The 115,343-nt window shown below is 71.9% G+C and carries 102 protein-coding genes and 1 pseudogene (2 of these 103 running past the window's edge); 59 read left to right on the top strand and 44 right to left on the bottom strand.

Translation table 11 applies throughout. The annotated features are described in order from the left end of the window. The 7 genes from DVR05_RS12665 to DVR05_RS12635 form a co-directional block, all read left to right on the top strand. Positions 1–422 carry the 3' portion of a kelch repeat-containing protein gene (locus DVR05_RS12665; protein ID WP_116246063.1) on the top strand. 709 nt of this gene lie to the left of the window's left edge, so only the last 422 of its 1,131 coding nucleotides appear in the window; the start codon falls outside the window, past its left edge; its stop codon occupies positions 420–422. 140 nt (positions 423–562) lie between these two features. Beyond that, on the top strand, positions 563–1,669 hold the full coding sequence (locus DVR05_RS12660; protein WP_116246258.1) for a GuaB3 family IMP dehydrogenase-related protein: 1,107 nt from the start codon (positions 563–565) through the stop codon (positions 1,667–1,669). Positions 1,670–1,867: 198 nt separating this feature from the next. Further along, positions 1,868–2,755: a lytic transglycosylase domain-containing protein gene (locus tag DVR05_RS12655; protein ID WP_116246062.1), complete on the top strand. Its 888-nt coding sequence runs from the start codon at positions 1,868–1,870 to the stop codon at positions 2,753–2,755. 74 nt (positions 2,756–2,829) lie between these two features. After that, complete coding sequence (locus DVR05_RS12650) at positions 2,830–3,381, top strand: hypothetical protein (protein WP_116246061.1); 552 nt, start codon at positions 2,830–2,832, stop codon at positions 3,379–3,381. Positions 3,382–3,663: 282 nt separating this feature from the next. Then, positions 3,664–5,394, top strand: a complete 1,731-nt coding sequence (locus DVR05_RS12645) for a glycerol-3-phosphate dehydrogenase/oxidase (RefSeq protein ID WP_116246060.1) — start codon at positions 3,664–3,666, stop codon at positions 5,392–5,394. A gap of 133 nt (positions 5,395–5,527) precedes the next feature. Further along, the gene (locus DVR05_RS12640; RefSeq protein WP_116246059.1) at positions 5,528–6,217 is read left to right on the top strand and encodes a response regulator transcription factor; all 690 of its coding nucleotides are present in this window, start codon (positions 5,528–5,530) and stop codon (positions 6,215–6,217) included. Next, positions 6,199–7,626 carry a HAMP domain-containing sensor histidine kinase gene (locus DVR05_RS12635; RefSeq protein WP_116246058.1) on the top strand — a complete coding sequence of 476 codons (1,428 nt, stop codon included), beginning with the start codon at positions 6,199–6,201 and terminating at the stop codon, positions 7,624–7,626. Before DVR05_RS12640 ends, DVR05_RS12635 begins: the two co-directional genes overlap by 19 nt. Here DVR05_RS12635 and DVR05_RS12630 read toward each other — a convergent pair. Beyond that, positions 7,623–8,705 carry a TAXI family TRAP transporter solute-binding subunit gene (locus DVR05_RS12630; protein WP_232832128.1) on the bottom strand — a complete coding sequence of 361 codons (1,083 nt, stop codon included), beginning with the start codon at positions 8,703–8,705 and terminating at the stop codon, positions 7,623–7,625. The two genes, DVR05_RS12635 and DVR05_RS12630, sit on opposite strands and share 4 nt — an antisense overlap. A 265-nt stretch (positions 8,706–8,970) precedes the next feature. Here DVR05_RS12630 and DVR05_RS12625 point away from each other — a divergent pair, with 265 nt between their 5' ends. From DVR05_RS12625 to guaA, 9 genes are all read left to right on the top strand, one after another. Continuing rightward, complete coding sequence (locus tag DVR05_RS12625; protein WP_116246057.1) at positions 8,971–10,011, top strand: TAXI family TRAP transporter solute-binding subunit; 1,041 nt, start codon at positions 8,971–8,973, stop codon at positions 10,009–10,011. Between the two features lie 9 nt (positions 10,012–10,020). Beyond that, a complete protein-coding gene (locus DVR05_RS12620) occupies positions 10,021–10,572 on the top strand; it encodes a DUF1850 domain-containing protein (protein WP_116246056.1) in 552 nt (183 codons plus the stop codon). 39 nt (positions 10,573–10,611) lie between these two features. Further along, positions 10,612–12,879 (top strand): TRAP transporter fused permease subunit, encoded by a 2,268-nt coding sequence (locus DVR05_RS12615; RefSeq protein WP_116246055.1) that lies wholly within the window; start codon positions 10,612–10,614, stop codon positions 12,877–12,879. Positions 12,880–12,919: 40 nt separating this feature from the next. Continuing rightward, positions 12,920–13,954: a hypothetical protein gene (locus DVR05_RS12610; protein ID WP_198659154.1), complete on the top strand. Its 1,035-nt coding sequence runs from the start codon at positions 12,920–12,922 to the stop codon at positions 13,952–13,954. Positions 13,955–14,005: 51 nt separating this feature from the next. After that, positions 14,006–15,508, top strand: coding sequence for a 3' terminal RNA ribose 2'-O-methyltransferase Hen1 (locus DVR05_RS12605; protein ID WP_116246053.1), 1,503 nt, complete (start codon positions 14,006–14,008; stop codon positions 15,506–15,508). After that, a complete protein-coding gene (locus DVR05_RS12600; RefSeq protein ID WP_116246052.1) occupies positions 15,505–18,111 on the top strand; it encodes a polynucleotide kinase-phosphatase in 2,607 nt (868 codons plus the stop codon). Before DVR05_RS12605 ends, DVR05_RS12600 begins: the two co-directional genes overlap by 4 nt. Before the next feature lie 387 nt (positions 18,112–18,498). Further along, a complete protein-coding gene (locus tag DVR05_RS12595; protein WP_116246051.1) occupies positions 18,499–20,931 on the top strand; it encodes an endonuclease/exonuclease/phosphatase family protein in 2,433 nt (810 codons plus the stop codon). Positions 20,932–21,093: 162 nt separating this feature from the next. Next, entirely contained in the window at positions 21,094–22,107 is a 1,014-nt protein-coding gene (galE, locus tag DVR05_RS12590; RefSeq protein WP_116246050.1) for a UDP-glucose 4-epimerase GalE, read from the top strand. Between the two features lie 252 nt (positions 22,108–22,359). Then, positions 22,360–23,940 (top strand): glutamine-hydrolyzing GMP synthase, encoded by a 1,581-nt coding sequence (guaA, locus tag DVR05_RS12585; RefSeq protein ID WP_116246049.1) that lies wholly within the window; start codon positions 22,360–22,362, stop codon positions 23,938–23,940. 211 nt (positions 23,941–24,151) lie between these two features. On the opposite strand, the gene DVR05_RS12580 is transcribed toward guaA, so the two are convergent. Beyond that, positions 24,152–24,616, bottom strand: coding sequence for a hypothetical protein (locus tag DVR05_RS12580; protein ID WP_157982432.1), 465 nt, complete (start codon positions 24,614–24,616; stop codon positions 24,152–24,154). A 195-nt stretch (positions 24,617–24,811) separates the two neighbouring features. Beyond that, positions 24,812–26,731, bottom strand: coding sequence for a serine/threonine-protein kinase (locus DVR05_RS12575; protein ID WP_116246047.1), 1,920 nt, complete (start codon positions 26,729–26,731; stop codon positions 24,812–24,814). 260 nt (positions 26,732–26,991) lie between these two features. Between DVR05_RS12575 and DVR05_RS12570 the strand changes: the two genes are divergently transcribed. From DVR05_RS12570 to DVR05_RS12560, 3 genes are all read left to right on the top strand, one after another. Next, entirely contained in the window at positions 26,992–27,936 is a 945-nt protein-coding gene (locus DVR05_RS12570; RefSeq protein WP_116246046.1) for a 4-(cytidine 5'-diphospho)-2-C-methyl-D-erythritol kinase, read from the top strand. A gap of 82 nt (positions 27,937–28,018) precedes the next feature. Continuing rightward, the gene (locus tag DVR05_RS12565) at positions 28,019–28,729 is read left to right on the top strand and encodes a thiamine pyrophosphate-dependent enzyme (RefSeq protein WP_116246045.1); all 711 of its coding nucleotides are present in this window, start codon (positions 28,019–28,021) and stop codon (positions 28,727–28,729) included. Positions 28,730–28,739: 10 nt separating this feature from the next. After that, positions 28,740–29,639: a transketolase family protein gene (locus DVR05_RS12560; RefSeq protein WP_116246044.1), complete on the top strand. Its 900-nt coding sequence runs from the start codon at positions 28,740–28,742 to the stop codon at positions 29,637–29,639. 82 nt (positions 29,640–29,721) lie between these two features. Here the strand turns inward: DVR05_RS12560 and DVR05_RS12555 are convergent, their stop codons facing one another. Further along, complete coding sequence (locus tag DVR05_RS12555; RefSeq protein ID WP_116246043.1) at positions 29,722–30,045, bottom strand: hypothetical protein; 324 nt, start codon at positions 30,043–30,045, stop codon at positions 29,722–29,724. After that, the gene (locus tag DVR05_RS26590) at positions 30,042–30,212 is read right to left on the bottom strand and encodes a hypothetical protein (protein ID WP_157982431.1); all 171 of its coding nucleotides are present in this window, start codon (positions 30,210–30,212) and stop codon (positions 30,042–30,044) included. Before DVR05_RS26590 ends, DVR05_RS12555 begins: the two co-directional genes overlap by 4 nt. A 284-nt stretch (positions 30,213–30,496) precedes the next feature. On the opposite strand from DVR05_RS26590, the gene DVR05_RS12550 reads away from it, so the two are divergent. Further along, the gene (locus DVR05_RS12550; protein WP_116246042.1) at positions 30,497–32,272 is read left to right on the top strand and encodes an ABC-F family ATP-binding cassette domain-containing protein; all 1,776 of its coding nucleotides are present in this window, start codon (positions 30,497–30,499) and stop codon (positions 32,270–32,272) included. A gap of 55 nt (positions 32,273–32,327) precedes the next feature. Here DVR05_RS12550 and DVR05_RS12545 read toward each other — a convergent pair whose 3' ends face one another. From DVR05_RS12545 to DVR05_RS12530, 4 genes are all read right to left on the bottom strand, one after another. Beyond that, complete coding sequence (locus DVR05_RS12545; RefSeq protein WP_116246041.1) at positions 32,328–33,227, bottom strand: GDSL-type esterase/lipase family protein; 900 nt, start codon at positions 33,225–33,227, stop codon at positions 32,328–32,330. Positions 33,228–33,310: 83 nt separating this feature from the next. Further along, positions 33,311–33,820, bottom strand: coding sequence for a MarR family winged helix-turn-helix transcriptional regulator (locus DVR05_RS12540; RefSeq protein WP_116246040.1), 510 nt, complete (start codon positions 33,818–33,820; stop codon positions 33,311–33,313). Positions 33,821–33,945: 125 nt separating this feature from the next. Then, positions 33,946–34,602 carry a TetR/AcrR family transcriptional regulator gene (locus tag DVR05_RS12535; RefSeq protein ID WP_198659153.1) on the bottom strand — a complete coding sequence of 219 codons (657 nt, stop codon included), beginning with the start codon at positions 34,600–34,602 and terminating at the stop codon, positions 33,946–33,948. A 14-nt stretch (positions 34,603–34,616) separates the two neighbouring features. Then, on the bottom strand, positions 34,617–35,576 hold the full coding sequence (locus tag DVR05_RS12530; RefSeq protein ID WP_116246038.1) for an acyl-CoA desaturase: 960 nt from the start codon (positions 35,574–35,576) through the stop codon (positions 34,617–34,619). A gap of 557 nt (positions 35,577–36,133) precedes the next feature. Here DVR05_RS12530 and glmU point away from each other — a divergent pair. From glmU to DVR05_RS12470, 12 genes are all read left to right on the top strand, one after another. Continuing rightward, positions 36,134–37,600 (top strand): bifunctional UDP-N-acetylglucosamine diphosphorylase/glucosamine-1-phosphate N-acetyltransferase GlmU, encoded by a 1,467-nt coding sequence (gene glmU, locus DVR05_RS12525; protein WP_116246037.1) that lies wholly within the window; start codon positions 36,134–36,136, stop codon positions 37,598–37,600. 17 nt (positions 37,601–37,617) lie between these two features. Beyond that, positions 37,618–38,586, top strand: a complete 969-nt coding sequence (locus DVR05_RS12520) for a ribose-phosphate diphosphokinase (RefSeq protein ID WP_116246257.1) — start codon at positions 37,618–37,620, stop codon at positions 38,584–38,586. A 463-nt stretch (positions 38,587–39,049) separates the two neighbouring features. Continuing rightward, positions 39,050–39,646, top strand: coding sequence for a 50S ribosomal protein L25/general stress protein Ctc (locus tag DVR05_RS12515; protein ID WP_116246036.1), 597 nt, complete (start codon positions 39,050–39,052; stop codon positions 39,644–39,646). 85 nt (positions 39,647–39,731) lie between these two features. Then, a complete protein-coding gene (gene pth / locus DVR05_RS12510; RefSeq protein ID WP_116246035.1) occupies positions 39,732–40,358 on the top strand; it encodes an aminoacyl-tRNA hydrolase in 627 nt (208 codons plus the stop codon). Positions 40,359–40,742: 384 nt separating this feature from the next. Then, positions 40,743–42,125, top strand: coding sequence for a sugar transferase (locus DVR05_RS12505; protein WP_232832126.1), 1,383 nt, complete (start codon positions 40,743–40,745; stop codon positions 42,123–42,125). Between the two features lie 3 nt (positions 42,126–42,128). Continuing rightward, positions 42,129–42,920, top strand: a complete 792-nt coding sequence (locus DVR05_RS12500; protein WP_116246033.1) for a 3'(2'),5'-bisphosphate nucleotidase CysQ — start codon at positions 42,129–42,131, stop codon at positions 42,918–42,920. A 50-nt stretch (positions 42,921–42,970) separates the two neighbouring features. After that, on the top strand, positions 42,971–43,903 hold the full coding sequence (gene cysD / locus DVR05_RS12495) for a sulfate adenylyltransferase subunit CysD (protein WP_116246032.1): 933 nt from the start codon (positions 42,971–42,973) through the stop codon (positions 43,901–43,903). Between the two features lie 49 nt (positions 43,904–43,952). Then, positions 43,953–45,221, top strand: coding sequence for a sulfate adenylyltransferase subunit CysN (cysN, locus tag DVR05_RS12490; RefSeq protein WP_116246031.1), 1,269 nt, complete (start codon positions 43,953–43,955; stop codon positions 45,219–45,221). A 285-nt stretch (positions 45,222–45,506) separates the two neighbouring features. Continuing rightward, positions 45,507–45,983 (top strand): ATP-binding protein, encoded by a 477-nt coding sequence (locus DVR05_RS12485; protein WP_116246030.1) that lies wholly within the window; start codon positions 45,507–45,509, stop codon positions 45,981–45,983. Between the two features lie 114 nt (positions 45,984–46,097). Then, positions 46,098–46,988: a sulfotransferase gene (locus DVR05_RS12480; protein WP_116246256.1), complete on the top strand. Its 891-nt coding sequence runs from the start codon at positions 46,098–46,100 to the stop codon at positions 46,986–46,988. Between the two features lie 109 nt (positions 46,989–47,097). Then, on the top strand, positions 47,098–48,228 hold the full coding sequence (locus DVR05_RS12475) for a glycoside hydrolase family 26 protein (RefSeq protein ID WP_116246029.1): 1,131 nt from the start codon (positions 47,098–47,100) through the stop codon (positions 48,226–48,228). A 58-nt stretch (positions 48,229–48,286) separates the two neighbouring features. Next, on the top strand, positions 48,287–48,868 hold the full coding sequence (locus tag DVR05_RS12470) for a 3'-5' exonuclease (protein WP_116246028.1): 582 nt from the start codon (positions 48,287–48,289) through the stop codon (positions 48,866–48,868). A 26-nt stretch (positions 48,869–48,894) separates the two neighbouring features. On the opposite strand, the gene DVR05_RS12465 is transcribed toward DVR05_RS12470, so the two are convergent. From DVR05_RS12465 to DVR05_RS12430, 8 genes are all read right to left on the bottom strand, one after another. Continuing rightward, entirely contained in the window at positions 48,895–50,397 is a 1,503-nt protein-coding gene (locus DVR05_RS12465) for a glycosyltransferase (RefSeq protein ID WP_116246027.1), read from the bottom strand. A 163-nt stretch (positions 50,398–50,560) separates the two neighbouring features. Then, positions 50,561–51,019 carry a UDP-N-acetylglucosamine--LPS N-acetylglucosamine transferase gene (locus DVR05_RS12460; protein WP_116246026.1) on the bottom strand — a complete coding sequence of 153 codons (459 nt, stop codon included), beginning with the start codon at positions 51,017–51,019 and terminating at the stop codon, positions 50,561–50,563. A gap of 58 nt (positions 51,020–51,077) precedes the next feature. Next, entirely contained in the window at positions 51,078–52,661 is a 1,584-nt protein-coding gene (locus DVR05_RS12455; RefSeq protein ID WP_116246025.1) for a lipopolysaccharide biosynthesis protein, read from the bottom strand. Beyond that, complete coding sequence (locus DVR05_RS12450) at positions 52,631–53,512, bottom strand: sulfotransferase domain-containing protein (RefSeq protein WP_116246024.1); 882 nt, start codon at positions 53,510–53,512, stop codon at positions 52,631–52,633. The genes DVR05_RS12455 and DVR05_RS12450 overlap by 31 nt, the downstream gene beginning before the upstream one ends. 73 nt (positions 53,513–53,585) lie before the next feature. Beyond that, the gene (locus DVR05_RS12445; protein WP_116246023.1) at positions 53,586–54,809 is read right to left on the bottom strand and encodes a phosphotransferase; all 1,224 of its coding nucleotides are present in this window, start codon (positions 54,807–54,809) and stop codon (positions 53,586–53,588) included. Beyond that, positions 54,806–56,194, bottom strand: coding sequence for a ligase (locus tag DVR05_RS12440; protein ID WP_116246022.1), 1,389 nt, complete (start codon positions 56,192–56,194; stop codon positions 54,806–54,808). Before DVR05_RS12440 ends, DVR05_RS12445 begins: the two co-directional genes overlap by 4 nt. Further along, positions 56,194–57,858, bottom strand: a complete 1,665-nt coding sequence (locus tag DVR05_RS12435) for a chain length determinant family protein (RefSeq protein ID WP_116246021.1) — start codon at positions 57,856–57,858, stop codon at positions 56,194–56,196. The genes DVR05_RS12440 and DVR05_RS12435 overlap by 1 nt, the downstream gene beginning before the upstream one ends. A 286-nt stretch (positions 57,859–58,144) precedes the next feature. Further along, on the bottom strand, positions 58,145–58,546 hold the full coding sequence (locus DVR05_RS12430; RefSeq protein ID WP_116246020.1) for a DUF4190 domain-containing protein: 402 nt from the start codon (positions 58,544–58,546) through the stop codon (positions 58,145–58,147). A 406-nt stretch (positions 58,547–58,952) separates the two neighbouring features. Here DVR05_RS12430 and purN point away from each other — a divergent pair, with 406 nt between their 5' ends. The 3 genes from purN to DVR05_RS12415 are packed head-to-tail and all read left to right on the top strand — an operon-like array spanning position 58,953 to position 62,019. Beyond that, positions 58,953–59,588: a phosphoribosylglycinamide formyltransferase gene (gene purN, locus DVR05_RS12425; protein WP_116246019.1), complete on the top strand. Its 636-nt coding sequence runs from the start codon at positions 58,953–58,955 to the stop codon at positions 59,586–59,588. Continuing rightward, entirely contained in the window at positions 59,585–61,153 is a 1,569-nt protein-coding gene (gene purH / locus DVR05_RS12420; protein ID WP_116246018.1) for a bifunctional phosphoribosylaminoimidazolecarboxamide formyltransferase/IMP cyclohydrolase, read from the top strand. The genes purN and purH overlap by 4 nt, the downstream gene beginning before the upstream one ends. Positions 61,154–61,167: 14 nt before the next feature. Continuing rightward, entirely contained in the window at positions 61,168–62,019 is an 852-nt protein-coding gene (locus tag DVR05_RS12415) for a bifunctional methylenetetrahydrofolate dehydrogenase/methenyltetrahydrofolate cyclohydrolase (RefSeq protein WP_116246017.1), read from the top strand. A 49-nt stretch (positions 62,020–62,068) separates the two neighbouring features. Here DVR05_RS12415 and DVR05_RS12410 read toward each other — a convergent pair whose 3' ends face one another. Next, positions 62,069–62,674, bottom strand: a complete 606-nt coding sequence (locus DVR05_RS12410; RefSeq protein WP_116246016.1) for an FHA domain-containing protein — start codon at positions 62,672–62,674, stop codon at positions 62,069–62,071. A 527-nt stretch (positions 62,675–63,201) separates the two neighbouring features. On the opposite strand from DVR05_RS12410, the gene DVR05_RS12405 reads away from it, so the two are divergent. Together DVR05_RS12405 and DVR05_RS12400 are read left to right on the top strand one after the other, a co-directional pair. Next, positions 63,202–63,582, top strand: coding sequence for a DUF3017 domain-containing protein (locus DVR05_RS12405; RefSeq protein WP_116246015.1), 381 nt, complete (start codon positions 63,202–63,204; stop codon positions 63,580–63,582). A gap of 183 nt (positions 63,583–63,765) precedes the next feature. Then, on the top strand, positions 63,766–64,983 hold the full coding sequence (locus tag DVR05_RS12400; RefSeq protein WP_116246014.1) for an NADP-dependent isocitrate dehydrogenase: 1,218 nt from the start codon (positions 63,766–63,768) through the stop codon (positions 64,981–64,983). A gap of 638 nt (positions 64,984–65,621) precedes the next feature. Here the strand turns inward: DVR05_RS12400 and DVR05_RS12395 are convergent. Together DVR05_RS12395 and DVR05_RS12390 are read right to left on the bottom strand one after the other, a co-directional pair. Next, positions 65,622–66,911 (bottom strand): LCP family protein, encoded by a 1,290-nt coding sequence (locus tag DVR05_RS12395; protein ID WP_116246013.1) that lies wholly within the window; start codon positions 66,909–66,911, stop codon positions 65,622–65,624. 145 nt (positions 66,912–67,056) lie between these two features. Beyond that, the gene (locus DVR05_RS12390) at positions 67,057–68,178 is read right to left on the bottom strand and encodes a galactokinase family protein (RefSeq protein ID WP_116246012.1); all 1,122 of its coding nucleotides are present in this window, start codon (positions 68,176–68,178) and stop codon (positions 67,057–67,059) included. A gap of 127 nt (positions 68,179–68,305) precedes the next feature. Between DVR05_RS12390 and DVR05_RS12385 the strand changes: the two genes are divergently transcribed. From DVR05_RS12385 to DVR05_RS12365, 5 genes are all read left to right on the top strand, one after another. Beyond that, positions 68,306–69,421 (top strand): YihY/virulence factor BrkB family protein, encoded by a 1,116-nt coding sequence (locus DVR05_RS12385; protein WP_116246011.1) that lies wholly within the window; start codon positions 68,306–68,308, stop codon positions 69,419–69,421. Positions 69,422–69,582: 161 nt separating this feature from the next. Continuing rightward, entirely contained in the window at positions 69,583–70,755 is a 1,173-nt protein-coding gene (locus tag DVR05_RS12380) for a glutamate--cysteine ligase (RefSeq protein WP_116246010.1), read from the top strand. Between the two features lie 25 nt (positions 70,756–70,780). Further along, complete coding sequence (locus DVR05_RS12375) at positions 70,781–72,019, top strand: amidohydrolase (protein WP_116246009.1); 1,239 nt, start codon at positions 70,781–70,783, stop codon at positions 72,017–72,019. Between the two features lie 101 nt (positions 72,020–72,120). Next, positions 72,121–73,218 (top strand): adenosine deaminase, encoded by a 1,098-nt coding sequence (locus tag DVR05_RS12370; RefSeq protein ID WP_116246008.1) that lies wholly within the window; start codon positions 72,121–72,123, stop codon positions 73,216–73,218. Further along, positions 73,218–73,850, top strand: coding sequence for a PH domain-containing protein (locus DVR05_RS12365; protein ID WP_198659152.1), 633 nt, complete (start codon positions 73,218–73,220; stop codon positions 73,848–73,850). The genes DVR05_RS12370 and DVR05_RS12365 overlap by 1 nt, the downstream gene beginning before the upstream one ends. A 676-nt stretch (positions 73,851–74,526) precedes the next feature. Here DVR05_RS12365 and DVR05_RS12360 read toward each other — a convergent pair. Further along, complete coding sequence (locus tag DVR05_RS12360) at positions 74,527–75,351, bottom strand: purine-nucleoside phosphorylase (RefSeq protein WP_116246006.1); 825 nt, start codon at positions 75,349–75,351, stop codon at positions 74,527–74,529. A gap of 391 nt (positions 75,352–75,742) precedes the next feature. Here DVR05_RS12360 and DVR05_RS12355 point away from each other — a divergent pair, with 391 nt between their 5' ends. After that, the gene (locus DVR05_RS12355; protein WP_116246005.1) at positions 75,743–77,125 is read left to right on the top strand and encodes an NAD(P)H-quinone dehydrogenase; all 1,383 of its coding nucleotides are present in this window, start codon (positions 75,743–75,745) and stop codon (positions 77,123–77,125) included. 426 nt (positions 77,126–77,551) lie between these two features. On the opposite strand, the gene DVR05_RS12345 is transcribed toward DVR05_RS12355, so the two are convergent. Next, on the bottom strand, positions 77,552–78,172 hold the full coding sequence (locus tag DVR05_RS12345) for a PadR family transcriptional regulator (RefSeq protein ID WP_116246004.1): 621 nt from the start codon (positions 78,170–78,172) through the stop codon (positions 77,552–77,554). A gap of 165 nt (positions 78,173–78,337) precedes the next feature. Here DVR05_RS12345 and DVR05_RS12340 point away from each other — a divergent pair, with 165 nt between their 5' ends. Further along, positions 78,338–78,712 carry a zf-TFIIB domain-containing protein gene (locus tag DVR05_RS12340; RefSeq protein ID WP_116246003.1) on the top strand — a complete coding sequence of 125 codons (375 nt, stop codon included), beginning with the start codon at positions 78,338–78,340 and terminating at the stop codon, positions 78,710–78,712. 7 nt (positions 78,713–78,719) lie between these two features. Next, positions 78,720–79,364: an AAA family ATPase gene (locus DVR05_RS12335; RefSeq protein ID WP_116246002.1), complete on the top strand. Its 645-nt coding sequence runs from the start codon at positions 78,720–78,722 to the stop codon at positions 79,362–79,364. 97 nt (positions 79,365–79,461) lie between these two features. On the opposite strand, the gene DVR05_RS12330 is transcribed toward DVR05_RS12335, so the two are convergent. Beyond that, positions 79,462–80,730, bottom strand: coding sequence for a chemotaxis protein CheA (locus DVR05_RS12330; RefSeq protein WP_116246001.1), 1,269 nt, complete (start codon positions 80,728–80,730; stop codon positions 79,462–79,464). Between the two features lie 156 nt (positions 80,731–80,886). Then, positions 80,887–82,329: a dicarboxylate/amino acid:cation symporter gene (locus DVR05_RS12325; RefSeq protein WP_116246000.1), complete on the bottom strand. Its 1,443-nt coding sequence runs from the start codon at positions 82,327–82,329 to the stop codon at positions 80,887–80,889. Between the two features lie 426 nt (positions 82,330–82,755). On the opposite strand from DVR05_RS12325, the gene DVR05_RS12320 reads away from it, so the two are divergent. Next, positions 82,756–83,439, top strand: a complete 684-nt coding sequence (locus DVR05_RS12320; RefSeq protein ID WP_116246255.1) for a Uma2 family endonuclease — start codon at positions 82,756–82,758, stop codon at positions 83,437–83,439. A gap of 63 nt (positions 83,440–83,502) precedes the next feature. On the opposite strand, the gene DVR05_RS12315 is transcribed toward DVR05_RS12320, so the two are convergent. The 3 genes from DVR05_RS12315 to DVR05_RS12305 form a co-directional block, all read right to left on the bottom strand. After that, positions 83,503–85,275, bottom strand: coding sequence for a biotin carboxylase N-terminal domain-containing protein (locus DVR05_RS12315; protein WP_116245999.1), 1,773 nt, complete (start codon positions 85,273–85,275; stop codon positions 83,503–83,505). Between the two features lie 81 nt (positions 85,276–85,356). Then, positions 85,357–85,587 carry an acyl-CoA carboxylase subunit epsilon gene (locus DVR05_RS12310; RefSeq protein WP_116245998.1) on the bottom strand — a complete coding sequence of 77 codons (231 nt, stop codon included), beginning with the start codon at positions 85,585–85,587 and terminating at the stop codon, positions 85,357–85,359. Continuing rightward, on the bottom strand, positions 85,584–87,194 hold the full coding sequence (locus tag DVR05_RS12305) for an acyl-CoA carboxylase subunit beta (RefSeq protein WP_116245997.1): 1,611 nt from the start codon (positions 87,192–87,194) through the stop codon (positions 85,584–85,586). Before DVR05_RS12305 ends, DVR05_RS12310 begins: the two co-directional genes overlap by 4 nt. Before the next feature lie 252 nt (positions 87,195–87,446). Here DVR05_RS12305 and DVR05_RS12300 point away from each other — a divergent pair, with 252 nt between their 5' ends. Next, positions 87,447–90,092 carry a phosphoenolpyruvate carboxylase gene (locus tag DVR05_RS12300; protein WP_255423083.1) on the top strand — a complete coding sequence of 882 codons (2,646 nt, stop codon included), beginning with the start codon at positions 87,447–87,449 and terminating at the stop codon, positions 90,090–90,092. 214 nt (positions 90,093–90,306) lie between these two features. Here DVR05_RS12300 and DVR05_RS12295 read toward each other — a convergent pair whose 3' ends face one another. After that, on the bottom strand, positions 90,307–90,456 hold the full coding sequence (locus DVR05_RS12295; protein ID WP_232832102.1) for a hypothetical protein: 150 nt from the start codon (positions 90,454–90,456) through the stop codon (positions 90,307–90,309). Positions 90,457–90,575: 119 nt separating this feature from the next. Between DVR05_RS12295 and DVR05_RS12290 the strand changes: the two genes are divergently transcribed. The 3 genes from DVR05_RS12290 to DVR05_RS12280 all read left to right on the top strand — a co-directional run bounded on the left by DVR05_RS12290 (position 90,576) and on the right by DVR05_RS12280 (position 93,380). Beyond that, on the top strand, positions 90,576–91,439 hold the full coding sequence (locus tag DVR05_RS12290) for a biotin--[acetyl-CoA-carboxylase] ligase (protein ID WP_116245995.1): 864 nt from the start codon (positions 90,576–90,578) through the stop codon (positions 91,437–91,439). 217 nt (positions 91,440–91,656) lie between these two features. After that, positions 91,657–92,649 carry an adenylate/guanylate cyclase domain-containing protein gene (locus DVR05_RS12285; RefSeq protein ID WP_116245994.1) on the top strand — a complete coding sequence of 331 codons (993 nt, stop codon included), beginning with the start codon at positions 91,657–91,659 and terminating at the stop codon, positions 92,647–92,649. 113 nt (positions 92,650–92,762) lie between these two features. After that, positions 92,763–93,380: an MBL fold metallo-hydrolase gene (locus DVR05_RS12280; protein WP_232832101.1), complete on the top strand. Its 618-nt coding sequence runs from the start codon at positions 92,763–92,765 to the stop codon at positions 93,378–93,380. 52 nt (positions 93,381–93,432) lie between these two features. Here DVR05_RS12280 and DVR05_RS12275 read toward each other — a convergent pair whose 3' ends face one another. Together DVR05_RS12275 and ctaD are read right to left on the bottom strand one after the other, a co-directional pair. After that, positions 93,433–93,798: a hypothetical protein gene (locus DVR05_RS12275; RefSeq protein ID WP_116245992.1), complete on the bottom strand. Its 366-nt coding sequence runs from the start codon at positions 93,796–93,798 to the stop codon at positions 93,433–93,435. Continuing rightward, positions 93,795–95,405: a cytochrome c oxidase subunit I gene (gene ctaD / locus DVR05_RS12270; protein ID WP_116245991.1), complete on the bottom strand. Its 1,611-nt coding sequence runs from the start codon at positions 95,403–95,405 to the stop codon at positions 93,795–93,797. The genes DVR05_RS12275 and ctaD overlap by 4 nt, the downstream gene beginning before the upstream one ends. A 466-nt stretch (positions 95,406–95,871) precedes the next feature. Here ctaD and DVR05_RS12265 point away from each other — a divergent pair, with 466 nt between their 5' ends. Further along, positions 95,872–96,531, top strand: coding sequence for a TetR/AcrR family transcriptional regulator (locus DVR05_RS12265; RefSeq protein ID WP_116245990.1), 660 nt, complete (start codon positions 95,872–95,874; stop codon positions 96,529–96,531). A 36-nt stretch (positions 96,532–96,567) separates the two neighbouring features. Continuing rightward, positions 96,568–99,024: an MMPL family transporter gene (locus DVR05_RS12260; RefSeq protein WP_116245989.1), complete on the top strand. Its 2,457-nt coding sequence runs from the start codon at positions 96,568–96,570 to the stop codon at positions 99,022–99,024. An 82-nt stretch (positions 99,025–99,106) separates the two neighbouring features. Here DVR05_RS12260 and DVR05_RS12255 read toward each other — a convergent pair whose 3' ends face one another. The 9 genes from DVR05_RS12255 to DVR05_RS12215 form a co-directional block, all read right to left on the bottom strand. Next, positions 99,107–99,289, bottom strand: a complete 183-nt coding sequence (locus DVR05_RS12255; RefSeq protein WP_116245988.1) for a hypothetical protein — start codon at positions 99,287–99,289, stop codon at positions 99,107–99,109. Between the two features lie 227 nt (positions 99,290–99,516). Further along, positions 99,517–100,095 (bottom strand): GNAT family N-acetyltransferase, encoded by a 579-nt coding sequence (locus DVR05_RS12250; protein ID WP_116245987.1) that lies wholly within the window; start codon positions 100,093–100,095, stop codon positions 99,517–99,519. Positions 100,096–100,105: 10 nt separating this feature from the next. Continuing rightward, positions 100,106–100,708, bottom strand: coding sequence for a lasso peptide biosynthesis B2 protein (locus DVR05_RS12245; protein WP_198659151.1), 603 nt, complete (start codon positions 100,706–100,708; stop codon positions 100,106–100,108). Next, positions 100,705–102,300, bottom strand: coding sequence for an albusnodin/ikarugamycin family macrolactam cyclase (locus DVR05_RS12240; protein ID WP_116245985.1), 1,596 nt, complete (start codon positions 102,298–102,300; stop codon positions 100,705–100,707). The genes DVR05_RS12245 and DVR05_RS12240 overlap by 4 nt, the downstream gene beginning before the upstream one ends. A gap of 60 nt (positions 102,301–102,360) precedes the next feature. Next, positions 102,361–102,468 (bottom strand): albusnodin family lasso peptide, encoded by a 108-nt coding sequence (locus tag DVR05_RS12235; protein ID WP_116245984.1) that lies wholly within the window; start codon positions 102,466–102,468, stop codon positions 102,361–102,363. A gap of 68 nt (positions 102,469–102,536) precedes the next feature. Further along, positions 102,537–102,872 carry a hypothetical protein gene (locus tag DVR05_RS12230; protein WP_116245983.1) on the bottom strand — a complete coding sequence of 112 codons (336 nt, stop codon included), beginning with the start codon at positions 102,870–102,872 and terminating at the stop codon, positions 102,537–102,539. A 28-nt stretch (positions 102,873–102,900) separates the two neighbouring features. Continuing rightward, positions 102,901–103,137 (bottom strand): helix-turn-helix domain-containing protein, encoded by a 237-nt coding sequence (locus DVR05_RS12225; RefSeq protein WP_232832100.1) that lies wholly within the window; start codon positions 103,135–103,137, stop codon positions 102,901–102,903. Beyond that, positions 103,134–103,406: a hypothetical protein gene (locus DVR05_RS12220; protein WP_116245981.1), complete on the bottom strand. Its 273-nt coding sequence runs from the start codon at positions 103,404–103,406 to the stop codon at positions 103,134–103,136. The genes DVR05_RS12225 and DVR05_RS12220 overlap by 4 nt, the downstream gene beginning before the upstream one ends. Beyond that, positions 103,403–103,633: a hypothetical protein gene (locus DVR05_RS12215; protein WP_116245980.1), complete on the bottom strand. Its 231-nt coding sequence runs from the start codon at positions 103,631–103,633 to the stop codon at positions 103,403–103,405. The genes DVR05_RS12220 and DVR05_RS12215 overlap by 4 nt, the downstream gene beginning before the upstream one ends. 168 nt (positions 103,634–103,801) lie before the next feature. Here DVR05_RS12215 and DVR05_RS12210 point away from each other — a divergent pair, with 168 nt between their 5' ends. Both DVR05_RS12210 and DVR05_RS12205 read left to right on the top strand, forming a co-directional pair. Then, complete coding sequence (locus DVR05_RS12210; protein WP_198659150.1) at positions 103,802–104,539, top strand: helix-turn-helix transcriptional regulator; 738 nt, start codon at positions 103,802–103,804, stop codon at positions 104,537–104,539. Between the two features lie 17 nt (positions 104,540–104,556). Further along, the gene (locus DVR05_RS12205; protein ID WP_232832099.1) at positions 104,557–105,030 is read left to right on the top strand and encodes an NUDIX hydrolase; all 474 of its coding nucleotides are present in this window, start codon (positions 104,557–104,559) and stop codon (positions 105,028–105,030) included. Between the two features lie 147 nt (positions 105,031–105,177). Here DVR05_RS12205 and DVR05_RS12200 read toward each other — a convergent pair. Beyond that, positions 105,178–105,683, bottom strand: a pseudogene (locus tag DVR05_RS12200) (flavoprotein). 65 nt (positions 105,684–105,748) lie between these two features. On the opposite strand from DVR05_RS12200, the gene DVR05_RS12195 reads away from it, so the two are divergent. Together DVR05_RS12195 and DVR05_RS12190 are read left to right on the top strand one after the other, a co-directional pair. Next, on the top strand, positions 105,749–106,333 hold the full coding sequence (locus DVR05_RS12195; protein WP_116245977.1) for an HD family hydrolase: 585 nt from the start codon (positions 105,749–105,751) through the stop codon (positions 106,331–106,333). A gap of 352 nt (positions 106,334–106,685) precedes the next feature. Beyond that, positions 106,686–107,279: a hypothetical protein gene (locus DVR05_RS12190; protein WP_116245976.1), complete on the top strand. Its 594-nt coding sequence runs from the start codon at positions 106,686–106,688 to the stop codon at positions 107,277–107,279. 51 nt (positions 107,280–107,330) lie between these two features. Here DVR05_RS12190 and DVR05_RS12185 read toward each other — a convergent pair whose 3' ends face one another. From DVR05_RS12185 to DVR05_RS12170, 4 genes are all read right to left on the bottom strand, one after another. Further along, positions 107,331–108,125, bottom strand: coding sequence for a succinate dehydrogenase/fumarate reductase iron-sulfur subunit (locus DVR05_RS12185; protein ID WP_116245975.1), 795 nt, complete (start codon positions 108,123–108,125; stop codon positions 107,331–107,333). Next, on the bottom strand, positions 108,122–110,050 hold the full coding sequence (locus DVR05_RS12180; protein WP_116245974.1) for a fumarate reductase/succinate dehydrogenase flavoprotein subunit: 1,929 nt from the start codon (positions 110,048–110,050) through the stop codon (positions 108,122–108,124). Before DVR05_RS12180 ends, DVR05_RS12185 begins: the two co-directional genes overlap by 4 nt. 26 nt (positions 110,051–110,076) lie before the next feature. Next, on the bottom strand, positions 110,077–110,889 hold the full coding sequence (locus DVR05_RS12175) for a hypothetical protein (protein ID WP_116246254.1): 813 nt from the start codon (positions 110,887–110,889) through the stop codon (positions 110,077–110,079). Positions 110,890–111,194: 305 nt separating this feature from the next. Beyond that, complete coding sequence (locus DVR05_RS12170; protein WP_116245973.1) at positions 111,195–112,214, bottom strand: LysR family transcriptional regulator; 1,020 nt, start codon at positions 112,212–112,214, stop codon at positions 111,195–111,197. A 131-nt stretch (positions 112,215–112,345) separates the two neighbouring features. On the opposite strand from DVR05_RS12170, the gene DVR05_RS12165 reads away from it, so the two are divergent. The 3 genes in view from DVR05_RS12165 to DVR05_RS12155 are tightly spaced (each overlapping or abutting the next) and all read left to right on the top strand, a layout consistent with a single transcriptional unit that may run on beyond the window. Next, complete coding sequence (locus DVR05_RS12165; protein WP_255423085.1) at positions 112,346–113,002, top strand: succinate dehydrogenase cytochrome b subunit; 657 nt, start codon at positions 112,346–112,348, stop codon at positions 113,000–113,002. Further along, on the top strand, positions 113,002–114,948 hold the full coding sequence (locus DVR05_RS12160; protein ID WP_116245971.1) for a fumarate reductase/succinate dehydrogenase flavoprotein subunit: 1,947 nt from the start codon (positions 113,002–113,004) through the stop codon (positions 114,946–114,948). The genes DVR05_RS12165 and DVR05_RS12160 overlap by 1 nt, the downstream gene beginning before the upstream one ends. Next, positions 114,945–115,343, top strand: partial view of a succinate dehydrogenase/fumarate reductase iron-sulfur subunit gene (locus DVR05_RS12155; RefSeq protein ID WP_116245970.1) — the 5' portion only. The gene runs 348 nt beyond the window's last position; only the first 399 of its 747 coding nucleotides appear in the window; its start codon is at positions 114,945–114,947; its stop codon lies off the right edge, out of view. Before DVR05_RS12160 ends, DVR05_RS12155 begins: the two co-directional genes overlap by 4 nt.

Here is a 115,343-nt window from a genome sequence, read left to right as displayed (position 1 = left end):
TCCGGGTGGTCCCGGAGGCCGGTGGGACGGCCGCCGAGACTGGGCTGGCGGCCGGCCCGGGCGGCACGGCCCTGCTCGTGCTGTGCGACGGCGAGACCGTGACGCGGTACGAGATCGGCGCCGACGGGCGGGCGGAGCCGGTGGACGAGGCCGACCACTCCGCCTTCCGCCCCGCCGTCTCGGTGCGGACCGCCCTCCTCCTGTCGGGCGACATGGCCGCCGTGGACGGGACGACGCTGCTGGCGACCGCGCCCGGCGAGTTCAGCCTGTGGGACACCGCCGGTGGGCGGACCCATCGGGAGTGGGTCCGGGAGACCTCCGACTACTGCGGTCCGCTCGTGCCCGTGGCCGAGGACACCCTGCTCGGCTGGGGAGGCCGGGGCTGCGAGACGGTCGGGGTCAGCGTCGGCGTCGACGTCTGACGGACCCACCGGACGACGGTCCGCCGGGGAGTGGAGAGCGGGAGTGCGCCCCGCGGGCGGATAGACTCTCCGCGGCAGCGAACGTGCCGGTCGAGTGTCCGGCGCAGCACACCTTCGAGGGGGATCAGGCGTTGGCTCAGGTGGAGATCGGGCTGGGGAAGAACGGGCGCCGAGCCTACGAGCTCGACGAGATCGGGATCGTGCCCGCCCGGCGTACGCGCGACCCCGAGGAGGTGTCCATCGCGTGGCAGATCGACGCCTACCGGTTCGAGACGCCGCTGATGGTCAGCCCCATGGACAGTGTCGCCTCCCCGAAGACCGTCGTGGCCATCGGCCAGCTCGGCGGTCTCGGCGTGCTCGACCTGGAGGGTCTGTGGACCCGGTACGAGGACCCCGAGCCGCTCCTGGAGGAGATCCGCGAACTCGACGACGTCGCCGCGACCCAGCGCCTCCAGGAGATCTACGCCGCACCGATCCAGGAGGAGCTGATCGGCCGCCGGATCGAGGAGATCCGCGACGCGGGCGTCGTCACCGCCGCGCGCCTGTCGCCCCAGCGCACCGCCCAGTACCACAAGGCGGTCGTCGACGCCGGGGTCGACCTCTTCGTCATCCGCGGCACCACGGTCTCCGCCGAGCACGTCTCCGGCCGGGCCGAGCCGCTCAACCTCAAGCAGTTCATCTACGACCTCGACGTGCCGGTCGTGGTCGGCGGCTGCGCCACCTACACCGCCGCCCTGCACCTGATGCGGACCGGCGCGGCCGGTGTCCTGGTCGGCTTCGGCGGCGGCTCCGGGCACACCACCCGCTCCGTGCTGGGCGTGGCGGTCCCGATGGCCAGCGCCGTCGGCGACGTGGCCGCCGCCCGTCGCGACTACCTCGACGAGTCCGGCGGCCGGTACGTGCACGTCATCGCGGACGGCGGGATGACCGGCAGCGGCGACATCGCCAAGGCCCTGGCCTGCGGCGCGGACGCCGTCATGGTCGGCTCCCCGTTGGCGCGCGCCACCGAGGCGCCCGGCGGCGGCTACCACTGGGGCAGCGAGGCGCACCACGGCGAGCTGCCGCGCGGCGAACGGCTCAGGGTCGGCACGATCGGCGACCTGAGGTCGATCCTGCACGGCCCGGCCTCCACCAGCGACGGCTCCATGAACCTCATGGGGGCGCTGCGCCGCACGATGGCCACCGCCGGGTACACGGACCTGAAGGAGTTCCAGCGGGTCGAGGTCGTGGTGAACCCGCACCGCTGACCGGCCGCGAGGGTCTCCCGCCGGGGGCGTTCCGCCGGTGGGCGGGACGCCCCCGGTCCGTTGGCGGCCGTCGCGCGGCGGAGCGGCGTCCGCGGCACACGCCCCGTGCCCCCCGTGACGGGATGGCGGCCTTGTGCGACCATAGTCCGGATTTTGACGTCGTATGACCCGACGTTGACCCGGACCCTGGAGGACCGAATGGCTCACCACGAACGCCGTGGTGCCCGGTGGAACGGGCCCCTGGCCGCCGTCTGCGTGACACTCGCCGTGTGCCTGCTGCTGACGGGCGGCATCGTCTACGCGGTCGGCCGGATCTCGACGGCCATGGACGAGTGGGGCGGTCCGGTGGGGGCGGGAGCCGCCGACGGCGGTATCGCGACGCCGCCCGTCACGGACCTGACCGGGCCGCCCGCGCGGGCGGAGGTGACCGCCGAGGACGAGCCCTCGGCCGGGTCGGCGGTCGGCGGGGACGGCGCGGCGGGCACCGGACCGGGTGCGGACGAACGGCAGAGCCCGGCCTCGGGGGCTCCGCGCCCCACGGCGGCGTGGCTCGACGAGGTGTCGGAGGCCACGGGGATCCCGCGTCGCGCGCTGGAGGGGTACGCCAGCGCCCAGCTCGTGATGGACGAGCGGCAGCCCTCGTGCCGGCTGTCGTGGCCGACGCTGGCGGGGATCGGGTACGTGGAGTCGCGCCACGGCACGTACGCGGGGGGCGAGATCGGCCCCGACGGCACCACGACCGTGGACGTCATCGGCATCCCGCTGGACGGCGCCAACAACACCCAGGCGATCGCGGACACCGACGGCGGCGAGCTGGACGGCGACGAGCGGTGGGACCGCGCGGTCGGCCCGATGCAGTTCATCCCCCGCACGTGGGAGCGGTGGGGGACGGCGCTGGAGGGCGGGGCGCCCGACCCGCACGACATCGACGACGCCGCCCTGTCCGCCGCGCGCTACCTGTGCGCGGAGGGCCGCGACCTGACGGTGGCGGCGGACTGGGAGAGCGCGATCCTGGCGTACAACCGCTCCACGGAGTACGTCAACGACGTGCTGGCCTACGCGCACGCCTACGCCGCCGTGTCCTGACCGGACCGAGCCCCGCGGCCCGTCGCCGTGGGGGCGCCGGGCCGGTCGGGGAGGGCGGGGCTAGAGTCCGGAGTGTGGACACACGTACGGCTCTGCTGCGCCGCATCCGGATCTGGATCGTTCTCTTCATCGTGGGCCTGGTGGTCAGCGGTGTGACCGCCTTCCCCCTGCCCGCCGAGGTACGCCTGCTCGAATCACTCCTCCAGGGGCCGTTCGCGCCGGTCGCGGAGGTCTTCCCGGGACTGGCCCACTGGGTGGGCCAGATCCGGACGGGGTTGGACGCCGTCGAGGGCGAGTACCCCTTCGTGCTCTACGGGACCGACTGGCTGGCCTTCGCCCACCTGGTGATCGCGGTGGCCTTCTACGGTCCGCTCCGCGATCCGGTGCGCAACGTGTGGGTGGTCCAGTTCGGCATGATCGCCTGCGTCATGGTGGTGCCGCTGGCCCTGATCTGCGGGCCGATCCGGGGAATCCCGTTCTTCTGGCAGCTGATCGACATGTCCTTCGGGGTGTTCGGGATCGTGCCGCTGCTCATCGTGTACCGGATGATCCGCCGTCTGGAGGCGCTCGGGCCGAAGGCGGTCGCGGTCGGTCCCCCTCCAGGCGCGCGAGCGGTGTCCGGCTGATGTCCAGGAGCCGGGCGCGCCGCTGCGGGGTGAGCACGTCGAACAGGTTCTCGCGCGTGCTCCGCACATGGCGCGGGCCCGCCTCGTCGAGCACCTTGTGACCCTCCTCGGCCATGCCCGCCGCCCCGCTCGTGCGGCGTACGTGACACGCCCGCCGACACGGTGACGACCAGCGCCGACGGTGTCCCCCGGTTAGCCTGGGAGCCTCTGACCGGTCCGATGGACAGGGGCTCCGGACGGGTATCCGTCTGGAAGGAGCACCATCGAGACGGAGGACGACGGATGGCGACCACGTGGTTGGGACCGGACGCGCGCACCGAGGCGCTCGCGTCGATGGCCGACGAGGAACTCGACGTCCTCGTCGTCGGCGGGGGCATCGTCGGGGCGGGCATCGCGCTGGACGCGGTGTCGCGCGGACTGTCCACCGGACTGATCGAGGCACGCGACTTCGCCTCGGGCACCTCCAGCAGATCCAGCAAGCTCATCCACGGCGGTCTGCGCTACCTGGAACAACTCGACTTCGAACTCGTCCGCGAGGCGCTGACCGAACGCGGGCTGCTGCTCACCACCATCGCCCCGCACCTGGTCCGGCCGGTCCCGTTCCTCTTCCCGTTCTCCCACCACTGGGAACGCTTCTACATCGGCGCGGGCGTCACCCTCTACGACACCCTCGCCCTCACCTCGCGCAACAACCGCGGCCTGCCCGCGCACCGGCACCTGACCAGGTCCGGGGCCCTGCGCGTCTTCCCCGCGCTCAGACGGGACGCCCTGGCCGGGGCCGTCCAGTACTGGGACGCCCAGGTGGACGACGCCCGCTTCGTCACCACCGTGCTGCGCACCGCCGCCGGACTCGGCGCCCGGATCGCCTCGCGCGTCCAGGCGGTCGGCTTCCTGCGCGAGGGGGAGCACGTGGTCGGGGCGCGCGCCGCCGACCTGGAGACCGGTGACGAGATCCGCGTCCGCGCCCGCCAGGTGGTCAACGCCGCCGGGGTGTGGACCGACGACATCCAGGAGATGGTCGGCGGACGCGGCCAGATCCACGTGCGCGCCTCCAAGGGCGTGCACCTGGTCGTCCCGCGCGACCGCATCCAGGCGTCCTCGGGGATGATCCTGCGCACCGAGAAGAGCGTCCTGTTCGTCATCCCGTGGGGACGGCACTGGATCATCGGCACGACCGACACCGCCTGGGACCTCGACAAGGAGAACCCGGCGGCGAGCCGCGCCGACATCGACTACGTCCTCGACCACGTCAACCAGGTGCTGCGCACCCCGCTGGGCAGGGACGACGTCGAGGGGGTCTACGCCGGACTGCGTCCGCTGCTGTCCGGTGAGGACGAGCAGACCTCCAAGCTGTCCCGCGAGCACACGGTCGCCCACCCGGTGCCCGGTCTGGTCCTCATCGCGGGCGGCAAGTACACCACCTACCGGGTCATGGCCAAGGACGCGGTGGACGCGGTCGCGCACGGTCTGGGCGGCGGGATCCCGTCCTCGGTGACCGACCGCCTGCCGCTGGTCGGAGCCGACGGGTACGCCGCCCTGTACAACCAGCGCCACGGGCTCGCCCGCGACTCGGGGCTGCACGTCTCCCGCGTCACCCACCTGCTGCGCCGCTACGGATCCGCCGTCCACGACCTGCTCACCCTGATCCGGGAACGCCCCGATCTGGGCCGCCCGCTCGCCGGGGCCGAGGACTACCTGCGCGCCGAGATCGTCTACGCGGCCCTCGCCGAGGGCGCCCGCCACCTGGAGGACGTCCTGTCCCGCCGCACCCGGATCTCCTTCGAGACCTGGGACCGGGGGATCGCCGCCGCCGAGGAGGCCGCCGAACTGCTCGCGGTGCCGCTCGAATGGAACGAGGAGCAGGTCAAGCGCGAGGTCGAGTACTACCGCAAGGGCATCGAGGCCGAGCGCGCGGCCCAGGAGCAGGACACCGACCAGGAGGCCGACGCCATCCAGCACGGGGCGCCGGAGATCGTGCCGGAGGCCGACGCCGGGCGGTCCGCCCAAACCTGACCCCGCGTTCCGGGCGTGTCCGGTGGCGGTGCGGCCTGTGGGGCCGCCGCCACCTCCCGTGTGGTCTGGGGCACACGCGCCCCGCTAAGGTGCGGTAGCGAAGCCCCGACACCACCGCGAAGGACCCCCAGCCATGATCACGGTGCTCCTCGTCGAGGACGACGTCCGGCTCGCCGACGCCCTCGCGGGCGCTCTGGAGGGCCACGGGTACCTGGTCGAGCAGGCCCGCACCGCCGAGGCCGCGCTCGCGGCCCCGCCGGTCGACATCGTCCTGCTCGACCTCGGCCTGCCCGACATGGACGGCATCGAACTCTGCCGCCGCCTGCGCGAACGCCGGGAGGGCGGCGACACCGCCGTCATCATGGTCACCGCCCGGGGCGACCGCCGCGAACGCGTGCGCGGCCTGCGCTCGGGCGCCGACGACTACGTGGTCAAACCCCTGGCCTTGGAGGAGCTGTGCGCCCGGATGGAGGCGGTCCTGCGGCGGACCGGCCGCCGGGGCGGCTCCGCCCTCACCGTCGGCGCGGTGACCGTCGACCCCGCCACCCGCACCGCCACCTGCGCGGGCGAGCGGGTCGACCTCACCCGCAAGGAGTTCGACCTGCTCACCGCCCTCGTCCGGGAGGCGGGCGCGGTGGTCTCGCGCGAGCGGCTGCTGCTGCGGGTGTGGCGGACCGACTGGCCGGGTGCACGGCGCACCCTGGAGGTGCACGTGGGGACGCTGCGCGCCAAACTGGGCGTCCCGGGGGTCATCGAGACCGTGCGCGGTGTCGGCTACCGCCTCGTCCCCGAAGAGAGTGAGCGTTGCGCCGCCGCGTCGTGACCGTCTACGTGACCCTGCTGGTGGCCGGGTGCCTGGGACTGGCGCTGCCGCTGTGCGGGAGCATCGCCGCCCGAGGGACCGCGGGCATGCTCCTCGACCGGATCAACGACACCGCGCGCTTCGCCGGGCTCGCCGAACCCAGCGTCGTCACCGGTTCGGCGGGGAGCCTGACCAGGGAACTGGTCTCCTACGACCGCCTGTACGGCATCACCGCGATCGTCGTCGACCGGGACGGCACGGTGGTCGCGGCCTCCCGCGAGGGCGTCACGCTGGCCGACCTCGACCCCGACGCCGGGGAGCGCGGGGAGATGCCGCCCGAGGTGCGCACGGCCCTGGCGGGCAACCGGATGGGCGCCGACACCGTGGTCTGGCCGTGGCAGGAGGGGCCGCTGATCGTCGCCGAACCGGTCGGCGGGGCCGGGGAGGTGGTCGGCGCGGCGGTCACCGCCTCCCCGACCGGGGCGCTGCGCCGGGCGACGCTCGTCCAGTGGGGTGTGGCGCTGGCCGCGGTCACCGCGCTCATGGTCGCGGGCATCGCCGCCGCCGGTCCGCTCACCCGCTGGGTCCTGCGCCCGATCGACGACCTGGACGAGGCGACGCGCGCGGTGAGCGGCGGAAGTCTGGACACGCGGGTGCGGACGGCGGCCGGGCCGGTCGAGCTGCGGCGGCTGGGGGAGTCCTTCAACCAGATGGCCGACACGATCACGACGATGCTGGAGCGCCAGCGCATGTTCGTGGCCTTCGCCGGGCACCAGGTCCGCAACCCGCTGGCGGCGTTGCGGCTGCGGGTGGACTCGCTGGCACGGCACCTGCCGGAGGAGGGGCGCCAGAGCCACCGGCTGGCCCTGGACGAGGTGGACCGCCTGACGCGGGTCTGCGACGGCCTGCTCACGCTGGCCCGGACGGAGGACGCCGACCACTCCACGGTGTGGGAGGACGTGCGCGCGGTCGCCGAGGAGCGGGTCGCGGCGTGGTCGCCCATCGCCGAGCGGGCGGGGGCGGAACTGGCTGTGGAGGGCGTGTCCGGGGCGCGGGTCAGGTGTGTGGACGGGACGTTGGACCAGACCCTGGACGCGCTGATCGACAACGCGCTGAAGTTCGGCGGCGCGGGGGTGCGGGTCGTCGTGCGCGTGCGGGGGCCGTTCCCCGGGGCGGACGGCGGCGCCGAGGGGGGCGACGGGGGGGCCGGCCACGTCGATCTGCACGTGGAGGACGACGGGCCCGGGCTGTCCGAGGAGCGGTTGGCCGACGCGACCCGGCCGTTCTGGCGGGACGGGCACGACGGCGTCGGCGGCAGCGGGCTGGGGCTGTCGGTGGTCGTCACCCTGCTGGAGCTCCAGGGCGCCCGGCTCACCCTCCGCTCGCGCGTCCCCCACGGGATCGACGCCCGCGTGCGTCTGCCGTGTTAGCTCCGGGCCTCCGCTTCGCCTCGGCCCGGGCTCGGGCGCCCACGAGGCAGGGATTCCCCCTCCCCGGCGACGACTGTCGCCCGTTCCTCGCTCCGCGGTGTGCCTCGTCCCGCGGAACCCGGCTCCTCGTAGGCGTACTTGATCGACTGGTAGTACGCGGCCGCCCCCGGGTGCAGGGGGACCGGCAGCGTGGCGATCGCCGAACGCGGGTTCAGGCTCAACACGACCGGGTGGACCCCGACCAGGTCGGGACGCGACTCGAAGAGCAGCCGGGTCAGCTCCCCGGCCACCTCGTCCGGCATGCGTTCGTTGACCACGAGCAGGCTGGGCACGCCGATCGTGCGCACGGCCGGGACGCCGGGGTAGGTTCCGGCCGGGACGGGCATCTCCGAGAAGTGCTCGCCATACTCCTCCACCAGCGGGGACACGTACTCCGTCAGGTCGATCAGCCGGATCGGCGTCCTGGCGGCGAGGTCGGCCACCGCGCGCGTGGGCAGGCCGCCCGACCAGAAGAACGCGTCCACCCGCCCCTCCTCCAGGGCCCGTGCGGACTCGCCGATGGGCAGACGCACCGACACCACGCCGTCGGCCCCCTCGGCGCGCTCCTCCTCGGTGATCTCCGCCAGGCCCGCCAGCGACAGGAGTCGCTCGGCCATGATCTCGGTGCCGGAGCCGCTGGCGCCCAGGGACACGGTGCCGCCCGCGAGGTCGCCGATCTCGGTGTGCTCGGACCCCGCGCGGACCACCAGGTGGGTGTGGTTGTCGTACAGCCGCGCGATCGCGGAGACGGGCAGCGGTTCGTCGAACGGGGGCTTCCCGGCCACGGCCAGGGCCGCCACGTCGGCGAGGGTGAAGGCGGCGTCCACGGCCCCGGCGGCGACCAGCCGGTTGTTCTCCACACTGGCGGCGGTGGGGACCGCGACGATCTCGGCGCCGTCGGCTCCGGCGCCGACCGCGCCCGCCAGCCCGGAGCCGTACTCGAAGTAGACCCCGCCCTCGCCGCCCGTGCCGACGGACAGCCGGAGGAGGGTTTCGTGCGGCGGAAGTGAACCCGTGAGTAGGGCCGCCGTGAGGATCATCGTCACGGAGGTCCGCACAATCGACCACGAATCGTGACTCCGCGCCCACGTCATGGTCAGACGTTAGCAACACGGCCGGAACCTCAGCGGAGCCTCAAAACCCGGAGCGAACACTGTCCGCGACCGACCGGTTCCCGCTAGGTTTCTCCCTGGAGCGGCTCCCGCCGGAACCGGTCCCCGACCCCCGGGCGATCCCCGGGAGGACCCCTGACTCCGGCGCCGTCCGCTCCACACCACCCCCCAAGGATTCCGAGAGGACTCGACCATGCGACGCGCCGTGCCGTCCCTGGCCGCCCTGCCCGTCAGCGTTCTCCTGCTGGCGAGCTGCGCCCAGCCCGCCGACCAGGCCGCCGAGGAGGAGGCCGGGATCGGCCAGGGAGCCGTCCGGGAACAACTCAGCATCGCCACCGGCGGTTCCACCGGTGTGTACTTCCCCCTCGGCGGCGCCCTCGCCACCGTCATCGAGGAGAACATCGAGGGACAGACCGGGTCCGCGGAGACCACCGGCGCCTCGGTGGAGAACCTCCGCCTCATCGGTAACGGCGACGCCGACATCGCCATCGTCCAGGGCGACGCCGCGGGCCAGGCGTTCGAGGGCACCGCGGAGTTCGAGGGCAGCCCGGTCGAGTCCTACGCGCTCGCCGTGCTCTACCCCAACGTCTTCCACACGGTGACCCTGGAGTCCACCGCCGAGGAGGAGGGGCTGGAGTGCTTCCGCGACGTGCTCGGCACCCGCTACTCGGTGGGCGCCCCCGGCAGCGGCAACCGCACCACCACCACCGCGGTCTTCGCGGCCCTGGAGATGTCCCTGGGCGACATCGACATCCAGAACCTCGGGTACGCCGAGACCGACACCGCGCTGCGCAACGACCAGCTCGACGCCGGGTCGTGGGTGGTCGGTCAGGGGCACGGCGGGCTGACCGAGCTCGCCACCACCGAGGACGTGCACCTCATCAACATGTGCGACGACGAGCGCGAGGCCATCACCGCCGGAACCAACAGCTACACCGAGCACACCATCCCGGGCGGCACCTACCCGGGCGTCGACGAGGACGTCCAGACCATCGCGGTGTGGAACTCGCTGGTGGTCGGCGGTGAGTTCAACGAGGACCAGGCCTACGAGATCACGGCCGCCATGTTCGACAACATCGACACCCTCCTCGCCGCCCACGCCCCGGCCGAGGAGTACCTGGTTCCCGAGACCATCCTGAACAGCCCCGTGCCGGTGCACCCCGGCGCCGCCCGGTTCTACGAGGAACAGGGCATCGAGCTGCCCGAGGAGCTCGTGGCCCAGACGGAGGGGTAGGCCGTCCCCGTGGCCGCTCGATCCGAACCGACCGACCGGCCGTCCGCGGGCGCCGACCGCCGTCGGCGCCCGCGGACCGCGGCCCTCCTCCTGGCCGCGGCGGCCGCCGTCCTGCTGGCGCCCGTGTGGCCGGCACTCCGCCTGACCGACGACGGAACCCCCCTCGGCACCGTCCCGCTCACGGAGGGCGGGACCTTCACCATCGCCTACGTCCACTCCATCGACGGGCTGCCGATCGAGGAGGACTTGGTCGTGCGCGACGGCCGCATCGTCGCCGAGGCCACCCGCTTCGTCCAGTACGGCGCGGGCATGGGCCGGGTCACCGGGGCGGGTGAGGCCCACGCCGACGGCGAGTGGTGGGTGGTCGAGGACATGGGCCGCGACGTCGGCGCCGAACTGGTGCTGCGCCCCGGTTCCGCCGCGGTCGACCACCGCCTGCGCGCCTCCGACACCGAGATACGGCTCTCCCCGTGCCTGACCTCGCACCGGGTGGTCATCGCCCCCGCGCGGGTCTCCACGCTCCGACTGCTGCTCGGCCGCGTTCCACGGCCCGAGTGCTGACCATCCCCCGCCCTGCGCACGAGAACCCGAGGAAAGATCATGGCTGACACCCCACCACAGGCGCCGCCGGAGGGCGCCGCCCCCGACACCGCCGGGGACGGGAGCGGATCCGGGACCCGGACGGGCAGGACCGGGACCTCGGCGGACGTGCTTCCGGACGTGGACGGCCGGGACGCGGGCGAGGGCCCGCTGTGGCGGCGGGTGGCCGCGGAGCGGTGGGGCCGGGGCCGCGCGGCCACCGCGGTCGGCGTGGTGGTGGTCGTGCTCGCCGTCGCCCTGACCCTCTTCCAGCTCTACGTCGCGCTCTTCGCCGGACTGGACGCGCGCCAGCAGCGGATCACCCACCTGCTGTTCGTGATGGTCCTGGTCTTCCTCCTGAGGCGCCCCTTCGACCTGGACCGGACGTCCGGGTTCTCGGCCCTGACCCTCGTCCGCGCGCTGATCCCCCGGCGGCGGAACGGCGCGGCGGCCGAGGACGGCGGGGACCCGCGCGAGGCCGCCGCCCGGCGCGTCCTGACCGGTGCCGGTTGGGCCCTGGACCTGGTGCTGGTCGCGGCGGCCGTCGTCGTGAGCGTCTACCCGCTCCGGTACCAGGACGAACTGGCCGCGCGCGCCGGGGCCTACACCGGACTGGACTGGGTGCTGGGCCTGATCCTCATGGTCGTGCTGTTGGAGGCCACCCGCCGGGCGGTCGGGACGATCATGGTCGTGGTCGTGGTCGCCTTCGTGTACTACGCGTGGATCGGCCCGCTCATCCCCGGACAGTTCGGCCACACCGGCGCGACCATCCAGCGCATCTCCACGCACGCCTACCTGGGCGACGGCGTCTACGGCCTGACCCTGGGCGTGGTCGTGACCTTCGTGTTCGTCTTCATCCTCTTCGGCGCCCTGCTGAACAGGACGGGCGGCGGCAACTTCTTCGTCGGGCTGGCGTACGTGGTGACCGGGCGGATGGTCGGCGGCCCCGCCAAGGGCGCGGTGCTCGGCAGCGCCATGATGGGCTCGGTGTCCGGGAGCGCCATCGCCAACGTCGTCACCTCCGGCCCCTTCACCATCCCCCTGATGCGCAAGGTCGGCTACCGCAGGGAGGACGCGGCCGGGGTCGAGGCGGCCGCGTCGACCGGGGGCCAGATCCTGCCGCCCATCATGGGCGCGGGAGCGTTCATCATGGCCGAGCGGACCGGGATCCCCTACGCCGACATCGTCAAGGTCGCCGTCATCCCGGCGCTCATGTACTTCGGCGTGATGTTCCTGTTCGTGGACATCCTGGCGCGCAAGCACGGGATCGGCGTCGCCAGGAGCGAGGACCTGCCGAGACTGCGCCTGGTGCTGGCGGCGGGCTGGCACTTCCTGCTGCCCCTGCTGCTGCTCGTCGTGCTGCTGCTCCAGTACGTGCCGCCCACGCAGGCGGGCCTGTACGCGTGCGGCGCGCTGCTGGCCGTGGCGATGCTGAGGGCGGGGAGCCGCCTGTCGCCGAGCGACCTGGTGGACGTGTTCGTCATGGCCGCCCGCAACACCCTCCCGGTGTCGGTGGCGTGCGCGGTGGCGGGGATCATCGTCGGGATGGTCGGACTCACCGGCCTCGGGCTGACGCTGTCGAACGTCCTGGTCACGGTGTTCGCCGGAAACCTGCTGCTCACCCTGGTGATGGTGGCGGTGGCGTCGCTGATCATGGGTTTCGGGCTGCCGGTGACCGCCTCCTACGTGGTCATCTCGGTCCTCGCCGTGCCCGCCCTGGGCGAGCTCGGGCTGACCGTGCTCGTGGCGCACATGATCGTGTACTGGTACAGCCAGGACTCCAACGTGACGCCTCCGGTGGCGCTGGCGGCGTTCGCGGCGGCGGGGATCGCGGGCGCCAAGCCGATGCGGGCCGGGGCGGCGGCGTGGAAGTTCGCCAAGGGCCTCTACCTGATCCCGGTCATGATGGCCTACTCCGCGCTGCTGGCGGTGGACGGCCCCGTGCTGGAACTGGTGGCCGCGGTGCTCGGCGGGTGCGTGGCGCTCGCGGCGGCGGCGATCGCGATCGAGGGGCACTTCCTGCGGCGCACGACGCCGGGGGAGCGGCTCGGACTGATCCTGGCCGCGGCCCTGGTCATGGTCGGACCCGAGTGGGCCGCGCTCGCCGAGCGGGCGCTGTCGACCGCGGTGGCCCCGCACTGGTTCGTGCTGGCCGGCGCGGTCCTGGGGGCGGCGCTCATCGCCCTCCAGGCGGTCGGCCGCCGCGGGCCGCGGGGCGGTGGGGACGCGCCGACGGCTGCGGCGCCGGCGCGGGAGCCCGGTGAGGACACGGCCCGGACGGAGGCGTAGCGGATCCTCCGCCGGGTCCCACCACCTAGGATCAACACACATGTGGCGATTCCGACGGACTCCTGGACGGGTGCCGACCGGCACCGGCATCGAGACGGCGCTGGTGTCGGCCGCGTACGGGACCGAACCCGTCCTGCGGTCCGCGTGCGAGGCGGTGCGCGACGGCGGCGTCACGGCGGGGCTGACCCTGCTCGGCGAGGACCGCGACGACGCCGAGGCCCGCGCCCACCGGGCCGAGGCGCTCGGCCGCGCCGCCGTCGACCGGGTGGTCGAGGTCGCCTCCCTGGCCGAGGGGGACGCCGACGAGGCCGACGTCCTGCTCTGGCTCGGGCACGTCCTGCTCGCGCGCGCCGCCGCCCGGCCCGTCGGGGGCCAGGCCACGGGCCGGGCCGACCGCAAGGCGCTGGAGGCGGCGCTCATCGAGGCCCGCGCCCCGCTGGAGGCCGCCGCGCGCCTGCGCCCCGACGACGCCGCGCCCTGGGCCGCCCTCCAGACGGTCGCCATGGGCCTGCGCGCGGACCGGGAGGACAGGGACCGGATCTGGGACGAGGTGAGCCGACGGGCGCCGCACCTGTTCCCCGCGCACATGACCCGGGTCCGCTCCCTGTCCCCGGCCCGGGGCGGGTCGACCGAGGAGATGTTCGCGGTCGCGGGCGCGGCGGCGGACGGCGCGCCCGAGGGCGACCCCCTGCCCGCCGTCCTCGCCCTCGCCCACGCCGAGCACCTGCGGGCCGAGCGGCGACGGCTCACCGCGGAGGGCTCCTTCGACCACATCGCGAGCATGAGCCTGGGCCGTCTGCACGGCGAGGCCGTCCGCGAGCTGTTCGAGGCGGCCCGGGACTGGGTGTCGGCCGCGGTGCCGCACGAACGCGACGTCCAGGCCCACCACCTGTTCGGGTGGGCCTTCCACCGGGCCGAGGTCGCCGAGGCCGCGCGCTGGCACCTCGGCGCGGTCGGCCGCTACTACTGCGACCTGCCGTGGTCCTTCTTCGGCGACCCCCGGGCCGGGGTCGCGCACGCGATGGCGGCGGTCGGGGTGGACCCGCGCCCCCGGGCGGAGGACGGCCGGGCCTGACACCGGGAAAACCGGTGGTCCGCCCGGTGGCGCCTCGTCCACAATGCATGGGTGCTACTGACGATCACGACCACGGCCACGCCCGCGACCGACCTCGGGTACCTGCTCCACAAGCATCCGGACAGGGCGCAGAGCTTCGAGCAGTCCTTCGGCACGGCGCACGTCTTCTACCCCGAGGCGACCGACGAACGGTGTACCGCGGCGCTCATGCTGGAGGTGGACCCGCAGTCGCTGCTGCGCTCGCGCACGTCGGTCAACACCCCCGACTTCGCGCTCGCGCAGTACGTCAACGACCGCCCCTTCGCGACGTCGTCGCTGTTCACCGTCGCCCTCGGCCGGGTCTTCGGCAGCGCGCTCAAGGGGCGGTGCCAGGCCCGGCCGGAACTGGCGCGCACACCCATCCCCCTCACGCTCAGCCTGCCCGCCGTGCCCTGCCGGGGCGGGGCCGACCGCGCCCGCGCCCTCTTCGAACCGCTGGGCTGGCGGGTGGCGGCCGAACCCGTACCGCTCGACCCCGGCCTGCCCGGGTGGGGTGACTCGCACTACCTGTCGCTCACCCTGACCGGGACGATGCCGCTGTCCGAGGCCCTCAGCCACCTGTACGTGCTGCTGCCCGCGATGGACGGCGCCAAGCACTACTGGGTGGACGAGTCCGAGATCGACAAGCTGCTGCGGGCGGGCGGCGCCACCGGCGAGGACGACGACGGCCCGGGATGGCTGGCCGCGCACCCCGAGCGCGGCTGGATCACCCGTCGGTACCTCAACCGGCGCGACCGGTACGTGCGCACCGCCCTGGCGCGGCTGGCCGAGGCCGACGACCGCACCGGGGACGAGGAGGCCGACGACCCGGCGGTCGAGGACGCCGCGGCGGCCCCGGACCGCGAGGAGCGCGGCCCGTCCCTGGCCGAGCAGCGCGCGGGCGCGGTCCTGGCGGTCCTGGCGGCCGAGCGCGCCACCAGCGTCATCGACCTGGGGTGCGGTTCGGGCAGGCTGCTCGAACGGCTGGTCAGGGACCACACCCTGGAGCGGATCACCGGTGTGGACGTGAGCACCGTCAGCCTGGAGCACGCCCACCGCAGGGTGTGCCGGGGCTGCCACCCGGACGGGCGCGGACGCCACCGCGACCTGTTCGCCGACGTGACCGGGGTCCGGGAGGAGGGGAGCGGTCGGCTCCCCCGGCCCGAGCTGCTGGTGGGCTCGGTCGTGTACCGGGACGCCCGGTTCGCGGGCCACGACGCCGCCGTGCTGATGGAGGTCGTCGAGCACCTCGACCCCTCGCGCCTGACCGCGATGGAGGAGAGCGTGTTCGGTACGGCCCAGCCCAGGGTCGTGGTGGTCACCACGCCCAACGCCGAGTACAACAGGCACTACGAGGGTCTGCCCGAGGGCGCCTTCCGCCACGGCGACCACCGCTTCGAGTGGACCCGCGCCGAGTTCACCGCCTGGTCCGAGGGTGTGGCGGAACGGAACGGCTACGGGGTGCGCTTCCTGCCGGTGGGCCCGGAGCACCCCGAGACCGGCGCCCCGACCCAGATGGGAGTCTTCACCCGATGAGCGAGATCGAGACCGCCGAGCCGGTGGAGCCGCGGGTGCTCAGTGTGCCCAGGATGGGGCTGGTCGTGCTCGTGGGGGTGTCCGGTTCGGGCAAGTCGACCTTCGCGGCGCGCCACTTCCTGCCGACGCAGGTGGTCAGCTCCGACCACTGCCGCGGCGTGGTCAGCGACGACCCGAACGACCAGGCCGCCAGCGCCGACGCCTTCACGCTGCTGCACACCATCGTGGACATCCGGCTGCGCCGGGGCCTGCTGACCGTCGTGGACGCGACCAACGTGCAGCCCCGCGCGCGGGCGCAGCTCGTGCGCATCGCCAAGGACAACGACGTGCTGTCCACGGCGATCGTGCTCGACGTCACCGAGTCGGTGGCGGCTGCCCGCAACCGGGAGCGCCCGGACCGCGACTTCGGCGACCACGTCATCCGGCGGCAGCGCCGCGACCTGAAGTCGAGCCTCAAGCGGCTGTCCCGCGAGGGCTTCCGCAAGGTGCACGTGCTGCGCGGGCCGGAGGAGATCGAGGCGGCCACCATCGAACTGGAACGCGCCTGGCCGGACCGCACGGATCTGACCGGCCCGTTCGACATCATCGGTGACGTGCACGGCTGCCGGGCCGAGCTGGAGGAGCTGCTCGGCGACCTCGGCTACGCGCTCACCCGCGACGACGAGGGCCGACCGGTCGGCGCCCGCCACCCCGAGGGGCGCACCGCCGTGTTCGTGGGCGACCTGGTCGACCGGGGCCCCGACAGCCCGGGGGTGCTGCGGCTGGTCATGGGCATGGTCGCCGACGGCGACGCCCTGTGCGTGCCGGGCAACCACGAGAACAAGCTCGTGCGCGTGCTCAGGGGGCGCGGGGCGCGGCTCACCCACGGTCTGGCCGAGACGATGGAGCAGCTCGGCCGGGAGAGCGAGGAGTTCCGCGCGCGCGTGCTGGAGTTCTGCGACGGGCTGGTCAGCCACCTCGTCCTGGACGGGGGGAAGCTGGTCGTCGCGCACGCCGGGCTGAAGGAGGAGTACCACGGGCGCGCCTCCGGCCGGGTGCGCTCCTTCGCCCTGTACGGCGACACGACCGGCGAGACCGACGAGTACGGCCTCCCGGTCCGCCTGCCGTGGGCGCGCGACTACCGGGGCCGGGCCGCCGTGGTGTACGGGCACGTGCCCACGCACAAGGCGGAGTGGCTCAACAACACGATCTGCCTGGACACCGGCTGCGTGTTCGGCGGACGGCTCACCGCGCTGCGCTACCCCGAGCGCGAACTGGTCGACGTGGCGGCGCACCGCACCTGGTACGAACCGGCCAGGCCGCTCGCACCGCGGCCGCCGGGGGAGGGGAACGCCGCCGACGCCCGGCCGAGGCACACCCTGGACATCACCGACGTGGGCGTCGGCGGCGCCCGTACCGGAATGCACGTGGACACCGAGCACGGCGCGGTGCGCGCCGACGGCGGCAGCACCCTGGCGGCGCTGGAGGTGATGAGCCGGTTCGCGGTCGACCCGCGCTGGCTGCTGTACCTGCCGCCGACCATGGCCCCGGCGCCCACGGCGACCGAGCCCGGACTGCTGGAGCACCCGGCGGAGGCGTTCACCGCCTACCGGGGCTCGGGGATCGGCCAGGTCGTGTGCGAGGAGAAGCACATGGGCTCGCGCGCGGTCGCGGTGCTGTGCCGGGACGAGGCGGCGGCCGAACGGCGGTTCGTGCCGGGGGAGCTGGGGACCGTGTACACCCGGACCGGGCGCCCCTTCTTCCCCGACCCCGCGCTCCAGGCGGAGGTGGTCGACCAGCTGCGCGAGGCGGTCGGCGCGGCCGGGCTGTGGGACCGGCTCGGCACGGACTGGGTGGCCCTGGACGGGGAGATGCTGCCGTGGTCGGCCAAGGCCCGGTCGCTGATCCGCGAGCAGTACGCGTCGGTGGGCGCCGCCGCGCGCGCCGCACTGCCCGCCGCCGGAGCCGCGCTGGCCGCGGCGGCCGGGCGCGGTGTGGACGTGGGCGACCTGGCCGCGACCGTGGAGCGGCGGGCCGGGCAGATGGAGGAGTTCAGCCGGGTGTACCGACGCTACTCCTGGGACACCGACGGAGCGGCGGGGCTCCGGTACGCGCCGTTCATGGTGCTGGCCTCCGAGGGGCGGGAGTACTCCGACGCCGACCACCTGTGGCACATGGGGGTCGCCGAACGGCTCGCGGAGGTCAGCGGTCTGGTGCGCTCCACCCGCTACCTGGTCGTGGACACCACCGACCCGGACGCGTGCGCCTCGGCCGCCGGGTGGTGGCGCGAGCTCGTGTCGGCGGGCGGCGAGGGAATGGTGGTCAAGCCGCTGCTCGGCGCCGGGGCCAGGGCGCGCAAGGGCCTGGCTCAGCCGGGGCTGAAGGTGCGCGGACCGGACTACCTGCGGATCATCTACGGCCCCGACTACACCGAGCCGGAGCGGCTGGCGGTGCTCAGGGAGCGCCGTTCGCTGGGCCGCAAGACGGGGCTGGCGATGCGCGAGCACAAGCTGGGGCTGGAGGCGCTGGCCCGGCACGCCCGCGGCGAACCGCTGTGGCGGGTGCACGAGGCGGTGTTCGCGGTGCTGGCCCTGGAGTCGGAGCCGGTCGACCCGCGGCTGTGACCCCGGGCCGCCGCTGAGGGTGCCCGCTCCGCCGCGGAGCGACCCCCCAGAGCGGCCCGAAGCAGTCTTCCTGGGGCGGTCACCCCAGGGGGTTTCCCTTCGGGCCGAAGCGAAGCGGAGGCCCGGAATGAACACGACCCCGCCCGATCCGTCGGGCGGAGTCCTCGTGCGTCCGGGGCGTCGGGGATCATGCCGGATTCGGAGGATCACACGACGAATGGCATGCTGACTTGTCGTCGTATCCCACCAAAACGGGCCGTACGTCGCCTCCTTTTCACGTCCGCTCTTCCGGGCGGTCACACGCGGGGGTGATGATGTGCACGCCCACAAGGCCGACAAACCGCGAACATCCCCTGAAACCCCCACACACCGGAATACGGAGAAGGCGTGTCCCCAACCCCTTCCAGAACGCCGTCCGGACGCGCGCTCGCGTCGACCTCCGCCACGGTGGCCCTGATCCTGACCGCCACCCTGGCCACGGCCGCCCCCGCCGCCGCCGAGCCCACCACCCCCGTCATCAGCGAGGTCTACGGCGGTGGCGGCAACAGCGGAGCCGAGCTGCGCCACGACTTCGTCGAACTGGGCAACCCCACCGACGCCGCCGTCACGCTCGACGGCTGGAGCGTGCAGTACCTCCCCGCCACGCCGAGCTCCGGCACCCGCGTCCAGGTCACCGACCTGGGCGGCGCCGTCGGGGCCGGGGAGCACTACCTCGTCCGCCTGGGACAGGGGGCGGGCGGCAGCGTCGACCTGCCCACCCCCGACGCCGCCGGCGGCACCGCCATGTCCGCGCGCTCGGGCGCGGTCCTCCTCGTCCAAGGCACCGACCCGGTCACCTGCCGCACCGCCGCCGAGTGCGCGGCGGAGGAGGGGGTCGTCGACATCGTCGGTTACGGCGACGCCGTCGTCTTCGAGGGCTCCCCCGCCGCCCGGCTGAGCAACACCACCTCCGCAGCCCGCGACGACGCCTTCACCGACACCGGGAACAACGCCGCCGACCTCACCGCCGGCGCGCCCACCCCCACCAACGCGGCCGGGGAGACCCCGGGCGACGGCGGCGGGGACACCGACCCGGTCGAACCCGGCGACCTGCGCGTCCACGACGTCCAGGGCACCACCCGCACCTCTCCGTACGAGGGGCGGACGGTCAGCGGCGTCCCGGGCGTGGTCACCGCCGTCAACCGCTTCGGCTCCGCGCGGGGCTTCTGGTTCCAGGACCCCGAGGGCGACGGCGACCCGCGCACCAGCGAGGCGCTCTTCGTCTTCACCGGCTCCACCACCCCCGACGTGGCCGTCGGCGACGAGGTCCTGGTCGCAGGACGTGTCACCGAGTACCGGCCCGGGAGCGACCTGCACACCATCACCCAGCTCAGCGGAGCTGACTGGACCACCGTCTCGTCCGGCGCCGACCTGCCCGGGTCGGTCCGGCTCGACGCCGACGCGGTCCCCGACGCCTACGCCCCCGACCACGGCGGCGACATCTCCGACCTCGACCTGCGCCCGGACACCTACGCGCTCGACTTCTGGGCCGCCCACGAGCACATGCTCGTCCGGGTGGAGGACGCCCCCGTCATCGACGCGACCGACCCCTACTCGGCGCTGTGGGTGACCACCGACCCCGACGGCCGGGAGGCCACCGTCAACGGCGGGACGCTCTACGACTCCTACGACGATCCCAACGCGGGCCGGATCAAGATCGAGTCGCTGCTGGACCGCGACACCCACCCCTTCCCCCGGGCCAACGTGGGCGACACGCTCACGGGCGTCACCGAGGGACCGCTCTACTACAGCCGGTTCGGCGGCTTCCTCATCCGCGCCACCACGCTGGGCGAGATCGTCCGGGGCGACCTGGAGCGCGTGCCCGCCCGTGAGGCCGCGCCCTACGAGAACACCATCGCCACCTACAACGTCGAGAACCTCGACGGCGCCGACGACCAGGCCAAGTTCGACGAACTCGCCCGGGGCATCGTCGACTACCTGGGCTCCCCGGACATCATCGGGCTGGAGGAGATCCAGGACGACAACGGCCCCGTCGACGACGGCACGGTCGACGCCGACCTCACGCTCCGGCGCCTGACGCGCGCCATCCACGAACAGGGCGGACCGCGCTACGCCTGGCGTCAGATCAGCCCCGAGGACGGCCGGGACGGCGGCCAGCCGGGCGGCAACATCCGCAACGTCTTCCTCTTCGACCCCCGGCACGTCCGCTTCGTCGACGCCGGGGAACCCGACGCCACCGCCGACACCGAGGTCCTGGAGGGGCCGCGCGGACCCGAGCTCAGCGTCTCCCCGGGCCGCATCGCCCCCGAGGACGAGGCGTGGGAGTCCAGCCGCAAGCCGCTCGTGGGCCACTTCCGCGTGCGCGGGCGGGACCTGTTCGTGGTGACCAACCACTTCAACTCCAAGGGCGGGGACCATTCCCTGCACGGGGTCGTCCAGCCGCCCGAGCGGTCCAGCGAGGTCCAGCGCAACGCGCAGGCCAGGCTGGTCAGGGAGTTCACCGACGAGCTGTTCGCCGTGGACCCGGACGCCAACGTCGTGGTCATGGGCGACCTGAACGACTTCCCGTTCTCGCCGACCCTGGACATCCTCACCGGGGACGGGCCGCTCACCAACCCGATGTCGGACCTGCCGGAGAACGAGCGGTACAACTACGTCTTCGACGGCAACTCGCAGGCGCTCGACCACATCCTGTTCAACGACGCGCTGGCGGGCCGGATGGACTACGAGATCGTGCGGATCAACTCCGAGTTCCACGACCAGGTCAGCGACCACGACCCGCAGGTGCTGTACTTCGACATCCGCGGGGGACGCCGGTAACGGCGGCGGGGCGCTCCCGCGCCGCCCGGCCACCGGGGGAGGAACCGCCGCGGTTCCTCCCCCGGTTCCGTGTCCCGGGGCGCCCGGAGCGCGTCCGACCGGCGCCTATCCTGGGGGCGTCCGCGAAGCGGCGGGCAGACCTCGACCTGAGGGAAGCGAGAGATGAACGTACTCCTCACCGGCGGCGCCGGATACATCGGCACCCACACCGCCGTCGAACTGCTCGACGCCGGACACGACGTGGTGGTCCTCGACTCCCTGGTGAACAGCCACGAGGAGGCCCTGCGGCGGGTCGAGCGGATCACCGGCCGCGCCGCCGCCTTCCACCGGGGCGACTGCACCGACCCGGCCGCCCTCCGCCGCGTCCTGGGCGAACACGACATCGACGCCGTCATCCACCTCGCCGGGCTCAAGGCCGTCGGCGAGTCCGTCGAGCAGCCGCTGCGCTACTACCGCAACAACCTGGACGCCCTGCTCACCCTGGCCGAGGCGATGGACGAACACGGCGTCCGCGACCTGGTCTTCAGCTCCTCCGCCACGGTCTACGGCGCCCCCGAGCGGACCCCGATCCCCGAGGACGGCGCGCTCAGCGTCACCAACCCCTACGGCGCCACCAAGCTCTTCGCCGAACAGGTCCTGCGCGACCTGGCCGCCGCCGACACCCGCTGGCGGATCGTCGCGCTGCGGTACTTCAACCCCGTCGGCGCGCACCCCAGCGGCCTGATCGGGGAGGACCCCCAGGGCGTGCCCAACAACCTGTTCCCCTACATCGCGCAGGTCGCCGCCGGGCGGCGCGAACGCCTCCGGGTCTTCGGCGACGACTACGACACCCCCGACGGCACCGGGGTCCGCGACTACCTGCACGTCGTGGACCTGGCACGCGGCCACCTCGCCGCCCTCGCCCACCTCGCCGACGCTCCGGGGTGGCGGACGTACAACCTGGGCACCGGGCACGGGACGTCGGTCCTGGAGAGCGTCCGCGCCTTCGAGCGGGCGACCGGGGTCACGATCCCGTACGAGGTGGTCGGCCGCCGCCCGGGCGACATCGCCGTGTGCTACGCCGACCCGTCGGCCGCCGCGCGCGACCTGGACTGGAAGGCCGTGCGCACGGTCGAGGACGCGTGCGCCGACGCCTGGCGCTGGCAGTCCGCCAACCCGGGGGGCTTCGCGGGCTGAGGTGTGCTCTTCGCGCGCTCGTCGCCCCGCATCGGGGCTCGGGGCGTGGGGAACGGGGATCCTTCATCCTCGGCGGCGCCTGTCGCTCGTTCCCCGCTGGCGGTTTGCCTCGTCTTGCAGGACCCCGTACGCCCCTCGCTGCGCCGCCGTGTGGGGGAGCACACCCGGTCGGAGCTTCCCACCAAGCCGAACGCGCGGAACACGCCCTAGACTGGGCGTATATCCCTGTACTTCTGCGGAAGGTCCTCCGTCGTGTCCGTTGGTGCTGAGAGCACGTTCGACACCGTCCTCGTCGTGGACTTCGGCGCGCAGTACGCGCAGCTGATCGCACGGCGTGTGCGGGAATGCCACGTGCACAGCGAGATCGTGCCCTCGACCATGCCGGTCGAGGAGATGCTCGCGAAGAACCCCAAGGCCATCATCCTGTCCGGTGGCCCCTCCTCGGTCTACGCGGAGGGCGCCCCCCACGTGGGCGCCGAACTCTTCGAGACCGGGGTGCCCACCTTCGGCATCTGCTACGGCTTCCAGGCCATGACCCGCGCCCTGGGCGGCACGGTCGACCGCACCGACCTGAGCGAGTTCGGTCGCACCGAGCTGTCCGCCACGACGGACTCCCTCCTCTTCGAGGGCCTGCCCGAGGACCTCCTGGTGTGGATGTCGCACGGTGACTCCGTCGTCCGCGCCCCCGAGGGGTTCCGGACCACCGCGAGCACCGCCGGAGCCCCGGTCGCCGCCTTCGAGGACACCGAGCGCCGCCTGTTCGGCGTGCAGTTCCACCCCGAGGTCATGCACACCGAGCACGGCCAGGACGTCCTGCGCCGGTTCCTGTACGAGGGCGCGGGCTGCCGCCCCACCTGGACGATGGTCAACATCGTCGAGGAGCAGCTGGAGCGCATCCGCGAGGAGATCGGCGACAAGCGCGTCATCTGCGCGCTGAGCGGCGGCGTGGACTCCGCCGTGGCCGGGGCGCTGGTGCAGCGTGCCGTCGGCGACCAGCTCACCTGTGTGTTCGTCGACCACGGCCTGCTGCGCAAGGGCGAGGCCGAGCAGGTCGAGAAGGACTTCGTCGCGGTCACCGGCGCGAGTCTGAAGGTCGTCGACGCCGAGGAGCGGTTCCTGTCGGCGCTGTCCGGGGTCACCGACCCGGAGGAGAAGCGCAAGATCATCGGCCGCGAGTTCATCCGGGTCTTCGAGCAGGCCGCGCGCGAGGTCGTCGCCGAGTCGGGTGAGCACGGCGCCGAGGTCGAGTTCCTCGTCCAGGGCACGCTCTACCCGGACGTCGTCGAGTCCGGCGGCGGTACCGGCACCGCGAACATCAAGTCGCACCACAACGTCGGCGGACTGCCCGAGGACCTCCAGTTCACCCTGGTCGAACCGCTGCGCGAGCTGTTCAAGGACGAGGTGCGCAAGGTCGGCGAGGAGTTGGGCCTGCCCTCCGAGATGGTGTGGCGCCAGCCGTTCCCGGGCCCCGGCCTCGGCATCCGGATCATCGGCGAGGTGACCCGCGAGCGCCTGGAGGTCCTGCGCGAGGCCGACGCGATCGCCCGCGAGGAGTTCACCCGCGCCGGGCTGGACCGCGACATCTGGCAGTGCCCGGTCGTGCTCCTGGCCGACGTCCGCTCGGTCGGCGTCCAGGGCGACGGCCGCACCTACGGCCACCCCGTGGTGCTGCGCCCGGTCAGCAGCGAGGACGCGATGACCGCCGACTGGTCGCGAGTGCCCTACGACGTCCTCGCCCGCATCTCCAACCGGATCACCAACGAGGTGCGCGAGATCAACCGCGTGACGCTGGACGTGACCAGCAAGCCCCCGGGCACCATCGAGTGGGAGTAGGGGCGCCCCGTTCCCGGGCCTCCGAACCCGCTCCGGGGCCGGGCGGGGGGCCGTGACGAGCACGGCGGGCCCGGTGGGCGCTGCGTCAGCGCCCGCCGGGCCCGCCCGCGTCAGACCGCGGTGCGGCTCCGCCGTGCAGGGGCGGTGGCGGAATTCTCCCGAACGCCTGTTTCGGTTCGGATTGCGGGAATTCCTCGACCGGAATTCTCCGTCAGCAGGTCACGCGGTAGCTGGGACTGGTCTTGGTGATCTTGTTGCTGTACCGGAAGACGGAACGGTAGTTGTGGTTTCCGGAACCGGAGCAGCTGGCCGAGATCGTCTGGCTGGAGGGGCTCATGGAAGAGCTCGTCATGTCGGTCCACCCCCACCACCGGTGGCGCTGGAGGACGAACCTCCACTGGCCTCCGTAATTGCACCCGGAGTAGGATGCCTTGATGTTGCTGCCGGACTTGTAGGGTTGGCGCGGGCCCGAACAGGCGGCGGCCGCGGCCAGCGTCTCCCACTCCTCCTCCGTCAGCTGGACCTCCACGACCTCCTGGGTCTGCGCGGGCTGCTGCACGGGCGGGGCGCTCTCCGCGCTGGCGGAGCTCGCCGCGGAGATCTGGATGACGGTCGCCGCCATGCAGGCGGCCGCCACCGCGGCGACACCACGGCCCAGTTTATTAAGAATACTCACGATGATTAACCCTTTCGTTATTCATCGGTGAGTATTTCGTTCCTCCGGGTTTCCGTCAAGGGTTAAATTGGCCGCACCTGGCCATAGGTGAATTGATCAAAGGTTTATTCATGTTTGTAATAGATGGGCGAAAAACCCTTTGATCAGCGGATCTTCATTCTGGTATGGAAAGGCTGGTGTCCCGGTCCGGGGGCGTCAGTCCACCAGGTGTTCGAGGGAGATCGGCGTGCGGTCCAGGCCGGCCCGGTGCGTCAGCTGCACGGTGGTCGGCCGCTCGTCCTCCCCGATGAGGAACGCCAGCTCGCCGCCGACGGTGGCGCCGGGCGGGATCCCCGCCTCGTCCCACAGGCTGACCGTGTCCCTCTCCAGAAGCGTCGGGCGCTCCGCCTGGTAGGGGCCGCCGCCCCCGTCCTCGACCAGCAGGAACTGCTGGTCGAAGAGGAAGTGCAGCCTCGTGTCGCTGAGGTTGGTCATCCGCAACCGCACGAAGCAGTACCGTCCCCCGACCACCTCCGACCTGGGGCGGTACTCCTCGGGCGTCCGGTTGCAGTCGACGCCCTCGACCTCGTACTCGGCCACGTTGTCGGCGGACCGGACCGGACCGTCGCCGGGAAGGACGTCCCCGGGGGTCCCCTCCCTGTCCTCGGCGTCCTCCGACTTGTCCTCGTCCTCGGGTGCGGGCTGCTGGACGCCGGACTGCTCCTGGTCGGAGCCGCCGCCCTCGTCGGCGTCCGCCCACGGCGGGCTGCCGTCCACCACGGACAGCACGGTCAGCAGGACGGCGACCGCGATGAGGACGGCGGCCAGGGCCGCCGCCACGCCCAGGACGAGCCCCCTGCGCCGGTTGGGCGCGGCGGGCTGGTGCGGGGGCGGCGGGACCGGCGGGACGTAGGGCTGCGGTCCGGGGCGCGACCCCTGCTGCTCGGCGGACGGCGCCATCGGGATCGGGCCGGTCGAGGCCGGGTGCTGTTGTGCGGGCGCGGGGTGGCGCCGTGCGTTCTGGTTCGCCTGGGGCGGACCGGACGGGCGTGCCCCGGCGGGGTGGGCGGCCGGGGGCGGCGCCTGCGGCCGGGGGAAGTTGCCGGTCTGGTGGGCCGGGGGCGGCTGCACCTGACCGGCCTGGTAGGGAGCGGGCGGAGGGTGCGGGGGCCGTACGCCCGTCATGGTCTGCTGGGCGGGGCGCATCCCCGGCTGCGGGCCGCCGGGCGGCATGGGGGGCAGGTTCGGCCGCCACGACTGGTGCAGGGCGTGGGAGACCATGTCGTTCGGGTTGGTGTTGTCCTCGCCGCCGGCGAGCTCCAGGAGCAGGTCCTGGGCGGTCGGGCGGCGGCCCGGCTCCTTGGCCAGGGCGCGCAGGACGAGCCGGTCCAGCGGGCTGTCCAGGTTCCCGATCTGCGGTTCGGCGAAGAGCACGCGCTTGCCCAGCGTCATGGCGTCGCCGTTGCCGAACGGGTGGGTGCCGTTGCCCGCGAAGGCCACCAGACAGCCCCAGGCGAAGATGTCCGCCGCGGTGGTGACCTGTTCCTCCAGCAGCTGTTCGGGCGCCATCCAGCCGGGGCTGCCCATGACGATGCCGGTCTGGGTGTGGTTGGTCGCGGTGTTCATCGCCCGGGCGATGCCGAAGTCGATCACCCGGGGACCGGAGAGCGACAGCAGCACGTTCGCGGGCTTGAGGTCGCGGTGGACGAGCCCGGTGCGGTGGATGGCCGCCAGCGCCGCGGCCACGCCCAGGGCGAACCCGTGCAGGGTCGAGGAGTCCAGCGGCCCGTGCTCGGCGATGTGCTCGGCCAGCGCGGTCCCGGCGATGTACTCGGTGACCATGTAGGGGCGGTTCTCGAACGTCCCGTGGTCGAGGACCTTGGCCGTGCAGAAGGAGGCGACCTTGCGGGCGTTCTCCATCTCGTCGCGGAACCGCGCCCGCGTCGCCTCGTCGAAGGCGAGCTCCGGGCGGATGACCTTGATCGCTACCTGGTTGTTCCGCTCCGGGGCACTGCCCAGGTAGACGGTGCCCATGCCGCCGCTACCCAGCTTCCCGGACAGCACGTAGGGACCGATGGTGGCCGGATCTCCGGCTGCCAGCGGTTCCAGGTTCTTCGGGAGCCCATCCGACGGCAAGCGACCCTCCCCGACGGTGTCCAAACTCCGCCTCGCCCCAAGGTAGCGGTGTTTGTGCCCTGATTCCCACCCGCGCGACGTCTCGGGTCGTTCGGGGGAAGGGCGGTATCTGACATGACAGTGATGACTGATCCCCGACCGGCGCCCCCGGTTCGCGCCGACGGGTGTGATCCCGCCGGAGCCGGGCGTGAGACACACCGGTTCCCCGCCCGGGGCATGTGTTCACGCAAGGTAGGGGGTTCCTTTACGATTGGGGACTCGTGACCGTTAGTACCACCGTAACCGTGCGGGTCCCCGCGAAGGTGAACCTCCAGTTGGCGGTGGGACCCAGACGTGAGGACGGGTTCCACGCCCTCGTCAACGTGTTCCACGCCGTCTCGTTGTTCGACGAGGTTACCGTCAAGGAGGCCCCTCCGCGTCAGGAGTCCGGACTCGCGACGCTCACGGCATCCGGTGGGACGCGCGTGGACCTGGCCGGGGTTCCGCTCGACGGCACGAATCTCGCCGCGCGTGCCGCCGCCCTCCTGGCCGAGGAGACCGGCAAGGGGTCCCCCGTCGAGATCCACCTCGACAAGCGGATCCCGGTGGCCGGGGGCATGGCGGGCGGCAGCGCCGACGCGGCGGCGGCCCTGGTGGCCTGCGACCGGCTCTGGGGCTGCGGCCTGCCCCAGTCGGACCTGGTGGACCTGGCCGCCCGCCTCGGCAGCGACGTCCCCTTTCCGCTGATGGGCGGCACCGCCGTGGGGACGGGTCGGGGCGAGGTCCTGGAGCCCATGACGGCGCCCGGACGGTACCGGTGGGTGTTCGCGCTCTCGTCGCGGGGGCTGTCCACGGCCCGGGTGTTCGCCGAGTACGACCGGTTGCGGCCCGACGCGCCGGCGCCGCTCCCCTCGCCCGCGATGGCGGAGGCGCTCGTGGCGGGGGACGCCGCGTCGCTGGGCGCCGCGCTCACCAACGACCTGGAGCGGGCCGCGCTGTCGCTGCGGCCGGACCTGGCCCGCGTTCTGGCGGCGGGCCGGGAGGCGGGCGCGCTGGGCGCCCTGGTGTCCGGCTCCGGTCCGACGTGCGCGTTCCTGGTGGGGGACGAGGGTTCCCCGGGGGTGCGCGGGGTCGAGTCCGAGGTGGTGCGCGCCCTGGAGGCCGCCGGCGCGGACGCGTGCGTTCCCGCCGGGTCGGGGGACGTCCCCGGAGCGGCCGTAGTGTGAGGCAAGTCACATAACAATCCGCTGTCCGGAGCCGTGTCCCGCCATTGACCTCAACCTTTGTTGAGGTCAAAGACTGGGGCGCATGACGACCACAGCCGCTCTCTCGCGCTACGCCGACCTGCCCGCGCTCATCGGTCTCATGGAGGGCGACGAGAAGCACGAGGGCGCCGCCCACTCCACCCTCGACGTCCTGTGGGTGCTCTACGACCGCGTCCTGACCGTCACCCCCAAGACCGCCGGGCACCCCGCCCGGGACCGCTTCCTGCTGTCCAAGGGGCACGGGCCGGCCTCCTTCTACGCCGTCCTCGCGGCCAAGGGCTTCCTCGACGTGCCCACGCTGCGCGGCTGGCGGGCGTTCGACTCACCACTGGGACACCATCCCGACCGCGTCCTGGTTCCCGGAGCCGAGATCGGCAGCGGTTCGCTCGGCCACGGGCTGCCGATCGCCCTGGGCACCGCCCTCGGACTGCGCGGCCGGGACGTGCGCCGGGCCGACGGCACGGCGCCCCGGACGGTCGTGCTCGTCGGCGACGGAGAACTCGACGAGGGCAGCAACCACGAGGCGATCGCCGTGGCCGGGCGGCTGCGGGTCGAGGGGCTCACCGCCGTGGTGGTGGACAACCGGTCCAGCGCCCACGGTTGGCCGGAGGGGATCGGCACCAGGTTCGAGACCGAGGGCTGGATCTCCCGCGAGGTCGACGGACACGACCACGACGCCCTGTACACCGCCCTCACCGCGCCCCACCCGGGCCGCCCGCTGTCCGTCGTCGCCCGCGTCCGCCCCAAGTCCTAGGAGGACCCCCATGCGTGAAACCTTCGTCGCGACCGTCAACGCCGCCCTCGACGAGGACCCCCGCACCGCCGTCGTCCTCGCCGAGATCTCCGTCGCCGGGTTCCGTCGGGCCGCCGCCCGGCATCCGGGCCGCGTGATCAACGTCGGCATCCGCGAACAGGCCATGATCGGCGTGGCGGGCGGCCTCGCCCTGGCCGGTATGCGCCCGATCGCGCACAGCTACGCGCCCTTCCTCGTGGAACGCCCGTTCGAGCAGATCAAACTGGACTTCGGCCACCAGGGGACCGGGGCGGTGCTGGTGAGCATCGGCGGCTCCTACGACGCCGCGGCCGAGGGGCGCACCCACCAGGCCCCCGGCGACGTGGCCCTCCTGGACACCCTCCCGGGGTGGACCGTGTACGTACCCGGCCACCCTGACGAGGTCCGCGACGCGCTCAGGGCGGCGATCCCCGGGGACGACCGGGTGTACGTGCGGCTGTCCGGAACCGCCAACCGGTCGCCGCGGCCCCTGTCGGGCGGGTTGACCGTCCTGCGCACCGGGTCGCCCCGCTCGGCGGGGGTGGTCCTGGCGGTCGGCCCCATGCTCGACCGGGTCCTGGCGGCCACCGCCGGGCTGGACGTCACCGTCGCCTACACCGCCACCGTGCGGCCCTTCGACCGTGCGGGGTTGAGCGCGCTGGTCGGCGCGGCGGGCAACGCGGACGTGCTGGTGGTCGAGCCCTACCTGAGCGGCACCTCGGCCCACGAGGTCTCCGCCGCCCTCGCCGACCGCCGCCACCGCCAGCTGGGCCTGGGGGTGGCGCGCGACGCGGAGTTGCGCGCCTACGGGACCCCGGCACAGCACGCGCGCGCCCACGGCCTCGACACCGAGGGCATCGCGAAGGCCGCCAGGGAGTTCTTCCTCGTGTGAGGCCCCGCGGCCCGGCCCGGCGTCCGGCGTGGTGGGACGCCGGGCCGTACCCTCGCCGACGCGTCCGGACGGACGCCGGAGGTCAGCGGGACGGCGGAACGCCGGTGAGGAGCGTGCCGGGAGGGAACGCGGAGGTGCGGCACAGGGGCTCCCCCACGCAGTGGGCGCACTCCGCCAGGCAGGGGTGGTTGATCCGGTAGCGGCCCCTGCCGACGTCGTCCCCCTCGTCCGGGACGTGCACCGCTCGGACCTTCCCGTCCGGTTCGGCGAGGAGGAGGCGTGAGGGCAGCCCCGTGTCGTCGGCCGTCCAGCACCGCACCGCCAGCTCCCGCGCGACGAGCGCGCAGAACCGCCACTCGGGCATCCCGGGGTCGGCGTGCGTGACCGAGCGGTCGATCCCGCTCACCCCCAGCTCCGGGGCCGCCCAGTGCTCCAGGAAGCCGTACCCCCCGGGGCCGACGGCATGGCGGCCAGTTCCTCCGGCGTGTGCACCGACGTGCGCAGATGTCGGGCGCAGATCCGGCGGGCCGCCTCCGGCCGCTCGACGACGACGCCGTACGTTCCCGCGGTCACGGGGCCGACGGTACCGGAGCCCGGGAACAGGCCGGGGGCGGCGGGGGTTGTTGGTTGCGGGCCGGAGGCCGGCCCCGTCCCGCGGGTCCGTCACAGGGCCTAGTGTGGGCCGTCGGGGTGTCCCGGTGAGCCGCGCGCACCGTGCCGGGGTCGGCACGACGTCGTCGCGCGCCCCCGGCCGACCGCGGGCGGCGAGGCCGCGCCACGGGCCCCGAAGCAGTGTTCCCGCGCTACGAGAGGAAGTCAGACCAGGTGAGCATCAATGCGCTAGGGGTGGACGGCCGTTGACGAATCTGGTCAATCTCCAGGACGTGTCCCTGGCCTACGGGCCGCTCGTACTCCTCGACAAGGTGTCCCTCGGCGTGGACGAGGGTGAACGCATCGGCGTCGTCGGCCGCAACGGCGGCGGCAAGTCCACGCTGATCTCGGTGCTGTCCGGGCGCACCGAACCCGACTCCGGCCGGGTCGTGCACAACCGTGGTCTGCGGATCGGGTACCTGCACCAGCAGGACGACTTCCCCGACACCACGGTCGGCGCCTTCGTCCTGGGCGACCGGGCCGAGCACGAGTGGGCCGGTGACGCCCGCATCCGCGACATCCTGCGCGGCCTGCTCGGCGGCTGGGACCTGGACACCGACATGTCCGGGCTGTCCGGCGGCGAGCGCCGCCGGTCCGCGCTGGCGCGTCTGCTCGTGGACGACCACGACCTCATCGTCCTCGACGAGCCCACCAACCACCTGGACATCGAGGGGATCGCCTGGCTCGCCCAGCACCTCAGCGGCCGTCCGGAGTCGCTCGTGGTCGTCACCCACGACCGCTGGTTCCTGGACGCGGTCACCACCCGGACCTGGGAGGTCGGGAGCGGCGCGGTCGAGCGCTACGAGGGGGGCTACGCCGCCTACGTGCTCGCCAAGGCCGAACGCGAACGCCTGGCCGCGGCCGCCGAGGAGCGCCGCCAGAACCTCATGCGCAAGGAGCTGGCCTGGCTGCGCAGGGGCGCTCCGGCGCGCACCTCCAAGCCCAAGTTCCGCGTCGAGGCGGCCAACCAGCTCATCGCCGACGTCCCGCCGGTCCGCGACACCGTCGAACTCGTCCGGTTCGCCAGCTCCCGGCTCGGCAAGACCGTCGTCGACCTCAAGAACGTGTCGGTCTCCGTGCCCGACCGCGTCCTGCTGGACGACCTGACCTGGCAGCTCGGCCCCGGCGACCGGGTCGGCCTGGTCGGCGTCAACGGCGCGGGCAAGTCGACCCTGCTCCGGATCCTCGGCGGCGAACGCGCCCCCGACTCCGGGTCGGTGCGCACCGGCAAGACCGTCCGGCTCGCCCACCTGTCCCAGAACATCGCCGAGCTCGACCCCCAGGCGCGCCCGCTCCAGGCCGTCATGGACGTGCGCGAACACGTCACCATCGGCAAGCGCGACTACACCGCCAGCCAGATGCTGGAGCGCTTCGGCTTCCGGGGCGAGCGCCAGTGGACCCCGATCGGCGACCTGTCCGGCGGTGAGCGGCGCCGCCTGCAGCTGCTGCGCCTGCTCATGGACGAGCCCAACGTCCTCCTGCTGGACGAGCCCACCAACGACCTGGACATCGAGACCCTCACCGAGCTGGAGGACCTCCTCGACGGCTGGCCCGGCTCCCTGGTGCTGGTCAGCCATGACCGGTACTTCCTGGAGCGGATCACCGACCGCGTGCTGGCCCTCATGGGCGACGGCACCCTCGCCTTCCTGCCCGGCGGCGTCGACGAGTACCTGGAGCGCCGCGCCGCCACCGCGGAGCGGCCCTCCGTTCCGGGCGCCGCCCCGCGGGGGGCCGACGCCCCGAAGGAGGAGCCCGCGGTCTCCCCGGCCGAGCGGCGCGCCGCCCAGAAGGAGATGCAGCGCGTCGAGCGGCGGATGGACCGCATCGCCAGGCGCGAGGCCGAACTGCACGAGCTGATGGCCGCCGCGGCCGAGGACTACACCCGCCTGGCCGAACTGGACGCCGAGGCCAAGGCCCTGGCGGCCGAGCGCGACGAGCTGGAGGAGTCCTGGCTGGAACAGGCCGAGCTGGTCGGCGACTGACGGCGGGACGCGCGTCGGGTGCACGGGGCGGGGCGCGCGGCCCCGCCCCGGGGCGTCAGTCGACCACCTCGCCGAAGGCGGCGGCGATCTCCTGGGCGCCCGCCCGGTTGGTGTGGATGTCCGGCCCGCGCTCGACGTCGCACATCCAGGTCAGGTCGCAGATCCGCTGCACGTTGGTCGGCATGCCGGTCGCGCTGTCGGCCGGGACGCCGAAGTCCGCGGACTCGAAGACCGCCTCCACGTCGGCGACGTCGATCCCGGCGGCGTCGTAGGCGGCGCGCAGGGACCCGTTCATCCGCTCCAGGACGTCGCTGGCGTACCCGACCAGGTCGTCCTCCGGGGCGGCCGCGCCGTCGTCGTCCTCCAGCAGCAGGGCGGCCAGGAAGGGGTTGTAGTAGGTCATCGCGATGATCTGGGTGTCCGGCCCCGCCGCGGCGCGCAGGCGGTCGGCTATCTCGGGGACCTCGGTCTCGATCCGCTCCAGCCCGTCGTCCACGCAGGCCGTGTCGATCGCGGGACCCTCCGGGGCCTCCAGGTCGCTCACGCACCCGGTGAAGTTGTTGCCCCCGATGGTGAGGGTGACCAGTTCGACGTCCCCCCGGTTCTCGGTGAGGAACTCCTCGGCGGCCTCCAACTGGGACCGGCCCCCGTACCTGTCGTCGCAGCGGGGGACGCCGCCCGAGACGAAGGTGGTGGTGTCCTCGCCGCCGCAGCCCATCCGCTCGTGGCTCAGCGTCGAGTCCGCGTCGTACAGGTCCCGGTACAGCACGTCGGTGTAGCCGTCGGGGGTCTCCTCGGGTGTGCCGTCCTCGCCGGGCTGCACCCCCACCGTCAGGGAGTCCCCCAGGGACAGGTAGTAACGCTGCCCGACTGCCGTGTCCTCGTCCCCGCCACCGCCGCAGCCGGTGGCGACCAGGGCCGCCGCGGCCGTCGCGGCGATCCAGCCGAATCTCACTGTCGCTCTCTCCAACCCATGCCTGGAATGTGGTTCGCGCCCAGACAGCGGTCTCCCGGTGAGAGACGGATACCGCCCGGTGGCTAGCCTTGCGGACCGGAGGGTTCCCTGTCGAGGGGCGCGAGCAGGCTTCTCAGTAACGATGCGAGCCGCGCCCGGTCCTCGTCGGGCATGGGTTCCAGGAGCGACTCCTCGTACCGCACGAGCGAGGCCAGGGCGGCGTCGATGCGCTCGGCGCCCCTCTCCGTGAGGCGGACCAGCACGCCGCGTTTGTCCGCGGGGTCGGGTCTGCGGCGGACCAGGCCCGCGGCGGCCAGCCGGTCGACCCGGTTGGTCATGGTCCCGGAGGTCACCAGGGTGGCGCGGAGCAGGCGCCCGGGGCTGAGTTCGTAGGGCGGTCCGGAACGGCGCAGTTCGGCGAGGACGTCGAACTCCCACGGCTCCAGGGAGTGCTCGGTGAAGACGGTGCGCCGGGCACGGTCCAGGTGGCGTGCGAGCCGGGAGACCCGGCTGAACACCTCCAGCGGCGTCACGTCCACGTCCGGGCGCTCGGCACGCCACGCCTCGATCAGCCCATCCACCTCATCGCGCATGGGACCAGCATATCTCTTGACATCAAGATAGTGGGCGGGTAAAGGCCCGCCACCGCGCGGCGGTCGCGGCGCGGTGGCGGGTGCTCCTCGGCGTGGCGCCCTCGCCGTGCGGCGGGTCGGCCCGGTCAGCCCGAGCGGCTTCCGCGCGTGTGCAGCCCCGGCCTGGGCTCCAGCCGCGCGAGCCCGTTCCAGGCCAGGTTGACCAGGTGCGCCGCGACCACCTCGCGCTTGGGCCTGCGCACCTCCAGCCACCACTGGCCGGTCAGGGCCCACATGCCCACCAGCGCCTGCGCGTACATGGGTGCGAGCGCCGGGTCGTAACCGCGTTCGGCGAACTCGTCGACCATGATGTGCTCGACCTGGCTGGCGATGTCGTTGATCAGGCTGGCGAAGCTGCCCGTGCCGGAGGCCACGTGCGAGTCCCGGGTCAGCACCCGGAAGCCCACGGTGTTCTCCTCGACGTAGCGCAGCAGCGCCAGCGCCGCCCGCTCGATCTTGTCGCGGGCGTGGTCGGCGGTGAGGGCGTCGCCCATCATGTCCAGGAGGGTGCGCATCTCCCGGTCGACGACGACCGCGTAGATGCCCTCCTTGCCGCCGAAGTGCTCGTAGACCACGGGCTTGGACACACCAGCCCGTGCGGCGATCTCCTCGACGGAGGTCGCGTCGAACCCGCGCTCGGCGAACAGCTCCCGGCCGATCTCCACAAGCTGTTGCCGACGTTCCTTGCCCGTCATGCGCTTGCGTCGCGCGCGGGTCCCCTGCTGGCTGTCGGCTGCTCCCATGATGGCTACTGATCCTAGAGGCTGACCCGCTTGGCGGCGAGCCGTTCCGGGTTCGGCCAGCGGACCTTGGTCGCCCAGCCGAACCGCTCGAAGGCCCAGATGATCCGGGCGGAGATGTCGATCTGCCCCTTGAGCACACCGTGGCGGGCGCACGTGGGGTCGGCGTGGTGCAGGTTGTGCCACGACTCGCCGAAGGACGGGATGGCCAGCCACCACACGTTGCGGGAGCGGTCGCGGACCTCGAAGTTCTCCTCGCCGATGGTGTGGCAGATGGAGTTGATCGACCAGGTGACGTGGTGCAGCAGGGCGACGCGCACCAGGCTCCCCCAGAAGAACGCGGTGGCCGCGCCCCACCAGGACATGGTGACCAGGCCGCCGATGAGGGCCGGGGCGCCCAGCGAGAGGACGACGATCGGGATGAAGAGCCTGTCGACGAGGACGACGTCCCTGTCCTTGAGCAGGTCGGGGGCGAAGCGGCGGGGCGAGGTCTTCTTCTCGTCCAGGTACATCCACGCCATGTGGGCGTAGTACAGGCCCTTGGCCACGGACTTCCAGTCGTCGCCGAAGCGCCACGGGGAGTGCGGGTCGCCCTCGGCGTCGGCGTACTTGTGGTGGCGGCGGTGGTCGGCCACCCACTTGATGACACTGCCCTCGATCGCCATGCTGCCCGCGACCGCCAGCGCGACGCGCAGGGGGCGGTTGGCCCGGAACGAGCCGTGCGTGAAGTGGCGGTGGAAGCCGACCGTGATGCCCAGGCCGCTGACCACGTAGAAGACCCCGGCGATGGCGATGTCGACGAGGGAGAGCCCCCAGCCCCAGAAGAACGGAACGGTGGCCAGCAGGGCGATCAGCGGGATGAACACGAAGGCGAAGACGGTGTAGCGCTCGGCTTTGCCGCGCGGCTCCGGTTCGTACTCGGGGATCGCCTCGCGTTTGGGCGGTACGGCGATCGGCGCCTCGGGTGCTGCGGTCATGTCTCCACACCTCGTCAGAGAAGTCGTGTCGAGGTCAGGACGGCGTTCGCAGGGCACGGAGCACCCGGGCCGACGGCCCAACCTATTCCTACGTAACCGTAACCTACGAACCCGTAGGTTTGGCAAGCCCCCCGACGGAGGCGCTATGTTGGTGCCGAGCGTCTGGGTGTGCAGGGATCGCGCCCGGTGCGTTCCCGGATGATGTAATCGGCAGCATGTGGGGTTTTGGTCCCCATCGTCCAGGTTCGAGCCCTGGTCCGGGAGCAATCGCCTCCGCCGCCGCCCCGCCGTCGTGAATGGGGACGCGGCTCCTCGGCCGCGGCCGTGCTCCGTGAGCCTCGTCTCACACGTCCGCCACGCGACCCGCCCCGGCGGCGCGTGCGCACGGATCCCGCAGCTCGCCGCGGCACACCCCCGCGAGACGGCTGTGACGCGCATGTATCCTTCCCATGTCGGCCGCTGGATCATCCGACGGCCGCCCGTGCGGCACGCGGGTCGGGTCGCCGAGGGGTGAGCCGACAGTTCAACCGCCAGCTATTCACGAGGGGTCTCCTCCAGTGAGCGTGAGCCGCCCGGCTGCCGTCATCGTCCTCGCGGCGGGCGAGGGCACCCGAATGAAGTCCAAACTTCCCAAGGTCCTCCACGAGATCAGCGGCCGCAGCATGCTCGGACACGTGCTCGCCGCCGCCCGCGACCTCACTCCCGAGCACACCGTGGTCGTCGTCGGCCACGCGCGCGAGCGGGTCGCCGAGCACCTGGAGCAGGTCGCCCCGGACGCCACCACCGCCGTCCAGGAGGAGCAGAACGGCACCGGGCACGCCGTGCGCATGGCGGTCGAGGACCTCGCGGCCCGAGGCGTCACGCTCATCGGCACCGTGGTCCTCACCTGCGGGGACACGCCCCTGCTGCGCGGATCGACCCTCGCCGAGCTGGTCGCCGCGCACGAGAAGGAGGGCAACGCCGTCACCGCGCTCTCCGCGCGCGTCCCCGACCCCCACGGATACGGGCGCATCGTCCGCGACGCCGACGGCGCGTTCACGGGGATCGTCGAACACGCCGACGCCACCCCCGAGCAGCGCGGGATCGACGAGATCAACTCCGGCATGTACGCCTTCGACGGAGCCCTGCTGGCCACCGTCGTCCAGCGCCTGTCCACGGACAACGCCAAGGGCGAGGAGTACATCACCGACGCCGTCGCCCTGCTGCGCGGGGACGGCCACCGGGTCGGCGCCTGGACCGCCGGGGACTGGCACGAGGTCCAGGGCGTCAACGACCGGGTGCAGCTGTCCGAGGCGCGCCGCATCCTCAACCGACGCCTGCTGGAGGAGCACATGCGCTCCGGGGTGACGGTCGTCGACCCCGCCACCACCTGGCTCGACGTCCAGGTCCGGGTCGGCCGCGACGCCGTGCTGGAGCCGAACACCCGGCTGCGCGGCGCGACCGTCGTCGGCGAGGACGCCGTGGTCGGTCCCGGCGCGACGCTGACGGACACGGTCGTCGGCGAGGGCGCGTCGGTGCGCGAGACCACCGCGGACCGGGCCGAGATCGGCTCCGGGGCCGACGTCGGCCCCTACACCTACCTCCGGCCGGGCACCCGCCTGGCCGAGCGGACCAAGGCCGGTGCCTTCGTCGAGGTCAAGAACTCGACCGTCGGCGCCGGTTCCAAGGTCCCGCACCTGACCTACGTCGGGGACGCCGACATCGGCGAGGGCAGCAACATCGGCTGCTCCACCGTGTTCGTCAACTACGACGGGGTCAACAAGTCCCGGAGCACCATCGGCGACCACGTGCGCATCGGCAGCGACAACACCATCGTCGCGCCCGTGAACGTGGGCGACGGCGCCTACTCCGGGGCCGGGGCCGTGGTCCGGGACGACGTTCCGCCGGGTGCGCTGGCGGTCTCCGAGGGGCACCGCCAGCGCAACGTCGAGGGGTGGACCCAGCGCAAGCGCCCCGGCACCGCCTCCGCGGAGGCCGCGGAGCGTGCCGGGCGTCGCAGAACAGACAATTCCGATCAGCAGTGACCGTGGGGGAGAAGTACGTGAGCGGGATGAAGGCCACCGGGCAGAAACAGCTGATGCTCTTCTCGGGGCGGACCCACCCCGAACTGGCCCAGGAGGTGGCGAAGGAGTTGGGGATCGACGTGGTCCCCACCCGGTTCGACACCTTCGCCAACAGTGAGATCTTCGTCCGCTACCTCGAGTCCGTCCGTGGCTGTGACGCGTTCGTCCTCCAGTGCCACTCGGCTCCGGTCAACGAGTCGATCATGGAACAGCTGATCATGGTGGACGCGCTCAAGCGCGCGTCCGCCAAGCGGATCACCGTGGTCACGCCGTTCCTCGGGTACGCCCGTCAGGACAAGAAGCACCGGGGCCGCGAGCCCATCTCGGCCCGGCTGATGACGGACCTGTTCCGCACGGCGGGCGCCAACCGCATGATGGCCGTCGACCTGCACACCGACCAGATCCAGGGCTTCTTCGACGGTCCGGTGGACCACCTGTTCGCCCTGCCGATCCTGGCCGACTACGTGGGCGACAAGGTCGAGACCAACGACATCACCGTGGTCTCGCCGGACGCGGGCCGCGTCCGCACCGCCGACCGCTGGGCCGACCGCCTCGGCGCCCCGCTGGCGATCATCCACAAGCGCCGTGACCCGGACGTCGCCAACCAGGTGAGGGTCCACGAGGTCGTCGGTCAGGTCGAGGGCCGCACGTGCGTGCTGGTCGACGACATGATCGACACCGGCGGCACCATCGTGAAGGCATCCGAGGCGCTGTTCGAGAACGGCGCGGAGAAGGTCATCGTGGCCGCCACGCACGGTGTGCTGTCCGGCCCGGCGGCCGAGCGCCTCCAGAACTCGCGGATCTCCGAGGTGATCATCACCAACTCCCTGCCGGTCCCGGAGGAGCGCTCGTTCGACAAGCTCACCCAGCTGTCGATCGCGCCGCTGATCGCCCGCGCCATCAGCGAGGTGTTCACCGACGGTTCGGTGACGAGCCTGTTCGAGTAGGACCGCCGCCCGGGGCCGCGTCGTGCGAGGGGCGGGACACCCGTGACGGAGGGGCCTTCGGCTCCGCCCGTCGTCCGTCCCGCCGCCCAGCGGCGTGCTCCGGTCCCGGCCGTCGTCCGGGACCACTGGCCTTCCCCGGCTCCCATGCTGGCGGGCACCCGTGAATGCCGGGTGTCCGGCAGCGGGCCGTGTACGGAGTCGTCGGTGAAGCCAGTAGACTTGGCCGAGTGTCCCCGTGCCCAGGCGGAGCCCCTTCGGCTGCGCAGGATCGCGCGGGCAGGGGTGCGCGACGAGTGTTCCCGGGCCGGGCGGGTCCGGTGGCAGCTCGCCGGGCACGCCTGGAACCACGGCGGCCGTGTCCCCACGTGGGTGACCCCGCCGCTTTCCCCGCCCAGTGCGGGAATCGTCGTACTACTGGAGTCGTGTTCCCCGTACTGCGGGGTTGAACCCGAGGAGTTTTGTCGTGTCCGAGGTACGAATCGCTGCCGAGCCCCGCACGGAATTCGGCAAGGGCGCCGCTCGGCGCGCCCGCCGCGCGGGTAAGGTGCCGGCCGTCCTCTACGGCCACGGCACCGAGCCCCGCCACCTCAACCTGCCTGGCCACGAGCTCATGCTCGCCCTGAAGACCCCCAACGTCCTGATCCGTCTCGACGGTCTCGACAAGGACAACCTCGCCCTCCCCAAGAGCGTCCAGCGCGATGCCATCAAGGGCTTCCTGGAGCACGTCGACCTGCTGGTCGTGTCCAAGGGCGAGAAGGTCCAGGTCGACATCCACGTCGAGCTGACCGGTGAGGTCAAGGCCCCGGGCGTGCTCAACCAGGAGCTCGTCGAGGTGACGGTCGAGGCCGAGGCCACCCACATCCCCGAGGGCGTCACCTTCGACGTCGACGGTCTGGAGATCGGCGCCATGCCGACCGCCGGCGACCTCAAGCTGCCCGCGGGCACCACCCTGGTCACGGACCCCGAGACCATCCTGCTCACCGTCTCCGCCCCGCGGGTGGAGGAGGAGCCGGAGGCCGCCGAGGCCGAGGAGGGCGCCGAGGAGCCCGCCGCCGAGTAGGGCGGTCCCCCGCACAGTCATCGCAGCGAACGCGCGGTTCCCGGACGGGGGCCGCGCGTTCGGCGTGCGGATAGGGTCGTGCACCATGGTGGACCTGTGGCGCATGCTGGGAATCAGGAAGAACGAGGACATGGCTGAGGCTGAGCGCTGGCTGGTCGTCGGGCTGGGCAACCCCGGCCCCAAGTACGCCGCGAACCGGCACAACGCCGGGTTCATGGTGGTGGACGCGCTGGCGTCCGCCAACAACGAGCGCTGGAAGGCGCACAGGGCGCACGCCGAGGTCGTGGAGACCCGGATCGAGGGCGCCTCGGTGGTGCTGGCCAAGCCGCGGTCCTTCATGAACGTCTCCGGCGGGCCCGTCGCGGGGCTGGCGAAGTTCTACAAGGTGCCGGTCGAGCGCGTCATCGTCGTGCACGACGAGCTGGACATCGACTTCTCCGCGCTCAAGCTCAAGCGGGGCGGCGGCTCGGGCGGGCACAACGGCCTGAAGTCGGTCACGGCCTCCCTGTCCAGCCCCGACTACGTCCGTGTCCGTTTCGGGGTGGGCCGCCCGCCCGGCCGGATGGACGCCGCGGCCTACGTCCTGCGCGACTTCTCCTCCGCCGAGCGCGGGGAGCTCGACCTCAACGTCGAACGCGCCGCCGACGCCGTCCGCACGATCATCAAGGACGGCCTGGAGCGGGCGCAGAACATCTTCCACACGGCGGTCTGAGCCCGTTCGCCGCCCGGGTGCCGCCGCCAGGCGTGGTTTCGGTCTCGACGAAGACACGTTATTGGGACAACCCGGCTGAGCTTCACCAACAAGCCGACACGTCACGCGACTTCTCCACTACTTTTGGTTACTGTTCGGGGCGTCAGTCCATGTTCGCTACCCGACCCCACGCCCCACTCCCACCCTTCCGCAGGGGTTCTGGGGTGCCAGGTGTGGTTACTCATCGTGAGTGTCTCGGAACGAGTAGTGCTCTTGGGGGGAAGTGTGGCCACAACCAGCGGGGTGGAGACCGCTCAGTACCGGAGCGCCCGGCCGGTCGGCGCCGAGGGGCTCGACACCGAGGCGCGCGGACGGTCGTGGACGCGTCCGTACGTCGCGGGACTGGTGGTGCTCGACCTGCTCGCCGCCGCCGCGGCGGCCTTCGGCGGGACCGTCGTCCGGTTCCGGGACTCGGTGTGGGCGCCGGAGGCCGTCCCCTACCTCCACCTCTCCCTGCTGCTCCCGGTGGTGTGGGTGGCCTTCGTCTGGCTGGGCGGCGGGTACGAGCGCCGCTTCCTCGGGATCGGGACCGAGGAGTACCGCCGGATCTCCGTCGCCGGGGTGTTCCTGGCGGCCTCGCTCGCGATCAGCGCCTACGCCGTCGCCTTCGACCTGTCGCGCTGGTACGCCCTCGCGGTCCCGCCGCTCATCGTCGCCGCGAGCCTGGCCCTGCACTACGCCCGCCGCAAGGCCCTGCACCGGAGCCGCCGGTCCGGCCGGTGCATGAGCGGGGTGCTGGTCGTCGGCTACCGGTGCGCCGCCCGCGACCTCATCCGCCGCTTCCGGGGGGAGATCTACCACGGCATGCGGGTCGTGGGGGTGTGCCTGCCGCCCGAGGAGGCCGCCGGCAGCGGGTCCGGCCCCGACACCGTGGAGGGCTGCCCGGTCCTGGGCTCCTTCGAGGAGGCCGCGGAGGCCGCCAGCCTCGTCGGAGCCGACACCGTGGCCGTGCTGGCCTGCCCCGAGATGGACGGCGTCGAGCTGCGCCGGCTGGCGTGGGCGCTGGAGAAGAACGGGACCGACCTCATCGTCGCCTCCGCGCTCATGGAGGTCGCCGGGCCGCGCACCTCCATCCGCCCGGTGGCCGGGCTCCCCCTCCTGCACGTGGAGCACCCCGAGCTGGAGGGAGGGCGCCGACTGCTCAAGGGCGCCTTCGACCGCTGCGCCGCGGCCCTGGCACTGGTCCTGCTCTCCCCCCTGTTCCTGGTGCTGACCGTGCTCATCCGCTCCGAGGGCGGCGGGCCCGCCCTGTTCACCCAGACGCGGGTCGGCAGGGGTGGCGCCGAGTTCACCGTGTACAAGTTCCGTACCATGGTGGTCGGGGCCGACGCGTTGAAGGAGACGCTCAGGCCCCGCAACGAGCACGACGGGGTGCTGTTCAAGATGCGTCGCGACCCCAGGGTGACGCCCGTGGGAGCATGGCTGCGCCGGTACTCGCTCGATGAGCTTCCCCAGCTCGTCAACGTGGTCCGAGGGGAGATGTCGCTTGTCGGCCCCAGGCCGCCGCTGCCGGAGGAGGTCGCCCAGTACGGGCACGACGTCCGACGCCGGCTCGTGGTCAAGCCGGGAATGACGGGCCTGTGGCAGGTCAGCGGCCGTTCCGACCTCTCCTGGGAGGAATCGGTCCGCCTGGACCTGAGGTACGTGGAAAACTGGTCGCTGACGTTGGACATCCAGATCCTGTGGAAGACGTGGTCAGCGGTGATCCGTGGGGCGGGAGCTTACTAGCCGGTGAAGAGCATCAGAAACGATCATGAGGTTGCCCGGGACCTGGCGACCGAGGCGGGTCAGCTCCTGCTGCGGCTGCGGGCCCGGCACGGGTTCGCCGAGCCCGACGTGCTGCGGACCCTGGGGGACAGGACCTCCCACGAGTTCCTCTTCTCCGCCCTCGGACGGCTGCGTCCCAGCGACGCGGTGCTCTCCGAAGAGGGCGCGGACGACCTGTCGCGGCTGCGGGCGCGGCGCGTGTGGATCATCGACCCGCTCGACGGCACCCGGGAGTTCGCCGAGGCGGGCCGCACCGACTGGGCCGTGCACGTGGCGCTGTGGGAGAACGGCGACCTCGTCGCGGGCGCCGTCGCCCTCCCGGCCCAGGGCAGCACCGTCTCCACGGTCGACCCGCCGTGGCTGCCGGACGAGCGCCCCGGGGACCAGCGCCTGCGCATCACCGCGAGCCGGTCGCGGCCGCCCGCGTTCGTGCAGCGCATGGCCAACCAGCTCGGCGCCGAGGTGATCCCGATGGGGTCGGCGGGGGCGAAGATCTGCGCGGTCATGCTCGGCATCGCCGACATCTACGTGCACGCGGGCGGCCAGTACGAATGGGACAGCGCCGCTCCCGTCGCGGTCGCGCGCGCCGCCGGCCTGCACGCCTCGCGGATCGACGGCTCGCCGTTGCGCTACAACGTGTCCGATCCGCTACTCCCCGATATCCTTGTATGTCGATCGGAATTGTCGGGTATGTTGTTGGCAAGCATCCGCGACGGTGCGGACCTGGACAGCGCGGGACCGCACGCGGGGGGCTGACCGAAGAGGCCCTCCGCCGTCGGCCATGTCGGTATCACAGAGGCGGATTCATGGGTCAGTCCAGTCAGCAGGCGCCCGGGCGCTACCAGCTCTCCCAGCTCGACGTGCTGGAGGCCGAGGCGATCTTCATCATGCGCGAGGTGGCCGCCGAGTTCGAGCGGCCGGTGCTGCTCTTCTCCGGCGGCAAGGACTCCATCGTCATGCTCCGCCTGGCGGAGAAGGCCTTCTGGCCCGGCGCCATCCCCTTCCCCGTGATGCACGTGGACACCGGCCACAACTTCGACGAGGTGATCGAGTTCCGCGACCGCCGCGTCGCCGAGGCGGGCGTCCGGCTGGTCGTGGCCTCCGTCCAGGAACAGATCGACGCGGGCAAGGTCGCCGAGCCCACCGGGCGCTGGGCCAGCCGCAACCGACTCCAGACCGCCGCGCTGCTGGAGGCCATCGAGGACAACGGCTTCGACGCGGCCTTCGGCGGCGCCCGCCGCGACGAGGAGAAGGCCCGCGCCAAGGAGCGGGTCTTCTCCTTCCGCGACGAGTTCGGGCAGTGGGACCCCAAGAACCAGCGCCCCGAGCTGTGGAGCGTGTACAACACCCGCATCGAGCGCGGTGAGCACATCCGCGTGTTCCCGATCTCCAACTGGACCGAGTTGGACGTGTGGAGCTACATCAAGCGCGAGAGGCTGGAGCTGCCCTCCATCTACTTCGCGCACGAGCGCCGGGTCTTCGAGCGCGACGGCATCCTGTTGGCCGACTCGCCCATCATCCAGCGCGACGAGACCGAGACGGTCTTCACCGAGACCGTGCGTTACCGCACCGTCGGCGATCTGACCTGCACGGGTGCGGTCAAGTCCACGGCGGTGGAGCTGGACGACATCATCGCCGAGATCGCCGCGACCCGGATCACCGAGCGCGGACAGACCCGGGCCGACGACCGCGCCAGCGAGGCCGCGATGGAGGACCGCAAGCGCGAGGGCTACTTCTAGCCGCGCCGGGCCCCAAGCTCCCACCCCTTCGACCCTGGACCAGGCAAGCATGAGCAACGACATCCTGCGGTTCGCCACGGCGGGCTCCGTCGACGACGGTAAGAGCACCCTGATCGGCCGACTGCTGTACGACTCCAAGTCGATCTTCGAGGACCAGCTCGACGCGGTCGAGCGCACCAGCACCGCCCGCGGCGAGGAGCAGACCAACCTGGCCCTGCTCACCGACGGCCTGCGCGCGGAGCGGGAACAGGGCATCACCATCGACGTGGCCTACCGCTACTTCGCCACACCCAAGCGCACCTTCATCATCGCGGACACCCCGGGCCACATCCAGTACACCCGGAACATGGTCACCGGCGCCTCCACCTCGGACCTGGCGATCATCCTCGTGGACGCCCGCAAGGGCCTCCAGGAGCAGAGCCGCCGCCACGCCTTCCTGACCTCCCTGCTCCAGGTCCCGCACCTGGTGCTGGCGGTGAACAAGATGGACCTGGTGGACTACTCCCAGGATCGGTTCGAGCAGATCAAGGCGGAGTTCACCGACTTCGCCAGCAAGCTCGACGTGTGCGATCTCACGTTCATCCCGCTCTCGGCCCTGCACGGCGACAACGTGGTGAGCCGCTCGGAGAACACGCCCTGGTACAGCGGGCCCTCCCTGCTGCACCACCTGGAGAACGTGCACATCGCCTCGGACCGCAACCTGATCGACGCGCGCTTCCCGGTGCAGTACGTCATCCGGCCGCACAAATCCGACGACCCCGAGCTGCACGACTACCGGGGCTACGCGGGTCAGCTCGCGGGCGGTGTGCTCAAGCCGGGCGACGAGGTCACCCACCTGCCCTCCGGGCTGAGCACGCGGGTGGCGAGGATCATGACCGCCGACGGCGAGGTGGCCGAGGCCTACTCGCCGATGTCGGTCACCCTCCTGTTGGAGGACGAGATCGACATCTCCCGGGGCGACATGATCTGCCGTCCCAACAACGCGCCGAAGGTGTCGCAGGACATCGAGGCGATGGTGTGCTGGATGACCGACGCGCGCAAGCTCACGCCGCGTTCCAAGCTCATCGTCAAGCACACGACGCGCACCGCGAAGGTGCTGGTCAAGGACCTGCGCTACCGGTTGGACGTGAACACGCTGCACCGGGACGAGCAGGCCGACCACCTGGCGCTCAACGAGATCGGCCGGGTGCGGCTGCGCTCCACCCAGCCCCTGTTCGTGGACGAGTACGCCAAGAACCGCCAGACGGGCGGGTTCATCCTCATCGACGAGGCCACCAACGCCACGGTCGGCGCGGGGATGGTCGTCAAGGCCGACTAGGCGGTGTTCTCCCCGACCCTCCGCCGTGTCGGGCGACCGTGCCAGGGAGCAGTTCGTGACCGGGGCCGCCTCCGGGCGGCCCCTGCGCGTGTCCTGGATCCCGCTATCCGGACACCGTGCACTCCGCGTAGTCACGGCTGTCACAATGAACACAAGGTTTACATTTGCCAACGTATGGGTCATCCTTGGGGCATCAGTGCAGGTGAGACCGGTGTCACCGGATCGGGTGGGGTGCGACGCCCACGCCCGGGGGTGGCGCCGAGTCCTGTTCGAAGGAACGGCGTGATGCCCTCCACCGCGAAGGTCGATCTGTCTCCCCTCCCCGCCGTCGGGGAACCCGACGGGAGTGCTCCGGGTGTGCCCGCCGAGGCCGGTGAGACCCACCGGCTGCCCGGTGTCCTGGCCAGCGCGGCCAGCGCCCGCCGCCTGGTGGAGCGTTTCCTGTTCCGCCTGGGCCGCATCGAACTCGTCGAGTCGGCGACCCTCGTCGCCAGCGAACTCGTGACCAACGCGGTCACACACGGCCGTCCGCCCGTGCACCTGGACCTGTCCTGGTCGGCCGACGGCGGCCGCGCCACCCTGCGCCTCGACGTCCACGACCACGGACGCATCGCCCTCCACGCCGTGGACCGCCACAGCGACGACGAGGCCGAGTGCGGGCGCGGGCTCCTCGTCGTCGACCACCTGGCCACCCGCTGGGGCCTGACCCCGCACCCCGTCCACGGCACCCGCGCCTGGGCGGAGATCACCGCCGCGGGGTAGTCCGCGCCCCCACGCGCGCTTCCGACCCCCGAATGTCACGTTTCGGCCATGCGTCGTGACTCCACGTCATATCCTGGGCGTGTGGATGGCTATCGTCTGGTGTTCGTCGGTGGGATGGGGCGCTCCGGGTCGACCCTGATCGAGCGGCTCCTCGGAGAGCTACCCGGGTTCTGTTCGGTCGGTGAGGCCGTGCACCTGTGGCGGCGCGGGCTCCTGGAGAACGAGCGTTGCGGGTGCGGTCAGCCGTTCGCCGACTGCGGCTTCTGGTCGGACGTCGGCAAGGAGGCCTTCGGCGGCTGGGACCGCCTGGACGCGCGCGGCGTGCTGCGGCTCAAGGGCGGCGTCGACCGCACGCGCTTCCTGCCCGTGCTGCTCAACGGGTCCGGTGGCGGCGTCCTCGCCGCGCGCAACGAGCGCTACACCGACCTCTACCACCGCCTGTACTCGGCGGTGTCGCTGGTCAGCGGAGCCCACGTGGTCGTGGACGCCAGCAAGCACGCCTCACTCGCCGCGTGCCTGCGCTGGCGGTTCGGCGCCCGGATGCGGCTGCTCCACGTGGTGCGCGACCCCCGGGCGGTCGCGCATTCCTGGGGCAAGCGCGTCCGGCGCCCCGACGCCTCCCCGGACAGCAGCGAGCCGGAGATGGCGCGCTACTCGGCCGGGCGCGCGGCCGTCCAGTGGGTGACCCAGAACGCGACCCTCGACGCCCTCGCCCGCCGCGGCACGCCGACCCTGCGGGTGCGCTACGAGGACTTCGTCGCGGACCCGGTGGCCGAGTTCGCCCGCGTCGCCGAGTTCTCCGGGTACACCGGCCAGCCGCCGGCGGTGGGCGGGAGGGCCGTCCCGCTGGCGCGGACGCACGCGCTCTCGGGCAACCCGATGCGCTTCACGGAGGGGCCGGTCGGGGTGCGTCCCGACCACGGTTGGCGGGACTCCCTGGCGCCGTGGCGCCGCGGGCTGGTCTCGGCGGTGACCGCGCCCACGCGTGGACGCTATGGCTACTGACGCGGGGTCGCCGAAGCGGACAGTGGTCGGATGGTTGCTTTGTGCCCGAATTCTAACGTAAAGTCATTACACATGAACTCTGGGTAGTTCTGGCTCTGGGGGCGTTGACATGAGCAGGGGACCGACACGAGGACTGGCGGCGGCGGGCGCGATGCTCACCGCACTGACACTGGCGGGGCCGCCGGCCTCCGCCGCCGAGGGGCGCGTGGAACCGCTCGACGACCACCCCCTGCCCGTCGACCGGGTCGGCGGAAACACCGCCGCCCTGCTGGGCCTGCCGCTGCCGACCGAGTCCGCGTGCGCGGTCTCCGAGATCCTCGAACCCTCCTGCGGGGTGTGGTGGGGCGCCAGCCCCTACGACGACCGGGTCGAGCACCTGGAGTCGGCCGTCGACCGCGACATGGACATCGTCTACACCTGGCGCGGCATCGACCAGGCGGACGCGCCGGGGGAGCGCGAGCGGCGGATGATCGCCGAGGGCCGGTTCGTGCACACCAACATCGAGGCGCGCCGCTTCGAGCGCCACGGACACCCCGACATCGCCTACGAGGCCATCCTCGACGGCGAGTTCGACTCCTCGCTGCGCTCCCAGGCACGCACGATCGCGGACTTCGACGTGCCCTACTTCGTCACCTTCGACCACGAGGCCGACGCCGACAAGCGCTACCGGAGGCGCGGCACCCCCGACGAGTTCGTGCGCGCCTGGCGGCACGTGGTCGACCTCTACCGGGAGGAGGGCGCCGACAACGTCATCTGGGTGTGGAACGTGACCGGCTGGCGCGACAACCTCGACCGCCTCCCCGGCCTGTGGCCCGGCGACGACTACGTCGACTGGATCAGTTTCGAGGCGTACAACATGACCGGCTGCGACCTCATGCCGCACTGGGACGGCGTGTACTCCTTCGAGGACGTCCTGCGGCCCGCCTACGAGTGGTTCGAGGAGGAGGGGCCCGAGCACGGCATCGACCCCGGCAAACCGATCATGATCGGTGAGATGGGCACCACCGACATCGGCCCCCGCGAGACCCTGCGCTGGTACGCCGACATCCCCGACGTCCTGCGCCGGTACGAGCGGGTGCGCGCGGTCAAGGTCTGGGACAACCGGGTCTCCGGGTGCGACTTCCGGATCAACTCCAACGAGTACGCGCGGCGCGGCTTCGAACTGGCCGGGCGCGACCCCTACGTGAACCTCCCCGACCGGGTCCGCCGGATGGCCGCCTACGCCCAGAGCAGGGACTGAGCGCCGCCGGGGGCGAAAACCCGGTGACACGGGCGGCGCGCCCGCCTAGGGTCCCGGCATGGACCAGAACCTGCTGAACGTGGTCGACGTCGAGGCGACCTGCTGGAGGGGCTCGCCGCCGCCGGGCCAGGCCAACGAGATCATCGAGATCGGACTGACCGTCGTCGACCTGGCCGCGCGTCGGCGGGTGTCCCGGCACGGCCTGCTCGTGCGGCCCGCCCGCTCCCGGGTCGGCGACTTCTGCACCGAACTGACGTCGCTCACCCAGGCCGAGGTGGACACCGGGGTGAGCTTCGCCGAGGCGTGCCGGTGGCTGGCGCGGGAGCACGCGGCCGGGGAACGCCCCTGGGCCAGCTGGGGCGAGTACGACCGCCGGCAGTTCACCCGCCAGTGCCGGGACACCGGGACGGAGTACCCGTTCGGGGAGCACCACACCAACGCCAAACGGGTGTTCGGCGAGTTCCACGGCACGCGGAAGAAGGCCCCGGGGATGGACCGCGCGCTGCGCATGGCCGGGCTGCCCCTCCAGGGGCGCCACCACCGGGGCGAGGACGACGCCTGGAACATCGCCGCGCTGGTCCTCTTCCTGGTGGAGCGGGGCGCGTGGCCCGCCCCGGACCTGGGGGACCGAACCGCCTGAACCGCCGGGTTCGGCCCAGCGCGCCCTCAGACCCCCTTGCCCCGCAGGTGGAGCGCGCGCAGCACCCACCCGGCGGGCACCCCGCACACGACCAGCAGGGCGACCAGGGCGCGACCCTCGGTGAGCCGGTGCCGCAGGGTGGTCCGGATCCAGCGCAGCGCCTCGCCGCGCCGTCCGGCCGCCGCCTCCGCGAAGGCGATCTGGCCCGCCACCCGCGCGTATCCGCGCGGCACGAGGGCGAACTCGGGGTAGCGCTCCAACAGCCAGCGCAGGGCCGTGGAGATGGTCCGCCACCGCCCCGCGAAGTGCGACCTGCGGTGCCACAGGACGCGCACGCCCGGTTCGGGCAGGTTGCGGATGGGCCTCCGGCGGGCCAGCCGCAGCAGGAGTTCGTAGTCCTCGGCGTAGCTGCCCGGGATCTCCTCGCTCACCGTCCCGCAGCCGTCGAGCATCGCCCGGCGGCGGATGAGGAAGGTCGACGGGTGCAGTTCGGTCAGCCGTGAACCGAGCAGATCACCGAAGGTGACCGTGGTGCGGTCCAGGGTCCGCTCGGCCTCGACCCGGTCGTAGACCACCCGGATGCCGCAGCACACCGTCTCGGTGTCCGGCTCGGCCAGCATGACCAGCACCTGGGCGCGGAGCTTGTCGGGCAGCCACGTGTCGTCGTCGTCGCAGAAGGCCACCAGGTCGGTGTCGGCGGCCAGCACGCCGGTGTTGCGCGCGCCGGCCAGACCGGGGGTCAGGGTGTTGGTGACCACGCGCACCGGGCGGTCGTCGCCGTCGTGGGCCAGTGAGGTGTCGGGCTGGTCGTTGTCGTACACCACGATCGTGGTGATCCGCCCGGGGTACTCCTGTTCGCGGATCGCGCGCAGGGTGCGGCGCAGCAGTTCGGGGCGGTCCCGGGTGGGGACCACCACGGTCACGTCGGGCCAGTCGTCGCCGACGGACACCGCCCGGGGCTCGGGCAGGGGTGGGTGGGGGGACTCGGTCAGCAGGTCGATGAGTTCACCGGCGCGCCGGGCGGCGCGTTCGGGGCCGTCCTCCTCGTCCGGGCGGACGTGGAATTCGTCGGGGGAGGCCAGCGCCCGGTCGATCAGCGCGGCGAGCTGCTGGGGGGTCGAGCACGAACGGACCCGCCCCGCCTCCTCCAACCGGTTGACGAACAGGAGCTGGTGGTCGTCGACGTGCTCGTCGAGTTCGGGGTCGCGGGCCACGACGATCGGCAGGTGGCCGGTCGCGCGCGCCTGGACGATGGTTCCCGGGCCGCCGTGCGTGACCACGACCCGGGCCGCGCGCATGTGGGCGCCGAGCTCCTCGCCGGTGAGGAAGGCGGTGCCCGCCGCGCGTTCGGGCGGGGCGCTGTGCCCGTACTGGACGAGGACGCGCAGGTCCCGGTTGCGGCGGGCGTAGTCGTCGGCCCACCGGACCAGCCGGTCGAACGCGTGGTGGTCCGTGCCGAGGCTGACCACCACGTCCGGATGGTCGCGGTCGTCCAGGCGCGGTGTCGTGCGGGTGGTCTGTTCGGTCACGGGATTCTCGGGGCGGACACCCAGGGCCTTCGGACCGGGGAGGAAGCCCCTGCCTCCTTCTCCATGCTGTAGGTGTGGCCGTCGGCCCGTCTCGGGAGCCGAGGGTTCTTGTGCGAGGTCTTGACCGGTCCCTCCGGGGCGGACACGGTGCGGCCCCCACCGGTCACAGGAGCGGCCCCACCGTGATGGCGCCGGGCATGAACGATCGCTGCTCCTCCCACTGGGCGAGGGAGAGCCGGGTGAAGGGGCGGCAGAGGCGGGCGGTGAGGGTGGGGGTGTCGAGACGGTCGTAGACCTCGATGTAGACCGTCGGTATCCGCAGGAACCACGCCAGGACGAAGAACGGCAGCGCCACCCCTGCCCCGGTCGTCACGACCGCGCTGGGACGCCCCTCCCGCAGCACCCGCACCGCCAGCCACGTGTTGCGCAGGAGATTGCCCACATGGCGGGTGGTGGGGTGGAACGCCCAGCGCACGTCCTCCCCGCCGAGGGAGGACACCGCGTCGGGCGTGCGGAAGGTCACCCAGAGGCGTCGCCTCTCCTCCCACCAGGGCCGCAGGGACAGGAGTTGGGCGAGGTGGCCGCCGCTGGAGGCGACCAGGAGAACCGGTCGAGCAGACATGGAGTCATCATGGCATAACTCACCGTAGTGATTCGGGTGGTGCGGTCAGCCCGACGTCTCAACTTCGCAGCCGCAGACCGAGGCGCCCGCGCAGCCGCCACACGGTGGACAGGTGCCCGGCGGCCCCGACGGCGACGGAGACCGCGAGCGCCGCCGGGACCTGGCCCAGGAGGCCCACCGCCAGCAGGGGGAGGGCGGCGAACCAGATGACGGAGCTGCCCGCGGCGATCATCACCGCGTCCCCCAGGGGGTGCAGGACCACCCGCCCGCGCAACTGCCACAGCGGCAGCACCTTGCGCACCGCCACGGAGGCCACCAGGGCCACCGCGGCGCCGGTCGCCCCCAGGACCGGCACCAACGCCACGCACACCAGGACGTTCGCCGCCAGCGCCAGGACGTTGTTGACCAGGTTGAGCGTGCTCCGCCCGGTCATCGCCAGGATGAGGTCGCCCATCCCCAGCACCGACCCGAACAGCTGCCCGGCGCACACGACCACCAGGACGGTCACCCCCGCCGCGTACCCGGTGCCGAACAGGCCCATGACCTGCGGTGCGAACACCAGGGCGGAGAGGTACAGCGGCCAGGTCAGGCACACCAGCCACGCCGTTCCCGCCTGGTACAGCGACCGGACCCCCGCGTGGTCGCCGGTCGCCAACTGCTCCGCGAACTGCGGCTGCGCGGCGGACAGCACCGCCTGGTTGCCGAACTGGCCCAGGACCATGATCCGCGTCGCGGCCGTGTACACCGCCGCGCCCGTCAGCCCGCCCAGCAGCGCCACCAGCACCACTCCGCCGCGCTGCACGCCCATCTGGGCGACCCCCGCCACCGCGCGGGGCAGGGCGAAGGACCAGAACGCGCGCGGCGGGACGCTCCCGTCAGTCCGGAGGCCGTCCCGGAGGTCCGGGACGGCCTCCCCCGCCTCGGTTCCCGTCCCCCGGGCCTCCGGCGCGCCGCCGCCCGACGATGGAGCGGCGCGGGTCAGCAGGCGGCCCAGCCAGAACCACGCCAGCACCCCCGCCGGAAGGTAGGGACCCGCCCACGCCAGCGCCAGCAGTCCGGCCGACCCGGACAGCGCGACCGCGCCCACCAGGGCCAGCTGGGCCAGTGGTCGGCCGACCTTGTCCACCAGGACCGTCACGGCCATGCGGTGGTGCGCGCGCGTGGCGGCCAGGGCCGAGTCGACCATGACCGCGAACGGCACGAACGCGGCCAGCAACCGCAGGTAGGTCGCGGCGTCCCCGGTGCCCATGATCCGCGCCACCGGATCGGCGAACAGCACCATCAGCGCGCCCAGCAACCCGGAGAGGACCAGGGGCGGTCCCGCGGCCACCCGTAACAGCCGTCGCACGGCCTCCGTCCGCCCGAGCACGCGCAGCCGGGTGATGAAGTAGACCAGCCCGTCCGGTGCCCCCGCGCCCGCCACCGTCGCCGCGATGAGGAACACCGACGTCGCCGAGAACAGCAGCCCGGCCGTCTCCTGGGCGAACGCCCGGGTGATCGCCACGATCAGCGCCAGGTTGAGCCCCGCGCCGACCGCGGCCCCCGCCATGTTGAGCGCACCGCCGCGCAGGACCCGGCTCAGCCCGGCCCCGGCGCGGTCCTCGGTGGCGGTCACGCGCGCCACGACGGGGTGCGGCCCCACCAGTCGGCCAGCCGCGCGTCACTCTCGGCGAACCGCGCGGTCAGCTCGGCGCGCAGCGGTCCGGGCATCGACGAACGGCGGCGGGCGTTGTGCCGCCCGGGGGGTGTGCCCGGCCCCGGGGGGAGGCCGAGGAACCGCTCGATCCCGGCCAGCGCCCGCGCGGTCCCGTCGAACAGCTCCGCGTAGTCCACGACGTGGATCCGTTCCCGCCCCAGGTGCCGCTCCAACCGCGCCAGTTGCTCGGCGTACCGGCCGCGGGCCAGGTAGGCGTGGTGCTGGTGGGCGAAGGAGTAGTACCCGGGGTCCGCGACCAGCCGTTCCTCCTCGCCGGACAGCCTGTCCTCCTCCAGCTCGATCGCCCGCGCGAACGGTTCGGACTCGAACCCGCGCGCACTCTCGTGGGCGTGCGCCGAGTAGGCGCGCTCCACCGGGTCGCGCAGGACCACCACGACCAGGACCTCCGGGAGCGTCCGCGCGATCCGCTCCGCCGCCAACGGGTGGAACAGGTAGTACGGGCTGGACTCCATCACGCGCACGCGCGGCCTCCCCCGACGCGCCCGCAGCGAGGCGCGCAGCGGGAAGCACGACCGGTACCACTCCACCCCCCGGGAGTACCCGACGTCGAAGAAGTGGACCCCCTTGCGCAGTGTCGGCCCGGTGACCGCGGGGTGCCGGGCCAGGGACTTGAACAGCGACGTCGTCCCCGACCGCTGGGCACCGCAGATGAGCACGTCGGGCAGGGCGCGCGCGGCGCTGGTCGCTCCGCCCAGCCCGTCCGCCAGGGGCAGGAGCGCCCGCCGGACGGGGCCGGACAGGCGGCGGAGGGCGGCGGGCGGCGTGTCCACGTGCATCACGGTGTCCTTCACTGGTCGTGGCGGGTGGGCCCGTCCCGGACGGGCCGGTGGCGCGTGCCGCGGGGCGGGGTCAGCCGGTGTGGGCGGCCTCGTGCGCCGCCCTCTCCTGGAGACCCTCCAGCGCCGGGAGCAGCCAGTCGTCCACCGACGCCAGATGGCCGCCGCTCTCGTCCTGGCGGTCGTGCAGGTAGCGGGTGGCCAGGTCGATGAGGTACAGGGCCATGACCGTCGACACCGCGTGCGGACGCAGTCCCGTCTCGGCGACCAACGGGTCGCGCAGCAGACGCGAGCCGCTGTCCAGCCACCGGTGCACACCGGGGTGGACCCCCGCCTGGACGCACTCGTTGAGGTCGTAGTGCAGCGCGTCGAACCCCGCGGGCGCGTCCATTGTCAGCCGTTCCCAGTCCCAGACGAAGGCCCGGCGCGCCGTACTGGCGATGTTCCAACGGGTCAGGTCGCCGTGCCAGGCCCCGAAGGGCAGGGTCACGTCCGGCAGGCGGCGCAGCGCGGCGCGCAGCGGAGCCGCCTCGGGACGCGTCCCGAGCGCCGCGATCCGCCGCTCCAGGGTGATCCGGTAGGGGCTGTCGGACAGGCGCAGTTCGCGGACCCCGGCCAGTCCGACGATCTGGGTCACGCACCGCAGCAGCTGGCGGCGGGTGGGCCGGTCGGTCTGGTCGCCGACCGGCAGGGCCTCCTGGACCAGCAGGGGGTGGCCGTTCCACTCGCCCTCGTAGAGCAGCCGCGGGACCGTCACGTCCGGCAGGCGGGAGTCGGCGAGGCGGCGCAGGGCGCGGGTCTCGGCGCGCACCAGGCGCGACGTCAGGTCGTTCACGGCGACCTTGGCGTAGCCGATCGTCCGCCCGCCCGGGGTGAGCAGCAGCAGGACGGGTTTGCGGTTGGCCCTGGGCGGACCCAGGTGGATGGCGATCGCCAGCTTCCGGTCGAGCGCGGAGGTGAGCGCGTGCTCGATGCCGGGACCCGCGCCCACGTACAGGCGGTCGCGGAGCAGCAGCGGCGCCAGGCCCGTGGCGAACGCCCCGGTGAGCAGGGCGGCGCGGACCCGTTCGGAGAACGAGTGTCCCTGGAGGAAGGACGCGATCCCCCGGGTGGCGGCCGAGCGGTCGTGCGCGGGCAGGATCACGCGCGGGTTGTGCGCGTTGGGGACCGGCAGGTACTGGTTGCCCCGCTCCTGACGGACGAGCCGCCGTACACCGCCGTCCCCGGGACCGAGCAGTCCGCCGCACGGCCACAGGACCGCGGCCAGGTCGGTCAGGTAGGTCGTCTCGCCGTTCACCGAAGACCCCCTCTGGTGCGCGCGGTGACCCGGCCGGGCGTCGGGCCCGCCTCGCCGCGCCAGAGCAGGGCGACGGCGACGAGGGTGACGGCCAGCGGGGACATCAGCGCGACGTAGAAGAACATGTACCAGAACAGCAGCAGCACGGTCAGCAGCGCGCCCTGCCCGACCGGGGTGGTGGCGGCCCGGTGGCGCCACACCGTCCAGGCGGGGAAGGCGAGGAGGAACGCGGTGCCCACCCATCCGTTGGCGATGAGGGTCATCCACAGCTGACCGGCGTTGCCGATGACGTGCTGGCCGCACCCGGGGCACTCGGCGGTGGGGCCGATGGCGATCGACTCCGAACTGCCCACCATCTCCCGCGTCGTGCCCCAGCCCAGGACCGGCGACAGGTCGGCGGCGGCCACGGACGCGGCGTTGCTCGCGGCCCGGCCGTCGTCGCTGTGCGGGTTGTCGGCGCGGGCGCGGACCACGTCGGCCAGCGGTGACGCCGCCAGCACGAGCAGCGCGACGACGGCCGCGACCGCGCACGCGCCCACCAGCGCCACCCGGCCGCGGCGGAGCGCCTGTCCGGCGCCGTAGGCCAGCGACAGCACCAGGCCGACCCACAGCGCGCGGTTGAGGGAGTGGACCACCGGGACCACCGACGCCGCGGCGGCGGCCAGAGCGGCCCACCGCACCGCGCCGCTCCCCTGGAGGACCCAGCCGACCACGAGCCACACCAGGAGCAGGGAGAGCATGTACCCCCAGATGTTGGTGTACTCCCAGGGCGCCTTGGGCCGGGCCGACTCGTAGCCGAAGATGTCCATGACCTGGGCTGACGCCGGGTGCACCAGGGTCTGGACGTAGGGGTCGGAGGCCAGGGGGCCGGGCAGCAGGTACTCCAGCGGCGCGGTGAACTCGAACCGGGGCGCGAACATGCCGAGGTAACCGCCCGCGATCGTGACCAGGCACAGCACGGACAGGGCCCACACCACCGTCCGCGTCGGCAGTTCGCGCTCGGACAGGTTGCCGACGTAGAGCATCAGGACGGTCAGCACCAGGTAGTTGACCACGCGGAGCGCGGCCCCCGCGTACCCCCCGCTGCCCGGGACGGTACCGGGCACCTCCAGCGGCACCATGGCCAACCCGAACACGGTCCACAGCAGGAACAGCGCCCACAGCCAGAAGCCCGAGGGCAGCCGGAGCCCGACCGTCCGGTGGCGGCGGAGCAGTTCCGCCGCCATCGGGACGGCGAACAGCCAGTACGCGAACTGGCCCAGGCCCAGCGCCCACCACAGCGGGTACCCGGCCAGCAGCCAGACCACCGGACGGCCGGTCGCCGGGGCGGGGCCGACCGGGACCCCGGCCCCGGGGAGGGGGCGCGGGGCGGCGGGTGCCGCCATCAGTTCCGTGCCCCGACGGTGTCGGCGGCCGAGTCCTCCGCGCCTGTTCCGGTCTGGTCGGCGGTGTCCTCCGCACCCGTTTCGGTCCCGTCGGCGGCGCCGTCCTCCGCCGTGGCGGCCTTGTGCGCCGTGGCGCTCTCCCCGGCGTCGGCCCGGGCCCCGTTCCCGGTCCCCCTCGCGTCGCGGGAGGCGTCGTCGGAGCCCCGGGCCGGTCGGGGCAGCGCCGCCACCCCGGGGACGGGGAGGCCGAAGCGGGCGGCGGCGGCGACCAGCGACACGAGGTCGGCGCGCCGGGTGCGACCGAGTTCGACGACCGGAAGCAGCAGGTCGGCCGAGGCGGCCAGGGCGTGGGCGTCGGCCCGCTCGGTGGCGGGCGGGACGGCGACCACCACGTACTCGGTCCCCTCGCGCAGGAGTCCGAGCAGCTCCGGCATGGCGGTTCCCTGGACGGGGGCGACGGCCTCCGGCCTGCCGTACCGGAGTACGCGCAGGCGGGGCGCGGTGTCGGGGCGCACCTCCAGTTCGGCGGGGTCCTCACCGTCCAGGAGCGCCTCGGCCAGACCGGGCCCCGGGGGCAGGTCCAGCGGGTCGGCCGCGGGGTCGGCGTACACCAGCAGGGTGTCCGAGCCGGTCCGGGCGAGGGAGGCGGCCAGGTTGACGGCGGCGGCGGGTCCGGAGCGTCCGGGGGCGGTGGCCACGACGAGCAGGACACCGGGGGAGGGGACGCGGGCGCGCAGCGCGTGGGCGCACTCGTTGACGCGCTGGCCCGCGCGGTCGTCGTCGCCGAACGGCCCGGACGCCTCCCGGTCCGCCCCGGTCAGGTCCAGCAGCACCGGGGCGCCGCCGATCCGCGCGGTCTCCTCCGTGTCGCGCAGGACCGGGTCGAGGCGGTCGCGCGCGAACGCGAGGAGCAGTCCGGCGAGCAGGCCCGCGGCGGTACCGCCCGCGAGCCACACGGGGACCACGGGGGAGGCGGCGCTCTCGGGGAGGTTCGCGGGGGTGATGATCCGGCCGGGCTCGACGGTCTCCCGGAGCGCCGTGAGCGGTCCCACGCCGCGTCCGAGGTCGGCGATCTCGGCGCGCAGGGTCTCGGCCCGGGCGGAGGAGTCGTCGGCCAGTTCGGCCAGCTCCTCGTAGCGGGCCTCCTGCTCGCCGCGCAGGGCGGCCAGGTGGGCGGCGATCAGGTCGCCGACCTCGGCCTCGCGCTGTTCGAGGTAGGCCCGCGCGTAGGCGTCCGCGCCCTCCCGCGCCGCCTCGGGGCTCCCCGCCGCGTACGTGATCTCCAGCACGTTGCTGTTGGGCGGCACGGACAGCGACACGCTCTCGCGCAGCTCCGCGGGGTCCGCCGGGGCGGAGTCGGGTTCGGCCAGGGCCGCGGCCGCGGCGGCCGAGACCCGGTCGGAGAGCACGACCTGCGCCTCGGTGTCGAGGTTGACCTCCCCGGCCAGGCGGCCGGAGCGCTCACCGGTGAATTCGGCCATGCCGGTGGGGCGGACCTGGACAGCGGCCGTGGACTCGTAGGTGGAGGGGAGCGCGACCACCCCGGCCGTGGCGAGGACCAGTCCCCCGAGCACCCCGGCCCCGACCAGCCGCCAGCGGCGGCGCAGCAGGGCGGTGTACTCCTTCAGTTCCGGTCCGGGCGGGCCGGGGGCGTCGGTGTCCATCGGGTCCTCTCCACACACGCGCATGCGACACTTTTGGTAAACGATTGCATACTAAGTGTAGTCCCTTTGGGGGTGCGCACCGCTTGCGGAAACTGCCGTTTCCGACGAGGAAGTGTCCGTAAAAGGCCGACCGCGCCGCCCCGGCGGTGACTACGGCCAGAGGAGGCGGCGGGCCGTTCCCGCCGTCCTCGGCGGACCGCCGTTCCGGCGCGCACCCGAGGGGTCCGCCGTCGGGGCGCCCGAACGCGCCCCGGAGCGGAGCGCGGGACCGGGGCGGGCGCAGCCGTCAGCCGGCGAACACCGCCACCGCGGACGGGGGCAGACCGGTGTCGGACTCCCACGCCTCGTCGCACGCCTCCTGCGTGGAGACGGTGTGCGCGCGGGCCGAGCAGTCGCGGTAGGCCCGCACCTGCTCGTCGTAGACCACGAACACCGAGACCGCGGCGAGCGACATGACGATGCCCAGCGTTCCCACCATCACGCTCAACAGGGCGCCGGGCGCCTCGGTGCGGTTCGCCCGCGCGGACCGGCGCGCGCGGAACCCCTGCACGACGCCGAACACGGACAGCACGACGCCGTAGGGCTGGAGCAGCAGGCCGGCCATCCCGAGGAAGAGGCCCCACAGACCCCCTCGCTCGACCTTGGGCGTCGACCCGTCGGTTCGGGGCTCCGGGCTGTTGTCGGTCACGGGCTCACTCCTTCGACGCGCCCGGCTCGGGCGCGGTGGTCCGCGTCCGTGCGCGGACCGTCCTCGGTGTCGGTGGTTCCGGGGCGGGTCCGGAAGGCCGGGGGCGATCCGGTCCCGGGCGGGCTCGGCCCGGTCCCCGTGGGTCCGACGCTACCCGGACCGATAGGGTGGGACCACGGACGGGCCGCCTCGGTCCGGCCGCCACCCGTCATGACCCCACGGGCACCGCTCGCGGGGGACGCGCGGGTCACCCCCCAGCGACGCCCCTGGCGCGGCCCGGAAGCGGGCCCCAGGCCCCGTGGGCGCGCGAACCCCGGATGCTGCGCCGTCCCCCGGCGCCCCCGGACACGGGAGCCCGCTCCCGTACCGCCTTCTACACACTGGGAGAAGCACATTGTCCGCGCGAGTGGTCGTCCTCATATCGGGCACGGGCAGCAACATGGCCGCCCTGGTCGACGCGGCCCAGGACCCGGGGTACGGCGTCGAGATCGTCGCGGTCGGCTCGGACCGGCGGAGCGCCCGGGGCCTCGAACTGGCCGAGAGGGCCGGTGTGCCCACGTTCGTCGTTCCCTTCCGAGACTACTCCGACCGCGCCGAGTGGGACGCGGCCATGGCCGACCGGATCAGCGAGTACGACCCGGACCTGGTGGTCTCCGCCGGGTTCATGCGCATCCTGGGCCCCGCCGTCCTCGGCCGCCACACCGCGGTCAACATCCACCCCGCGCTGCTCCCCTCCTTCCCCGGCGCGCACGCCGTGCGTGACGCGCTCGCCCACGGTGTCCGGATCACCGGCACCACCATCCACTTCCTCGACGAGGGCGTCGACTCCGGGCCGATCATCGACCAGGTGGCGGTCCCCGTCGAGGACGGCGACGACGAGTCCAGCCTCCACGAGCGCATCAAGGGCGTGGAGCGGCGGATGCTGGTCGACACGGTCGGCCGGCTCGCCCGCGAGGGCTGGACGGTCGACGGCAGGCACGTGCGGTTCGGCCGCACCGAGCACAGCGTCACGGACGCGACCGACACGAAGGAGCAGCGGTGACCCAGCAGGCCATCAGGCGTGCGTTGATCAGCGTGTACGACAAGACCGGTCTGGAGGAGCTGGGGACCGGCCTGGCCGAGGCCGGGGTGGAGATCGTCTCCACCGGCTCGACCGCCGCGCGGCTGCGCGACGCGGGCGTCCCCGTCATCCCCGTCGATGACGTCACCGGCTTCCCCGAGATCATGGAGGGCCGGGTCAAGACGCTGCACCCGAACGTGCACGCCGGTCTCCTCGCCGACCAGACCAACCCCGACCACGTCGCCACCATCGAGGGCCTGGGCATCGCCCCCTTCGACCTGGTCGTGGTCAACCTCTACCCCTTCCAGGAGACCGTCGCCTCGGGCGCCTCCCCGGCGGACTGCGTCGAGAAGATCGACATCGGCGGCCCCGCCATGGTCCGCGCCTCGGCCAAGAACCACGCCAGCGTCGCCGTCGTCGTCGACCCGGCGAGCTACGGCGCCACCCTCCGGGCCGTGCGCGAGGGCGGGTTCACCCCGGAGCAGCGCAAGCACCTGGCCGGACTCGCCTTCCGCCACACCGCCACCTACGACGCGGCGGTCGCCTCCTGGTTCGCGGGCGCCTACGCCCCCGACGAGGCGGGCGCCGAGTCGGGCTGGCCGTCCTACCTGGGCATCGGCTACTCCCGCAAGGACGTGCTGCGCTACGGCGAGAACCCGCACCAGAAGGCGGCCCTGTACACGGTCGAGGGCGTGCCGCCGGTCGGGCTGGCCGGCGCCGAGCAGCTGCACGGCAAGGCCATGTCCTACAACAACTACGTGGACGCCGACGCCGCCCTGCGCGCCGCCCACGACTTCGACGCGCCGTGCGTGGCGATCATCAAGCACGCCAACCCGTGCGGCATCGCGGTCGGCCCGGACAACGCCGAGGCGCACCGCCTGGCGCACGCCTGCGACCCGCTGTCGGCGTTCGGCGGCGTCATCGCCACCAACCGCCCGGTCGGGGCGGAGCTGGCCGGGCAGATCGCCGAGGTCTTCACCGAGGTCGTCGTCGCGCCGGGCTTCGAGCCCGAGGCGGTCGAGATCCTCACCAAGAAGAAGAACATCCGCCTCCTGGCCGTGACGGACCCCGGTTTCGCCACGGGCGTGGAGAACCGCCAGATCAGCGGCGGCCTGCTGGTGCAGTCCCGTGACGCGATCGACGCCGAGGGCGACGACCCCGCGAACTGGACGCTCGCCACCGGCGCGCCCGCCGACGAGGGCACCCTCGCCGACCTCGCCTTCGCCTGGCGGGCCGTGCGCGCGGTCAAGTCCAACGCCATCCTGCTCGCCTCCGGCGGCGCGACCGTGGGCGTGGGCATGGGCCAGGTCAACCGGGTCGACTCCGCCCGGCTCGCGGTCAGCCGCGCGGGCGACCGCGTGGTCGGTTCCGTCGCCGCCAGCGACGCGTTCTTCCCCTTCCCCGACGGGCTGGAGATCCTCACCGAGGCGGGCGTGCGCGCCGTCGTCCAGCCGGGCGGGTCCGTCCGCGACGAGGCGGTCATCGCCGCGGCCAAGGAGGCCGGGGTCACCATGTACCTCACCCGCACCCGCCACTTCTTCCACTGACACGAGGAGCCGACATGAGCGCGACGATTCTCGACGGCAAGGCCGTCGCGAAGGCCATCCGCGGTGACCTGGCCGAGCGGGTGGCCAAGCTGAGGGCCAAGGGGGTCACCCCCGGTCTGGGCACGGTTCTGGTCGGCGACGACCCGGGCAGCCACTCCTACGTCCGGGGCAAGCACCGCGACTGCGAGAGGGTGGGCATCGCGAGCATCCGCCGCGACCTGCCCGCCGACGCCACCCAGGAGGAGGTGGAGCGAGCGGTCCGCGAGCTCAACGAGGACCCCGCCTGCACCGGCTACATCGTGCAGCTGCCCCTGCCGAGCGGCCTGGACGAGAACCGGGTGCTGGGCCTCATCGACCCGGCCAAGGACGCCGACGGCCTCCAGCCCTCCAACCTGGGCAAGCTCGTCCTGATGCAGGAGGCGCCGCTGCCGTGCACCCCGCGCGGCATCGTGGAGCTGCTCCGCCGCTACGACGTGCCGCTGCGCGGCGCCGAGGTGGTCGTGGTGGGCCGCGGCGTCACCGTGGGCCGCCCGCTCGGCCTGCTGCTGACCCGCCGCTCGGAGAACGCCACCGTCACCCTGTGCCACACCGGCACGCGCGATCTGGCCGAGCACACCCGCCGCGCCGACGTGATCGTCGCCGGCGCCGGTGTCCCCGGGCTCATCGGCAAGGACATGGTCCGGCCGGGAGCGGCGGTGCTGGACGTCGGGGTCTCGCGCACCGACGACGGTCTGGTCGGCGACGTCCAGCCGGACGTGGCCGAGGTCGCCGGGTACCTGTCGCCGAACCCCGGCGGCGTGGGCCCGATGACCCGGGCGATGCTGCTGGTGAACGTCGTGGAGGCGGCCGAGCGCCAGGCGGTCTGACGACCGCTCCGGACCGGGGGCGGCGGCGCGCGCGTCATCGCCCCCGAGGTCAGCTGGCCCGGCGGGAGGAGCCGCTGGTGGGCATCGGACGGACCAGCCCCAGCGCCACGACCTCGTTGGCCAGCCGGGTCCGGCGGTTCTGTCCCTCGGGGATGCGGAACTTCTGGTAGAGCCGCAGCAGGTGCTGTTTGACCGCGGCCTCGGTCACGACCAGGGCCTCGGCGATGTCGCGGGCGGTGGCGGGGGCGACGAAGGCCTCCTCCGACAGCGCGGGCTGGCACAGGGCGGTGAGCACGTCCAGCTCCCGGCGGGTCAGTTCGGGGGCCGAGCCGCGCCGGAGTTCGATGTCGGGGCTGATCTGCTCACGCGGCAGCCCGCCCACACGGCAGCGTGCCGTGCCGAAACTCACGACGTCGTCCTCCTCCAGCACCCTGCGCGCGATGGGGCGGCCGTTGACGCGGGTGCCGTTGCGGGACAGGCCCAGGTCGACGACGTAGACGTAGGGTCCCCGGCGGACGAGTTCGGCGTGGAGCAGTGAGACGCTCGGATCGTTCAGTCGGATGTCGGCGCCCTCGCCGCGACCGACGGTGGTGACCTCACCGGTGAGCTGGCGGATGTCCCCGGTCTCTTCGACCCGGAGGTAGGGACCGTCCACGGTGACTCCTCCCGGGCTGGTGGTGTGGCGCGGCCGGCGGGGATACGGGTGACGATGGGGGAGCGGTGGTCGTCGAGTGGTGGCTGCTCGGTCTGCGCGTTGAGTGGGCTTCATGGGGGTCCTCGCTCACCGTTGCACTCGTCTCAGGTTGGATTACCCGGGTGGTACGCGTTCTACGCGCTTACTCCGGAGTTAGGCGGATACGGCGCGGAAACACACCTGTATGACCCAGCCGGACGCGGGTAACGGTCGTAGGGTCCATCGGCGGGCGACAGGGCCGATTCCGTGAGTGCTGGGGCGTCGGCGACATGAATCAATACAATGGGCCGCGTCTCGTCCGCCCGGGCGGCGCTGGGCCCGGCGGCGGACCCCCGCAGTCACCCGGTCGGTGCGGCCCGTCGGAGCCGCACGCCCTTTCGGACACGTCGCCGTGTGCCGTGTGGCCGATCTGTGCCAACTGCGGGACGAGTACGCGGACGGGTCGGGCGGCGGCCGGTCACCTTCGGAACGGACGGGTCGGACACACGGTGGACAAGGCGGGGCAGGCGGAGTTGGCGGACAGGGAAGAGGGCACCCCGGAGGAGGCCCCCGGAGAGGGGGGACAGGCCCCGGAGGCCGAGCGGGAAACCCGGCCGAAGGTGCCGTTCTGGCTGGCCCAGGTGCCCTACGCCCTCGTGCTGGCGACCCTGTCCGCCGGGATCGTCGTCGTGGCCGCCGCCCACTTCAAGCGTGGCCCCGCGATCATCGCCGGGGCGCTGCTGCTGGCCGCCGCCTTCCGCCTGGTCCTGCCCAAGGACTGGATCGGCCTGCTGGCCGTCCGCCGGCGCTGGACCGATCTCGTCACGTGTGTCAGCCTCGCGGGTCTGCTCATCGTCCTGGCGTGGGTGGCGCCGCAACTCTCGGCCTAGCGGTGGAATAAGCTTGACGTCGAGATACCGCGACACCGACAAGCCACCGCCTCCCCGGTATGCACGGACACCGGGCGGGATCAGGGGATTTGCCGAGCGGACGGGGCGGTCACGGCCACGAACCGTGACCGTGCGCGGCCGTGTGAGGCGGTAGCCACAGACTGAAGGGACAGCCACACAGCCATGGCCAAGATCAAGGTCGAGAACCCCGTAGTCGAGCTCGACGGTGACGAGATGACCCGGATCATCTGGTCCTTCATCAAGGACCGTCTGATCCTTCCGTACCTCGACATCGACCTGAAGTACTACGACCTGGGCATCGAGGAGCGCGACCGTACCGACGACCAGGTCACGATCGACTCCGCCAACGCCATCAAGCAGTACGGCGTCGGTGTCAAGTGCGCCACCATCACCCCGGACGAGGCCCGGGTCGAGGAGTTCGGCCTGAAGAAGATGTGGCGGTCGCCCAACGGCACCATCCGCAACATCCTCGGCGGTGTCGTCTTCCGCGAACCGATCATCTGCGAGAACGTCCCCCGGCTCGTCCCGGGTTGGACCAAGCCGATCATCATCGGCCGTCACGCCCACGGTGACCAGTACAAGGCCACCGACTTCAAGGTTCCCGGCCCCGGTTCGGTCACCATGACCTACACCCCGGCCGACGGCGGCGAGCCGGTCGAGTTCGAGGTCGCCAACTTCCCCGAGGGCGGCGGCGTCGCCATGGGGATGTACAACTTCCGCAAGTCCATCGAGGACTTCGCGCGCGCCAGTCTGAACTACGGCCTGGACCGCAACTACCCGGTCTACATGTCCACCAAGAACACGATCCTCAAGGCCTACGACGGCATGTTCAAGGACGTGTTCCAGGAGATCTACGAGACCGAGTTCAAGGAGAAGTTCGACGCCGCGGGCCTCACCTACGAGCACCGCCTGATCGACGACATGGTCGCCGCCGCGCTCAAGTGGGAGGGCGGCTACGTCTGGGCGTGCAAGAACTACGACGGCGACGTGCAGTCCGACACCGTCGCGCAGGGCTTCGGCTCCCTGGGCCTGATGACCTCGGTCCTGCGCACCGCCGACGGCCGCACCGTCGAGGCCGAGGCCGCGCACGGCACGGTCACCCGCCACTACCGCCAGCACCAGCAGGGCAAGCCCACCTCGACCAACCCGATCGCCTCCATCTTCGCGTGGACCCGCGGTCTGGAGCACCGGGCCAAGCTGGACAACACCCCGAAGCTGGCGGAGTTCGCCAACACCCTGGAGGACGTCGTCATCAAGACCGTCGAGGGCGGGCAGATGACCAAGGACCTCGCGCTGCTGGTCGGCGGCGAGCAGGAGTGGCTCACCACCGAGCAGTTCCTCGCCGCGCTGGACGAGAACCTGTCCAAGCGCCTGGCCTAGGCGGCGCCCCCTCGTCCCGCGGCACCCCGGCGGCTCCCGAACGTCACCGACCGGGGCGGCCGTTCCGAGGGGTCGAGCCCAGACGCCGGTGAGACCTCGGTCACGCCCGGGCGTCCCCGCGAGGGGGCGCCCGGGCGTCGTCGCGTCCGGGCCGCGCGCGTGCCCCGAACATCCCGATCGCGCCGTACACGGGTGGTTTGGCCGCCTCGGGGAGCGAACTTTCCCGGACTCTTTTCCGTGTTCGGCGCACACGCGGGGGGCGCGGGTGTGAAGATGGAGGGGTCGCGCCACGAGGGTGACCGCCCGGTGCGACATAGGCCACGCGACCAGGATTTACACCTTTCGCGAACTTTGACCTATTGTGGAGTCACGCCGGTGAGAACCGGCAGGCCAGGGCGGGTGTCAGCCCCTCTGAGCCACCACGAACCGACGTGCCGGCCGTGCGCCCGCTGGGGGGTAGGCGCGCACAGTACGGAACGTCACGAAGAAGGGCCCGTCGCCTCGTGCGACGGGCCCTTCGCCTTTCCGTCACCCGCCGCCCTCAGGGGGCGCTTCGCGGGGAGCGGGGGCCACCCCTCAATCGACGCCTTCGGCGGCCCTTCGCCCTGCTTGTGCGGCCTCGCGGGCTCGGCCGGGGATCAGTCCCGCATGGTGCTCTCCGGGATCGGCTCGCCCTCGCTCATCGCCGCGAACATCTCCCCGGACAGGGCCTCGTCCCAGATCACGACCGATCCGACGCCGTCCAGCGTCGGCGTGGAGCCCACGGGGATCGACGTGGTCTGCGTGCCGCCGCGCATCGCCAGCAGCATCGTGGCCATGTGCCGCATGTGCACGTCCTCGTCGACCACGAACGTGTCCGTGCCCGCCGAGATCAGCGGCAGCGCGCGGAACGGGTTGAACATCGTCGACGGCGCGGACGCCTTCTCGACCAGCACGGAGAAGAACTCCCGCTGCCGCTGGATCCGGTCCAGGTCGGCCCGCGGGGTGGCACGGGTGCGCACGTAGCCCAGCGCGGTGGCACCGTCCATCTCCTGGCAGCCCGCCTCGATGTCCAGACCCGCCTTCGGGTCCTCCATCGGCTCCTCCGGGCACATCTCGACGCCGTCGAGGGCGTCCACCAGGCCCACGAAGCCGCCCATGCCGATCTCGACGTAGTGGTCGATGTGCACGCCCGAGGCGCGCTCGAAGGTCTCCACCAGGGCGCTGGGGCCGCCGCAGACCTGCTCGCCCGCGTCGTCGGTGCCGCACAGCGCGTCGGCGAAGGACGCGTTGATCTTGTTCTCGGCGTAGCCCGGGATGGCCAGCTGGACGTAGGAGTCACGCGGGACGCTGACGATGGTCGGCTCCCCGTCCTCGGGGATGTACAGCACCATGATCGAGTCGGTCCGGCGCCCCTCGGCGTAGCCGGTGGCCATCTCGTCCATCTGCTCCTCGCTGAGACCGTCCCGGCTGTCCGAGCCGACGATCATGAACGTCGTCCCCGGCTGCTCGTCCGGCCTGTCCTCGTAGTCGGGCAGGGCGTCGATGCGGTTCAGCTGCCCGTCCGCCCAGAGGTAGACGGCGGCCGGGGGCACGATCAGGACGACGAGCAGGGCCGCCACGACCGTCAGCGCGATGTTCCTGACCCGGTTCTGACGTCGCTCCCGGGCGCGACGGGCCTTGCCGGTGCCGTCGTACTCGCGCGCCGCGCCGTGCGTGCGGCTCCGGTTCCGGGAGGGACGCGGCTTCGGTACGGGGCGCCGCGGCGGCGCCTCCTCCGCGGTCGGGACCCGCCGAGCCCCGCCCAGGGGCCGCTGCTCCGACTCGCGTTCGCGGTACAGCCGCTCGAACTCGTCCGGTTTGTCGGGGTCGCCCGCGCGCCGGAACACACCCGGACTGTCGTGTTCACCGGTCGGGCCGGAGCCGCCCCGGTTCCGTGAGTCTGCCATCGAATCGCCTTATCCGCTCCGCACCGCACGTCGACTGCGTCTGTCCGCCGTGTGTGATCGCGGAAACTGTAGCGGGGTTCACTCCGGAACCGCGGGGCCGCCCTCGGCTCCGGCGCCGGAGGAGATCCCCGGCGCGGGGCGCGGTTCAGCGCAGCCGGTGGGCGCCCGCCGAGGGAAGCGCGGCGCGCACGCGCGGAGGGACCCGACCGCGGTCGGTGAACGCCCGGGTGAGGGCCCGTCCGACCCGGTCGGCCCGCGCCTCGTCCACCAGCGCCACGGCGGTTCCCGTCCAGCCGGTCATCCGCGCACCGCGCGCTCCGGAGCGGGCGGCGGTCTCCACGGCGAGTTCGACCTCATCCGGGGGCAGGCCGAACCCGCGCAGGGACAGGTGGGAGGACTCCAGGACGGGACCGACCTCCCCGGCCCGGCCCGCGCGCAGCAGCCCGACCGCCGCGTTGAGCCGGTGCCTCTCCGTGCCCTCGAACTCGACCCGTCGGCGCAGCCGTCGGTCGGGCAGCTTTCGCAGGGCGGCGCGCAGGTCGTCCACGGAGCGGAGCGGCCCCAGCACCTCCTGGGCGGAGCGGATCGCGGCGGCGTGCACGGGCCCGGGGTCACGGCGCGGCAGGGCGCCGGTGTCGACGACGAGCAGCCGCAGCCCCTCCTCCGCCAGGTCGAACGGCAGCTCCCTGGCGCGCAGGGTCCTCAGGTTCACCCTGACCGCGTGCCCCGGCCGGGCCGCGAGCGCCACGCGCTGGTCCGCGTCGGCCCCCTCCGGAGGAGGGCCGCCCGCCAGGTCGGCGAGGGCGAGCGCGACCGCCGCCCCGGCGGCCGCGGCGCGGCCCAGGGACGTCCGTTCGGGAAGGTCCGAGTCCAGGAGGACCCGCACCCCCTGATCGGCCCGCAGAAGGCCGCCCCGGCGGGCCTCGTCGATCACCCCGGCCACCGCCCGCGCGGCACTCTCCCGGGCTCTCAGCGGGCCGCCGGGCGTGCCCACGCGCACGCCGCCGCCCGGCGCGAGGCCGACGGCCGCGGTCACCCCCCAGGGCAGGGCGGCGTACAGGGCGGCGCCGCCGCTGGCCGCCGTGTGCTCGCCCAGGAGCGCCACCCGTCCCGGCGCGCGCCAGACGCCGCCGGCCGCCGTGCCGTACGCGGCGGCGAAGGCTCCCGCCACCGCGTCGGCGTCCGGAGCGGTCGTCGGCCATTCCCCCCGGGGGCCCGCCGAACGCAGGCCCAACGCGGCACGCCACCGTGCCACCGTGCCCCCCACCTGACAACCTCTCTCACTCGGTGAACACCCGCCCCACAAGTCTGCCGCCGGGACGGCGCGTGGCGTGTTCCCCCGTCCCTCCGGTCTGGTTACGGTTGCGGTCCAGAACGGGAGCGGAAGGGGAGCCATGCCCGCAGCGCTGAACCGGGCCAAGGACACGTCCCGCCACTACCGGAACCTGGCCATGGACGCCTACTGGGGTCTCCGGCGCAGGAGGCCGGGCGTGGACCACCTCGTCCGTGCCTACGAGCGCTACGCCGACCGCAACGGGAGTCTGCTCGCGGGTGCGGTGACGTATTTCACCTTCCTGTCCTTCTTCCCGCTGATCGCGCTGGCGTTCGCGGCGTTCGGCTTCGTCGTCGCGGCGGGCGGGCCGGAGCTGGGCACCTACTTCGAGCGGGCCCTGGACGAGATGCTGCCCGGCCTGTCCGAGCAGTTGCCGATGGAACAGGTCGCCCGCGCGCGCGTGGGCGCGGGGCTGATCGGTGTGCTCGGCCTGCTCTACGCCGGGCTGAACGCGGTCTCGGAGATGCGCCAGGCGCTGCACGCGGTCTGGCTCAGGAGCGTCAAGGACGGACCGAACTACCTCGTGCGCAAGGCGGGCGACCTGCTCGTCATGGTCGGGCTGGGGGCGGCCCTGCTGCTCACGGTCGCCTTCACCAGCGTCGCGCAGGCCGCCACGACCTGGCTGCTGTCGTGGGTGGGCCTGGACGGCTCCGTGCTGGCCAACCTCACCCTGCGCGCGCTCGCCGTGGCCATCGCGGTGGGCGCCAACTCGCTCATCTTCGTGCTGGCCTTCGCCCTGCTGTCCGGGAGCGGGCGGCCCACCCGGGCGATGTGGCGGGGCGCGCTGATCGGCGCGGTCGGCTTCGAGGTCCTCAAGGCCGCCGCCGCGCTCCTGCTCGCCGGGACCCTGAGCAACCCCGTGTACGCGTCCTTCGCGGTCTTGGTGGGGCTGCTGGTGTGGATCAACCTGGTGATGCGCCTGGTGATGTTCAGCGCGGCGTGGACGGCGACGTGGCTGCCGATGCCGCCCCCCTACACCGGAACCCTCCCGCTGCCCGAGCAGAACGGACTCCACTGGCCCCGGACGGCTCCCGCCCCCCGGCGGCCGCGGGCGGTCGGCCGGGAGCGGCGCGCCGCCCAGCGCGCGGTGGCCGCCGCGTTGTCGCTGGTCGGTGCCGCGGGCGCGGCCGGGGCGGTGGCCTGGGCGCTGCGCGACCGTGATTCCGACGGGGAATGAACGTTCTTCACGCATGAGGAAATTACCTCACTGTGTGTTCTCGTCCCGTATGCGCGAGGTGTCGGCAGGGTAGTCCTCCTCTGTCTCGGTTGACCGTTTCATCGGGGCGCACCGACCGCCGACCGTGAGACCGTCGGCGACCACCCCCCCTCGGAGGGCAGATGGGAATCGCATTCAAGTCGTCCGAACGCGCGACGCTCGGCGTGGAGTGGGAACTCCAACTCGTCGACCGCAGCAGCCGACACCTGAGGCAGGAAGCGCAGGAACTCCTTTCCGAGCTCCCGGACCTCAGTGCGGGCGCGGACGTCCCCCCGCTTCGGCACGAACTGATGCAGTCGCAGGTGGAGGTCGTGACCGGCATCTGCGAGACGGTCGAGGACGCCAAGCGCGACCTGGCCCGCAACATCGACCGGATGCGGGACGTCCTCGACCCGCGAGGAACCACCCTGACCTGCTCGGGGACCCATCCGATCGACGACTGGCGGGACCAGTCGTTCAGTCCCGGGGAGCGCTACGGGGAGCTGGTCGAGCAGATGCAGTGGCTCGCCCGGCGGATCCTCACCTGCGGGGTCCACGTCCACGTGGGGGTGCGCAGCCCGGAGAAGGCCATTCCCATGGTGAACGCCCTTGCGAAGTTCCTCCCACATTTTCTTGCTTTGAGTGCTTCCAGCCCATTTTGGAGTGGGCACGACACGGGCCTGGCCTCCGCCCGATCCGTCGTCTTCGGCGCCCTTCCCACCTCCGGGCCGCCGCCGAACCTGTCCGGCTGGTCGGCTTTCGAGGAATACCTCGAAACGCTTCTGCGGGCGGGTACCATCGCCTCTATCAAGGAAGTGTGGTGGGACATCCGGCCGCACCCGGATTTCGGCACCGTCGAGATCCGGATGTTCGACGGGATTCCCACCCTGCGTGAGGTGGGAATGGCCGCCGCGCTCTGCCAGAGCCTGGTGGAGCTGTTCGACCACCAGCTCGACAGGGGGTACGGGCTACCCAACCCGCCGTCCTGGCTGGTGAGCGACAACAAGTGGCGGGCCACCCGCTACGGACTCGACGCTCGTGTGATCACGGACGGGCACGGAACCACGGTGCCGATCCGGGACGACCTGTACGAGCTGGTCCGCGAGCTGCGACCGGTCGCGGCCCGCCTGGGCTGCGCCGAGGACCTGGACCTGGTCTCCGAGATCCTGGACAAGGGTGCCTCCTACGAACGGCAGCGCGCGGTCGTCGCCGAGGGCGGATCACTCGACGACGTCGTGGACATGCTCGCCGCCGAGCTCCGGGGCGGCCTCACCCGCGCAGAGGTCAGTGTCGGCGACGGAGCCGGTGCACGCTGATACGCGAAGAAGAGGGGACCCTCGCATGCAGGGACGTGACCTGCCGGAACAGTTGACCGCTTTTCTGGCGCGCCATGAGCGGGAGTTCACCGGCTTCCGCCGGGACCTGCACATGCACCCCGAACTCGCCTTCGCCGAGCACCGCACGACCGGGCGGATCGCCGAGCGGCTGCGCGAGGTGGGGCTGCGTCCGCGTGTCCTGGCGCCGGGCACCGGCCTGGTGTGCGACATCGGTTCGGGGCCGGGCCCCCTGGTCGCGCTGCGGGCCGACATCGACGCCCTGCCGATCACCGACGAGAAGGCGGGGGTTCCCTACCGCTCCACCGTTCCGGGTGCCGCCCACGCCTGCGGACACGACGTGCACACCACGATCCTGCTGGCGTCGGCGGTCTTCCTCGCCCAGCAGGACCGGGCGGGCGCCCTCCCCGGGCGGGTCCGGCTGGTCTTCCAACCCGCCGAGGAACTGCCCGGCGGTGCGGTCGAGGTGGTCGACGACGGGGCGATGAAGGGCGTGGACCGGATCTTCGCCCTGCACTGCGACCCCCGCCTGATGGTGGGCAGGGTCGGACTGCGCGTGGGCGGCATCACCGCCGCCTGCGACCAGCTCATGGTGCGGCTGTCGGGACCGGGAGGCCACACGGCGCGCCCGCACCTGACCTCCGACCTCGTCTACGCCCTGGGCAAGGTGGTCACCGAGCTGCCCGCCGCGCTGTCCCGACTCGTCGACCCGCGCGCCGGGTTCAGCCTGGTCTGGGGGCGCATCAGCGCGGGGGCGGCACCCAACGTCATCCCCGACGACGCCGTCGCCGAGGGCACGGTGCGCTGCCTGGACGACGAGGCATGGCACGCGGCGCCGGACATCGTCAAGGGCCTGGTCGAGTCCGTGGCCTCCGTCTACGGTGCCGAGGCCGAGGTCACCTACCGCCGCGGGGTCCCGCCCACCATCAACGAGGCCGAGAGCGTGGAGATCATGCGCGAGGCGGTCGGCCTGGCCCTCGGCCCGGACGCGGTGGCCAGCACCCCCCAGAGCCTGGGCGGGGAGGACTTCGCCTGGTACCTGGAGCACGTGCCCGGCGCCCTGGCCCGCCTGGGCACCCACTCGCCGGACTGGGACGGCCCCATGCTGGACCTGCACCGGGGAACCTTCGACGTCGACGAGCGCGCCATCGGCGTGGGCACCCGCTTCATGGTGACCACGGCGATGACCGCGCTGTGGAACGCCGCCCGGGCCGGGGAACGGGTGGACGACGAGGCCCTCGCCTGAGCCGTGTCCGTTCCTGCCCGCGGCGGCGGATCTGCCGGATTCTCGGAAACTTGGCGCCGACGTGGGCGGTCGCGTGCGACCCGGGTGGCATTCTGAGGAGTATGAACCACCCACTCACAGTTGAGCAGATCCGGCGGGCACCGAAGGTCCTGCTGCACGACCACCTCGACGGCGGACTGCGCCCGTCCACCGTCGTCGAACTGGCGCGGGAGGCCGGCTACACCGGCCTGCCCACGTACGACCCCGCCGAACTGGGCGTGTGGTTCCGCGAGGCCTCCGACTCCGGATCGCTGGAGCGCTACCTGGAGACCTTCGCGCACACGACCGCCGTCATGCAGACGCGCGACGCGCTCGTGCGGGTCGCGGCCGAGGCGGCCGAGGACCTGGCCGCCGACGGCGTGGTCTACGCCGAGCAGCGCTACGCCCCCGAGCAGCACCTGTCGGCCGGGCTGACCCTGGAGGAGGTCGTCGAGGCCGTCCAGGAGGGGCTGGAACTGGGTGAGAAGCGCGCCGCCGACCAGGGGCGCAGCATCCGCACCGGGCAGCTGGTCACCGCGATGCGGCACGCGGCCCGTTCGTCGGAGATCGCCGAGCTGGCCGTGCGCTACCGGGACGCCGGGGTGTCCGGTTTCGACATCGCGGGCGCCGAGGCGGGCAACCCGCCCACCCGCCACCTGGACGCCTTCGAGTACCTGCGGCGCGAGAACTTCCACTTCACCATCCACGCGGGCGAGGCCTTCGGCCTGCCGTCCATCTGGGAGGCCCTCCAGTGGTGCGGGTGCGACCGCCTGGGCCACGGCGTGCGCATCGTCGACGACATCACCGTGAACGAGAACGGCGTGCCGCGTCTGGGCCGTCTCGCCCAGTACGTGCGGGACAAGCGCGTTCCGCTGGAGATGTGCCCCAGCTCCAACGTCCAGACGGGCGCCGCCGGGTCCATCGCCGACCACCCCATCCGGCTCCTGCACGACCTGCGGTTCCGCGTCACGGTCAACACCGACAACCGGCTCCAGAGCGGTGTCAGCCTGTCGGAGGAGTTCGCCAAGCTCTCCGAGGCGTTCTCCTACGGCTGGGACGACCTGGAGTGGTTCACGGTCAACGCGATGAAGTCGGCCTTCCTCCCCTTCGACGAGCGCCTGGCCCTGATCAACGGGGTCATCAAGCCCGGTTTCGCGCAGCTGAAGTGGGCGACGGTCTGATGGACCGGTCCGAGTCCACCACCCACGCCTCGACCTCCTCGCGGGTCCTGGCGCTGGTGTGGGTCGTCATCGCCGTCCTGCTGCTGGTCGACGTGCTCCTGCGCGGTGAGGGCCGCTCGGCCTGGATCGCGACCGCCGTGCTGGTGGCGAGCGTCGCCGGGGTGTACCTGGTGTGGCTGCGTCCGCGGGTGGTCTCCACGCCGCGCGGGCTGCGGGTGATCAACCCGATCCGGGAGACCTTCGTGCCCTGGGCGGCGGTCGTGTGGGTGGACGTCACCGACGTGCTGCGGGTGCACACCCCGACCGGGATCGTGCGTTCGTGGCCGTTGCGGGAGACCAGGCGCGCCAGGGTCCGCGAGAACCTCCGACGCGACTCGGGGCTGGCCGACGCGCCCGACGACGACGCCGACCCGGCCCGGCAGCGGCCGGTGGACGTGGTCGCGAGCCAGCTGCGCCGGGACGCCGAGCGGCACAAGGCCCGGCCCCTGAGCGGTCCGATCCGGGACGTGGCGGAGGCGGGTCCCGCCGCGCTGGGCGCGGAGGACCAGCCGCAGACGATGGTGCCGGTCGAGGTGATCGTCGTCCTCGCGCTGACGGCGCTGTTCGTCGTGGGGACGCTGGTTCTCGCCTGAACAGCTCCCCGGCGGGGTGACCGGCCCGCCCGTCGCCCTCCACGGACGCCTGCGGCGCTGTACCCCCGCTTCGTCGCCCTCCGCCGCCCTCAACGGACGCCTGCGGCGCGGTCCTTCCCGCCTCCGAGCTGTGCGGTGATCGGGACCCTCCCTCCGCGCCGAGGGGTTGACGCGGCCCCCGGCTTCTGGTTAGGTAAGGCATGCCTAAGGGAGAGCGTCGGGCGGTCGGGCTTCGCGCGGATGGTCCAGCCGCCCGGTTCTTCCCCCGAGGGCGTCGCGCGCGGTCCAACTGAATAACGGGAAGTAAGAGGTGCCCGGTTCGCGAGTCCAACGGGATCTGCGGGGATCCCGCGCGGACGGGCACCGGGAAGCACCGCCTCCGGCCGCACCACGGTCGGTGCCGTCCACCCCCCCGGCCTCGGGGTGTACGCTCGCCACGCCGGTACCGGCCTCGCCCGGTGCGGCCGGAGGTGTCCCAGCCGGACGACTCGCGGGTTCGCCCGCGGTCCGCGGCCTTCCCGTGGCGCGAGTCAGGGCGCTCCGGCGCGTCGCGAGTCCAACGGGATCTGCGGGGATCCCGCGCGGCACCGGAGCACGTCCCTCCCTGGCGCGGAACGAGCCCGACGGATCGCCTCCGTCGGGCTCGTCGTGTGTCCGCGGCCCCGGGTCCTCGGGCTCAGGCCCGGTCGATCACCCGGTGCAGCAGCTCGCCGAGCCGCCGGGCCCGCTGCTTGACGACCTCCAGCGCCTGGTCGGACTCGAAGGGCGTCAGCACCGCGCCCATCGCGTCGTTGGTGACGATCGCCAGACCCAGCACCTCCGCCCCCATCTCCACCGCCGCGATGGTCTCCAGGGCGATCGACCGCCCGACCACGTCCGCCCCCGCCTGACGGAGCAGGGCCAGTTCGGCGGGGGTCTGGAGCTGGGGACCCACCGTGGAGACGTACACCCCCTCCGCCAGCGACGGGTCCACGTCGTGGATGATCTCCCGCAGTCGCGGGCTGTAGGCCTCCGACAGGTCGACGAAGCGCGCCCCGGCCAACGGGGAGCGCGCGGTCAGGTTGATGTGGTCGCGCACCACGACCGGCAGACCCGGCGCGAAGTCGGCCCGCAGCGACCCGGCCGAACCGGTCAGGACCGCGATCCCCGCCCCGGCGGACAGCCCGGTGCGCACCGCGTGCGCGGCCCGCATCGGGTCGTGGGTCTCGTACTCGTGGACGCGCCCCATGAACACGACCACGCGCTTGTCGCCCACCCACATGCTCCGGACCTTGCTGGAGTGCCCCTTGGCGGTGGGGGTGACGAATCCGGGCAGCTCGGAGATGTCGAACTCGATGTCGGAGGAGCCCAGGGTGTCGACCGCACCCGCCCAGCCCGACCCGAGCACCACCAGGGCGTCGAAGCTGTCGGCACCCGCGCGGGACAACAGCTCCCGTGCCGCCTCGGCCGCGAGGTCCTTGGCTTCGTCGGTCGTCTGGGGCGACTGCTCTGTTTCACTCACAAGCCGGATGCTACCTCTGTGTAGTCGGATTGTTCCGGAACGCAACGCAGTGTGTCCGTCGGGCGGAATGGGTGGGGGTCGGCCCGCATGGGGGGAGACGGGGGACGCACGGTGACACCGGGAACGCCCCGGGCCACCCCTCACTGCGCCCGATTCGAGGGCGTGAAGTGGTGTTCGTCCCATTCTCCGGCGCTGTGGGGCCGCGCACACGTCGTGAGGTGGCCCACGGCGCACGCCGGGCCCCGTCGACCGGGGGCACCTGCGGTTTGCTCCGGTCGGGATGGACGACAATGGGACCAAGCGAAAAACCTGGTGGTGCCCTGCCATGCCCGATTTTCGCCCCGGACCGGGAACGGGCGCGGTGGCCCAACCGAAGAGGGAGTGAGGCAGCGTGACGAAGGTCGTGATCATCGGTGGCGGACCCGGGGGCTATGAGGCGGCGCTGGTCGCGGCACAGCTCGGCGCGGACGTGACCGTGGTGGAACGCGACGGCATCGGCGGCGCCTGCGTCCTCACCGACTGCGTGCCCTCCAAGAGCCTCATCGCCACCTCCACGCGGACCACCTACGTACGCGAGGCGGACGCCCTCGGCATCAACGTCCACGACATCCACGACGGCAAGGCCGAGGTGGATGTCGACCCCGGCCGCTTCAACCCGCGGATCAAGGCGCTGGCCCGGGCCCAGTCCGACGACACCCGCGCACGCCTGGTCAAGGAGGGCGTGGAGGTGGTCATCGGCGAGGCCCGCCTGGTCGACCCGCACATCGTGGCCGTCGGCGACCAGCGGATCCGCGCCGACGTCGTCCTCATCGCCACCGGCGCCCACCCCCGCGAGCTGCCCAGTGCCAAGCCTGACGGAGAGCGCATCCTCACCTGGCGCCACCTGTACGACCTGGAGGAGCTCCCCGAGAAGCTCATCGTGGTCGGGTCCGGTGTCACCGGCGCCGAGTTCGCCAGTGCCTACCAGTCCCTCGGCTCGAACGTCACCCTCGTCTCCTCGCGCGAGCACGTCATGCCCACCCAGGACGCCGACGCGGCCGAGGTCCTGGAGGAGGTGTTCATGCGTCGCGGCATGACCGTCCTCAGCCAGACCCGCGCCGAGTCGGTGGTGCGCAGGGGTGACGGCGTCCAGGTCACCCTGACCGACGGCCGGACGGTCGAGGGCAGTCACTGCCTGATGACGGTCGGCATGATCCCCAACACCGAGGGGCTGGGCCTGGAGGAGGCCGGGGTCCGCCTGGGCCGGGGCGGGTTCGTCGAGGTCGACCGGGTCTCCCGGACCACCGTGCCGGGCGTGTACGCGGCAGGCGACTGCACCGGCGTGAACATGCTGGCCTCCGTCGCCGCCATGCAGGGCCGGATCGCCATGTGGCACGCGCTGGGCGAGGCCGTCTCCCCGCTGAAACTCTCCACGGTCGCCTCCACCGTGTTCACCCACCCGGAGCTGGCCGCGGTCGGCGCCAGCGAGGACGACGTGCGCAGCGGCCGGATCGACGGCCGGTCGGTCACGCTGCCGCTCAACACCAACCCGCGCGCCAAGATGAACGAGGTCAAGGAGGGCTTCGTCAAGCTGATCTGCCGTCAGCACACGGGCATCGTGCTCGGCGGCGTCATCGTCGGCCCGCGCGCCAGCGAGCTCATCCTCGCGGTGTCGGTCGCCGTCCAGCAGCGCCTGACCGTCGACGACCTGGCGCACACCTTCGCGGTGTACCCGTCGCTGTCGGGCAGCGTCACCGAGGCGGCGCGGTCGCTCATGCTGGCCTCGCCGGAGTAGGAGCGGCCCGGGGACGGAGAGTCGACCGGGTCGGGAGGGGCCGTCGGGCGTCAGGCCAAGGACGCCGACGGCGGCCCCCGCCCCCGCGGGCCACCGGGGCCGCCGCCCCCGAACCGGGTGCTGCCGGTCCTTGAAGTACCGGAACAGGTGCTCCTCGCGGATCACCGACACCGCCGCCGCCGCGCCCGCCAGGACGGCCGGAACCGCCGCGACCGGACCCCACACGTCCACCGCGAAGGTCTCCCAGGGGGCGGCCGGGTTGCCGACGCGGGCGGCGACGACCAGGGCGCACAGGGACAGCGCCAGGCCCGCCAGGGACCACGCGGCCGCCTCCAGCACCGTGCCGGCGGTCAGCGCGAAGCGGGTGGGTCCCCCGCCGTGGACGCGGGTGACGCGGCGCAGGCTCAGCTGGGGCGGGGGCGTCGGTCACCGGCTCGCCCCCGGACGGGAGGACCTCGCGCGGTCGCGCTCCGCGCGTTCCGGCGCGGAGGCGGCGGCGCGCGTGCGCGAGGCTGGTGCCAGGCGGGACTCGACGTGGTCGAGCCACTGCATCTCGGCCCGGGCCGAGAAGACGAGCGCGTCCAGGACCAGGTCCCAGACCAGGTCCGCGTTCGGGTCCTCCTCCGCGGCCTCCCGCCTTCGGCCTGACCGCTTCAGGCGCGTGTAGTCCTGGAGGCCGCGCAGGGTCTCGGCGCGCTGGGCGTCCACGACGGCCCGCACGTCGACCCCGGGCGTGGTGACCGCGAGCGCGAGCTTGAGCGCGAGTTCGTCGCGGGCGGGGGCGCCGCGTTTGACGGGGCTGTTCCACCACGACTCGACCTCGGTCCGCCCGGCGTCGGTCAGGGCGTACCGCTCGGGTGCCTCGGGGGCGTCGTCGTGGACGGGGGCGATGAGTCCGTCGCGCTCCAGGCGGCCCAGGGTGGTGTAGACCTGCCCGATGTTGAGCGGCCACGTGCCGCCGCTGCGCGCCTCGAACTCGGCGCGGAGCTGGTACCCGTGCCTGGGGCCGTGGGAGAGCAGGGCGAGGAACCCCTGGCGGACTGACATGGGACACCTAACTTACTGAGTAACCAGCTCCACGGTGCTTACTCGGTAACTAATAGCGCAAGGCTTCGGGTCAACGGATCGCCACGGTCGGTGAAACCGCTGGTGCGCACAGACGAAACGCCCTCGTTTACGCCGATCTCACGGTCGAGGGGGTAATCTCTGGGTGTGATCTGTCCCAAGTGCCAGAGCCCCATGCGTACCTACGACCGACAGGGCGTCCACATCGACCGGTGTGACGTCTGCCAGGGCATCTTCCTGGACCGGGGTGAGCTGGAGAGCATCATCGCGGCCGAGCAGCGCCACTACGCGACGCCGCCTCCGCCGGACCCGAGCGCGCCCCAGCCCGGTTACCACCAGCCCCCGCCCCAGCCCTACCCCCAGGCCCCGCCGCCGGGGTACCCCCGGGGCGGCTACCCGGACTCCCCGCGCGGTTACGGGGGATACCCCGACTCCCCGCGCGGTTACGGCGGTTACCGGGACTCGCCCAAGCCCTACCGCGGCCGGCGCAAGAAGAGCTTCCTGGAAGAGCTCTTCGACTGAGCCGCGCGTGCACCCGCTGATCTGTACGCGCTGCGGGGAGTGGAACGAGACCCCGGACACCAGCGCGGGCGAGTCCGTCCTGCGCTGTGCCTGCTGTGGGCGGACCCGGCCGTTCGCGCGCCTGCCGCTGTACTGCGTGTCGGGCCCGAGCGGCACCGGGAAGTCCACCATCGCCGGACTGCTGCTCGAACGCCTCCGCGACCGCTTCGTCGTGCTCGAACAGGACCTGCTGTGGGTGGGCGGTCTGCGTGACCCCGCCGGGCACCACCGCCTGTTCCGCTCCACCTGGCTGCGCACCGCCGCCATGGTGCAGCAGAACGGGCGGCCGGTCGTGCTGTGCGGGACCGTGGTCCCGCCGGAGTTCGAGCCCCTCCCCGAGCGCGCGCTGTTCTCCGGCATCCACTACCTGGCGCTCACCTGCGCCCCCGACGTCCTCGCCGAGCGGCTGAGGGCGCGTCCCGCCTGGCGTGAGTGGGACGAGGAACGGATCGCCGAGACGCTGGACTACGCCGCGTGGGTCGCGGAGGAGGGACCCCGCCTCGACCCGCCGCTGACCCTCGTCGACACCACCGACACCGAGCCCGAGCGGACCGCCGAGACCGTGGTCCGGTGGGTCGAGGAGCTGCACGCGCGCTCCGGCGCGGCGGTCTGACCCCAAACGCCCGCGCGGCCACGGCCCCGGAACACCGACGGCTCCGGGCGCGCGCCCGGAGCCGTCGGTTCCGCTCGTGGGTGGTCGGGACCGGACCTCAGAAGTCGAAGCCGCCGAAGTCCCCGCCCCCGAAATCACCGCCGAAGTCGTCGCCGCCGCCGAAGTCCCCGGCGTCGCCGACCTCACCGGCGCCCATCATGCCGCCGCCCAGCATCGACCCCATCATGGAGCCCATCATCATGCCGGTGAACATGCCCATCATCATGTCCATGCCGAAGTAGCCGCCGGCGTAGGGCGAGTAGGCCGGGCCCGCGTCGTAGTAGGGGCGGCGCTCGCCGTTGACCTCGACCAGGCGCACGTCCGGCTGTCCGCCGGTCCGCACGGCCTGCGCGCAGGCGGGGCAGGCGGTGACCGACCGGGGGGAACCGCCGGGCGGGGCCCAGGTGACGTCCTCGGAGGACGGGCCGTGCTGCGGGTTGAAGAAGCAGGGGCCGCGCCGCTCGGGCACCGGCTCGCCGTTCATCCGCGCCCGGGTCGCGCTCATGTAGTAGCGGCCGTCCTCCAGGGCGCTGGTGACCATGCGGACCTGGTCGGGCTCGGAGATGGTGTCGAGCAGGGACTTGGCCTGGTCGTAGGAGTCCATGGCCCGCGTGTAGTCGGCGCGGGTGGCCTCGTCGACGGCGGTGAGGTCGATCTCCAGCCGGGCGACGTCCTCGCCGAGCCGGACGACGTCCTCGGTGGCCATCTGCTTGATCTCGGCGAGCTCCTTGGCCTTGCGGGCCGCGCGCTTCTTCCGGCTGTTGTAGACGAACCAGCCGCCCGCCGCGACCACGAGCACCAGGACGGCGAGCAGGACCACCCCGGAGACCGCACCGGAGGCGGCGTCGGACTCGGCCTGTTCGACGGCGTCGGGCACGGCGGTGAGGGTGTCGATCTGGTTCCCCGCGCCCCGGTCGAGCGCGATCTGCTCGATCGTCGCGGTGTCCTCGATGTTCGGGGAGGTGACGATGAACTCGTTCGACCCGGCCAGGACGCCGTAGGCGCCGTCGCCGACCTCGGCCATCACCGGATCCATGAGGGCGTCGACGCCGGAGTTGGACCCGGCGGCTCCGGTCGGCAGGATCACGTAGTAGACGGGCACGTCGGACCCGGCGGCGGCCGCCTCCAGGGCGGACTCGTCGGCGGCGGGGATCTGGTCGATGCTGGGGTCGATGAAGACACCGTCGCCCTCCAGCTCGTCGACGATGTCCTGGGTCTCGGGCAGCTCGGGCGGGGTGTCGGCCGCGGCGGGCGTCGCCGAGGCGGCCATGACCGCCGCCGCGAGCCCGGCGGTCAGGACTGTGGGTGTTACCAAGCGGCGCAACATGTCGTTCCTCTCGCCTCCATCACTAGCAGGGACGAACGAGGCGCCCGCGCAGTTCCCGTCGTGCCCACGGTCTCACCGCGGTCGGCGGCCCGCAACGCGGCGCGGCCCGCCCAAGACGCCTCCGGCGGGCCGCTGCGCGTGCGGGGAGCGGGCGGGTCAGCCCTTGGCGGCGGGTTCGGTTTCCCGCCCGACCGCCTCCGCGTCGGTGTCGTCGTCCTCCACCCTGAGCGGCTGGGCGGGCTCCTCGTCCAGCGGGACGAAGCCGCTGGCGCCGCGCGGGGCGTGGTAGCGGGCGATGTCGAGGATGCCCTCGCGCTTGGCGACGATCGCCGGGACGAACGCCTGACCGGCCACGTTGGTGGCGGTGCGGCCCATGTCCAGGATCGGGTCGACCGCCAGGAGCAGGCCGACGCCCTCCAGGGGCAGGCCCACCGTGGACAGGGTCAGGGTGAGCATCACGGTCGCGCCGGTGGTGCCCGCGGTCGCGGCCGAGCCGATCACCGAGACGAACACGATCAGCAGGTAGTCGGTCAGGCTCAGGCTGACCTCGGGGAAGAACTGGGCGACGAAGATCGCCGAGATCGCCGGGTAGATCGCGGCGCAGCCGTCCATCTTGGTGGTGGCGCCGAACGGGACGGCGAACGCGGAGTAGTGGCGCGGCACGCCGAGGTTCTGCTCGGCGACCCGCTGGGTGACGGGCAGGGTGCCCATCGAGGAGCGGGAGACGAAGCCGAGCTGGACGGCGGGCCAGACGCCGGTGAAGTACTTGACCGGGGACAGGCCGTTGAGGCGGGCGATCACCGGGTAGACGACGAACACCACCAGCGCCAGGCCGACGTAGATGGCCAGGGAGAACTTGCCGAGCGCGCCGATGGTGGTCCAGCCGTAGCTGTAGACCGCGTTGCCCAGCAGGCCGACGGTGCCGATCGGGGCGAGGCGGATGACCCACCACAGCGCCTTGAGGACGACGTCCAGGGCGGAGGCGGTGAAGTTGATGAACGGCTCGGCGGACTTGCCGACCTTCACCGCCGCGACGCCGAGGACCACGGCGATCACGATGAGCTGGAGGGCGTTGAACGACAGCGACGTGCTCAGCGAGCCGTCGTCGGCCGCGGAGGTGCTCGCGGTCAGACCGAGGACGTTGGTCGGGACGATGCTCTCGATGAAGGCGATCCAGGAGCCCTGGGTGGAGGGCTCGGCGGCGGTCGAGGCGTCCACACCGCTGTTGAGGCCCGGGCGGAAGACCAGTCCGAGCCCGATGCCGATCGCGACCGCGATCAGGGCGGTGACGGCGAACCACAGCAGCGTCTTCCAGGCCAGCCGGGCGGCGCCCGCGACGTTGCGCAGGTTGGCGATCGAGGAGATGACCGCGAGGACGATCAGCGGCGGGACGATCGTGCGCAGGAGCGTCACGAAGATCGAGCCGACGGTCTGGAGGGTGGTGGCGAGCCAGTTCGGCTCACCGTCGCCGGTGGTGCCGAGCTGGAGGGCGACGACACCGAGGACGAGGCCGAGGACCAGACCGGCCAGGACCTGGACGGAGAAGGGGATGCGTACGAACGGGTTTCGCGAACGTGCGGTGGCACTCTGCGAGGACACGGAGATGACTCCAGAAAGGGTGGCGAGGACGGCCGAGGGTTCGACGGCACGGTCGGAGCCGCCGGATCGGCTTCGGGGCAGGGAGGGGGTATCACCGAGAGGGAGAGGTGACACACGGGACGGGTGCGCGGCGCACGCCTCGACGGGCGCGCGTGAACCTAGCTACACGCGTGACAGCCGCGGCGGCACAGGTCGATGTGCCACCGTCGCGTCAGTCCCCAGATGTTCGTCACGACCAAGGACAATAACCCCAAAGCCTTACTTATTCCATACGTGTCCTGGGATGAATCTTGGGTGGGATCATCCGGAGCGCCTGTGTCCAGGGGCTTCCGTCGCGGAGGGTGGGACGGCGGTGTGGCGAGGAGCACGCCGGACGCCGGGTCCGGGTGAGATGATTCAGGAAAACACCGTTACGGGGTGACGGATATGGCTACCGTGGGTGACGAGAACGATCCGACGACCGGAGGCGACGACATGTCCGTTCCAACCGTGGTCGAGCGCCCGGATCCCGAACTCGACGGCGCGGTGCTGCTCCCCATGCCTCCGCAGGACGGGTTCACCGCCGAGGACCTCGACCGGATCCCGGATCTTCCGCGTCACACCGAACTCATTGACGGGAACCTGGTCTTCGTGAGCCCCCAGAAGTTCTTCCACATGTTCGCCATCACGCTGCTGAACCGGCAGATGGACGCCCAGGTGCCGGAGGACCTCATCGTCTGCCGCGAGATGACCGCCGTGCTCGGCAAACGTCAGCGACCCGAGCCCGACCTCATGCTGGTGCGCGCGTCCGCGTTGCGAGATCTGGACGACACGTGGTTCGCGGCGGAGGATGTGCTACTGGTCGTGGAGGTGGTCTCCCCCGAGTCCGAGATCAGAGACCGCGTGCGCAAGCCCCTCCTGTATGCGGAGGCGGGCATCCCGCACTTCTGGTTGGTGGAGCAGGAGGAGCGGGGGCTCGCGGTGCACGTGTACGAACTCGACCGGTTGACCGATCGGTACTCGCTCCTCGGGGTGTATCGGGACCGGTTGAAGGTCAGCGGCCCGTGTCATCTGGACATCGATCTGACGCAACGGCCCCGTACTCGCGGGCAGGCGCCGTCACAGGAGTGACGAACGCGAAGGGGGAGACACCGACCTCCGGCGCCTCCCCTCGGTGGCTGACGTGCCCGGGCGCTAGGCGTCCTTGATCTCGCAGACCACCGCGCCGTTGGCCACGGTCTCGCCCGCGGCCAGGCTCAGCCCGCTGATCACACCCGCCTTGTGCGCGTTCAGCGGCTGCTCCATCTTCATCGCCTCGATGACCACCACCGGGTCGCCCTCGGCGACCTGCTGGCCCTCCTCGGCCACCAGCTTGACCACCGTGCCCTGCATCGGCGACACCAGCGAGTCCCCGCTCGCCGCCGCCGAACCCGAACCGCCCCGGCGCGCGGACCGCTTGCGCCTGGGAGCCGCCCCCGCACCCGCACCGGCGGCCGTGGCGGCGCCCAGACCGGCGGGCAGCACCACGTCGATCCGCTTGCCGCCGACCTCCACGGTCACCGTCTCGCGCTCGACCGGCGCCGCCACGCCCGGCTCACCCGCCCACGGCTCGATCCGGTTGTCGAACTCGGTCTCGATCCACCGCGTGTACACCCCGAACGGCTGCTCGGGGTCGGCGGGGGCGAACGCCGGATCGGTCACCACCGCCTGGTGGAACGGGATCACCGTGGGCATCCCGCCCACCGTGAACTCGGCCAGCGCCCGCCGCGACCGCTCCAGGGCCTCGGTACGGGTCCGCCCCGTGACGATGAGCTTGGCGACCATCGAGTCGAACGCCTGCGGGACGGTGAAACCGGCCTCGCACCCGGTGTCCACCCGCACACCCGGACCGGTGGGCAGGGCCAGTTCGGTGATCGTCCCCGGGGCGGGCATGAAGTTCCGCCCGGCGTCCTCGGCGTTGATCCGGAACTCGAAGGAGTGCCCGCGCACCTCGGGGTCGTCGTAGCCCAGCTCCTCGCCGTCGGCGATCCGGAACATCTCCCGCACCAGGTCGATGCCGGTGACCTGTTCGGTGACCGGGTGCTCGACCTGCAGGCGGGTGTTGACCTCCAAAAACGAGATGGTGCCGTCGGTGCCGACCAGGAACTCGCACGTCCCGGCGCCCACGTACCCGGCCTCTGCGAGGATGGCCTTGGAGGCCGAGTACAGCCGCTCGGTCTGGTCCGGGGTCAGGAACGGGGCCGGGGCCTCCTCCACCAGCTTCTGGTGGCGGCGCTGCAGCGAGCAGTCGCGGGTGGAGACCACCACGACGTTGCCGTGGGAGTCGGCCAGGCACTGGGTCTCCACGTGCCGCGGCCGGTCCAGGTAGCGCTCCACGAAGCACTCGCCGCGCCCGAACGCGGTGACCGCCTCGCGCACCGCCGACTCGTAGGCGGACTCGACCTCGTCCAGGGTGTGGGCGACCTTCAGCCCGCGCCCGCCGCCGCCGAACGCGGCCTTGATCGCGATCGGCAGGCCGTGCTGCTCGGCGAAGGCCACGACCTCGGCCGCGGAGTCCACCGGGTCGGGGGTGCCCGCCACCAGCGGGGCGCCGACCTTCTGCGCGATGTGGCGGGCCTGCACCTTGTCGCCCAGTGCGGTGATCGCCGCCGGGGGCGGGCCGATCCAGGTCAGTCCGGCGTCGATGACGGCCTGGGCGAAGTCGGCGTTCTCGGCCAGGAAGCCGTAGCCGGGGTGGACGGCGTCGGCGCCGGAGGCGGCGGCCACGTCCAGGAGTTTGGCGATGTCGAGGTAGGAGTCGGCCGGGGTCGACCCGCCCAGGGAGTAGGACTCGTCGGCGATCTTGACGTGCAGGGCGTCCAGGTCGGGTTCGGCGTAGACGGCGACGCTGGCCAGACCGGCGTCCCGGCAGGCGCGGGCGATGCGCACGGCGATCTCGCCGCGGTTGGCGATCAGAACTTTACGCACGGTGGGAAATCCTCCTGCTGTGGCACGGAGCGGGAGCGCGCCGTCCGCTCAACGGCAAGTCTATGGATCGGGGCGAGGTGGTCACCTGGTGCTGAGCCGCCAGGCGCCGGGACCGGGCCGTGGCGGGACCTGGGTGCGCAGGTTCCGTGCCCGGTCCCTCCAACCGGAGACCGGTTCCGTCGCCTCGGCGGTGTCGGTGGCGCGTAGGGCCGCCGCGCGGGCGCTGAGCACGGCGGTCAGGGCCGCGAGTTCCTCGTCGGAGGGGGCGCCGCGGACCACGACCACGTGCGGCGGGAGTTTCGGTTCACTCACAGCGGGATGTTCCCGTGCTTCTTGGGCGGAAGCTGCTTGCGCTTGTTCCGCAGGGCCTTCAGTGCCTTGGTCACCTGGTCCCGGGTCTCGGAGGGCATGATCACCCCGTCCACGTAGCCGCGCTCGGCCGCGGAGTAGGGGTTGAGGAGCGTGTCCTCGTACTCCGCGACCAGCTTCGCGCGCTCGGCCTCGACGTCGTCGGCCTCGGCCAGCGTGCGGCGGTGCAGGATGTTCACGGCGCCCTGGGCGCCCATCACGGCGATCTGCGCGGTCGGCCACGCCAGGTTGACGTCGGCGCCCAGGTGCTTGGACCCCATGACGTCGTAGGCGCCGCCGAAGGCCTTGCGCGTGATCACGGTGATCAGCGGGACGGTGGCCTCGGCGTAGGCGTAGAGCAGTTTGGCGCCGCGCCGGATGATGCCGTCCCACTCCTGGTCGGTGCCGGGCAGGAAGCCGGGCACGTCCACGAAGGTCAGGACCGGGACGTTGAAGGCGTCGCAGGTGCGGACGAACCGGGCGGCCTTCTCGGAGGCGTCGATGTCCAGGCAGCCCGCGAAGCTCATGGGCTGGTTGGCGACCACACCCACCGAGCGGCCGTCGACACGGCCGAAGCCCACCACGATGTTGGTGGCGAACTGGGCGTGGACCTCCAGGAAGTCACCGTCGTCGAGGACCGTCTCGATGACCCGCTTCATGTCGTAGGGCTGGTTGGCCGAGTCCGGGATGAACGTGTCCAGGGCCAGGTCGGTGTCGGTGGGTTCGTCTCCCGGCGGCTCCTCGGGAGGCAGAACCGGTGCCTCCTCCAGGTTGTTGTCGGGCAGGTGGGACAGGAGGGTGCGTACGTACTCGATGGCGTCCCGCTCGTCGGTGCCCATGTAGTGGGCCACACCCGACTTGGTGTTGTGGGCGCGGGCGCCGCCCAGCTCCTCCATCGACACGTCCTCGCCGGTGACGGTCTTGATGACGTCGGGTCCGGTGATGAACATCTGGGAGGTCTCGTCGACCATGACGATGAAGTCGGTGAGGGCGGGGGAGTAGACGTGTCCGCCCGCCGCCGCGCCCATGACGAGCGAGATCTGCGGGATGACGCCGGAGGCGTGGGTGTTGCGCTTGAAGATCTCCGCGTACAGGCCCAGCGAGACGACGCCCTCCTGGATGCGCGCGCCGCCGCCCTCGTTGATGCCCACGACGGGGCAGCCGTTGGTGAGGGCGTGGTCGAGGACCTTGGTGATCTTCTCGCCGTAGACCTCGCCGAGGGACCCGCCGAAGACGGTGACGTCCTGGCTGAAGACGGCGACGGGGCGGCCGTCGACCGTCCCGTGGCCGGTGACGACGCCGTCTCCGTAGGGCCGGTTGCGGTCCAGTCCGAAGTTGGTCGAGCGGTGTCGGGCCAGGGCGTCGAACTCCACGAACGAGCCCGGGTCGAGGAGGGCGTCGATGCGCTCACGAGCGGTCATCTTGCCCTTGGCGTGCTGTTTCTCCACGGCTCGCTCCGAACCCGCGTGGACGGCCTCGTAGCGGCGTCGCTGCAGGTCGGCGAGCTTGCCCGCGGTGGTGTGGATGTCGATCTCAGCCGCGGACAGCGGTTCTGGGGCTTCGGTGGCCATGACACCCCAGGTTAGTCGTGTGGACGTCCAAGCAACCTATCCGGGTTTGGGTTACTTGTCGGTAACCCCAGTCCAGGTCACAGGGCCGCCAGGCCCCGCCGCGACGCCGGAATCCGGTCGGAGCGCCGAATTGGCGCGTGACCGAATGTGAATTCATCGCCGCCGCACACAATTGTTAACGCGCTGGCAAAACCGGCGAAATCCGCCCCCCGAACGCATCCGTGCAGGCCCGCCCTCTGTAGTCTCGGCCCCATGACAGCGGTTAGCGCAGAACGCGACAGTGTCCGGCAGGAAGTTCCCGAGCAGCTTCGGAATGACGTCAAACTGCTCGGCGAGATGCTCGGAACGGTCCTGGCCGAAAGCGGCGGCGAGGACCTCCTCGCCGATGTGGAGAAGCTCAGGCACGCCGTGATCGGTGCCCGCGACGGGTCGGTCTCCACCGAGGAGATCACCGCGATCGTCGCCGCCTGGCCCCTGGAGCGCGCCAAGCAGGTCGCGCGCGCCTTCACCGTCTACTTCCACCTCGCCAACCTGGCCGAGGAGCACCAGCGCATGCGCGCCCTGCGCGAGCGCGACGACGCCGCCAACCCGCCCCACGAGTCCCTGGCCGCCGCCGTGCGCGCCATCCGGGAGACCGACGGGGGCGAGGAGCGGCTGTCCGAACTCGTGGCGGGCATGGAGTTCCACCCCGTGCTCACCGCGCACCCCACCGAGGCCCGCAGGCGCGCGGTGTCCACGTCCATCCTGCGCATCAGCGCCCAGCTGGACGCCTGGCACGCCGCCCACGAGGGCAGCAGCGCCGCGGCCGGGGCCCACCGGCGCCTGCTGGAGGAGATCGACCTGCTCTGGCGCACGTCCCAGCTGCGCTACACCAAGCTCGACCCGCTCGACGAGGTGCGCACCGCGCTCGCCGCGTTCGACGAGACGATCTTCGACGTCATCCCGCAGGTGTACCGCACCCTGGACACCGCGATCGACCCCGAGGGCACCGGTGTGCGGCCCCCGCGCGCGACGCCCTTCGTCCGCTACGGCAGCTGGATCGGCGGCGACCGCGACGGTAACCCGTTCGTCACCCACGAGGTGACGCGCGAGGCCGTGCGGATCCAGTCCGAGCACGTGCTGCGCGGCCTGGAGCGCGCCTGCGAGCGCGTGGCACGCACCCTGACCGCCTACTCCAACCTCACCCCGGCCAGCCCCGCGCTCCTGGACGCGCTCTCCGCCGCCAGGGCGGGACAGCCCGACCTGATGTCGGACATCGTCAAGCGCTCGCCCAACGAACCGCACCGCCAGGCGCTGCTGCTGGCCACCGCGCGGCTGCGCGCCACGCGCGAACGCGACGCCGACCTGGCCTACCCCACCGCGGACGACTTCCTCGCCGACCTGCGGGCCGTCCAGGACTCGCTGGTCGAGGCCGGTGCCGTCCGCCAGGCCTACGGAGAGTTGCAGCACCTCATCTGGCAGGCCGAGACCTTCGGGTTCCACCTGGCCGAGCTGGAGATCCGCCAGCACAGCGAGGTGCACGCCGCCGCCCTGGCCGAGCTGCGGGCCGGCAAGCGCCCCTCCGAGCGCACGGAGGAGGTCCTGGCGACCCTGCGGGTGATCTCCTGGATCCAGGAGCGCTTCGGGGTGGAGGCGTGCCGCCGCTACATCGTCAGCTTCACGCGCTCGGCCGAGGACATCGCGGCCGTGTACGAACTGGCCGCCCACGCGCTGCCCGCCGACCGGGTGCCGGTCCTGGACGTCATCCCGCTGTTCGAGACCGGCGCCGACCTGGACGCCTCGCCCGGTGTCCTCGACGGCATGCTGGAGCTGCCGCAGGTCCGGCGCCGACTCGACGAGACCGGCCGGCGGATCGAGGTCATGCTCGGCTACAGCGACTCGGCCAAGGACGTCGGCCCGGTCAGCGCCACGCTGCGGCTGTACGACGCCCAGGCCCGGCTCGCGGCGTGGGCGCGCGACCACGACGTGCGGCTGACGCTCTTCCACGGCCGGGGCGGTTCCCTGGGCCGTGGCGGCGGCCCGGCCAGTCGGGCGCTGCTCGCCCAGGCGCCGGGTTCGGTCGGCGGCCGGTTCAAGGTGACCGAGCAGGGCGAGGTCATCTTCGCCCGCTACGGGCAGTCCGCCATCGCCCGCCGCCACATCGAGCAGGTCGGCCACGCCGTCCTCATGGCCTCCACCGACGCCGTCCAGGAGCGCGAGCGCTCCGCGGCCGAGCGGTTCCGCCCGTTCGCGGACACCATCGCGGCGGCCGCCCAGGAGACCTACCTGGACCTGATCAACACCGAGGACTTCGCGGTGTGGTTCTCCCGGGTCAGCCCGCTGGAGGAGCTGGGCGAACTGCGCCTGGGATCGCGCCCCGCGCGCCGGGGCAAGGCCAAGGGCCTGGGGGACCTGCGCGCGATCCCGTGGGTGTTCGCGTGGACCCAGACCCGCGTCAACCTCCCCGGCTGGTACGGGCTGGGCACCGGTCTGGCGGCGGTCGAGGACGTCTCGGTGCTCCAGGATGCCTACCGCGAGTGGCCGATGTTCGCGTCGCTGCTGGACAACGCGGAGATGAGCCTGGCCAAGACCGACCGGACCATCGCCGAGCGCTACCTGGCGCTGGGCGGTCGGCCGGAGCTGAGCGAGCGGGTGCTGGCCGAGTACGACCGCACACGTGAGCTCGTGCTCACGGTGACCGGGCACAGCCGCCTGCTGGAGAACCGCGCGGTGCTCGCCCGCGCGGTGGACCTGCGCAACCCGTACGTGGACGCGCTGTCCCACCTCCAGCTGCGGGCGCTGGAGGCGCTGCGGGGCGAGGAGGCCGACGCGCTGTCCGAGCAGGACCAGCAGCACCTGGAGCGGCTGCTGCTGCTCTCGGTCAACGGTGTGGCCGCCGGGCTCCAGAACACCGGCTGACCCCCGACCGACGCGACGCGCCCCCGCACCCGAGGCCAGGGTGCGGGGGCGCGGCCGTTCCGGTCCGGTTCAGAGTTCGGGCGGGACGATGCGGATCGCTCCGTCGAGGACCTCAGCCCGCCAGCCCTCGGGCAGGTCGAGTTCCCCTCGGGCCTGTGCCACGGTGTCGGCGAGGAGCGACATCCCCGGTGCCTTCGCCTCCGCTTCGGACAGATCACCCAGACCGCCCGCCCGCCCGCGTGAGGACGATGTCGCCCTCGAAGATCTCCGCCCGCCATTCCTCCGGCAGGTCCAGCTCTTTCCAGGCGCGCAACACGACCTCCCAGCGGGAGGAGGGGCCGGTCGCCTTCTGATCGGTACTCATGGTCACCTCCGTTGGCCGAACGTAGCGATACGTGACGACAGGCAGAGATGTTCGGCCTCGGACGCCCTCCCGCCGCGCGGAGTTTTCCACAGCGGTTCCGGCGCTGCTGTAATGGGCGTATGGCCCACGACACCGACGATCTCCCGCGTCCGCCGCTCGACCCTTCGGCGCTCAACGCCGCCCTGGTCCGCCCCGGAGGGATGTGGCACGGCGTCGACGTGCTCCCGGCCGTGGGCTCCACCAACACCGAACTCCTCGCCCGCGCCAGGGCCGGGGCGCCGCACGGCAGCGTGCTGGCCACCGAGCACCAGACCGCCGGGCGCGGCCGCCTCGGGCGCGGCTTCACCACCCCCGACCGCGCCGCGCTCACCTTCTCCGTCCTCCTGCGCATCACCGTCCCCGCGGACACCCTGGGCTGGCTGTCGATGCTCATGGGGGTGGCCGCGGTCGACGCGGTCCGCCGGGTGAGCGGGGTCCGGGCCGCCCTGAAGTGGCCCAACGACGTCATCGTCCCCGCCGAGGCCCGCGCCGAGGCGGCGACCGCCGACGGCAAGCTCGCGGGCATCCTCTCCGAGGCCGACTTCTCCGACCCCGACTCCCCGACCGTCGTCGTCGGCATGGGCGTGAACGTCTCCCAGACCCGCGCCGAACTCCCCGTGGACACCGCCGTCTCCCTGCGCGGTGAGGGCGCTACGGACCTGGACCGCTCCGCGCTGCTCGGCGCCGTCCTGGGCGGGTTCGAGGAGCTGTACACCGTGTGGTCGGCCGCCGACGGTGACGCCGAGGCCAGTGGGCTGGCCGACGCCTACCGGGGCATGTGCGTCACCCTGGGGCGCGGGGTGCGCGTCCACCTTCCCGGCGAGGAACTGCTAGAGGGGACGGCCACCGGTGTCGACGCCCACGCCAGGCTCGTGGTGGAGGGACCGCGCGGCAGGCGGGAGCTCAGCGCGGGCGATGTCGTCCACGTCCGTCCCGGATCCTGACCATGTGATCCCACCTCTCGGGAACGCGGCGCGGGTGCGGAACGTTGTCGGTTCAGTCCGCGTCCCGGCGGAGGAGGGGCCCGGTCCGGCCCTGGTCGGCCGAGGCTCCGGGCGTAAGCTGGAGTGGAACCGCCGGAACGAACCGAGCGCCGCACCGTCGGCCCAGTGACGAAGTGCTGGTTCCCCGTACACGCGGGGATGGTCTGAGAGAGAACGTATGCCGTCGCGTCCCGACCCGAAAGCGATCGAGTCCGCCCTGCTCGGCGGTGAACCGGTCTACACCAGGGAACAGGCGGTCGAGCTCTCCGGAGCCGACCCCGAACTCGCGGGCCGCGTCTGGCGCGCCCTGGGCTTCCCCACGCAGGGCGACGACGACCCGGTCTTCGCCGAGAGCGACGTCGAGGCCCTGCGCATCACCAACTCCCTCCTGGCCGAGGGCGTCCTGGACGAGGAGGGCGTGGTCCGCTTCGCCCGCGCGATGGGCCAGACCATGGCCCGCCTCGCCGACTGGCAGACGAGCATCCTCAGCACGCTCATCTTCAAGGACGGCGACGACTCCGCCGCCAGCCCGCTGATGAACCAGGTCAAGGAACTCCTGCCCGACGTCGAGCGGCTCCTGCTGCACATCTGGCGGCGCCAGCTCGCCGCCTCCACCGCCCGCACCCTGACGGTGATGTCCAGCAACAACGACATCGTCCCCAACTACTACCCGCTCATCGTCGGCTTCGCGGACCTGGTCTCCTTCACCACCCTCAGCCGGGAGCTGGACGAGGTCGAACTGGCCGAGGTGGTCGAGGGCTTCGAGGCCACCGCCGCCGACATCGTCGCCTCCGGCGGCGGACGCGTGGTCAAGACCCTCGGTGACGAGGTGCTCTACGTCGCCGACTCGCCGCGCGAGGCCGCCGACATCGCCCTGCGCCTGGCCTCCGGCGTCAAGACCCACGTGGAGGTCCCCGACGTCCGGGTTGGCGTGGCCTACGGACCCGTCCTGACGCTGCACGGCGACGTGTTCGGCACGACGGTCAACCGCTCCAGCCGCCTGACCTCCTTCGCCCGCCCCGGCACCGTCCTCATCGACGACAACCTCGCCGAGAGCCTCACCGGGGAGGAGGGGATCCAGGTGGTGAAGGTGAGGGCCCGCCACGCGCACGGTCTGGGACTCATCCAGCCCTACACCCTGCGCCGCGACTTCGAGCCCGGCGGGCACTGACCGACGGATCCCCGGAAAACGCCGCGTGCGCGGCCGGTCCGGGGGATAGGCTGCCAGGCAGAGTCGGCCCGCGAGCAGACGGGATGTGAGCCGTGTCGAGTGCCCCTCCCCCCGTGGAGAGACTGCGCACCTCGGGCATCTTCAGCCTGGAGGGCAGCGAGTTCGACGTCGAGAACAACGTGTGGATCGTCGGTGACGCCGACACCGCCGTCGTGATCGACGCCGCGCACGACCACGAGCGCATCGCCCGGGGGCTGGGCGACCGCGAACTCATGGCGATCGTGTGCACCCACGGGCACAGCGACCACGTGAACGCGGCGGTCGCGCTGGCCGACCTCACCGACACCCCGATCCTGCTGCACCCCGACGACGCCGAGCTGTGGCACCAGGTGTACCCGGACCGTGAGCCGGACGCCCCGCTCCTGCACGGGGAGAGCCTGGTCGCCGGGGGTGTGGAGCTGCGCGTCCTGCACACCCCGGGGCACACGCCCGGCGGGGTCTGCCTGTACGCCCCGGAGATCGGGACCCTGTTCAGCGGGGACACGCTGTTCCCCGGAGGACCCGGCGCCACGGGGCAGCCGTTCTCCGACTTCCCGACCATCATCGCGTCCATCCGCGACCACCTGGTCGGCCTGCCGCCGGAGACCGTCGTCCACCCCGGACACGGCGAGTCGACCACCGTCGCCGAGGCCGCCGAGCACCTGGACGAGTGGGCCGAGCGGGGCTTCTGAGCCCGCGGGAACCCCTGGCGGACCGCCGGGGCGGTTCGCCGCGGGAACCCCTTCATCCGCGGTCCTCGACCTGGCCCCGGTAGAGGAGACCGCCGAAACCTCCCACCACGTAGCGGGCACGGCCGCCGTCGTGGGTGTCCAGCAGCACGTCCCGGCGCCCGTGCCGAACCTCCCTCCGGTGCACGCGGGCCCCGTCCCAGGGGCCGCCGAACACCTCCAGCCGACCACGGCGGTCGGCGAGGAGGCAGACCGCCACCACGACCGCGAACAGGGCGCAACCGGCGACGGCGAAGCCCGCTCGGCCGGTCCAGACCCACGCCATCATCGAACCGGCCACGACCAGGAGGAGGGGGCAGACCAGGGCGGCGCGGGCGCGCCCCGCGGGCGCCCCCCGCGGCTCGGGGGCCGCGCCCCTCACCCGCGCACCGGCTCGGTCCTGGCGCCCGGGGCGGCGGCGTGCGGGTGGTTCAGGTCGAACGCGGGGCGCTCGGAGCGGATCCGCGGCAGCGACGTGAAGTTGTGCCGCGGCGGCGGGCAGGACGTCGCCCACTCCAGGGAGCAGCCGTAACCCCACGGGTCGTCCACCTCGACCCGGGGCGCCCTCCGCCCCGTCACGTAGACGTTCCACAGGAACAGCAGGACCGAGGCGGCGATCACGAAGGACGACACCGAGGAGACCTGGTTGAGCGCGGTGAAGCCGTCCGTGGGCAGGTAGTCGGCGTAGCGGCGGGGGAAGCCCATCGCGCCGAGCCAGTGCTGGACCAGGAACGTGCCGTGGAAGCCCAGGAACAGCAGCCAGAACTGCACCCTGCCCAGCCTCTCGTCGAGCATCCGGCCGGTGAACTTGGGCCACCAGAAGTAGAAGCCCGCGAACATCGCGAACACCACCGTGCCGAAGACCGTGTAGTGGAAGTGGGCGACCACGAAGTAGGAGTCGCTGACGTGGAAGTCGATCGGCGGGGAGGCCAGCAGCACCCCGGTCAGCCCGCCGAAGAGGAAGGTGACCAGGAAGCCGATGGTGAACAGCATCGGCGTCTGGAAGCTGAGCTGGCCGCGCCACATCGTGCCGATCCAGTTGAAGAACTTCACCCCCGTCGGGACCGCGATGAGGAAGCTCATGAAGGCGAAGAACGGCAGCAGCACCGCGCCGGTCGGGAACATGTGGTGCGCCCACACGGTCACGGACAGGCCGGTGATGGCGATGGTCGCCGCCACCAGTGACTTGTAGCCGAAGATCGGCTTGCGGCTGAACACCGGCAGGATCTCGGTCACGATGCCGAAGAACGGCAGCGCGATGATGTAGACCTCGGGGTGGCCGAAGAACCAGAACAGGTGCTGCCAGAGGACCGCGCCGCCGTGCTCGGCGTCGTAGACGTGGGTGCCGACCATGCGGTCGGCGCCCAGGGCGATCAGGGCCGCGGTCAGGACCGGGAACGCGATGAGCACCAGGATGCTGGTGAGGATCGTGTTCCAGGAGAAGATCGACATGCGGAACATCGTCATGCCGGGGGCGCGCATGCACAGGCCGGTGGTGATGAAGTTGACCGCCGCCAGGATGGTGCCCAGGCCCGACACGACCAGGCCGAGGATCCACAGGTCGCCGCCCAGACCCGGGGAGCGGACCGCGTCCGACAGCGGCGTGTAGGCGAACCAGCCGAAGGCCGCAGCGCCGCCGGGGGTCACGAACCCGGTGACGACGATGAGGCTGCCGAACAGGAAGAGGTAGTAGCCCAGCAGGTTCATCCTCGGGAACGCCACGTCCGGCGCGCCGACGTGCAGCGGCAGGATCACGTTCGAGAACCCGACGAACAGCGGGGTCGCGAACAGCAGCAGCATGATCGTGCCGTGCATGGTGAACAGCTGGTTGAACTGCTCGTTGGTCATGAGCTGCATGCCCGGCTGGAGGAGTTCGAGGCGAATCAGCAACACCATGACGCCGGAGAGGACGAAGAAGGCGAACGCGGTGATCAGGTACATGTACCCGATGACCTTGTGGTCGGTCGACGTCAGCCAGTCGATGATCATCGAACCCTGGCCTCGCGCCCTCGCCGGGGCGGTCTGAGCAGGGGACTCGGCGTGCACATCCGTCACGACGCGACCTCGGTTCCGAAAGTAGATAAGAAAAGCGAACGCACCGGAACCCCCGGGGATTTCCGTCCGCCGGGGGAACACGGCGAGGTTAACTTCGGATGCCGCCCGGATTCAAGGTGCGACAGTCCGATGCCGCGGAACCGATGTTCTTTTCCCCTTTGTCCGCAGCTGTCGTCGCGGATCGTCATTCGGTTTTTCGGCCCAGGAATTCATTCGTTCCGAAAAAACGTGCGATACGAGTACGGCGGGCGGTCCCGCCCCGGGCGCCGTCGGCGGGCCGTCCACCCGACTGACCGGCCCGACGGTCCGCCAGGGTCGGACATGGCGGTGGAAACCGACGTGACACACTGCACTCGGTGCAACAGTGCACCAAAGTGCAAGAAGCTCCTAATGTGATCTCATGGCCGACACTCCACCGCCCGCCGCGAACCGCCGCGAAGCGCTCAAGGCCCGGCACCGCCGCGCGATCATCAACGCCGCCGCCGAGCTCATCGACGAGCGGGTCGGGCCGACCTTCACCGTCGACGAACTGGCGGAACGGGCGGACGTGGCCAGACGGACCGTGTTCAACCACTTCGCGTCCCTGGACGACGTCGTCATGGAGGTGTGCGGCGAGGCGGTCGGCGACCTGGTCGACACCTTCCGCCGCAGCCTGGAGGCCCAGGCGGAGGACGGCGCGGTGTCGATGGCGGACCAGTTCGCCGACGCCCTGCGCGAGACCGACCTGCTGTCCACCGTCACCTACCTGACCGGGATCCTCGGCGGCCGGAAGCGGGACCTCTCCCCCCGGGAGCTGGTCCTCGTCGACCGGGTGATGAACGAGTTCAGCGTCTCCCTCGCGCAGACGTTGGAGAGCCACCACACCGACGTCGACCCCTTCGACGTGCACGTGCTGGTCGCCTCCTACATCGCCGGTCTCATGGCCGTGCTCCACCACTGGGACGAGGCCACCGGCGGGGTCGACACCCCCCGAGCCCGACAGGTCTGGAACGACCTCCAGGAACGCCTGTTCACCACCCTGCGCGACGGGTTCGGCGCCCTTCCCGGCCGCCCGGCCTGACCCGCCACTCCCCACCACGACACCGGAAGACCACCCATGGCAGAACTGCTCTACCGACTCGGCCGCGCCGCCGCCAGACGCGCGTGGACCGTGATCGCCCTGTGGCTGGCCGCCCTCCTGGCCGCCGCGGGAGCCTACGCACTCTTCGCCGGGGAACTGGAGGAGACCTTCTCCCTCCCCGGCACCCCGACCTCACGGGTCAGCGACCGGCTCGCCGACGAGTTCCCCGGGATGGGCGGCGGCAGCGGCACCGTCGTCCTGCGCACCCAGGACGGAGAACCCTTCACCGGCGAGCAACGCGCCGAGATCCTCGACCGTCTCAACGAGGCCGAGGGGGTCGACGGCGTGGAGTCCGCCGCCGACCCGTTCGCGATCGAGGCGCGACGCGAGGCGCAGCGGGAGGAGATCGACCAGGGCCGCGCCGAGATCACGGGCGGCCGTGAGGAGATCGAGGCCGGGCTGAGCGAACTGGAGACCGCCCGCGAGCAGGCGGAGGCGGCGGGGACGCTCGACGCCGTCGCCCCCCAGCTCGACCCGCAGATCACCGAACTCGAAGGCAACCTCGCCGAACTGGAGGAGAGCGAGGAGAACCTGGAGGAGGGCGCCCGACTCCTGGAACTGTCCGACGGCATCCGGGTGGTGTCCGACGACGGCGCCACCGCCCTGGTCACGGTCGCCTTCACCGAGGAACAGAACGAGATCGCCCAGGAGACCAAGGACGAGGTCATCGCGGCCTTCGAGGAGATCCCCGGCGTCGACACCGAGTTCGGCTCCGACATCGCCATGACCGCCCCCGAGCTCTTCGGCGTGGGCGAGGCGGTCGGCCTCGCCGTGGCCGCGGTCGTCCTCGTCATCATGCTGGGCACCCTGATCGGGGCCGGCCTCCCGCTCGTGCAGGCGCTCGTCGGCGTGGGCGTGGCGCTGCTGGCCGCGCTGGCGCTGTCGGACCTGGTGTCCATGTCGTCGGTGACGCCGATCCTGGGCATGATGCTCGGCCTGGCCGTCGGGATCGACTACGCGCTGTTCATCATCCACCGGCACCGCCGCCAGGTGCGTGGCGGTCTCGACACCCGGGAGTCGATCGCCCTGGCCAACGGCACGGCGGGCAACGCCGTGGTGTTCGCCGGAGCCACGGTGCTCGTGGCGTTGCTCGGGCTCAACCTGACCGGCATCGACTTCCTGGGGATGATGGGGAACGTCGGAGCCCTCGCCGTCGCCGTCGCGGTCCTGGTGGCGGTGACCCTCACCCCGGCGCTGCTGTCGCTGGTGGGCGGGCGCGTCCTCTCCCGCGGGGAGCGGGCCTCGGCGGGGGCCGCCCCCGCCGGGCACGACGGCGCTCCCGCGCGCCCGATGCGGACCCCGGGCGCCCTGGCCAGGGTCGTGCTGGTGACCGCCGTGCTGCTGGGGGTCGCCGTGCCCGCGCTCGACCTGCGGTTGGGGCTGCCGGACGGTTCCAGCGAGGCACACGACTCCACCCAGTACCGCGCCTACACGGCCGTGGACGAGGCGTTCGGGGCGGGGGCCAACGGGCCGCTCGTCGTGGTGGCGGACCTGCCGGGGTCGCAGGACGAGGAGGAGGCCACCGGACAGCAGCTGCGTGTCGCGGAGGAGATCGCCGATCGGGACGCGGTCGAGGCGGTCGCGCCCGTGGCGCTGTCCGACGACCGGAGCGTGGCCGTCTTCCAGGTGGTGCCGACCGAGGGGCCGTCGAGCGAGTCCACCGAGGCACTGGTCCACGAACTGCGCGGGCTGGACCCGTTCGACGACGGCGCGGAGCTGGGCGTGGCCGGGACCGCCAGCGGCAACATCGACATCTCCGACAAGCTCAGCGACGCCCTGCCCGGCTACCTCGCGGTGGTCGTGGGCTTCTCACTGGTCATCCTGCTCGTGGTGTTCCGCTCGCTCCTGGTGCCCGTCGTGGCGACGCTCGGGTTCGTGCTCTCCTTCGCCGCCGCCCTCGGCGGTGTGGTGGCCATCTACCAGTGGGGGTGGCTGGGCGGCGTGCTCGGCGTCGACAGCCCCGGCCCGGTGCTGAGCTTCCTGCCGACGATCATGGTCGGCATCCTGTTCGGGCTGGCGATGGACTACATGCTGTTCCTGGGGTCGGGGATGCGCGAGGCGTACGTCCACGGGGCCCCGGCGCGGGTGGCGGTCCGCAGGGGGCTGGTCGCCGGGCGCGCGGTGGTCACGGCGGCCGCGGTCATCATGATCTCGGTGTTCGCGGGGTTCATCTTCTCCCACACCACCATGATCAGGCCGGTGGGCTTCGCCCTGGCGTTCGGTGTCCTGCTGGACGCGTTCGCGGTGCGGCTGACCCTGATCCCCGCGCTGTTGCACCTGGCCGGTGACAAGGCATGGTGGCTGCCGCGCTGGCTGGACCGGATCCTGCCGGACGTCGACGTGGAGGGGGCCCGCCTGGAGCGGGTCCACACCCCGGGCGACCGGCGGGGGGACGACGCCCCCGAGCCCGTCGGCGCGCCGGTCGGCGGGTAGTCGAGGACCACGGACCCCCGTCGGCGCGCCGACGGGGGTCGTCTCGTGGGTTCCGCGGCGTCGGGGAACCCCGGTCCGGGGCTCAGTCCTCCCTCTCCCTGCGCGCCCACGCCCGCGCCACCGCCGTGGACACGACCGCGCACACCAGCCACAGGCCCCAGAGCAGGGCGACCAGCCAGGTCAGGCCGCCGAGGGCGGTGGTGCAGATCAGCGCCACGAGTGTGGTCAGCGTGATGGTCAGGTGCACGCGGTCTCTGGTCGCCATCCGGTTCCTCTCGCTCCTGGGGGTGAACGTCGAGCGCCGGTCGCCCGGCCCCAAGCTATGGGCACTACCCGCGCGGGCCGGTTCCACACCGGGGAGGGGGGCGGGGGCCGCCGTGGGTCGGGTCGGCGAATATCCACGGCCAGCCGGGGCACAGCCCGACCCAGGATGACCAGGGTTCGAGGGAGTCGGTCCCACGAACCCGGGGCCGATGACCGCAACCGGCCACATCACCGCTCGAACATCCGCTTGACCAGGGACGGTCCCTCGAAGTCAGCGGGGATCGCGTCCATGAGCACCTCGTTGACCCGCTCGCCGAGCCAGACGTTCGAATCCCGCCGGATGCCCTGCCTCTTGAATCCGGCCGCCTCGTAAGCGCGGATTGCCCTGGTGTTGGGTTCGAGCACGGTCAGGTGGACGCACGCCATGTTCGCGACGTGGAATGCGTAGTCCAGGACGAGCCGGGTGGCCTCCGTGCCGATTCCCTGGCCGTGGTGGTCCGGGTCCAGCGACACGAGGTATTCGGCGTTGCCGCGTGCCTTATCCAGAGCCAGCTTCGCCACCCCCACCGCGACCTCCGGTGTCCGGGTGACGTCGTAGACGGTGAAGCGGATCTCTTGGCCGCTGCCGCCGTCGATGAGGATTGCCCGTGTGGTCTTCATCGGTTGGGGACTCTGGCGGTTGTAGCCCACGATCGTGGTGATCTGCTGGTCGAGCCGCCAGTACGTTTCCAGCAGGTCCTCCCGGATTGGGCCGAGCCCCGCGACCTTTCCGCGAAGCCAGATCCACGGGTCGTTGTCATTACTCATGTGCGGTCCTTCAAGGTTGTGACGGAATAGTCAGGAGAGTTGCGCATCGCCGCGTGCTGGGCGGTTCGGCCACCGGCTCACCGTCGATCGAGAGCCACGCGTGCAGTACGAGGGGATCGGAGCGGACACCGTGATGCCAGGTGACCTTCCGTCCCTGGAAGACGAGCGAGACGACTACGGCCACCGACGATTCCAGGCAGGCGATGCGCGCGGGCAGGAATCCGTAGTGCCGGACCGCGTTCACCGATTCCTCGACGAGCGGGGCGGAGGCCTGCTCCCAAGACAGGCAGGTCGCGAATCGGACCAATCCCACCAGGCGGCGCATCCGTCGTTTACGTGGGCCGAGCACCGCTGCCACCATCGTCACCAGCAGCCCCACGCCGACGGCCGCGAGCGTTCGTAGGGGCACCGGAGGTGGAGGGTCCCATCCCATGGGCACCTCGTTGATGCTTCGCGACGGAGTCCACGGCACACGCTTCACCGGCGCGACGTCCGAGGAGCGGCGCCATCGCTCAGCCGCCACCGAATCAAGCAGTCGTGTGGAGCCGTTCCGGTAGTCCACGACGACCAGCCATTCTCCGTCCAGTTCGCAGGCCCGTTGAGTGTTCGTCATCGCTGGACCCCTTCCTCCCACGGCACACGTGACATGGCTCGCCACCACGCCTCGAAGGCGACGATGAGGTGGATGGCGCGGAGATCGCCTGCTCCCGCCGCGACCGCGCGCAGGTTCGCTCGCGTGGTCGGCAGGTCGATGAGACCGACAGTGGCGAGGTATCCGTCGAGCAGGGCGTCCACCTCCGGAAGGGAACGCCGGATGCCCTCGTAGTGATCGGCTGTCGTACTCGCCTTGGTGACCCGCCGCCGCACAGCGGTGGGAAGGACGTCCTTCATCGCCTCGCTCAGGATCGGCTTGTACTGGGCGGGTTCCGGTAGCTCCTCCAGGGGCAGGGCCAGGTAGGCGTCGATCACCTGAGCGTCGAAGAAGGGGTTCTCCAACCGCACACCGAACGTGGCCGCCAGCTCGACGTCGGCCCGCGCCGACCTGGCGCTGTTGACGAGGGTGGCCACCATTGCGTGGTGGGTACGGCTGGGCAGTGTCAGTCCCGTGTTCCCCGGTCGGGGGGTACGAGCGTGCCTCAGAGCCTGACGGAGGGACAGACGGCGTACCCGAGCGAACCGGCTCGCCGCCCTGACAGCTGTGAGCAACCGTCGCCTTTTGACCAGCTCCGCGATGTGGGAGGGCGGTGTCACGAGCAACGTGTCCCCACCGTCACCGGTCATGTGGACATCCGAACCGTGATGGGCCAGCCAGCGCATCTGTGCGGCGAAGGTGGCGACGGTGACGGCGCTCACGGGCGGTTCGTCGGTCGGCGGCAGACTCGACAGGTCTCGGTAGGGCGCGGTGCTGTCGTCCACACCGATCCAGGCGTGTTCCAGCCCTGGAGTTGAGGCCGCCGCCCTGGCGTAGTCCAGGTCCCCGCCGGTGGTGATTCCTGCGGGATGCAGGGTGGTTCCGATCATCGCCCGCCCCGAGGGGGCGAGTCTGCGGGCGGCGAGGAGCGCCAGACTGGTGGAGTCGAGTCCTCCGGAGAAGTCGCACGTGGGCCGCTCGGTGCCGTCCACGCGCACCGCCACGGCGGCCTCCAACGCTCGGCGAAGCCTGCGCGCGGTCGGTTCCGGTGAAGGCCGTGGTTTCCATACGGGGGTCGCTGACCATCCGCCCCGGGCCAGATGGATGCGGTGTCCGGCCGGGAGCCGTTGGACGTCGGCGAACATGGACCCCTGGACGGGGTCTCCCCTGACGAAGGCGGCGACGGAGCCGTGATCAAGGACCGGCTCCGCGTCGAGGGAGGCGAGCGCACGGGCGCTCGTGCTCCACATGACCTCCTGGTCGCTCATCCGGCGAACGTAGACGGGGACGGAACCGAGGTCGGTCCAGATCCGCAGATCGTCGGCTTCCATGTGGATCACGACATAGGAGCCGGGCCATCTCCAGGTGATGTCATCCGGAACGCCGTGACTGACGGTGGACCGAAGCTGGGTGCTGGTGACACCGCACAGTCCGAGCACCGCGAATCGTCCTCTGTCAGTGGCGACGACGTTCGGTTTCTCGTCCTCGCTGACCCACACCTGTGGCATTCCTGCCAGTGTCCGCGTTCCGGTGGGGTGTCGGGTGGAACGGGGGTTGGTCGTGCCTCCGAACAACGGGTCCCCTTGGAGAAGAGGGGCGCCCGCGCCACCGCGGACGCCCCGGTGAGCAGACGGCTAGCAGTAGACCTGGCGCTTGTCCTCGTTGTCGTCCGAGCCCTCGCCGAGGGTCAGGTCCGCGACGTCGCCGAGCATGATCTCTTCACCATCGGTGCGGTCGTCCATCAGCTTCCTTTCTGTTGAGGGTGAGCACCCTGTGAGTGCCTTCCTTTGGTTCACGGAGATGGTCGGAGTCACGTTGTGACGCGGAGGGTGCCGACGAGGCGGACGATGTCGGCCGCCTCCTTGTCGGCGTCGATGGTCAGGGCGAGCCGGTGGACCTCGGCCAGGGAGATGAGCAGGTCGGTGATGGGCGGCGTCCTCCCGGTCGTGGGGGTGGGGTGAGCGAGGTCGGGACGGTGACGGAGAAGGGTTCGGACGGCCCCGGTCAGGCCCGACAGGTCGTCGGGGCCGGTGGTGTTCGCTCGGCCGTACGGGTGGACGGGGAGGGGGCGGACGGTGGCGAGCGGCGCGGAACGGCGGACGCGTCGAGGGAGGGGCGCGTGGTCCTGCCGGGTCGCATGGGGCACGGGTGGCTCCTGGTCGTTCGTGGGCGGGTCAGGGGCGCTCGGTGCCGGTACGGGCCTCCCGAGTGAGGAGGGCGTGGACGTGTTCGGCGGGGAAACGGTGGCGTCCGGTCGGCGTCGTGAGGCTGGTCAGGTGGCCCTCCCTGGCCCAGCGGACGACAGTGCTGGCGTGAACCCGGAAGAGGGCGGCGACCTCGTTGGGCGTCATGAGGCTTCCGGCGGCCGGGGCGGAGCCGTGCTCGGCGGTCATCGTCGCGGTGCCTTTCATGGGCGGGAGTAGGGGGTGCGCGGCGCGGGGGCGATCAGGGCCGCCTGCGGGTCGACCCCGTACACCCCGATCGGGAACGGCGTGCCGACGCGCGGCCCCGGGTTGGCCAGCCTTTCGGCGAGCTGGCCCGGGGTGTCCGCCATCAGCGTCGGTTCGGTGGTCGTGTACGGGTCCCGGTCGGTGGCGATCCAGGTGTGCTCCGTGCACCGGATCCAGTACCGGTCCCCGTACTCGGCCCGGAGGCGGGCGAGGTCGGTCTTCGCGCTCATGAGGCGACCCGCAGCGCTTCGGCGAGCCTCATCCGGAGTTCGGTGAGAGAGGCGGCGGTCAGGCCGACCAGCCCGTCCCGGCCGTCGACGCGCAGGGCCCGCCAGGAGCCGTCGGCCTCCCACGCCGTCCACCCGGGGAAGTCCCGGCGGAATGCGGCGATACGGGGGTTGCGCTCGTCCGCCGTCCGTGGCGCGTTGGGTGGCTGCTGTTGGACAAGCTTGGGCATGTCTCCACCTGCGCATTCAGATAGGGGCCGCCACATCGGCCGTCAGGACTCTGTGCACCTACGGTCCCAAGGCGGTTGCGGACAGCGCACCGACACAGGTAGACATCTACCGACACCTTCGTGTCCGATTCGTGCCTGCGGATGTCGGCCGATGTCTAGCATGGCCGCATGGTCAACGAACGCTTGCGCCGTGCCATGCTTCGCGCCGGGCTTGACACCCGAGCTCTCGCTGAAGCCGCAGAAGTGTCCACCAAGAGCGTTGAGCGGTGGATTAGCGGCACCATCCCCTACGCGTCCACCCGTTACCGGGTCGCCGCAATCCTGCGCGAGGACGACTCCTACCTGTGGCCGGAGGCCGTCAACAAAGCGTCATTGACGGGGGCGGAGATCGCCGCGACGTGGCCGCGTCGCGCGGACGTGCCCCGTCACCTGTGGATGGAGTTGCTACGCGGTGCGGAACGCGATGTGTGTCTACTTGCCTATGCGGGCCTGTTCCTCACCGAAGAGCACCCCGATTGGCTACCGACACTGGTACAGAAGGCGAGTGACAAGGTACGGGTGCGTCTCCTCCTCGGTGACCCGGATGGGATGCAGCTCGCGGCTCGCGACAAGGAGCACCGTATCGGTGGTGGTGTCGCCGGTCGGGTGACCTCGGTGATGTCCTACTACGACCAGCGGATGCCGCCGGAGGTCGAGATTCGCCTGCACGATGCGCCCTTGTACAACAGCATCTACCGGTTCGATGACGACATGCTCGTCAACGGGCACGCCTACGGGATTCTGGCGGCGTTCACTCCGGTGACGCATTTGCGGCGTATGGACGGGGCGTACTTCAACACGTATGTGGAGTCGTATGAGCGGGTATGGGCGTCGGCACGCCCGATGCCCCGAATGGAGAAGTCGTGACCCGTAGGACTCGCCGTGTGGATCACTGGCAGGATCCCGATGCCCCCAAGCCGACGTCACGCAAGACATCCGCGTCGGCTTTCGTGCAGGACGATGACGGCCGGTTGCTGTTGCTCAAACGCACCGACAACCACCTGTGGACGATCCCCACGGGCGCGGTGAAGAAGGGTGAGAGCGTCGGTACGGGCGCGATTCGTGAGTGTCGGGAGGAGACCGGCCTGGATATCGAGATCACTGGCCTCGTTGGGGTGTTCTCCACACCGGATCACGTGATCGCGTACTGGCACGGCGACAAGCTTGACGAGGTGCGCCAGCCCATCAATATCTGTGTGCGCGGTCGTGTGGTCGGTGGGAGGGTCGCTCCAGCGCCAGATGAGGCGCTCGAAGTGCGATGGGTGGATCCGGCCGACCTGGGGGAATACCCGATCGCTCCGGCGCTGCGGCAGCGGATCGACTGGGGTTTGTCGGGGGAGCCGCCGTACATCGCGTGAAGGGCACTACCGGTCGGCCACCTCGGACGGGCCATCGGTGTGCGGGGTCGGCGATGATTTCGTGCTCAGGGCGGACGGACGACACACTGGAACCGGCGCGGCGGATGATCTGGCCCCTGGCGGCTGCGGCCACCCGGGGCCTCCGATCTACAGAGCGCGGATGGTCGCGTGTAGGCGTTCCCAGGTGGGGAGGCGGGATTCGTAGGGGCGTCATGGTCGTACATAAGGGTGACGGCGGGGATGCCTCTGAGGGTGTCGAGTGACCGTTGGAACGCCGGGTGCGCGGCGAGCTGGGGTTTGCAGTGGGGGACGACGACGGTCGGAACACCGTAGCCGACCATTTCGCACAGAAGCCCGATCGCGAAGTTGTCGGCGTGGCCGTTGGCGAACTTGTTCACGCTGTTGAAGGTGAGCGGGCACGCCACGACGAGGTCGGCGGGTGGGAGGCTCTTGCCGGTGCCGGGCATCCGGTACTCGACCCGGACCGGTTCACCGGTCAGTTTCTCCAGTTCGTCAAGGTCGTGGAACCTCGTGCCGAGGGGAGTGGACAGGCACACCACCGTGTAGCCGTCGCTTTGCAGTCGGCGCACGAGATCGGTCACGCCTTCGGGGGCAGGAGCGCCGGAGACGACGAGGTAGAGGGTTTTCGCCATGCGGGCAGTGTAGATGTCGAGACTCGGACGACATGATGATCCACCGAAGGTAGAAGGGACCCCCTATGGCAGACGGGCAGGACACCCCCACCGTGGACTTCCTGTACGAGATCGGCCTGCTCAAGCGGTACAAGCGCACCGGGTGGGTGATCGCCGGGGTGCCCGATGCGGAGTCGATCGCGGACCACTCGCACCGGACGGCGGTCGTCGCGGCGGTGCTCGCGTCGATGGAGGGCGCGAACCCGGAGCGGGCGGCGTTCCTGGCGTTGTTCCATGACACGCAGGAGACCCGCACGATGGACGTGCCCTACATCGGGAAGCGGTACCTGAAGGCGGCACCACCTGAGTCGGTGACCGCGGACCAGGTGGCGGGGTTGCCTGAGGTAGTGGCTGACATGGTCAGCGGCGCGGTGGCCGAGTACGAGGCGAAGGAATCTCCGGAGTCGGTGTGTGCGAAGGACGCTGACAAGCTGGAGTGCCTGTTGCAGGCGGTGGAGTACCAGCAGCGGGGGACGGACACGCAGGCGTGGGTGGATACGTCGTTGGCGGCGTTGAAGACCGCGTCGGCGCAGCGGTTGGCGAAGGCGGCGTTGGAGCGGTCATCGCTGGCGTGGATGCATGAGGCGCGGGACGCGAAGCCGCCGCTGTAGGTGTTTCGTCCACCTTCGGGCGGTCCTACTCAGGGACGGAACTTCTAGGGGAGTGCCGCCCCTTCTATGTTTCTGTCGGCGTGTATAAATCCTTTCAATTCGGGTGAAGGGGATAGTTCTGGCGAGGTAGGGAAATGAGCACATCCATTTTTGGTGTGTGCTCTGAGCTGGGCTGATGGGCAAGTGGGGAAGTTTTTCTGACTCAGTTCGCAGAAAAGTTCGCCACCGCATCGCGGCGTGCCCTAATCTTCTTGCCAAACCCACAACTTCATACGCCGAAGACCCCGCGACGGTAGCAAACCGCCCGGGGTCGTGGTCAGCAAGTTCGTTCTTGAACCCAAGGATTGCCGACATGGCTCAGTTTAGCCGTGCGGTCCTCAGGTCTGCCCTGGAGACCGTCAAAGCCCTCCTCGCTCCCGCGCGCGGCCGTCACAGTGCCCGCCGTCACCGTTCCACCCGGGTCCGCCGCTACGCGCCGACGCCCGCCCCCGTCATCTCCGAGCCGACGCCCGAGCCCCCGCAGGTCAGCGCCCCTCCGGCGCCGCGTCCGACCCCTCCGGCCAGGGACGCCGCCTTCGTCCGGCCCTACGTCGTCGCCCACGAGCGAGAACTCGCCTACGCGGACGCGCACCCCGCCCGCCGCCTGCGCGCCCGGACGACACGGCCGACCCTCGCCAGTCCGCTCCGGCCCCGGGTGCCGACCCCCGAACGCGCGACCGCCTACACCCCCAAACACGCGGCCCCCACATCTCCGACCCCGCACGTTCCCACCCCGCGTCCGGTCCCCGAAGGTGACCTGCTCGCGGCTCCGATCACGCGGGAACCGGGGGAGTTCGACGAACTCGCCAGCCTGGTCCGTGCCTGGCAGAGCCAGCGCGCCCGTGAGCACAGCGGCGACCTCGGGACGGCTCCGGACGCATCGCGTCCCTTCGTCTTCGCGCACTGACCACCCGTGTGGGGCGGCGGACGACACCGCCGCCCCACACGGCAGCGGACATCAGCCCTCGTCGGCGGGCCGCCGGGTGTTCGGCACGATCGGCGTGTCCTTGGGGCGCACGCCGATCTTCGACCCCAGCCACACCAGCGGGTCGTACTTGCGGTCCACCACCCGCTCCTTGAGCGGGATCAGCGCGTTGTCGGTGATGTGGATCCCCTCCGGGCACACCTCCGTGCAGCACTTGGTGATGTTGCAGTACCCCATCCCGAACTCGTCCTGCGCGATCTTCCTCCGGTCCGCGGTGTCCTCGGGATGCATCTCCAACTCCGCCACCCGCATGAGGAACCGCGGCCCGGAGAAGTGCTCCATGTTCTCCTCGTGGTCACGGATCACGTGGCACACGTTGTTGCACAGGAAGCACTCGATGCACTTGCGGAACTCCTGTGACCGCTCCACATCCTCCTGCCTCATCCGGAAGTCGCCCGGCCCGGTGTTCGGATCGGGGGTGAAGGACGGGATCTCCCGCGCCTTCCGGTAATTGAACGACACGTCGCACACCAGGTCCCTGACCACGGGGAAGGTGCGCATCGGCGTCACGGTCACGACCTCGTCCGGCTCGAACACGCTCATCCGGGTCATGCACGACAACCGGGGTCTGCCGTTGATCTCCACCGAGCACGACCCGCACTTGCCCGCCTTGCAGTTCCACCGGACGGCGAGGTCGGGCGCCTGGGTGGCCTGGAGGCGGTGCAGCACGTCGAGCACCACCTCGCCCTCGTGCACGTCCACCGTGTAGTCGGTCAGGCCGCCGCCCTCGCCGGAGCCGCGCCACACCCGGAACTTCCGCTCACTCATGACCGCTCCTCCTCGGGCAGCTCTTCCTCGGTCAGGTACTTGGCCAGTTCGTCACGCTCGAACAGGGCCAGCAGCTCGGGCGGCACGTCGGCGACCGGACGCCGGGTCAGGACGACCTGATCGTCGCCGTCCGCCCGGACCGCCAGGTTCACCCGCCGCCACTCCGGCGACATGTCCGGATGGTCGTCGCGCGTGTGCCCGCCGCGCGACTCGGTGCGTTCCAGCGCGGCGGTGGCGATCGCCCGCGACACCAGGACCATGTTGGGCAGCGCCAGCGCCAGGTGCCAGCCGGGGTTGTACACCCGGTCGCCGGGCGCGCACAGGAGCCGGGACCGTTCCTCCAACTCGTCCAGCCGCTCCAGCGCCCGTTCCATCTCCGGTCCGCGCCGGATGATGCCGACCAGGTCGTTCATCGTGTCCTGGAGCTGTCCGTGCACGTCGTAGGGGTTGACCCCGTCCCCCTGCCTGAGCGGGTACAGCGCCTCGGCGACCGCCCGCTCGACCGCGCCGTCGACCGCGGCGCGCGGCGGTTCGGGGCCGTCGCGCGAGTCCAGGTAGCCGCACGCCCCGAGCCCGGCCCGCCGCCCGAACACCAGCAGGTCGGACAGGGAGTTGCCGCCCAGTCGGTTGGAGCCGTGCATCCCTCCCGCGACCTCGCCCGCCGCGAACAGCCCGGGCACGTCGGAGGCGGCGGTGTCGGCGTCCACCCGGACCCCGCCCATGACGTAGTGGCAGGTGGGACCGACCTCCATCGGTTCGGCGGTGATGTCCACGTCCGCCAGCTCCTTGAACTGGTGGTGCATGGACGGCAGCCGCCTGCGGATCTCCTCGGCGGGCAACCGGGAGGACACGTCCAGGAACACGCCGCCGTGCGGGGAGCCCCGACCCTCCTTGACCTCGTTGTTGATGGCCCGCGCCACTTCGTCGCGGGGCAGCAGTTCGGGCGGCCTGCGGTGGCCCGAGGGGTCGTCGTACCAGCCGTCGGCCTCCTCCTCGGTCTCGGCGTACTGCGACCGGAACACGTCGGGCACGTAGTCGAACATGAACCGGGTGCCCTCGGAGTTGCGCAGCACCCCGCCGTCGCCGCGCACCGACTCGGTGACGAGGATGCCCTTGACCGACGGCGGCCAGACCATCCCGGTGGGGTGGAACTGGACGAACTCCATGTTGATGAGGGACGCCCCGGCGCGCAGGGCGAGCGCGTGCCCGTCCCCGGTGTACTCCCAGGAGTTGGACGTGGTGCGGAACGCCTTGCCGATCCCGCCGGTGGCCAGGACGACGGCGGGGGCCTCGAAGACCACGAAGCCGCCGTCCACGCGCCGGTACCCGAAGGCGCCGAGGATCCGCCCGGGGCGGCCGTCGGCGGACTCCTCGGTGAGCAGCCGGGTGACGGCGGTCTCGGCGAAGACCCGCAGCCGCGCGTCCGGGTCGCCGAGCTCGGCCGCGTCCTGCTGCTGGAGCGCCACGATCCGCTGCTGGAGGGTGCGGATCATCTCCAGGCCGGTGCGGTCGCCCACGTGCGCGAGTCGGGGGTACTCGTGGCCGCCGAAGTTGCGCTGGCTGATCAGCCCGTCCTTCGTGCGGTCGAACAGCGCGCCCCAGTACTCCAGCTCCAGGATGCGCTCGGGGGCCTCGCGGGCGTGGAGTTCGGCCATGCGGGGGTCGTTGAGGAACTTGCCGCCGCGCAGCGTGTCGCGGAAGTGCGTCCGCCAGTCGTCGCTGGGGTTGGCGTTGCCGAGCGCGGCGGCGGCCCCGCCCTCGGCCATCACGGTGTGCGCCTTGCCGAACAGCGACTTGGAGATGACGGCGGTGCGCTTCCCCTGCTCGCGGGCGGCGATCGCGGCGCGGAGCCCGGCCCCGCCCGCGCCGATCACCACGACGTCGTAGCGGTACCGGGTGATGTCGGGTTCTGTTGTGGAGGGCATGTACCGGTGTCTTCCTTCCCCGGGGCTCAGTTGAGGATCCGCAGGTCGGTGATGGCGCCGCTGGCGACGAGGGCGATGTAGGCGTCGGTGGCCATCAGCGTGGCGATGCTGAACCAGCCGAAGTACATGTGCCGGTTGTTGAGCGTGGACAACCGGGTCCACACCCAGTACTGGACGGGGTGGGTGCGGAAGGTGCGCAGGCGCCCGCCGAAGACGTGGCGGCAGGAGTGGCAGCTGAGCGTGTACCCCCAGAGCATGAGCACGTTGACGAGCATGATCAGGTTGCCGACGCCGATCCCGAAGCCTCCGTCGGCGCCGTGGCCGAAGGCGACCGCCATGTCCCACGTGTTGATCACGGTGATGACGAAGGCGGCGTAGAAGAAGTAGCGGTGGCCGTTCTGGGGGAGCATGAGCGGCCGGGTCTCGCCGGTGTAGGAGCGGTGCGGCTCGCGCACGGCGCACGCGGTGGGCGCCTGCCAGACCGACCGGTAGTAGGCCTTGCGGTAGTAGTAGCAGGTCACCCGGAACAGCAGCAGGATCGGCAGGCTGATCAGGGCGTAGGGGACGAAGGGCGGGAACTCCACGGGGAGCCGCCCGAACAGGGCCGCGTCCGGCGCGCACTGCTGCGCCACGCACGGTGAGTAGAACGGGGTCAGGTAGTGGTGTTCCTGGACCCAGTAGTGGTCCTGCTGGAACACGCGGACGGTGCTGTAGACGACGAAGGCGGCCAGGCCCAGTGTGGTGAGGGTCGGGCCGAGCCACCATCGGTCGGTGCGCAGCGTGCGCTGGGCGACGCGCGCCCGGCCGCTGCCCGGTCGCGCGCTTTCGGTCGAGGTCACCGTGGTCTCCACCTCTTTCGTGGAGAGCTCCGGGCGCACGGGCGGGCGGTCTGCGCCCCGTGGCCGCGGCCGCTCTCCGGGCGTGCTGGACGGCTGGGGAGAGGCAGTAGCGAAGCCGGTCTGCAACGCAACGTTAGGGTGCTGTGATCACGGTCACGTTCCAGTGGCCAAGAAACACGGGGTGAACGTGTGTGAAATGCGCCACTCTTGCGTGGAATTTTGATGCCCTTTGTGGGCTTTTGTCGCAAATAGTGTTTTTGGAAACTTCGCCCACTGTGGTATTGGGGTGAAGTGAGAGGAACCTGCTAGCTTCGGCCCTTTTTTCTGCTGCGGGGCGCGGGGGCCGCGTCCTCGTCGCCGTCCGGCGCCTCCTCCGGGGCGCCCGCGTCCGTGGCCGAAATCAGTACCTCCAGGTCCGGACCCAGCTCCTTCGGCGTCAGGTCCAGCAGGTACCGGTTGAGGTGGCGGCGGAAGGCGTCCGCCGAGTGCGAGGGCTCCACGTCCTTGCGGTGCGCCAGCGCCACCGTCCGCAGCAGCCGCGGGCGGGCCAGGGGCGTCCCGCGCAGGCCGGGGCGGTTGCGCAGCACCATGCTCGGCACGACCGCCAGTCCCAGGCCCGCCTCCACGAACCGGAGCACGGCGTCCATCTCGCCGCCCTCGACGGCCAGTTCGGGATCGAACCCGGCGGCCCGGCACGCGCGCAGCGTCGCCTCGCGCACGTCGTACCCGCGCCGGAACATGACCAGGGGGCGGCCCTGGAGCTCGGTGATGCGGATCGAGGCGCGGCCGTTCGGCGAGGGCTGGCTCATCGGGCTGGCCACCACCAGGTTCTCCCGCAGGATCGGAGTGGTGGCGAAGTCCGGATCGCTGCTCTGCAGGGGGAGGATGATCAGCGCCAGGTCCAGCTCGCCGCGGCCCAGGTCGCGGATGAGGTCGCGCGAACCGCTCTCCTCCACCTGGAGTTCGATACCGGGGAAGCGGGTGTGGAAGTCCGCGAGCACGTCGGCCAGCAGCCCCGCGCACAGCGAGGGGGTCGCGCCCAGCCGCACCCGGCCCCGGCGGACCCCGGCCAGCTCCGCCACCTCGCGGCGGGCGGTCTCCAGGTCGGTCAGCATCCGCTGGGCCAGCGGCAGGAGCGCCTCACCCGCCGGTGTGAGTGTGATGTTTCCCCTGGCACGACTGAATAACGGTGCGCCCAACTCCCGCTCAAGGCTGCGGATCTGTTTGCTCAAGCTCGGCTGCGCGACGCGCGAAAGCTCGGCTGCGCGGGTGAAATGGCGTGTGCGGGCTACCGCGACGAAGTACGCGAGCTGCTGGAACTGCATGCTCCATAGCCTAGAGCTATGGACACCAGCGTCCTGATGACTTGGACGTCAGACTTAACTCGATTTTAAAGTGGCAGGCTGTGGCGAACAGTACCTTGACCAAGAAGCGGTCTACGGCCTACGGGTCCACGGTGGCGCTCAAGTCAGCGATGGCGGTCACCGGTGCGATCCTGGTGCTGTATTTGATCGCGCACATGTACGGCAACCTCAAAGTCTTCCTGGGACAGGACGCCTTCGACGGCTACGCCGAGGGGCTCCGCGAGCTCGGCGAGCCGCTCCTCCCGCACGGGGGCTTCCTGTGGATCGCGCGCGTCGTCCTGCTGACGAGCGTCCTGATCCACATCTACTGCGCGGTCGTGCTCACCATGCGCGACAACCGCGCGCGTGGCGGCGTCCACCGGTACCAGGTGACCAAGCGCGTGCAGCGCACGTACGCCTCCTACACCATGCGCTGGGGCGGCGTCCTGATCGCGCTCTTCGTGATCTTCCACATCCTGCACCTGACGGTGAACGTCATCGCACCGGGCGGCGCCTCCGACAGCCCCTACGAGCGGCTCGTCAACGGCTTCCAGCCCGAGTACTGGTACGTGACCCTGTTCTACGTGGCGGCGGTCATCGCGGCCGGCTTCCACCTGCGGCACGGCATCTGGAGCGGCGCCGCCACGCTCGGCGCCAACAAGGCCGGCCGTCAGGGCAAGATCAACGCCGTGGCCGTGACCATCGCGCTGGTCGTGACCGTCGGCTTCCTCCTTCCGCCTCTGGCGGTCACCTTTGGACTGGTGCCTTAATGTCTGACAACGACCTGTACATCGAGGGCGAGCCCATCCGGGACGAGAAGGCGCCCGAGGGCCCGATCAACGAGCGCTGGGACAAGCGCCGCTTCTCGGCCAAGCTGGTCAACCCCGCGAACCGGCGCAAGCTCTCCGTCATCATCGTCGGCACCGGCCTGGCCGGGGCCTCGGCCGCCGCGACCCTGGGCGAGGCGGGCTACAACGTCACGTCCTTCTGCTACCAGGACAGCCCGCGCCGCGCGCACAGCATCGCGGCCCAGGGCGGTATCAACGCCGCCAAGAACTACCGCAACGACGGCGACAGCATCCACCGGCTGTTCTACGACACCGTCAAGGGCGGCGACTTCCGCTCCCGCGAGTCGAACGTCTACCGCCTGGCGCAGACGTCGGTCGAGATCATCGACCAGTGCGTCGCCCAGGGCGTGCCCTTCGCCCGCGAGTACGGCGGCCTGCTCGACAACCGCTCCTTCGGCGGCGTCCAGGTCTCCCGTACCTTCTACGCGCGCGGCCAGACGGGGCAGCAGCTGCTGATCGGCGCCTACCAGGCCCTGGAGCGCCAGGTCGCGGCGGGCACGGTCAAGATGAACACCCGCCACGAGATGCTCGAACTCATCGTGGTGGACGGCAAGGCGCGCGGCATCATCGCCCGCGACATGGTCACCGGCGAGATCGAGACGCACTTCGCCGACGCCGTGGTCCTGGCCTCCGGCGGGTACGGCAACGTGTTCTTCCTGTCCACCAACGCCATGGGCTGCAACGTCACGGCCTCCTGGCGCGCGCACCGCAAGGGCGCGCTCTTCGCCAACCCGTGCTACACGCAGATCCACCCGACCTGCATCCCGGTCAGCGGCGACTACCAGTCCAAGCTGACCCTGATGAGTGAGTCGCTGCGCAACGACGGCCGCATCTGGGTGCCCAAGAAGGCGGGCGACGAGCGCGACCCGCGCCAGATCCCCGAGGACGAGCGCGACTACTACCTGGAGCGCATCTACCCGTCCTTCGGCAACCTGGTGCCGCGCGACATCGCCTCCCGGGCCGCCAAGAACGTCTGCGACGAGGGCCGCGGCGTCGGCCCCGGCGGTCTGGGCGTCTACCTGGACTTCGCGGACGCGATCGAGCGCATGGGACGGGCCGCCGTCGAGGCCAAGTACGGCAACCTGTTCGACATGTACCAGCGCATCACCGGTGAGAACCCCTACGAGGTTCCGATGCGCATCTACCCGGCCGTGCACTACACGATGGGCGGCCTGTGGGTCGACTACGACCTCCAGAGCACCATCCCGGGCCTGTTCGTGACCGGTGAGGCCAACTTCTCCGACCACGGCGCCAACCGCCTGGGCGCCAGCGCGCTGATGCAGGGTCTGGCGGACGGCTACTTCGTCCTGCCGAACACCATCAACGACTACCTGGCCGACGGCCCGTTCGACAAGCTCGACGAGACCCACCCCGAGGCGGTCGCCGCCAAGGAGCAGGTCACCTCCCGGATCGAGAAGCTGCTCTCCATCCAGGGCTCCCGCACCGTCGACTCCTTCCACAAGGAGCTCGGCCACATCATGTGGGACTACTGCGGCATGGAGCGCAACGAGGAGGGCCTGACCAAGGCCATCGAGCGCATCCGCGAGCTGCGCGCCGAGTTCTGGCGCGACGTCAAGGTGCTCGGTACCAACGACGAGCTCAACCAGGCCCTGGAGAAGGCCGGCCGGGTGGCCGACTTCCTGGAGCTCGGCGAGCTCATGTGCATCGACGCCCTGCACCGCCGCGAGTCCTGCGGCGGCCACTTCCGCTCCGAGAGCCAGACCGAGGACGGCGAGGCGCTGCGTCACGACGACGAGTTCGCCTACGTCGCGGCCTGGGAGTTCGGTGGCGAGGACAGCAAGCCCGTGCTCCACAAGGAACCCCTGGAGTACGAGTACGTCGAGATGAAGCAGCGGAGCTACAAGTGAAGATCACCCTGCGCGTATGGCGCCAGAAGGGCCCGGACGACGAGGGCCGGATGGTCAACTACGAGCTCTCGGACGTCTCGCCGGACATGTCCTTCCTGGAGATGCTCGACGTCCTCAACGAGAAGCTCACGCTTCAGGACGAGGACCCGGTCGCCTTCGACCACGACTGCCGTGAGGGCATCTGCGGCGCCTGCGGTGTCGTGATCGACGGTGAGGCCCACGGCCCGGAGGTCACCACCACCTGCCAGCTGCACATGCGCAGCTTCAAGGACGGTGACACCATCACCGTCGAGCCGTGGCGCGCCAAGGCGTTCCCGGTGGTCAAGGACCTGGTCGTGGACCGCGGCGCCTTCGACCGCATCATCCAGGCGGGCGGCTACATCAGCGCCCCGACC

Origin of the sequence: Nocardiopsis sp. FIRDI 009 (assembly GCF_003386285.1) — a bacterium.
Lineage (GTDB): Bacteria > Actinomycetota > Actinomycetes > Streptosporangiales > Streptosporangiaceae > Nocardiopsis.
Note: the sequence above shows the minus strand (reverse complement) of the source record. Positions and strands in the feature narration are given on the sequence as shown.

Coding starts and splice junctions, on each gene's coding strand:
- DVR05_RS12480 (WP_116246256.1), top strand. CDS start 46,098: ATGGGGCGCTCCGGGTCGACCCTGATCGAGCGGCTCCTCGGAGAGCTA.
- DVR05_RS12375 (WP_116246009.1), top strand. CDS start 70,781: ATGCAGGGACGTGACCTGCCGGAACAGTTGACCGCTTTTCTGGCGCGC.
- DVR05_RS12290 (WP_116245995.1), top strand. CDS start 90,576: ATGGCCCACGACACCGACGATCTCCCGCGTCCGCCGCTCGACCCTTCG.
- DVR05_RS12450 (WP_116246024.1), bottom strand. CDS start 53,512: ATGCACGTGGACACGCCGCCCGCCGCCCTCCGCCGCCTGTCCGGCCCC.
- pth (WP_116246035.1), top strand. CDS start 39,732: ATGGTGGACCTGTGGCGCATGCTGGGAATCAGGAAGAACGAGGACATG.
- DVR05_RS12565 (WP_116246045.1), top strand. CDS start 28,019: ATGACGACCACAGCCGCTCTCTCGCGCTACGCCGACCTGCCCGCGCTC.
- DVR05_RS12645 (WP_116246060.1), top strand. CDS start 3,664: ATGGCGACCACGTGGTTGGGACCGGACGCGCGCACCGAGGCGCTCGCG.
- DVR05_RS12485 (WP_116246030.1), top strand. CDS start 45,507: ATGCCCTCCACCGCGAAGGTCGATCTGTCTCCCCTCCCCGCCGTCGGG.
- DVR05_RS12655 (WP_116246062.1), top strand. CDS start 1,868: ATGGCTCACCACGAACGCCGTGGTGCCCGGTGGAACGGGCCCCTGGCC.
- DVR05_RS12285 (WP_116245994.1), top strand. CDS start 91,657: ATGCCGTCGCGTCCCGACCCGAAAGCGATCGAGTCCGCCCTGCTCGGC.
- DVR05_RS12225 (WP_232832100.1), bottom strand. CDS start 103,137: ATGAAAGGCACCGCGACGATGACCGCCGAGCACGGCTCCGCCCCGGCC.
- DVR05_RS12220 (WP_116245981.1), bottom strand. CDS start 103,406: ATGAGCGCGAAGACCGACCTCGCCCGCCTCCGGGCCGAGTACGGGGAC.
- DVR05_RS12295 (WP_232832102.1), bottom strand. CDS start 90,456: ATGAGTACCGATCAGAAGGCGACCGGCCCCTCCTCCCGCTGGGAGGTC.
- DVR05_RS12630 (WP_232832128.1), bottom strand. CDS start 8,705: ATGATCCTCACGGCGGCCCTACTCACGGGTTCACTTCCGCCGCACGAA.
- DVR05_RS12415 (WP_116246017.1), top strand. CDS start 61,168: ATGAGCGCGACGATTCTCGACGGCAAGGCCGTCGCGAAGGCCATCCGC.
- DVR05_RS12470 (WP_116246028.1), top strand. CDS start 48,287: ATGGACCAGAACCTGCTGAACGTGGTCGACGTCGAGGCGACCTGCTGG.
- DVR05_RS12345 (WP_116246004.1), bottom strand. CDS start 78,172: ATGTCAGTCCGCCAGGGGTTCCTCGCCCTGCTCTCCCACGGCCCCAGG.
- DVR05_RS12600 (WP_116246052.1), top strand. CDS start 15,505: ATGAGCGAGATCGAGACCGCCGAGCCGGTGGAGCCGCGGGTGCTCAGT.
- DVR05_RS12235 (WP_116245984.1), bottom strand. CDS start 102,468: ATGGACGACCGCACCGATGGTGAAGAGATCATGCTCGGCGACGTCGCG.
- DVR05_RS12180 (WP_116245974.1), bottom strand. CDS start 110,050: ATGCCCTCCACAACAGAACCCGACATCACCCGGTACCGCTACGACGTC.
- DVR05_RS12210 (WP_198659150.1), top strand. CDS start 103,802: ATGGTCAACGAACGCTTGCGCCGTGCCATGCTTCGCGCCGGGCTTGAC.
- DVR05_RS12305 (WP_116245997.1), bottom strand. CDS start 87,194: ATGGCCACCGAAGCCCCAGAACCGCTGTCCGCGGCTGAGATCGACATC.
- DVR05_RS12265 (WP_116245990.1), top strand. CDS start 95,872: ATGGCCGACACTCCACCGCCCGCCGCGAACCGCCGCGAAGCGCTCAAG.
- DVR05_RS12610 (WP_198659154.1), top strand. CDS start 12,920: ATGTGGCGATTCCGACGGACTCCTGGACGGGTGCCGACCGGCACCGGC.
- DVR05_RS12530 (WP_116246038.1), bottom strand. CDS start 35,576: ATGACCGCAGCACCCGAGGCGCCGATCGCCGTACCGCCCAAACGCGAG.
- DVR05_RS12195 (WP_116245977.1), top strand. CDS start 105,749: ATGGCAGACGGGCAGGACACCCCCACCGTGGACTTCCTGTACGAGATC.
- DVR05_RS12330 (WP_116246001.1), bottom strand. CDS start 80,730: ATGTTGCGCCGCTTGGTAACACCCACAGTCCTGACCGCCGGGCTCGCG.
- DVR05_RS12190 (WP_116245976.1), top strand. CDS start 106,686: ATGGCTCAGTTTAGCCGTGCGGTCCTCAGGTCTGCCCTGGAGACCGTC.
- DVR05_RS12475 (WP_116246029.1), top strand. CDS start 47,098: ATGAGCAGGGGACCGACACGAGGACTGGCGGCGGCGGGCGCGATGCTC.
- DVR05_RS12250 (WP_116245987.1), bottom strand. CDS start 100,095: ATGAGTAATGACAACGACCCGTGGATCTGGCTTCGCGGAAAGGTCGCG.
- DVR05_RS12365 (WP_198659152.1), top strand. CDS start 73,218: ATGGACCGGTCCGAGTCCACCACCCACGCCTCGACCTCCTCGCGGGTC.
- DVR05_RS12560 (WP_116246044.1), top strand. CDS start 28,740: ATGCGTGAAACCTTCGTCGCGACCGTCAACGCCGCCCTCGACGAGGAC.
- DVR05_RS12640 (WP_116246059.1), top strand. CDS start 5,528: ATGATCACGGTGCTCCTCGTCGAGGACGACGTCCGGCTCGCCGACGCC.
- DVR05_RS12260 (WP_116245989.1), top strand. CDS start 96,568: ATGGCAGAACTGCTCTACCGACTCGGCCGCGCCGCCGCCAGACGCGCG.
- DVR05_RS12300 (WP_255423083.1), top strand. CDS start 87,447: ATGACAGCGGTTAGCGCAGAACGCGACAGTGTCCGGCAGGAAGTTCCC.
- DVR05_RS12535 (WP_198659153.1), bottom strand. CDS start 34,602: ATGGGAGCAGCCGACAGCCAGCAGGGGACCCGCGCGCGACGCAAGCGC.
- cysD (WP_116246032.1), top strand. CDS start 42,971: ATGGGTCAGTCCAGTCAGCAGGCGCCCGGGCGCTACCAGCTCTCCCAG.
- DVR05_RS12255 (WP_116245988.1), bottom strand. CDS start 99,289: ATGGCGACCAGAGACCGCGTGCACCTGACCATCACGCTGACCACACTC.
- DVR05_RS12400 (WP_116246014.1), top strand. CDS start 63,766: ATGGCCAAGATCAAGGTCGAGAACCCCGTAGTCGAGCTCGACGGTGAC.
- DVR05_RS12540 (WP_116246040.1), bottom strand. CDS start 33,820: ATGCGCGATGAGGTGGATGGGCTGATCGAGGCGTGGCGTGCCGAGCGC.
- DVR05_RS12380 (WP_116246010.1), top strand. CDS start 69,583: ATGGGAATCGCATTCAAGTCGTCCGAACGCGCGACGCTCGGCGTGGAG.
- cysN (WP_116246031.1), top strand. CDS start 43,953: ATGAGCAACGACATCCTGCGGTTCGCCACGGCGGGCTCCGTCGACGAC.
- ctaD (WP_116245991.1), bottom strand. CDS start 95,405: ATGATCATCGACTGGCTGACGTCGACCGACCACAAGGTCATCGGGTAC.
- DVR05_RS12370 (WP_116246008.1), top strand. CDS start 72,121: ATGAACCACCCACTCACAGTTGAGCAGATCCGGCGGGCACCGAAGGTC.
- DVR05_RS12440 (WP_116246022.1), bottom strand. CDS start 56,194: ATGGCGGCACCCGCCGCCCCGCGCCCCCTCCCCGGGGCCGGGGTCCCG.
- DVR05_RS12160 (WP_116245971.1), top strand. CDS start 113,002: ATGTCTGACAACGACCTGTACATCGAGGGCGAGCCCATCCGGGACGAG.
- DVR05_RS12625 (WP_116246057.1), top strand. CDS start 8,971: ATGCGACGCGCCGTGCCGTCCCTGGCCGCCCTGCCCGTCAGCGTTCTC.
- DVR05_RS12460 (WP_116246026.1), bottom strand. CDS start 51,019: ATGTCTGCTCGACCGGTTCTCCTGGTCGCCTCCAGCGGCGGCCACCTC.
- DVR05_RS12435 (WP_116246021.1), bottom strand. CDS start 57,858: ATGGACACCGACGCCCCCGGCCCGCCCGGACCGGAACTGAAGGAGTAC.
- DVR05_RS12185 (WP_116245975.1), bottom strand. CDS start 108,125: ATGAGTGAGCGGAAGTTCCGGGTGTGGCGCGGCTCCGGCGAGGGCGGC.
- DVR05_RS12385 (WP_116246011.1), top strand. CDS start 68,306: ATGCCCGCAGCGCTGAACCGGGCCAAGGACACGTCCCGCCACTACCGG.
- DVR05_RS12170 (WP_116245973.1), bottom strand. CDS start 112,214: ATGCAGTTCCAGCAGCTCGCGTACTTCGTCGCGGTAGCCCGCACACGC.
- DVR05_RS12245 (WP_198659151.1), bottom strand. CDS start 100,708: ATGACGAACACTCAACGGGCCTGCGAACTGGACGGAGAATGGCTGGTC.
- DVR05_RS12615 (WP_116246055.1), top strand. CDS start 10,612: ATGGCTGACACCCCACCACAGGCGCCGCCGGAGGGCGCCGCCCCCGAC.
- DVR05_RS12320 (WP_116246255.1), top strand. CDS start 82,756: ATGGCTACCGTGGGTGACGAGAACGATCCGACGACCGGAGGCGACGAC.
- galE (WP_116246050.1), top strand. CDS start 21,094: ATGAACGTACTCCTCACCGGCGGCGCCGGATACATCGGCACCCACACC.
- DVR05_RS12215 (WP_116245980.1), bottom strand. CDS start 103,633: ATGCCCAAGCTTGTCCAACAGCAGCCACCCAACGCGCCACGGACGGCG.
- DVR05_RS12395 (WP_116246013.1), bottom strand. CDS start 66,911: ATGGCAGACTCACGGAACCGGGGCGGCTCCGGCCCGACCGGTGAACAC.